Genomic DNA, 96,248 nt, shown 5'->3' on the forward strand with positions numbered 1-96,248 from the left:
CGTCATGGGTAAGGCTAAGCAAGTATCTGTAGACGCTTTTTGCATAATTTTTATAAATGTTCTCCATATCCTCCGCCACTCTCTCACCTCCTTAGACTATATATCTTCAAAATCCGTATTTCGTTACAGTCGGATCTACATTTTTTGAGGCCGTTTCAGGTCAACGGCCGTTGTTCGCCCAACGAGCCGATTCACGCAACATTCGTTTTGTTTCTATCGTTTTATTGTATGAGTGATGGACAGTGAATTCCATTCATGGAGGGAAGCAGAGCAGTTGAAAGCTTCAACGAAAACCAATTCATCAGCGTTTACGTCTATTTTTCCGGCCGGGAGGCCGAAAAGGGTCTGAAGGAGTTTGAGGATAAGACGGCAGGAGCAAGCTTGGAAGCGCACGGCAACAATCAAATGGCAAATGTTTTGCTTTTCTATGTTACGGGGAATGCCTCTAAAGATTATGATGGAGGGATTGCAGGTTACGAAATGACACGATTGTTTGATCCGAAAAAAGAAACATAACGCAGCGGCAGTCGAGGACTTTTCTTTCCGTCCCGGGCTGCCGCTGTCTCTTTTTTTCAATGCGAGTCCATCCGGATCATTATGATCTCAGTCCGGACCGCCCGTGCGCTACAAATCCTTTCGGCTGAACGCCCGGCACCCCAGCAAGAGCAAAACCGCCGCATACCCGACCGTATACAGCAGGAATGCATTCGAAGGGACACTCGGCATGGAAAAAGGCCCCATGTCGGCCACCGCCAAACCGGCCCAATCCGCTCCTCCCATAGCCTCGTAGAGGCTTCTTCGGTAGACCGAGTCCGTGGGCAGGAGCAGCCCGGTCAGCAGAATCAATTTGTCCAGCGCGGGATGGCTCCCTTCGTAGGTCGTTATCCCTTCGACCAGCCCGCAGAATAAGGCAAACCCGTACAGCAGGGCGGCGCAAATCCCGTTCCCCAGCATCGGCAAATAGACGGAGCCCAGCATGGCCAGCGTGAGAAGTAGGAGCGGCATCCAAATAAAGAGCGCGAAGCCGCGCAGCAGGTCCGCGGCAAGCAGGGGAAGTCCGGCCAGGCTGTGGACGGTCCATACCACGGAAACGAACAAGACTGCGCTGTACACGGCGATCCAGACGGCGTGGCCCAGCCATTTGGCCAGATACAGCTTCCAGCGGGGGAGGGGGCGGGCGGCGACGGCCAGCAGCAGGCCGTTCTCCTGTTCGCCCGTGACGGTCCCCATAGACGAAAAGAGCACAAAAAAAGCCGCCAGAAATTGTGCGAAAAAAAGCCCGAGCACCATCAGCACCATACCGTTCATCAAACGTTCGGCGGGGGAAGCCTGATTTTGCCCGACCACGCCGGCCAGTTCCCGAACCCCGAAGGCGAACAGGACCAAAAAAACGAGGGTCAATATTAGCGTGACCAGAAACACCCGCTTGCGGGTCAGCTCCTTGAACGTCGCGGAGATGTACATGGTCATTGCGGCACACCTCCTTGGCGGGACTTGGCCATCCGGAGAAACCAGGCCTCCAGGCTGTTCGGCTCGGGGCCGGATTCGTAGAGCGTCAGGCCGTTCCGGATGAACAGAGAGCACAAGTAGCCGGCCTGCTCCCGGTCGGTTACGCGGGCGGACAGGAGGGCGTTGCCGCTCTCGTCGGCCTCGACCAGGCGCAGCAGGGAGGAGAGGGTGCCGCCGACGGCGTCGTTCAGCTCCGCCCATGTGCCCGGGAGCCAGCCGCCAAGCCGGAAGCGCCAGCTGGTACCGCCGCCTCCGCCATCGCCGGTGCCGCCGAGCAGCTTGTGCAGAGGACCCGACGCCAGCAGCTCGCCACCGTACAGGAAGGCGGCTTCATCGCACAGCTCCTCCACATCCTCGAGCAGATGGGTATTGAGGAAAATCGTCACGCCATTGCCCCGGAGCCGTTTCAGCAGGCTGCGAATCTCGTAGCGGCCGACGGGATCCAGCGCCGAAGCGGGTTCGTCCAGGATGACCAGCTCGGGGTCCAGCAGCAGAGCCGAAGCCAGGCCGAGACGCTGCTGCATCCCCTTGGAGAAGCCGCCGACTCTGCGGTCCGCGGCTTCGGCCAGGCCGACCAGCTCGAGAATGTCCCGTACCCGGCTGCGGAAAGCGGGCGACCGCGTTTCCCGCGGGCGCAGCCCGCCCAGCTGACCATGGAAGCGGAGCACCTCCGCCGGGATCAGCCAGTCCTGAAAGCGGAACAGCTCGGGCAAATACCCGAGCTTGCGCCGTGCCTCCGGCCGGCCCAAGGGCTGCCCCAGCACGGTGGCCCGCCCGGAGTCGGGGCGGTGGAGGCCGGCAAGCATTTTGACGAAGGTGCTTTTGCCGGCGCCGTTGGGTCCCAGCAGGCCGAAGATGCAGCCCTCCGGCACCTGCAGGGTAATGGAGCGGCAGCCGCCGCGGCCGTTGAAAGTTTTGGTCAATTCCGCCGTGTCGATCATCATCATGGCTTGACAAGCTCCTCCGCGGCCTGCCGGAAGGCGGCTTCCGTCGGGAAATCCTTCGTACTGCCGCTCAGCAATCCCATCCGGTCCCCGTCGAGCCAGAGCACATAGCGATTCCCGCCGTTTACGGTCATAACCGCATCACGTCCGCCCAGCCGGAGGCTGGCGGTCACGCCGTCCCGGGCCGGAACCGGCAGGGTGCTCCGCCAATCGCCGATGGCGGCCAGCTTGGTCCGCAGGCTGTCCGGCAGCACGGGCAGCCCCAGTACCGCCTCGCGGACGGCAGCCGCATCGATGCCTTGCTCCATCGTCAGCTCCGGCTTGCCGAATTGGAGCAGCCGCACCGGCTTGCCCGACAAGGTGCCCTCCGAAGCGACGCCGTCCGGGATGTCCAGCCGGATGACTTTGCCGTCCGCTTCGGCAGGCAGGGTGGTGGCGCTGCCCAAACGGGTGAGCAGGCGGTTGACCGCATTTACGTTCAGGTTGAACGTAAGCGTGGCCGCCGGCTGGAAGGCGGGGGCGGCGGGGTTCTCCAGCCGGAGCAGAGGCGCGCCCATCCGTTTTTCCGCTTCCTCCCATGTGACGGTGCGGGCTTCCCCGCCACCCGATTGGGTTAACGTACCGTATTGGGCCAGGTTGAAGCTCCGGTCTCCATCGGGCGAGCCGCGCTCCAGAAGCCCGGAGATGGTCGCCATGTCGTCGGCCGTGATCCCGACTCCGACCATGTGCTTGATGCGGAAGGTTTGCTGCATGGCGGCCAGCGCCCGGTCCCCCAGGGGAGTGGCGAACAAGCCGATGGCCATGACGGCTGCGGCGACTCCGGCGGTCAGTCTCCGAAGTCTGCGCTGGGCCGGCATTTCCGTACGCCAGGCGCCGTTCGCCCCGCCAGCCCGTGCCGTGAGACCCGCCTCCGTCGCCTCGCCAACCGAGGACTCTAGCGTCTCTCGATATATTCTCGTTTGCTTCATTTCAATCGCACCATCCTTCTCGTGATCGTCTTCATTCCCGTCCAATCGTGCCTCGATCCTTGCTTCGTCCGAACGCGGACTTTCCTCCGCCTGCCTCCAAAACGCCGGTACCGGCTCCCGGGCCGCCAGCCTCTCGAACCGTTCCCAAGCCCGGTCCGTATCAAAATCCGGCTCCCCGCCGGTCCGCTTCTTTTCGTCCGCCATCGTGCCGCTCCTCCTCCTGCCCGTATTTTTTCTTCAGCCGTTCCTCCGCCCGGGCCAGCAGCGAGCCGACAATCTTCGGGTTAACCTCCAGCCGGAGGGCGATCTCCTCGTAGCTGTACCCTTCCTCCCGAAGCAGAAGGGCGGTCCGGTCCCGGTCCGAGAGCTTCTGCAGCACCCTACGGACCACATCTATTTCCCACTCGCGGATGACCTCCGTCTCTCCCGAAGGGGCGGCGCCTTCCGACCAAGCCGCCACACGGGCGGTTTCCTTTTCCAATAGCGTCTTGCCCGACGACCGATGTCTCAAATAATCGTAGCCGACCCGGGTCAGCACCCGGTGCAGCCAAGCGCCGACGGCCTCCAGCCGGTCCGGAGGGCTCCGGTAAAGCCGCAGGAACACCTCTTGGGCCAAATCTTCCGCCGCCGCATAATCGCCGGTCAACGCATAGAGCTTCCGCGCCACTCCGGGGTAATGCTCCCGGAACAAGCGCTGGAACAGCTCGGGTACTTGCGAGCCTTCCTCCATGTTGCCGCCGTCCCCCCTTTCGCTTATAAGACGGATGCCGGATCGATTTTGTAGCAGTGTAAAAAAACTTAGACGGCCATAACTTTCGTATCGAATCGCAGCTAATGCTGGTGAAGAAAAAGATATGCCGGAAGTTCGATTCGTGTATTCAACCGCAATCCGGGAACCTGCTACTATGAAGGTAAGTATAAATCGGACGAACGCCGCGACCGTGACTTCCGGTTTCTGTCGGACTGACGGCAGCCCGCGGGCATGAATGCGGCGATCAGATCCGGTGGGCTTTCCGGTATTCGGAAGGACTGATGCCCGTCTTTTGCGAGAACACGCGACTCAAGTAGTAGCCGTTGGCGTAGCCGCACACCGCTGCGATCGCATCGAGTGTCAGCCTCGTTTCCGACAGCAGGGCGCATGCCTTGTCCAGCCTGAGTTCGCTCACGAAGTCGCTTGGGTTGACGCCGAATTTGCGCCGGAATCGTCTGCTGAATTGGACGGTGCTCAAGCCGAGCCGGTCGGACAGTTGGTTGATGCCGAACGGTTGGTAAGCGTTTTCGATCAGAACCGTTCTCGCCTCGTCCATTAGCGGGTCGTCGTGCTCGGGCTTCGAATGGCGCCGGCTGTTCTCGTACTCCCAGCCGTACTGATGCCACAAATCGTGCACCAGGAAGTTCCGTCTTGCGACGGACGGAGCATCCATCCGGGATTTGAGCATGCGGAAGTACGCGCAATTGTTGGCGAAGCGCTGCTTGTCGGTGATTACGATATGCCCCGACGGGTTCGGATGCAGGCACTCATCGTCCCGGATGTCTTCGCCGGCCTCGCTTCGCCAGGTGAAGTACAGCACGAGGAACGTGGTAGGTCGAAGCATACCGCGCTTCAATGCCGTGTTCGGCGGACATAGCACGAGGCTGCCCTTCTCCGCGATTCCCCGATGCCTCCCGAGCTCGAAGCGGAAGCTTCCGGACTCCACGGCGAACAGCACCCACAGCGGGCTCTGGTCCTCGTCTTTCTCGAAACGGGCTTTGTCGCGCCAGCCGACCAAGGTGACGACGTGAGGGAGAAGTTCTTGGGGATGGTAGATAGGCATTCGGGCTCACCCTTATCTCGGAAAGTATGGGTCATCGATAAGAATACCGGATCGTCCTGCGAAAAGAAAGAGATTCCCGTAGCGGGATATGCGGGCGAACGACAAGAGGGAGAGAGTCGACATGACAGAACCAGCCAGGAGACGGACCGTATTGCGCGCGCAAGTGCTGATCGCCGGAGGAGGGATGTCCGGCGTTGCCGCTGCAATCGCCGCGGCGCGCAACGGAGTCGAGACGATCCTCGTCCAGGACCGTCCCGTCTTGGGCGGCAACGCCTCGTCGGAAATCCGCATGAACATCAGCGGCTCGTCGGTTAGAGGGAAGGCGCTGCAGACCGAATCGCGCGAGAGCGGCATCGTCGAGGAGATTTTGCTCGAGTGCGCGGTGCGCAACCCGCAGCGAAGCGCCAGCATGCTCGATCTGATCCTATACGAAAAATGCCGCACCGAGCCCAAGCTGACGCTGATGCTCAATACGGCGGTTGTCGGAGCGACCATGGACGGAAGCCGCATTGCGTCCGTTTATGCGAATCGGGAGAGCACCGAGGATTTTTTCGAAATCGAGGCCGATCTGTACGCCGACTGCACCGGCGACGGCAGACTGGGACACGAGGCCGGGGCGCTCTACACGACCGGTCGGGAGGCGGCCGGCGAATACGGAGAAACGGTGGCCGAGGAACGCCGTGACGGGTACAGGCTGGGATCCTCGCTCCTGTTCACGACCCGGGACATGGGGCGGCCGATGCCGTTTGTACCGCCGAAGTGGGCGCGCTCGTTCACGGAGGACGATCTGAAGTTCCGCCGGCACGACAGCTGGGAATACGGCTACTGGTGGGTCGAATTCGGCGGCATGCTGGACACGATCAAGGACAACGAAACGATTCGCGACGAGCTGCTGGCGATCATGCTGGGCATTTGGGACCATATCAAGAACAGCGGCCAACACCCGGAGTCTGCCAACTGGGCGCTCGACTGGTTCGGATTCGTGCCCGGCAAGCGGGAATCGCGAAGGTTCGTCGGCAAGTACGTGCTCAAGGAAAGCGATCTGGTCGAGGCGGTCCGGTTCGACGACGTAATCGCCTACGGGGGCTGGCCGATGGACGTCCATCACCCCGCTTGCATCGAGGCGACGGGCGAGAAACCGAACAAGGCGCCCTATACGCCTTATTTGTACGGCATCCCGCTGCGGTCGCTGGTCAGCTCCAATATCGACAATCTCATGTTCGCCGGCCGGAACATTTCGGCCACCCACGTCGCCTTCTCCAGCACGCGGGTCATGGCCACCTGCGCCTTGATGGGGGAAGGGCTGGGCACGTTCGCCGCCGTCGCCCTTCACCGCGGAATGCCGCTTCGCGAGGCTTGGCGGGATGCGGCGACGGTGAAGGAAGCGCAGCAGCGGCTTCTGCGGCAGGGGGCCTATCTGCCCGGCATCCGGCTGGAGGACCGCAACCTCGCCGCGGATGCCCGCATCTTCGCGTCATCCGAGCAAGAGGAGGGTCGGGCGGTCCAGATCGTCGACGGCCATGTCCGATCCGTGCACGGACCGAAGGGCGTTCGGCCGGACATGGCCGTGCCGGGCACGCACCGCTGGATGTCCGACCCGTCGGACTTGGCGCCTTGGCTGGAGCTGCACTGGGAGAAGGCCGTCGATCTGAAGCGGATCACGCTGGTGCTGGACGGCGGGCTGCATCGGCATCTGGCTTTGACCCATTCCGACATGCACTTCAAGACGATGGCATGGGGGGCGCAGCCGGAAACGCTGATGGAATTCCGCCTGTTGGCCGACGCCGGCGAAGGCTTCGGGGAGATCGCGCACGTGCGGGACAATTACGCGCGGCAGCTTGACTTCGATGTGGAGCTGCACGGGGTCCGGCGTCTCCGATTGGAGGTGATCGCCACCAACGGATTGGATCATGCCCGGGTGTTCGAAGTTCGATGCCTTTGACGAAAAAATTCATGGCAACACCAAAAGGGAGGTAGTCATCAAATGAATGTCTCACAAAAGAAGTCGGCACAATGCGGAACGGTATTCTTGCTGCTCGCCGCAACGTTCGCTTTGGCCGGATGCGGCAAAGGCGCGGGAACGTCGGACGCCCCGGCGCAGCAAGGCGGCGAGACGCCGAAGGTGAGCACGGAGCCGGTCACGCTGACCGCGGCGATCGATGACGTCATCGTCGACGCCGCATTGGAAAAGCTCATTCAGGACGAGCTCAAGGCAAGCCGCCCCAACATTACCCTGAACATCGTTCAGCCGACCAAAGGAAACACGCTGAACGATCTGATCGCGGCGGGAACCGTTCCCGATCTGATCTTTACGTACAACGGGCGGCTGTCCTCCTATGCGGATCGCGAGCTTCTGTACGACATGACCGAGCTGGCGAAGACGCATCAAATCGACCTGAGCCGGTTCGATCCGCAAATGATCGACGACGTCCGTAAATTTTCCGATAAAGGCGAATTGTACGGTATCCCGTACGGGACGAACTTTCACGCTTTGTATTACAACAAAGACATCTTCGACAAATTCGGGGTCGTCTATCCGAAGGACGGCATGTCTTGGGATCAGTTGGTCGATTTGGCCAAAAAGGTGACCCGCAGGGACGGCAATACGCAGTACCGCGGATTCGATCCGGGCGCCGGCATCTCCTGGATCTACCAGCCGCTCGGCATCCAGGCGGACGATTACAAATCCGGGAAAGCATCGATCAACAACGAGCAGTGGAAGAAAGTATTCGAACTCGTCCACACGTTTTACTCGATCCCGGGCAACGCTCCCGGAACTGCGGCGGCCGCCGACCAATTTCTGAAGGATAAGACTCTGGCGATGATCGGTTACACGAACTTGTTTTCGCAGCTCGAGTCCGCCGGCCAAAACGGCTTGAACTGGGACGTGGTCCAATACCCGAGCTATCCCGAGCGGCCGAACATCTACGGGAACGCCAGCGTGAACGTCATCACGGTGACGAAGACGGGCAAACACAAGGACGAGGCGATGCAGGTCGTCCGGGCGGCGGTTTCGGACAAGGTGCAGTTGGAAAGCTCGAAGCAGGGGAAAGTATCGCCGCTCAAGAGCGAGGCGATTCGGGCCGCATTCGGCAAAGGGCTCGATTTCCTGCAGGGCAAACAGCTGCAGAGCATATTCAAGAGCAAACCGGTCCCTTATCCGCTCTCCTCGCCGTATCGGTCCAAGTCCGAGTCGATCGCGAGCAAATATTTCAAAGAGTACGACAGCGGCAATATAGACGTCAACACCGCACTGAGCAAGGCGGAGGAAGAGATCAACAAGATGCTCCTGGAGGAGAAGGCCAAGCAGTAGCGAAACCTAGGGCGATCATTCGATGCATCGATTTGTAGGACGGCTGCAATGTTTGCCTGAAGTGATACAATTTGAAAGGCGAGAGGGCTGATCCGGCGTTCCCGCCTTCTTTGTTATCGCATAAGAAGCAGCGGGTACGCACAGGGACGCCGCGGCATTGAAATAAAATATATTCCGCATGAAAAAAAACTGCATGTTCCAGCATCGATCTCCTTTAGTAAGATGAAATGGAGAATAAACGGTAAAGCGGTCCGGAGGATCGGGAGGAGCTCGTCATGCGCGAAGGGAAACTGACTTTTTTTGGCGGAGTAGGCAAATCGGGAGGCGTACAGGTTCTTTACGGCAAAGGGAACGAGGCTGTATTGTTCGATTTCGGCGTGGAACACAGCAGCCTGCTGTTCCCCAAGCAGCTGACGCTGTACGAGCCTGTAGGAGCGACACCCGGACGCGAGCTGCGGCAATATTTGCTGGGCGGTATGACCGCCCCGCTGCTTCAGCTGTACGATCCGGAGCATATCAGGGGACTGGATACGGCGAAAGTGCGTCAGGTTTGGGGCGACCGCGATTTTCCCCATTACGGGCAGATCAGTCTGTTTGTCGGCCATATGCATACGGACCATATTGCCGTTCTGCCTTACGCAAAATCGGATATTCCCGTATATATGAACCGCGACGCTTTTTCCTTGTATCGGGGAATGGTCGCAGGGGGGCATATTTCGGATACCGCGGCGCGCATTACGGCATGCGACGATCTGAGCGTCGTCGATTTCGGCGAATTTACGATGCAGATCGTCGAGATGGACCACAATGCGACCGGAGCGGCGGGGATAATTATCGACGACGGCAGCCATAAAATCGCATATACGGGAGACTGGCGGCGCCAAGGCAAGCATCCGGAGCGGATCGACCGGTTTATCGAGCTTTGCCGCAATAAGGGGGTCGACCTGCTGCTAACGGAAGGAACGCGGCTTCCGGCCGACCCGTCCGCCGCGGTGTCCCGTCAAATGACGGAGGACGAGCTGCTGGCCCGATACTCCGATATTGTGGACGAAGCGGACGGGCTCGTATATTTGCAAATGTCGCCCCGGGATCTCGAGCGAATGGCCGATATGATCGCCATTGCCGCGGAGAGAGGGCGAAAAGTCGTCATGGAGGCCTCCCATGCCGTCATCTGGCATACGGCCAATCGCGAGGGCTTGCGGATACTGGAAGGGCATCCCGCTCTCGAAGCGGATATTCAGATCGTAGACGCGACCGTGACGGACAAGATGGCGGCGCCGTACAAGACGATTTCGTTGGAGCGGCTGGCCGAGCGAAAACACGAATACGTGTACTTTTTCAAATTTCCCGATCTTGCCCATATGATCGAACTGGAAACGCTCGGCAATTTGCCGGGGCGTTCGCATTTCATTCAATCCGATTACAGCGTTAAGCTCGATCATCCGGATATGGCGAAATATTTGAACACGTTTGGAATTATCGGCCATACGCTGTGCAACGGGGGGCACGCGCATCCCGAGGCGATCGCCGATATGATCGAGCGGATCGCTCCCAAAGCGGTCGTCACCCTGCACAGCCGCCATCCAAGATCGCAAAATACGAGAGGAATATACGCCTATTACCCGGAAAAAGGGGAGACTGTGGCGGTTTCGTCCATCCTGGCGTCCGCAGTCGGCGCCGGAAACCGATAACAAACAGAAAGCTTACTGAGGGAGCATACAGAAAATGGTCGCGATAACTTTCGTCAGACACGGCATTACCGATCACAATATTGAAAAAAGAGCGCAAGGTCATACGCAAAATCCGCTGAATGCCGAAGGGAGAGCGCAGGCGGCGTCGGTTGCCAAGCGGCTCTCCGAAGGGCAGTGGGACGCGTTCATCTCGAGCGATTTAAGAAGAGCCCGGGAAACGGCGGAAATCATTGCCGCGGCGATCGGCAAGCCGGTCGATTTTTTCGATCCGAGGCTGCGTGAAATGGATCGAGGGAAAATCGCCGATACGACCGAACAGGAACGGGTTGCACGATGGGGGGACAACTGGAAAGAGCTTGATATGGGTCAGGAATCCCAGGAGTCCATGCGCTCGCGCGGAATCGGCTTTATCCGGGATATGGCGTCGCGTTATGCCGGTAAAAACGTGCTCGTCGTCACTCACGGTTATTTCCTCGGGCAAACGTTAAAGGCATTGATGAACGACGAAACGACCGGCAACGAATTGCGCAATACTTCCGTCACCACGATCGCGCATAACGGCGGGAAGTGGGAGTATTTGCTTTACGATTGCGTCAAACATTTGGATGAAACGAATAATGCTTCAGCGAGCTAATACGTGATAGAAGAACCGGTCCCCATGACGACAGGAGGGCCGGTTCTTTTTTTGCGCATGGGCAGGCTTTTGCAAGCCGTACGGAAAGCAAACTGTAAAGCAGCCGCCGCCGCCGGTTCCATAAAGCTTGCGCATCCATGTGGAAGGATCGGCTCCGATATTGAAATAAAGTATATGCTAGATGAATAAATACTGTATGGACAAGAGCTGAACAAGCTGTTCTATTGAAATAAAAGCCTGATTTACAATATCTTCACGGCGATTTAACAGAGTATGCGAATTGGATTGCTATACTCAAAGTGCTTATTGGACAAGCGGAACAATCGGGTACTTGTCATTGGGGTAAAGGAGCCTATCCGCATTTTGTAAAGGGAGGTTTTTACTTTGAAAAGCACTTTGAGGAGCACTTCGACATGCAAGAGGATTCCATTATGGCTGGGCATGTCGATCCTGGGAACCGCGGTTTTGGCAGGCTGCGGATCGGAGCAAGCGGGGGGGGTAAGCGGAAGCGGACCGCGGCCCGCATCGGCGAAAGCCGCGGACACGACGCCCGTAACGCTCAAGTTTGCCGTACATTTGCCGATTACCGAAGAATTTAAGCAGCTGTATATCGAGCCGGTCAAAAAGAAGTATCCCCATATTACGTTGGAGCTGATGAGCGCCGGCTCGTTCAAGGCGTACGATGAACTCATTGCTACCGGCGAGCTTCCGGATCTGTACATTTCGTTTAACGGCAACATGCCGGGCTTAAAAGAGCGGGCCATCAACATGGACATGAAGCCGCTTTTTCAGAAAAACATGGTGGATTTGAACCGGTTCGAGCAAAATTACTTGGACGATATTCAATATGCAGCGACCGAAAAAGGCGAATTGTACGGCCTGCCGATCGAAACCGGATTTCATGCACTGTATTACAACAAGGACATTTTCGATAAATTCGGCGTCCCCTACCCGAAGGACGGCATGACCATGGAGGACGCGACGGAGCTGGCCAAGAAAGTGACCCGGATCGATAACGACGTGCAATATCGCGGCTGGGACATCGGGAGTATCGTTAGAATGGCTCAACCTCTCGGGCTGGAGTATATCGACCGCAAAACGGAGAAGGCGATCCTGTCCGGCGAAAGCTGGAAACGCGTGTTCGAGCTGGGCAAGCAAATTTATTCGATTCCCGGCAACGAACCGTCGAAAGATTCGAAGAAGAACGGGCTGAACGGGTTCATCAAGGATCGTTCCATTGCGATGTTGAATGAAACCAGCAAGTTCTCGCAGCTTAAAGAAGCGGACGGACTCGATTGGGATGTCGTACAGCATCCGTTTTACAAGGATAGACCGAATATTTATGGAAATTCGACGGTATATATGGTAGGAGCCGTTCCGACAACCAAGCATATGGATCAGGTTCTTCAGGTGATCGAGGTGTTAACCTCCGATGAAGTGCAGATGAACGTTTCCGGATCCGGCCGAATATCGCCGCTTAAAAACGAAGCCGTGAAAAAGGCGTTCGGGCAGGGCGACCCCGGTTTGAAGGATAAAAACATCGCGGGCATTGTGAAAAGCGCGCCGGTGAAATACCCGATTTATTTGTACAGGGAAATCGCCGAACCGCTCACGACGAAAAAGTTCGATGTATACTTGAAGGGTACGGACGATGTGAATACGATGCTGCGAGAGCTTGACGAGGAAATCAATAAAGCGGTTGAACTCGCAAAGACCCAAAAATGATGCCGTCTTGGCCGTCAAGCCCATTTGCGCGAAAGGATGATCCGATTTGAGGCTTTCAACGACAACAGGCACGTTCGGTCTAACCTTGTCGGGAGGCTATACCCCTTACAAGGAATCGATCGGGAGGTTAAAGGCGGCCGGATATCATGTGCTGGACATTAATTTTTGCCGGGCGCTGACCGGTCAAACCGATTTGGTCCGAGACGACTGGGAGCCATTGATGCATGAGCTCCGAGATGAGGCGGAGAAGCTGGGCATCGAGTTTACGCAGTCGCATCCCGTCTTTTTGCCGGGACATGCCAACGAACAGCCGGCGGAGCGGTTGGAGGTGTACCACGAGATGATGCGCCGTTCCATTATCGCCAGCTCCATTCTAGGCGTGAAATGGGCGGTCGTCCATCCCCAGGAGGACAGGGCGAAAACGGCGCTCGATGCGGAGGCGTGCATCAAGGACAATGTGGAGCATTTCTCTCCCATTGTCGAGCTCGCCGTCAAGTACAATGTCGGTATCGCGTTCGAAAATATGATCGAAAGGGAAACGTCGAAGAGGCGGTTTGCCAGCCATGCAGCCGAGCTCGCCGCGCTGATCGACGTCTGGGGCGATTCCCGGGTGGGCGCATGCTGGGATTTCGGTCACGCCAACTTCCTGTACAAGGATCAGCGCCCGGCGCTCCGAACGCTGGGGAAGCGGCTCAAGGCGACTCACGTAAACGATAATTACGGCAAATCGGATGAGCATATGTTTCCGTTTCACGGCTCCGTAGACTGGCGTTCGATCATGCCGGTGCTCGTCGAGATCGGATACGAGGGCGATTTTACGTTTGAGACGCACAAAGAGTTTAACGGTTTGCCCGAGCCTATAAAAGACTCGTTGGCGAAGGTTGGTTACGATATCGGCCAATATTGTTTGACCTTAACGCAAGCGTAACTTTTTCAGATCCCGTAAAAGTGGCCTCCGTCCGTTCATTCGGACGAAGGTTGGACGGAGGTTTCGTTAAATAGGGAAGCCGATCAAATGCGATCGGCCCCTTTTTATTAGTAATGAATATATTGGCGGGAACATTCCATTTCGTTTCCAACCGAACTCGCCTAGAGGCGGTAAGTTAACAAGAACCGATAGCGGTCGCGGATCGACCATAGCAAGTATAAATGGGCCGCAAACAATCCGAGTACCGGCATCAGCAACTGCGAATCGCGAAAAAGGTGGAATGCGGCGATATTGACGGTAAGCGGGAACAGCGCGGCCAGACCAAGCGGAATAAATCTGCCCCAGAGCAGAAGCAAACCGCCGACCAGCTCGACGGCTTTCTCCATGAACAGCAAGTAGCCCGTTCCGAGCAGCTCGAGGGCTTCCGGGCTTTCCGGAAGAAAGGACTCGAGTCCCCAAAACACGAAAAAACCGTTGATGCCCGCAGCCGTAAATATAAGCCCTACGGCATAACGAACAAAATGAAAAACCGGACGAACATGCACGTACACCATCTCCTTTTCTAATTACGATAATTTGTATCTTAATTATAGTAGTAATGCAAAATTTGTCAACGATAATTCAGATATTAGTTGTCGTGATTTTGTCGCTTTGATACAATGGAGTCGTCCATTAATCGGGGAAGGAGATCCGATCCTGTCATGAATAACTCGCTAAGCGTGGAGTACGCGCTGCACAGCGTATCGATCTTGGCCGCCATCCCTCCGGACATGACGGTTAACGTTAAGCAATTGGCCGCTTTTATGGGGCTTGCTCCTTCGTATTTGGCGAAATTGTTCACCCAGCTTTCCAAAGCCGGTATCGTCCGCAGCAGCGTCGGCAGCAAAGGGGGAATCAAGCTCGGCCGACCGGCGGAGGACATCTCGTTTTACGACGTCTTCATCGCGGTCAACGGCCGCAAGCATATGTTTCAATGCTCGAACATACGCGCTTATACGCTCGGCTATGAGCCGGCTCCGGGGATGTGCGAAATTCATGAACAGATGTGGGAGGCGGAGGAGAAAATGTACGCCCATTTACGCGGCGTCAAGGTATCCTCGATGGCCGAGACGATTTATGCCAAATTGAAGCCTGAAGAGCGTAAAGAGCGCCTCGAGATGCTCCGACAACTAACCAAGCCGTAATCGCCGGGCCTGGCGGGAACAACCGTCGAATGACGAAGGCGTGCGCACCTGTTCGGCTTGACTGCAAATCGAAGACTTGGAGATGATCGATCTTGAATTCATTCCTAACCCATATACGCGATCTGGCCCCCGGAGAAATCGGCTCGATCCTCGCAGAGCTGTTTCGCCTAATGGAGCTTGAGTCAGCAGGAGGCGACGACGGGCGGAGGAAGCTGGCGGAACAAGCGGTGCAGCTCTGCAGCGACCGCTTGCAAGAAGCTCGCCAAAGGATGCTCGAGGCCGAAGCGTCGCAAAGCGACATCCATGTCGTGTTCAGTTTGTCGGATGCCGGATTGCTGAAAGTCACCCTGAATGAGCTAGGGATGAGACATAAGAGCCGGGTGTTGGCCTTTAACGACATTTTTTCTCTCGGTCCCCTGGATCGCCTGGAGCTTGAAGAAGGACGGAGACGCAGGCTGCAGTGGTTCGACGAACGTGATCCGCGGCACGGCTATTACGATCTGTTCAACCGCGAGTGTCAAATCAAGAACGTCAAAGATCAGCTGGAGCAAATCCCCGAGAGCAAATCCATTACGATCTGGTGCGCGAATAATGCCCATGATCAAACGGGGCTGCGCTTCGTTTTGCACGTTTTAAGGGAAAGAAAGCAGCCCGTTCGTATGTTGAACGTGTCCGAGCTGTACGAGAAGATATCGGCAGAAGAGCCCCCCTATGCGCTGGGTTTGACCGAAAGAGAATCTTTTCGACAAATCGTAAGCCGTTTCAATCATGTCGATCCACTGGATTCGGGTCAAAGACGTCGCCTGGGAGCGGAATGGCTGGAATTGTCGGCCCAAGGGCATACGCTCCGGCTATGGGACGAAGGCAAGATCGTCGGCGCTGGAGAAGAGGCGTTGGACGATTTGATTATGTCCGTGATTTCACAGCTGCAGCGGGGGGAGACGGCGGACGAATATGTCAAAGGGGGGAAAGTGGTCGGCCATATTTTCCATCGCTTGCGTCAACTTGTCAGCTCGGCCTTCATCGAGTACCGCATTTGGATGCTGATCGGCGAGGGGCGGCTGTCGTTCAAGGGGCTTCCATATGCCATGCATCAATATTCGGTCAGGCTTGCCTGACATTAAAAATGTCCGATCTCTTCAATACCGAAGGATGGCGTCCTTGAACGGTTTGAAGAAGACGGGATTGTCGCCGGACGATATGAAGGACTCATTCAAGAGGGCCAATGCTTCTCGAGGGGAAACGGATTCGCACGGCGACGAGGATCTCCGGACGATTGCGAGCCGCAATATCCTATGTCGACGCAGGGGATGCATTACAGAAAAAAAAAGAGCTCCGATTCCGTCCGGGCGGACGGAGCCGAGCTCTTGTTCGGTACGACGGATATCGGCGGAGCTACCCGGTATCTTTTTGTTTCGCTTTTTTCTCGCGTTTCAGACGCGACTTTATGGTTTGGTACAGCTGATGGATCGATTTCGATTCTTTCGTTAATAAGGGTCCTAATACAGCCAGTATCAGTACATATAACACGGCGAACGATTGGATGGCCGGCATTAAGCCTCCGGCTTTGCCTATATTCGCCATTATGATCGAGAATTCGCCCCGGGATACGAGCGTAAGGCCGACGTTCAGCGACGCGCGCGGGGAAACGCCGGATAATCGTCCGGCAATCGCTCCCGCCAGCAAATTGCCGAGAATCGTCAGCATGACGGCGATCAGCGCCATGCCGACCGCTCCGCCGAGCGAGGACGGCTCGATGGTCAGCCCGAACCCGAAGAAAAAAACGGCGCCGAAAAAATCGCGGAAAGGCAATACGTGATGCTCGATCCGCTTCACATGGGCGGATTCCCCGAGCACAAGCCCGATCATTAACGCTCCGATCGCCTCCGCTACGTGAAGGGTCTCCGAAAAGCCGGCCACGAGAAACAGCATCGTCATCACCAGGAGCAGAAACAGCTCGGAGGATTGGATATTCAGCGCAATGTCGAGATATTTGATCACCTTTCGTCCGATGATCAAGAAGACGACGATAAACAGGAGGGCGGACAGGGAGATGAGCAGCACGCCGCCGAATGAGGTTGCCCCGCTCAAGACCAGACCGGTCAAAATGGAAATATGAACGGCGATAAACAAATCGTCAAACATGATCATGCCCATGATCAATTCCGTTTCCGGATTGGCCGTTCGCTTCAAATCAACGAGCACTTTGGCGACGATGGCGGTAGAAGAGCTGGTCATAATCCCGCAGACGACCAGCGTTTCCTTAAGCGGCAAATCCATGATCCAGCCAAGCAGAAGGCCGGAAACGAAGTTCAGTCCGACATAAAACGAACCGCCGACGAGAATCGCTTTGCCGGACTTCAGCAGCCGGGCGACGGAAAATTCAAGTCCCAAATAAAACAACAAGAACAAAATGCCGAGGCGTCCCATAAAATCGATAAACGTCGAGCTTTCGATAAACCTTAAATCGATGATCCAAAAATGCGGAGCGTGCGGGCCGACGGCCATCCCGACCAGGATGTAAAAAGGGATGACCGAAAAGCGCAGCTTCGTGGATATGAATCCGACCAGTGTGATCAGGGCAACGGCAAGACCCACCTCGAAAATAAGCATATCCATTAGTTACAAGCTCCCGTTGAAAAGCAATTGCTTAAGTTCCTTTAAGTGCATGCGTTCCCCGGCTACGACCAAGGTCGATCCGGCCGAAAATACGTAATCCGGCCCGGGGTTCATACATTTTTGATGATTTTTCTCGATGACGGCGATGATCGTTGCCCCTGTTCTCCGCCGAATATCCAATTCCCCGATCCGCTTTCCGATACACTGCGACAACGGCTCGATCCGAAGCCATTCGATCAGCAGGCCGTCCAGCATCATTTCCTGCGTTTCCAGCTGCTTCGGCCTGTACGTGATGCCCGACAATATCCCCGATACCGCCCGTGCTTCCTCGTCATCAAGCGTGATGATCGACATAATCTCGTCGGGATCGTCGGGATTCAAGTGATACAGCTCGCGTCGGTCGTCGTTATGAATGACGATAACCAGCTTGTCGCCGCTGCGGGAATCGAGGCAAAATTTACGGCCGATGCCCGGCAAATCCGATTCTCTAATATTCAAGTTCCGCTCCTCCTTTCCCGGTTGCTGGAGAAGCGATACATTTCGTTATGCGGACTATGGATCATTATAAGAAACGCCTCCTATGCAAATAATGCGAACCCGGACCGCGCGAAAGCTGCGGGACTCCATGACAATCTCCTCCTTTGAATGTTGTGCGAACAGACCTCCGGGGAGAGGTCTACTTCAAATCTTACCAGACGATAGAAATAAGTCCAGTGCGGAAAAAACATGAACCGGACCGACGCCCTTGGCCGCGGAAGGATCTCGGCCCTTTACCGTCGAATCAAAAGGGGAGCGGCAAGTGACGGACGAGATGTACCTCACAACCTTGACGATGGAGTGACGACATATGGAACCGAGACAAGCGACCGAAATTCCGCAATGCCCGGTATGCGGCTTCCGAATGAAATGGTGGTTCGCCAAATGGAAATGCTTCAATTGCGGCCAATGGAACGGCTGCTGCGGAGACAGCACCGGCGATCCCGGCGGCTTGTGGTGCGAGACGCGGGACGCGAAAGAGCCGGCCGAATAACGGCCGGCCCCGAAGGGTCGTCGCAGCGAGCGATGGATAACGAACCGGTGTGTGCTTATAGGCGGAAAAACGATCGTTTTTCAAAGCTAACGAATCCGAATATCGTTATCGAGCCGAAAAGGGAAGAAAACGATCCGATTCGCGGGTGATAACGTTACAGGAGTTCGTTACATATTCAAAACGCCGCATTCGGCTACGATAACGATCGCTCGATTCGTTAGCCTTATGTCGGAAACCGGAAGAAGCCGCGGAAGCTGTCAAACGTGTAGCAAGGATGCATCCGCTTAAAGTCCTCGGTCAGCCCGCAAATTAATCCTCTCAAACAAGGAACACCCCCTCTTCCATTTTTCGTCCGGCTTGATAATGCACTTTTGCGCTTCGGTTACCTGAAAAATATAAATAACCAAGAAGCAAAACCGGTCATCGATATGTTCGCAGCGGTCCATACTTTGCTTCATGAGCGGGTTTATGAGAATTTGCTTCATACTTCAGGCTACCGTTATATGGAAACCGGCATGATCGGGAGATACTTTTTTGCATAAGAATACGCGGGAGCGCGAACGCATCATCTGCATATTTTGCCGCGGGAAGGATTTTACGAAAGAAATGAATTCCTATTTCGCGACTACCTTCGGGCTCATCCCGATTGGGTAAAGGAATACGGCGAACTTAAACGCAGGTTGGCCGATCAATATTATGCGGACCCTGACGGCTACACACGGGCAAAAACCGCCTTTATCCAACGTGTTGTCGATTTGGCGCGAACCGAGAGGGGAGCTGGAGAGCAAGCTTCCGGATTTTATGCAGGAACTGGCGAAGGCATCGCGTGACCAGCAGATTCTCGTACTTGGTACGATCATGAATACGATCGGCAAGGCCAACGTACCCGGAGCCGCTTCCCATCCGTCGCTGGAAAACGACGTAAGCCTACCGTTCATACGAATCGATGAAACCGGACTGACCTTGTGGGCGAATCATAAATTCGCTTTTGTCGCTACAGCACCGTTTTTGCGCGAAACCGTTCAGACCGTTGCGAAACGAACCGATTTTCCGCTGAATATCGCTTCACCGCATTTTTGGAAAATCGTACTTGCCTTGCTTCCGGATACGGACCGCTTGTCGCCGAACTTCACCATCGAGGAATCCAAGCTCCGCTCTTTGCTTCCGGAAGACGTTCCATTTGAAAACATCATGTCGGAATATATCGACCTGGGATACATTGAACGCGTTCGCGGCGGATATCGGTTGAATATGAAAGCGGACATTGCCGTACGCCTGTTCGCTGCCATGTTTGGCATGCTGGATAAAGTGGCGATCGTTTCGACCGGCTACTCGGCAACAAAGCGTTGAGAAGTGACCGTTTGTCCGGAGTCCGTCGCCGATTCGGATTATGGGGGCAGTCAAGCTTGCTGCTCGCGATTCTTTCCGCGTGAAGCTTAACCGGGCGGGATGAAATAATGGAGCCCCCGCTTCCTCCTGCTCCCGGAGGAACGGAAGCTCCGGAAGCGAATCAAATCGCTTCCGGCTAATCGATTTGATCGAGCGATATGCGCAGTCCCTGCACGCGCCCGGATGCGGCCGGTTCGAACAAGCTTAAGATCAAATCCGTGCCGCCGAGACGGTCGGAATAATAGAAGGACGGAATGCCGTAACGTGCGATGCGGCCGGTGTCGAGATTCAAACGGACCAATTGGTTCGCCAGGCCGGGGTCGTCATTTTCCATCGACGCCCATCTTCCGCCGGGCTGCAGGGTGAACAACAGGCGATTCCGATCCAGCATAATCCGGCCCAAGTCGGCGCCGTCTTGGCGGAACAGCTCCCGAACGTTTCCCGATCCAAGATCGATGTCCAGAATGCGGTAGCCCTGCACCATATACAGGCGGCTTTTTTCTTGGTCCAGGATATAGCTGTTCTCGCCCGCGGGAGTAGTATCGTAAATGCCGTCGGGCTCTGCGCGATCGAATCGGATCGCCCGAAGGAAGCGGCCGTCGGCCCGGCGAAATTGCAGCATGAGGTGATCCGAGAAGGCGAGTACGCGATCTTTGTACGGCAGGATCCGGAAGGCCCCGTATGCATTCTCCAGATGGCTCGCATAGTAAGACCGCAACGTGTTCGTATCGCTGCGAAATTGATGCAGGTAACCGGATTCATAGTACCAAAGGAGCCCGGAGCGCGCATCCTCCCAATACGCGGAAGGCATAACGGGGACGACGGTTTCCGAATCGGCCGATGCGGGGGAGAAGGCGCGTTCCCGCTTGCTGTCGAGACGAAGTTCGAGATCGAAGCGATACGTCCCGTCAAGCGCTTCGACCGACAGCGCATTGCTCTCGGTAAGCGCGATGGAAGTTGGAAGAAGCAAATTCGTTTCGCCGACGATTTCGAAGTTCTCATCCAGCTTCAAGAGACGATCCTTATACGTATCCGCTACAAACCAATGGCCGAACGCATGTAAAAAACTTTCCGCGGTTCTGCAGCCGCTGGCGTTACTGATGGAGCAGGAAACGCCGACCGGCAGTCTCGCGACGTACTCGAGGCGATGCAAGGGCTCGAGTTCCGGAACAAAGCGGGCCAGCCGGTCGTACTGCAGCACATACCAAGTGTCCTGATCCTCGTAAAAGGTCGTGCTGCTCCAACCGTCGCCGCTTCCCGAATCTGCCAGCCTGTCGAGTTCTTCATTCAAGGCGGCTGGAATCGAAGCGGGCCACCGATCGGGATTGAATATGGAGAAAGGAACACGGCGCTCTTCGAAGTACGTGGAAGACGTTAACGGTTCCGTCGGGATCGGGACGCCGTCCAGCTTTGCGCGGATATGCAAATCCGCCATTTGCGGGGCGGGGGTCCGGATATTGGACAAATCTTGAAGCGAGATTGGAAAGGCGCTCCCGTCCGTCTTCCTAACGAACTCCAATCGGGTGCCCGAACGGCCGGCATATGTCAGCCCGTCCAGCGGCAATGTCGACATATGGAGTTTCGCACCGCCGCGGACGAATTGGTAGGTTGCCGTTTCGAGCCGGGAATCGGTCAGCCGGTACAGCGAATAGTTGTTGCGCGCAATCCAGCCCGGGGTCCCCAGTTCGGGATCCCAAGGATACAGCCACGATTGTTCGGGAAAGGTCATATACGATGCGTCGTCGTCGGATTTCAGCAGCAGGGCGAACCGTTCATCGCCCGCCTTCTCCGCTGCGAACGAAATCGATGAATCGAAGGCGAGGCCTGGATAAAACACCGCACCCTCGAACGGCTCGGTTTGATAAAAGAGGGTGCCCCCTTCGCTGCGGAAGCTGCGAATCGGTTGCGTCGGCGTAGGAATCGTTCGGTCGGCAACGAGAAGAGAGATACGGTCCGACGGTTTTTGCTGACGAATCGGATCAGTGGCGATCCGATCGGGCGGGAGGATGGAGCTCACAAAACGTACCGTATCCGAACCGGGCGTAAGCATATACTCGTTCCGTTCGCCCGATGACCAGGTTTGGATAAAAAGCCGTTGCGGTTCTTCGATCGCACGGACTTGGATGACTTTTGCAGGCGCAATATCGTTTTGACCCATCAAGCTGACGGACGCTGCCGGATCGTTGTCGAGTGGCAGGCGAATATAGGTCCACCGATGGACGCGGGTTTCCCCCGCCGTCGGAGCGGCTTCGGGTGCGCCCCCCAGCAGCATGCCGTTTTCCCCCGACCACCGTTTCATTTGCAGCTTTTCGGGGAAATTCACCAATACTCCTTGATCGGTTCCTTTGCGGGCATACCTAAGTTCGCCGTTGTGGACATAGAGCAGCAGATCGTCCGTCCGATGCAATACAACGGGGGAGTCGACGTGGGAAAAAAATTCGCCGGCTGCATCGCTCCACAGAAGAGCCTCCTCCCAGAGCCCCGCGTTCTCGAGGAGTGGCGTATCATCGCCTTTCTTCGATTTGTCCGCCTCCGCTTGTTCCGTCCCGACCATTTTCTGGGCGGGAAGCGATTGGTACGCTACCGCCGAACAGAACAAAGCCCCTGCGGCGGCGCAGCCGCTAAGCAGCCAAACCTTCCAGCGCTTTCTCCTCATACCGCTACCTCCCGTTCCACCGACATGAAAACATTTACCATCGAATAGACGACGCGTTGTCGGAAAAGTTGCGGGAGAACGAATTTCGTTCCGAATTGGATATTTTCATGCAACGATGATACATTTTTGCCTTCAATGGCATCAGCAGTATACGGACTGCGAGACAGTTGGATTTGCCCGCCCGGGTGATCGAGATGCTTTCGGCAATAAGGTGCGCGGATACCGGGCGCAGTCTCTCGGTTGTGCTGCCGCGGCGATTAAAAAAGTCGTGGACACCTTTCGATCCGGAAGAATGAAAAGGGAAACAAGGAGGGGGGAGGGCATGTCCCCGAAACAATCCGGGACCTATCGGCCGACTTGGACCCAAGCGGTACAAACCGTAGATGGACGAGCTCGTTCGGGGAAACGCCATTGCATTGGATTTACAAAATATATCGTAGAGGAGACCGCTCATGGACTATCAGAAAATCAAATACATTGAGAATGTGCAAATTCCCGTAAGCAATTTGGAGCAATCGATCGCCTGGTACGAAACCAACCTGGGCTGGCGATTAAAGGGACGCGGGAACGAACGTCTTGCTTTCATGGAAATAAACCAGCATAACTTTGCGAATTTGTGGCAGACGGACGAGGAAACGAACGTAAATTTTCACATTGACGGAGAGCCGATGCCGGCGTTCGTCATGGTTACCGAGCATATCGACAAACTCCACGAAGATCTGAAAAAAACCGGTACGGCCATCCTTCAGTTTTCGAACGAAGGATTTGCCAAAGGATTGAAGTTCAAAGATCCGAACGGCAATACGATGCTTGTGCTGGAGTATCAATGAGCGAAAAGAACGCCGGTCGCTAGCCGGCGTTCTTTTCTTTATGCGCTCGGCATGGACGTCTTCCGAAGAGGGGAGAGCTCCCCGACATTAATTCGGTACTTACAGACCGTCTCTGATCATATTCATATAAAAGAAGAAAACCGTGAGAAGGAGTGCAAGCCGGTTGATAAAAGTAAAAGTCCGATTACGGCCTATTGCAAGTAAGCTCAACTTGCCCACCGTTTTGAAAACAACGATACTTCCGGGCGATTCGACCGAAAGATTATTTATTGCGACCCAGGTAGGAGAGATCTTTTACATAGGGAACGGTGCGATAAGGACTTTTTTGGATATTCGACCGCGAATCCTTAAACTGGGGGTTTCTGGCGGAGGCTACGATGAACGGGGATTGCTCGGACTTGCATTTCATCCCCAATTTTATTATAATGGTCTTTTCTATCTTCATTATTCGGCAGCAGGAACGCAAGGCCCGGGTGCTTTTTCCGAACCTTTTACGCCGAACCCGTGTGATCCCGGAACTTTAAGCCTAAGGTGGATCAATAGAGAAGCTCAATACGATCATATCGATACGGTTGAAGAATGGATTTTGCAAACGAACGGTCAGCCCCAAAAACGACGGACCCTACTAAACTTAAGAAGACCGTTTTTTAATCACAACGGCGTCAACAGCTTGAACTTTTCGCCTGAAACGGGAAAGCTTGTTTTAACAACCGGAGACGGCGGGTCGGGCTACGATCCGTTCAATTTAAGCCAGAACGACATGGAGATCGCCGGCAAAATTATAGAGATCGATGTAAGCAAGAATACATTTATAGATAATCCACCGGTAGTCACACGATTTAATGAACTGCCCGCATCGATTCAGGAAACGCTTACGGTAATAGCCAAAGGGGTTCGCAATATACCCGGAATTTCATACCAAAGGTTTTATAATCAATATATCAAATATGCGGGAAATGTCGGACAAGATTTGGTAGAGTCGATTTTTTCATTCGTCCATTATAAACCCATTCCGGTAACCCGGCTTATTCAAGCTTCTTTCCTGAATTCCGAATCCGACCAGGAAGGGTTTATTAACTTTGGCTGGCGAGGGTGGGAAGGTGCTTTTCCTGCATCGGTGATCAGGGGCTGCACTGCAAATCCGACTATGGATGAGAAAACAATTGCTTATTACGATGAAGCCGTTCGAACTTCGGCAAGGCGACTTCTGCCTTTAACCGGCTATTTTCATCAAGATCCCCGACCCGATAAATTTGGAGGAACCGCACTTACGGGTGTCCAGCCCTATATGGGGAATGGAATACCCGGTTTAACGGGCAGCGTTGTGTTTACCGATCTTGCCCGGAATGAACATTCCCAACCTCCGGTAAGAGGGGTTTTAGCTTATACCAGGGTTAAACCGGATTGTAAGCTGCATGATTTTAGCGTTATTGAAACCGATTATCCGTATGGATCTCAATCCGCTTATTATGTCAGTTTGGGAACGAATATGGATCAAACCAGACTATATTTAGGGGTTTATGGCTCCATGAACGTGACTGACTTTAACCAAGGCACCGTTTTTGAAATTGTTCCATAGGGATAACAGCGCGATCGAGGTCGGCGTGCAGGAGCTTTGGCCGAGCTTTTCTCGCGCCGCTTTCTCATAAGGTTTTGCAACTATTTGCTCATGAAAAACAGCTCGTCCGCAGCAGGATCAACAATATTGCAGTAGGGGATCGCCCTTAATCAGCCAAGAGGCTGTTTAGGGCGATCTTCGCTTAAGCTGCATGCGGATCAGTTACGTATCGATTTCGGCAATCTTATGATCTCGTCTTTGGGAAGTCCATTGACGGTTATGCCGTACAGGACGCGTTAGCCTCCCCAGACATGACGAAAAATAATAAACTTGACTGCTGGTTAAATCTGTTTTACCATCAAATGGGAACGTTTGTTCTAACTAAGGGAGGAATGAGCGAATTGGCGGAGAGTTTCATTGAAGGTATTGAGTATACAGAAATACCTGTTTCCGATCTTGAAACGGCTCTAGACTGGTATTGTAACAAATTAGGGGCGAAGGTAGCTTTTCAAAACAAGGATTTGGCGGCCGTTAATTTCTCGTTCGGACCTAGTCTGTTTTTAGTTAAGACGATCAATCAAACAACTTCTACATTCCTTATTAACGGAGAAGATCATTATTCAATTGGTTTTAAAGTTAAAAACATAGAGGGCTTTCATAATTTTTTAAAAGGGCTTGGGACCAAGGTCAATGACATTCAAGATGAAGGTGCTGTAGGAAAATTTTTTACATTTTACGATCCGTTCGGAAATATGTTTGATGTACATCAGCCTCCAACCGGTTTTGGGCAGTAGAAGATAAGAAAATAGATAGGGTAAACCAAGCGCGCGCTAAAGGAATTGCACAGCCGGCCGATGCTGCCATAGTATAGCGTGTCGCACTTACCGGAACGAGTTTACAAAATAACAATGACGAGGCTGCCGGCGGACGATCGGCGGCCTTCTTCCGTAATAGAGGTATTGGATCATCTCCCAGATAGTTCCGTTATTTGGAACCAAGGATGCGCCTGTTACGTCCCATTTAATAGACTATTTAAAGGAGACGCCACGTTGTGAAAAAATATGTCTTAATTGCATCAACACTGACAGTACTTTTTGTCATCTATTTATGTCTTTCCTCTAACACATCGTTTTACCCGACACTCCCTTTTGATGGAGGATCAAAGAAAGGGGTTGTAGATAAATTGGAGAAGGGCGACGGCCAACTCGTTGAATTAGCAGAGAATAACGGCTTTCATTGGTTTGGTTTTAAAGGAAATCAACAAGCGGGAAGAGCAGCTCTTATAAAGGAAATGGAGTATCGAGGGCTGAAATATGACTCTTATGACGGATCCGGGATATTTTTTTTCAAAAATGATGAGCAGATTATTGTTACTGGAACGATATGGACCAGAGATTATGTTCTATATCAAGTACCTGCAGGAAGTTACTAACTTCATAAGATCCAACATGAATTCATGCGGACATGGACGGAGCTTGATCGGAAAGAAACAGGCGAAGCGCCGGGAAACGAGGTCTGAATTAGCTGCATGAACGGACGCGAGACCAAAGCGATGGAATGAATCCATCGCTTTTTTTTAATATCTTTTCGGATTTCTTTTCGATCGTCTCGTTGTATTCGACCCCGATGCTTGGCTGCTGGCAAAGGGTACGAGGTTGCGCAAAGAGAGCGATACGTTTCCTTGCAGGTGTGTAATCGGAAAAGTACGCCAAGCATGGGGCGAGTAACGCCTTTCGTTTCTGCATCCGGCGTATCCTTATCCTGCCGGGCGGTTTTGGAATCGAATATCGAGAAGAACGGGAAAACCTCCTGTTAACTCGCTCTCCTATCGGCATCGTTTCGAAATACCTGGAAAAGCTCCCGATAAAATAGCGTAGTACCGGCGAAAAGTGGTGTTTGGACGACATTAGCGGGACGTTTTCCCGTTGTTTTGCCCGGAAACGGGGAACGACCGAAAATAGCGGGAGCATTTCCATCTCGCTCCCGCTCCGCTGCCGGTGGTCGGGACACGGCGATACCGGCTCGTAGGACCTGCGCCGGCGTCGTCGGGAGTTGAAGAGGGGCGAGCATGAGAGGGCGGCGTGACGGACCCAAGTTCCAAATGTCTAACGGACATGGCGGCCGCTAATGAGCCTCATTTCGGCCTATTTATTTTCTAACGGACATAGGCGCATCTATTTGGCGAAAAACCCCCTTTTGGACGGCGGTTCAAGGCAAATAAGCGCAGTGGTGTCCGTTACGATTGGAAAACGGCCGATTTTCGCGAAATAAGCGCCGTGGCGTCCGTTACGTTTCGCAAGCCAACTGTTTGCGCTCATCCTGCACTCGGCTAGACAAACGGGGAGGAGGGTTCGTTACTTTATCTATGAATATTCCTCAAGCTGTTATTGTGGGGAGATGCGGAAAACGAAGGAAAAGATCAAATAGTTAACATAACAATCATTATGTAATCATGAACCATGGACTGGATGAAAGGCAATCCGAAACCCGTTCCGGGCAAGGCGATGTCGGCCCATTTCAATACCGGCCGACAGACGATCTCTACCTCCTTCGAAACATATTTGAGCGGCAATGCCGATCTGAACACCGCGCTGCGGGAAGCGCAGGAATCGTTCAGCAACTATTTGAAATCGCAGAAGAGCAAGTAGTTCACATCCGGACGGGAAGATTCCAACGATGACCGAAAAAACTGTCGCGACAGCGCGGCAGTTTTTTCTTTTGGCATTAGGCAGGAGGACGGAGCTTCAGTTGTAAAAAGGGGGGCGGATATCCCTTTCAACCACAAAGCGCTTTTCCTTGAATTGTTTCAACGCGGCCACGATCAGAAAGCTGACGATGACGAGCAGAAGCCAGGAGCTGACTTTACCGACATGGACGAGACGCCAAGCATCGGCTTGATCCGGGTATTCCCACGCGCTAAAGAAGGTGGCGATATTTTCCGCAATCCAAATAAAAAAGCCGATCAGCACGAACGAAACGGTAAGCGGCATCCGGTACCGATGATGGCCGACCTCAAAGGCAACCCAGGTTCGCCCGAATACAATAAGCACCAAAGCGAACAGCCCCCAGCGAATGTCGATCCAATAATGGTGGGTGAAGAAATTCAAGTAAATGCAAGCCGCAAGAGGAGTAACCAGCCAAAACGGAGGCCAACGAACAAGGTCGACCTTCAGGCGCCGCCACGCTTGGCACAGGTAGCTGGCCACACTGGCATACATAAATCCGCTATAGAGCGGGACTCCGCCCACTTTCGTCCAGCCTTCTTCCGGGTACGACCAGGACCCCATGCGCACCTTGAACAGTTCCAGAGCCAAGCCGATCAAGTGAAAAACGGTGATCACTTTCAGCTCGTCGCGCGTTTCAAGCCCGGAGCGCAGCATCCATACCTGCATGGCCAGACAAACGATAAGAAGCCAGTCGTAACGGGGCAGCCAAGGCAGAGGGATGAGTTTGGTCAGAGCCAGGGAGGCAAAGATGACAACGGGAAAAACGCAGGACAGCGCTTGCTGCCAGCCGAAGCGTACCAGCTGCCGCAGGGCATGCCATAAGCGTCTTCGCATAAGCTTCTCCCTTTCTAAGAAGTAATGGCTGGATTTCGTAAGCGGACCAACCTGAACACATTGTATAACAATCAAAATATATTGTAAATCGATATATTTTATGTTACTTTCAATATGAAGATAACGAAGTGAGGTGTAAGGTATGGTACGAGGATCAACACTGTTTTTAAAGCTGACTGTTTTTCTCATTGGAATTCCGATTCTTGCTGTGTGTATCCTATGGCTGCCTTCGATAGCGAAAGATGCAGCCGGGGTTTTTCCGTCTTATTGGGTATATCCCGTAATAATCGTGATGTATGTTTCGGCAATACCGTTTTTCCTTGCTTTATACCAGGCTTTGCGGCTATTGGGCTACATTGACAAAAACATTGCCTTCTCGGAACTATCCGTAAGAGCTCTAAAAACAATCAAGTACTGTGCAATCACGATCGCTGTCCTGTATGCGGCAGTTACTCCGTTCCTGCTTCTTATCGCGGAAGAAGACGACGCCCCGGGTCTTCTGGCGCTCGGATTGGTCGTAATTTTTGCTTCAATGGTGATTGCGGTCTTTGCAGCCGTTCTTCAAAAACTTTTAAAACATGCCATAGATATAAAATCAGAAAACGATCTAACGATCTGAGGTGAATAACGTGGCGATCATCATCAATATTGACGTGATGCTGGCAAAAAGGAAAATGAGCGTTACAGAGCTTTCGGAGAGGGTCGGGATCACGATGGCCAATCTTTCCATTTTGAAGAACGGGAAGGCAAAAGCGATTCGTTTATCAACTTTAGAGGCGATATGTGAGGCTCTGGAATGTCAGCCCGGAGATCTTTTAGAATACAAAGGGGACAAAAACACAACGGGCTAACGTCCGTGTTCATCATTTGCGACCGTACCAATCACATTCTAAAACGACACGCGTGAAAGCATCACAAATGAAAGTCCGTATGCATAAAGGATTGGGATATCGGAACAATACTGTTTATCTTGTATAAAACAAAGGAGACCACAATGGAAAAAAACGAACATCATGCGGTTAACCGATCTGACGTTCAAAATAAAACGAATGATGCCGAAGTGCCGATCGTTTTGGACGGAAAGGCAACGGTAAAGGCTCCAAGCGATCCCAGTCTTACGGAACGCACAAAACAATTTATGGAGGACTTAGGAACCGAGATTAACAGTGTTTGAGGCAATAGGACCGCAAATCGAATCGAACGGATTATCTCGCAAACCCTAGCCCTACAATCGGTGCTGAGGGTTTTTTGTCGTGTGCAAACGTATCGATGAATGGTCCGTAACGTTGGAAAGCAGCGGAGAGTATCGTTACCGATTGATGGCGGGAACCATCGGTTTTTCCAATCGAAATGATAAGAAAGACAAGGATGGATGGAAGGTGCGGCATCTATGCTATTCGACCCCCGGGACCGAAAGGAGAATCGTTCCTCGCGCATCGGCATGGCTTTGTTCCGTTTGTCGCAGGCGGTTAAAAAAGTGACGCAGGCCGACAGCGACGCCGTCGGGTTTTCGCCCGTACAAGTGCAAGCGCTCCTTTTTTGTTTGCATACCCGGGCCGATGCGGCTACCGTAGGCCATTTTGCCGATGTGATCGGAACGACCCATGTGACCGCGGTCAAAACGATCAACGTCTTGGCGGACAAAGGGCTGATCGTCAAAGCGCACAAGCCCGAGGATCGCAGAGTGACGCTGCTTCGGCTAACGCCGAAAGGAGAGGAAGAAGCCGCGAAGCTCGAACGGTGGGCTGCATCCATTTCCGCCCTGATGTCGGCGATGCGGCAACGCCACATTATTGCCGGCTCGTGCAATCTTATATGTCTCACGAATCTTCCTTGAAGCAATGCCCCGACCATACTCCTTCCCACAAGGTCTGAAACGAAACGCAGTCGCGACAGTTATTCCGGCTCCCGCATGGCTATTTCCGCTGCCGGAGTGGCTCGCATAAAGCGGCCGGAGGCGCTTCAGTCGTAATTGTCGCCTTTGACCGTCGCAAGCAGCTGCTCCATAAATACCTGGCTCGCCGCGCACAAATATTTGTTTTTCCGGTATACAAGGCCGATTTGGGTCGTAAGCTCCGGCTTCCGAATCGGTATCGTTCGAACCCGCTCGCTGCCGATATAGTCGAGGTAGCCTTTTGGCAATATCGTAACGCCGGCGCCATGGCCGACCATATGGATGATCGATTCCAAGGTCGTCATCTCGATGACCCGCTGCGGCGCGAAGCCAAGAGCGCGGCATTGCTCGTTGATAAGCTTGCGCAAGAAATAGCTGCCTGGCAGTAGCACGCGGGGAGTTTGTCGCAATATATCCAGCGTGACGAACGGTTCGTTTGCGACGGAATGGTCGCAAGACGCGGCAAGCGCCAAATTTTGCTTGAATAAAGGGATCGCTTCGAGATCGTTGTGCTCCAAAGGCAAAAAGACGATGCCCAAATCGAGCCCGTTTTGCAGCAGTCCTTCGATAATATCTCCGGTTCGCATGCCGAGCACGGACAGCTCGACGTCTGGATAGCTATTGTTGAACCGGATAACGGTGGACGGAAGCAAATAATGGACGACCGTCAGAAGCGCGCCGATCTTTAACGTTCCTCTTTTCAAGCCTTGCAGCTCGCCGATGGCTGCGCGCGCCTGCGGTAGCTCGTGAAACACGTTATAACTGTGATGGAGCAATAATTTACCCGCTTCGGTCAAGACGGTCCGTTTGCCGATGCGATCGAACAAGGGAGTGCCGATTTCGTGCTCGAGCAGACGAATTTGCTGGCTCAACGACGGCTGGGCGATGCCGAGCTTCTCGGCGGCGCGGGTAAAATGAAGCTCCCGGCATACGGCCATAAAATATTCCAATTGCTTTAGTTCCATAGGTCGCCTCCCGGGGAGCGGCATTCGATAGGAAATCGCTATAATTATAATGGAAACGATTAAAAATCTCTAATGGTAGAGGCCTTGGACGCGAGGGGGAACTAAAGAGGACGGCGGCAGAAATGAAAAAAAACGGCATCCGCGTCCGAAGACGTCCGGATACCGTCCCTTTTTGGCGCCAAACGGCGTCACATATTAAACTCCTCCGCACGATCCGGGGAAGCCGTCGTTCTGTTTGTGCTCTTCAAGCCGTTCCCGCATTTTCTCATCTTCGGGCATATCCGCAACTACTTTGGCGGTCAAGCCCGCGTCGGGCGCCTTTCCTTGTTCTTTACGGTCGTCGTGCTTCATCCTGCTCATCCTTTCCTTTTATGATCAATCGCGGTTCGTTCCTAGCTTCCGCTGCCGACGGGATGCCTATTCAGACGATGCTTCGGCTTCCTCGAAATAATACGCGAAAACATGTCCGCGTCGCCAAACGTCTTTCCGGGGTGTCGTTATGAGAATCAAATCGATGCACAAGTATTCGCATCCGTACGATTTTCCGTTTTGGATTCAGCGAAACCTCCACGACGTGCGGGATGTGCCGGCCATCATTATATAAAATATCGTTGACATGACACCAAGCGGCGTCCTATAATCGAACCGACACCAAATAGTGTCCGATTTTCGGTTAGTCATCAGGAACGTTCGGAAACAATGATGAGGAAGAAATTCGTGGGCGCTTCGTCCGAATAGCCGAAACATGCAAGAAGGGGGAGGTAAAACTGGCCCTCCGCACCATCAATAAATTTCCGGTTCGGAACGTTAAAGTTTTGGAGTGGGTGCTATGAGCGAGAACAACCAGCTGCGTGATGTGTTTGACGCGATCGCAGACCCGACCAGGCGTCGATTGATTCACTTATTGGCTGAGGCGGAGGAGCTGCCTCTGCATGAGTTAACGATACATTTTCAAATGGGCCGTACGGCGGTTTCCAAGCATTTGACAATCCTGAAAGAGGCCGGACTGGTCCTTGACCGAAAAGTCGGCAGGGAAACGCGATTCAGACTAAACGCCGCACCGCTCCGTGAAATTCAAGATTGGGTAGCTTTCTACAGCAAGTTCTGGAGTACGAAAATGCTGCGCTTGAACCGACTATTAGAGGAGGAAGAAGAATGAGCTTAACGTTATCTATGGATTTTTATTTAAGACCTCGATCGAGAAGCTTTGGTCCGCCTTAACCGACTCGAACAAGCTGATTATGTGAACCGAATATTGAAAGAAGAACGCGAAATCGCGTTTTCGAGCAAACCTTTGGGGACGTCGCGTTTTCAAGTGGAAAATATCAAATGGACCTTCGTCTTTTATGAGGACGGTCTTGGGATCAAAGCTGGATTAACAATAACGGGAAACTCTTTCTGAAGCAATCAAAAAAAGAACCTGGACAGGTTTTCTGCCGGGTTCTTTTTTATTGCACACAAACAGACATGATGATATAATCAGGTCACGACTGTTTAATGTTACTTGGACACATTTATCTCATCTTACACTTTAAGTGTACCATGCCGGGAAAGCTCTTGTCAAATGTTTTTTATCAACTTATTGGTTAGGGGAGATGTGGAATGAGTTCTTTGGTTCTCGATTTTCAGGAAATGGACAAAGCGCAGCTTTCGCTCGTTGGCGGAAAAGGGTTACATTTAGGGATATTATCAAAAATCGAAGGAATACACGTACCGGAAGGATTTTGTGTTACGACAGCGGGATATCAAAAAGCCATCGAACAAAACGAAACGTATCATGCTTTGTTGGATCGGCTATCCATGCTAAACGTAGAAGATCGGGATCAAATCGGCGAAATCGGCAGGAAGATCCGACAAACCGTTATGGAAGCAAAAATTCCTCCCGATGTCGTTGATGCTGTTGCGCACTATCTCTCCCGGTTTGGCGAGAAGCATGCTTATGCAGTGCGCTCCAGCGCAACGGCTGAAGATTTACCGCATGCCTCTTTTGCCGGTCAACAAGACACCTATTTAAATATAATCGGCAAAGAAGCGATCTTGCGCCATATCAGCAAATGTTGGGCTTCCCTGTTTACGGATCGCGCGGTCGTCTACCGTATGCAAAACGGGGTCGACCACAGTCAAGTTTATATATCCGTTATCGTTCAAAGGATGGTTTTCCCGCAGGCTTCAGGAATAGTATTTACCGCCGATCCGATTACGTCCAACCGAAAGCTGCTAACCATCGATGCCAGTTTCGGACTTGGAGAGGCGCTGGTCTCCGGCTTGGTATCCGCCGATTGTTATCGGGTTCGGGAAGGGGAAATCGTCGATAAGAGGATCGCAACCAAACAATTGGCTATCCATAGCCGAAAAGAAGGCGGAACGGAGACACGGCAGATCGATCCGAATCGGCAAAAGACTCAAACCCTTACCGACCGGCAAATTTTACGGCTGGCACGCATCGGAAGACAGATCGAAGCGTACATGGGCTGCCCACAAGATATCGAATGGTGCTTGGTCGATGATACGTTTTATATAGTCCAGAGTCGGCCAATCACGACTTTATTCCCGATCCCAGAAGCGAACGATCAAGAAAACCGCGTTTACGTATCCGTCGGCCATCAACAAATGATGACCGACCCCATGAAACCGTTGGGATTGTCTTTTTTCCTGTTAACGACTAACGCCCCCATGCGTAAAGCCGGCGGAAGGTTGTTTGTCGATGTTACGCCTATGCTGGCTTCGCCTGTCGGCAGAGAAACCATAATAAATACGCTGGGAAAGTCCGATCCGCTCACAAGAGATGCACTTATGACCATAGTTGAGCGAGGCGATTTTATAAAATCGTCGCCAAGCGATAATAACGAACAAGGTGCCGGTAAACGCAAGGAAGCGATGCCGCCAGCGGGTTCTCAAGCACCGATCGATAACGATCCGACAATCGTTTCCGATCTGATTAAGCGCAGTCAAACATCGATAGAACAGTTAAAACAAAACATCCGGACGAAATCCGGATCGGATTTATTGGATTTTATTTTGGAGGATATCCAGCAATTAAAGAAGATTTTATTTCACCCGCAAAGTTCGGGTGTGATTATGGCCGCTATGAATGCTTCAGCATGGATCAATGAAAAAATGTACATGTGGTTGGGTGAACAAAACGCGGCGGACACGCTTTCTCAATCCGTACCAAACAATATTACTTCGGAAATGGGTCTGGCGCTATTGGATGTCGCAGATGCGATTCGTCCTTATCCGGAAGTCATTGATTATTTGCAGCATGTCAAAGATGAGAACTTTATGGATGAACTGGTCAAGTTTGAGGGCGGACAGGAAGCCCGGGACGCGATCGACGATTATCTCAGCAAATACGGAATGCGATGTACCGGAGAAATCGATATTTCGAGAACTCGCTGGAGCGAAAAACCAACTGTGCTTGTTCCCATGATTCTCAGTAATATCAAAAACTTCGAGCCGAATGCAGGCAATCGGAAATTTGAGCAAGGGCGACGGGAAGCGTTGAAAAAAGAACAAGAGTTATTAGACCGATTGAAGCAATTACCGGATGGCGAACAAAAAGCGAAAGAAACAAAACGAATGATCGACCTAATCCGGAATTTCATCGGTTATCGGGAATATCCCAAATACGGCATGGTTCATCGTTACTTCGTTTATAAGCAGGCTTTGCTGAAGGAAGCCGAACAACTCGTGCAAGCGGGCGTTATTCATGAAAAAGAAGACATATTTTACCTCACGTTCGAAGAACTTCACGAGGTCGTACGCACAAAGAAACTGGATTACCGGATTATCGACAAACGTAAAGACGAGTACAAAGGTTACGAAAAGCTAACCCCGCCGCGTGTCATCACGTCTGATGGCGAAATTATCGCAGGTGCGTACAAACGAGAAAATCTCCCGGCCGATGCTATCGTAGGTCTGCCTGTTTCTGCAGGAGTTATTGAAGGGCGCGCCCGTGTCATCTTGCACATGGAAGAGGCCGATCTAGAGGATGGCGATATATTAGTCACCTCCTTTACCGATCCCAGCTGGACACCCTTGTTCGTTTCCATAAAAGGTCTAGTCACCGAAGTTGGCGGACTGATGACCCACGGAGCGGTTATCGCCCGTGAATATGGCTTGCCGGCAATTGTCGGGGTGGAGAATGCCACCAAACTGATTAAAGACGGGCAACGAATTCGCGTGCACGGAACAGAAGGGTACATCGAACTGTTGTAACGGCTGAATGCGTCAAGCAAGCGTGGCTCCCGATCGACCATCTTCCGCTTCGGAAAGCTTGCGTCGCTTTGGCTTGGGATGAACACTTCCCTCAGAGAAACATTTCCGTGCAAATTCGCAGCAGTATGTTGAAATCCCGTATCCGAATCGCTATGATCCGGGAAAGAGGAGATGCAATGCCCCATGATCGGGACCGCGCAATCGCGGAGACGCAAAGGGACTTGTTTTCGAGGAGGTACACGATGGATTGCATTTCACCGAACAAAGCGGCGTTACAGATGAAACGGCGGCCTAAAGTTACCATTGCGGCGGGTCGTCGTCATACCGTCGATCTGAAGTCGGACGGAACGGTAACGGCTGCGGGTGACAATAAATATGGCCAATGCAATGTAAACGACTGGCGCGATATGGTGGCGGTTGCGGCGGGTTGCGCCATACTATCGGCCTTAAATCGGACGGCACGATGGTTGCCGTGGGTGATAATGAATACGGCCAGTGCGAAGTAAGCGGTTGGCCTGACATCCAACTTCCCGGCTAAAAGCTTGTACAGTAATCGGGCGTTCAAAGCCAAGGAGCCGGCCGGAATGACGGCCGGCTTCGTTCACGATACCGTGTCGTGTCAATCATTCGTTGAAAGACAAAGTATCGGAAAACGGTAGCGGAATCCAATTCCGTTACAAATGCGATTATTCGTCCCGAGGGATCGTTCTGCCCTTAATAGCGGAATTCTACTCCGCCAAAAGGGGCGGTTCCTGCCAATCTCACGGACATAACGGACTTTTATTCCGTAACAGCAATGCCTTCCATACAATCCGAGGCTTCGTTATGATGCGCTTTTAAGGATACACCGCCTTGATCCCTGATCAAGCGCATGTATCCTTTTTTGCGTATACCGAGCAAGCTCGGTCACGGGCAGTTCCTCTATAAAGACAACATCCGGAGAAAGATGTCCGCTCATCTTATTGTTGCCGGTTGCGTTCCACCGCTACACTTGGATTACACGAAACGGCAAAATAAAAGCCACCGCTTCGTGAAACTAACGGTAAGCGTTCGTTTAAAGCCGTCCGGGAGGTGACAAACCGTCGTCCGTTGCCGTATCAATTGCCGATAGAAGCCGTATGCTCGCCTAACTCCATGTAACGGTATTCCGAGGGGGTCATGCCGGTCTTTTGTTGAAACAGGTGGCAAAAGTATTGAGTCGAGGAATAGCCGACTTCGCCGGCGATTCGTTCGATGGAGAGCTTGCTCGTCCGCAGCAAATCTTTGGCGACTTCCACCCGCGTGTGCATGAGCTTGTGCTTGAACGACGTATTGAAATGCTTTTTGAGCAGCCGGTGCGTTTGCTTCGTGCTCAGGTTCAGCGTTTCGGCCAGCATCTCGAGCGTAAGCTCCTTCTGGCAATTGGCAAAAAAAGCGTCGATCAGACGCGACCATTGATCGTACTTGTCCTTGCGCGGCATCGTATACGCAGCAGGCGGTGTCTGATGCTCCGTCTGAATGCCTCTCACGAGCTCGATGATCAGCTGCGCAAACAGGCTTAGCACTTTCGAATAGGAGCCCACGGATTGGTTCTCAATCTCCGTGCGCGCTTCGGCCAGCATGCGGAACATTGCGCGATTGCGGACCGGATCGGTTAGCCGGCAGTACGTGAGCCGGGACAACGCCGCTTTGATCTGATCGGCTTCCTCCTGCGGAAAGCCGGGGTCCGCGGACGGAACGTCCTGAAAGGTGAAACGAAATGTCGAACGTTCTCCGGGTATCGCCGGATCGGGCTCGAACGAGTGGAAAATGTGCTGACCGATCATATGAATGGAACCGGATTCAAGATGCTGTTCGCGGTCTTCCATCACAAGTGTACCGACGCCGGAATCGATGAATTGCAGCTCGATCGCCGCATGATTATGTTTCTTGTTCCGGACAATCTTCATCGGATAAATGTTGCTGTCGAGCAAAATATCGAACAGCAGCGGACCGAGACGTACCTTGATGTTCAGCTGATCCCAGATTACTGGAGCGGGATTGGGCGCAGTCGTCAACATGCTACCTCCTTGTACGTTCGAGTCGAGGTGCGAATTTTCCCCAATTGTATCACGAAAGGAAAGCGTATCGTCAACTGTCTGCGCTATCCCATTAGGATGTATTCAATGCGTAATCGAATCTATGGAGAGGCGGTCTTGCCCGTGTTTCAATTCAAAACGATTGGAGTCGCATCCGAGCGACCGGTCTTGTTCGCAATGGACGATCACTACTTTCCGCTGAAAAACGGCGTTTGCCATTATATGAGCAAGCCCGAAATCATCGAGCGGCCGGTACTGGCCCGTTCGGAGAGGCCCGATGCCCCCGATTCGTTAGCCGCGCACTTTTACGGAACGGTCTTGTACGACGAAGGGAAATACCGGATGTGGTATCTCGGGATGTCGCTCGACATTAATCCCGATATGCCTGCGCAGGAGCTTGAACTGCACCGGAAAAAAACGAACGCATCGCTCGGAGGCATTATGTCGGGGCCGATCTGTTACGCGGAAAGCGATAACGGAATCGACTGGGTAAAGCCGAACTTGGGTCAGCTGCTCTACAAAGGCAATCGAAATAACAACGGAATCGATTTGCCGGAAGCGTTTGTCCATGCTCCGGCGGTCATCAAGGACGAGGACGATCCCGATCCGAATCGGCGATACAAGATGGTTTACACGTACATCTATAACACCGGCACAATCGGACGCTCGCATACGTCACGCACGGCTACGAGCCCGGACGGCATTCATTGGACAGCCGGCAAGATGGGGATGATTGACGAGGCGCTGGAGCATTCGTCTTTTTACAAGGTGAACGGACTCTATGTCATTAACGGTCAGGCGTTAAGCGGCGAACGAAGAAGCGAGGGCGGCGCTCCGTTAGGGAGACAGGCCACCGCATGGATTTCAACCGATTTCGACAACTGGTTGAAGGAGGGCGTCGATTCTTTCCGGCTTCTCGAAAATCAAGCTCCTTCAGAACGCGGCACACGGAAAAATTATGACCAGGTGCATCTCGGCGTGGCTCCGATCGTATATGACAACGTATCGGTAGGCCTGTACGGATTGTGGCATCACTGCGAGAATCCGTTTGCGGATACGTCTTGCGATTTCGGCATCGTCATCAGCAACGACGGACTGCTGTTCCGGGAGCCCGTAAAAGGACATGTGTACATCAGCTCGCAGGAGAGCTGCGCCACCCCGGTGCCGGGCAAGCAATTGAATACGGTTTTGTGTCAATCCAACGGGATAATCAACGTAGGCGACGAAACGCGGATCTATCATGGCAGATGGCGGAATGCATGGACTCCGGAAGGAGTGACGGACGACTATTCGGGAGAAGTCGGTCTTGCGATACTGCCTCGCGACCGCTATGGCGCGCTCGGCTTAATTCCGAGTCGTAAAGAAGGCTCGATACTATCCTTGCCGATCACGTTTCCCGACGAACACTTCTCGCTCATGATCAATGCCGACGGGGCCAAAGGAATTCGTGTAGAATTTACCGACGAACATTTCCGTACGATTCCCGAGTTTTCGGGAGAGAACGGCGGTATCGTATCCAAAGACGGCTTGGATCAAATCGTCGAATGGCCGACGAATCAACTGCGCATGCTGGCAGGGAAGACGGTCCGGATGCGCCTGAAGCTGGAAAAACAAGACCAGGTCGAGCCAAGAGTGTTCGCCGTGTATTTGGTGAAGTAAAGCAGCGCGACCGCAAACGAGAGGCTCCGAAAGCCGCCGGTACATCCGCTGCGATCCTTATCGCCGCAGCGGCTCACGGAGCCCGCATAAACAGGAACGTTTGGAGCGAAACCGATGAATGAGGCGAACAAAGAACTTGTAAGCGAGCACGATGTGCAACGCGGCGGCGAAAGCTTGACATATGTGCTGCGGCGTCCGGAGCATCCGTGCAGCCTTGAGGAGCGACTGCTTCTGATTACGGTCGGAGCGGACTGGAAGACGCATTTATTGACGGAGCCTTATCGGACAACCGCCGACGGCTTTCTCGCAAACGGCCACTATGCTTTAAGCTTCGATATCCCTTGCCACGGGGAACGGACCGGGCCGCACGGCGAGGGCATCAACGGATTCCGCAACGCCTGGCTGGACGGGGACGATCCGTTCGAACGATTCGTCCGCGACGCCGCCGCGGTCATCGACGACTGCATTCGTCTGGGCTTCGCGCAGCCCGGCAAAATTGCGGTATGCGGCGCATCGCGGGGGGCGTACATGGCGCTGCGTTTGCTTGCGGCCGACCCCAGGGTCGTACGGGCGGCGGGTTTCGCGCCGGTAACGGACTGGCGGATTTTAAGCGAATTCGCCCCGATTCGGGAGGCGGCGGGGTTGGAAGCGCTCATGCTTCATCGCTATGCCGATCGGCTGGCCGGCAAGCCTCTGTTTCTGGCGATCGGCAATCGCGATGAGAGGGTCGGCACGCTTAGCTGCTGCAAGCTGTATACGAAGCTGGCCGATACGAACAGGAAGCTCGGCTACCCCGAATCGCTGGTCGAGTTTTATTGCACGGACGATCCGGGGCACACGATGGGCAGCCGTTGGTATAACAAAGGCACGGCGTTTTTGTTGAATATGGAAGGAACGGGGGGAGGTCGTCATGCTTAACATCTTGATCGATATGCCGGTGGACGACGAGCATTTGCAGAAGCTTCGCGGCATGACCGGCGTCAGCGTGAGAACGATCGAACCGCGCGAGCGGCCGGAGCCGCTGCCGAGCGAGCTGGCGAACGGGACGAACGTGCTGTTCTGCACGTTTCCGCCAACGAACATCGACGACTGCGCCGCGCTTCGGTTCGTCCAGATCAGCTCCGTGGGCTACAACCAGCTCGTAGGGATCGGTTTGCCGGAACGGGGCGTACGGGCTTGCAACGCCCGGGGCGTGTTCGACGTTCCGATCGCGGAGTGGAATATGGCGATGCTGTTTCAACTGGCGCGCGACATGCGAGGAATGTTTCGCAATCAGGAACTGAAAATATGGGACCGGTCGGCCCGTTTTCAGACGGAGATTCGCGGCTTGAAAGTCGGCCTATGGGGCTACGGCGGGATCGGAAGGGAGACGGCGCGGCTGGCGAAGGCGATGGGCATGGACGTTCGGGTGCTCGTGCGGGATCGTATCAAGGAACGCATTCATACGTACTGCGTTCCTGGCACGGGAGATCCGCCGGGAGTGCTCCCGGACCGGGTATTCGTTCGCGGCCAAGAGGCGGAGTTTCTGCGCGATCTGGATGCACTGATCGTCGCGGTCCCGCTCACGAAGGCGACGGAAGGAATGATCGGGGAGAACGAGCTGCGGACGCTGCCGCCCCATGCTTTCGTCCTTAATCCGTCGCGCGGGCCGATTATTCGCGAAGAGGCGCTGCTGCGGGCGCTGCGCGAGCAATGGATCGCCGGTGCGGCGCTGGATACGCATTACCACTACCCGATGCCGCCGGAGCATCCGCTCTGGACGTTTCCCAACGTCATTATGACGCCGCATATATCCGGTTCGTCGCAAAGCACGCATTTCAAACGCCGCATCTGGTCGATATTTGCGGAGAACGTTCGCCGCCATTTGAGCGGGGAGCCGTTATGGAACGAATTGACGCCCAGCCAGCTGATTGGGCAGTAGCCGCATGGAGGATGCCGGGCTTATGAAAATTACCGATGTTCGCACGGTGCTGCTGACGGGTCCCTGCACGAACGATCCGTTCCTGAGCGAGTCGCGCAAGCTGCGCAGCGCCGCCTTTATTGAGATTATGACCGATACGGAGCTTATCGGCATCGGCGAGACGTACGTCGGCTATTTTTTTCCGGAAAGCGTACCGACGATCGTCGACTTCTTCAAACCGATCCTGCTCGGACAAACGGTGGACCATATTGCCGAGCTGTGGCAGCGCATGTACCATAGCGGCAACTTCTGGTGCAGAGTCGGCATGGGCCTTGCCGCATTGAACGGGATCGAGGCTGCGCTATGGGATTTGAAGGGTAAAATGTACGGCCTGCCGGTGTTCGAATTGCTCGGCGGCAGGAAGCACAACCGGCTGCCCTGCTATGCGACAGGAGGTCCGAGCAATTATCCGAAGGAGAAGCTGGCGGCGAAGCTCGATCATTATTTGTCGCTGGGCTTCGACGGAGTGAAGCTTGGCGCGGGCTGTCTCGATCCGGGCCGCGGCGGCTGGCATATGCCGCGCTCGAAAACGGAAATCGCCGAATTCGAGGCGGATAAGATGGAGTTTGTCCGAAGGCACGTCGGAAGCGGCGTTCGGCTCATGCTCGACGGACATATGGGCAACAGCCCGACCGAGACGTGGGATCTGGAAACGGCCGCACTCGTGCTGCAGGCGCTCGAGCCTTACGACCTGTTGTTTTTCGAGGAGCCGCTGCATTATACGAACGCTGCAGGCTATGCCGAGCTGCGCAAAAAAACGACGATTCCGATCGCCGGCGGCGAATGCTTGACCGGAAGCTGCGAATGGAGCCTGTTCAACGACCTCGACTGCTTCGAAATCGGGCAGCCGGATGCGGCTTTTACCGGCGGACTCGGCGAATTTATGAAAGTGGCGGCGATGCTGGAAGCGAAAGGGCGCAAAATCGCGACCCATGCTTGGGGGGCGGGCGGCTGCCTGATGCAAAACATTCATTGCGGCTTCGCCAGCGGCAATACGCTTATATTGGAAATCCCGCCCGATTTCGCCGGACTTCACAGCGACATCGTCCGCGATTCGTTTCGAATGGAAGGCGGTCACATATGGCCGCCGGAGCGGCCCGGGCTGGGCATTGTCCTAACCGACGAGATCAAAAACAAATATCCGTTCGTTCCGGGCAGCGGCGAGTTTAATTCGGTTCCCGGCAAAGTACTCACGACGTAGAGAACGTTAATCTCAGACGACAGGGAGAGTGAACGCATGATTACGGATACGCTCGCAAATATCGGACAATATGCAAGCGTCAGCCCGCGATTAAAGCTGGCGGCGCAATTTCTTGAAACCCGCAATTGCCGGGCGCTTGAGCCGGGCAAATACGAAATAGACGGCGAGCGTGTATACGCGCTCGTTCAGCATTACGATACGAAGCCGCAGGAGAAAGGGCTCTGGGAGGCGCATCGGCAATACTTGGACGTGCAGTATATGGCGGAAGGCAGCGAGAGGCTCGGTTACGTCCCGATCGGGCAGACGGAAGTGACTCATCCGTACGACGAAACCGGGGATTACGCGCTGTTCGCGGCGTCGGGCGATTTTTTCACGCTCCGGGAAGGGCACTTTGCATTGTTTGCTCCGCATGACGTGCATATGCCCGGCATTCGGCTGGAGACCGCCCGAGCCGTAAAAAAAATCGTGATCAAGGTGCTGATCGAACCGTGATGGCGAAGGCGGCGAAGCCGAAGCGAAAGGCGTTTACCGTCGTCGCCTATGGCGACAGCTGGACTTACGGAAGCGTCGCGAACGGTTGGCAGGAGGCGAAAGAAGCCGGGTACGACTGGGAGCTCATTTACGGCTCCTGGTTTTCTCAACTAAGACGATGGCTTGCGCAGACGTGCCCGGAGACGGTCGTATACAATCAAGGGATGCCCGGCTGGAAAAGCTATCAAGGGCGCGATCATTTCGATCGGAGGGTCGCAGCGCTCGAACCGGATTTGCTCATCCTCAATTTCGGCATTAACGACTGGACGAACAAAATACCGCTACCCGTCTACAGATCGGCTATGGAACAGATGATGCTGGAGGCGAAACGGATCGGATGCGAATGTATCGTATGGACGAGCGGCCCGGTCGCGGCGGCAAGCGGCGAAAGCTACGGATACGAGAAACCGCTGCAAGACGGCGGGTTTCCCCACCGCTTCGACGAATACAACGATACGCTGCGAAGTTTGGCTGCCGAGCAACGCTTCATCCTTGCGGATGCGGAACGCGCAATTCGGAGCTTGCGGGAACATGGAACGGATCTCGCCGGTTGGTTTTATGACGCGATCCACTTTACGCAGCAAGGGCATGATGCGATTTTTCACTGTTTGCGGGACGTCTTTTTGTTGGATGGACGGGTAAACGTACAGGGCTGACGGGAAGCGGCAAAACGTGCAAACCGTCGCGAGGCGAGCATCGAGGCAATGCGGAAAACGGCTCCGTTTTTATCCATTGGGGTTATGGAATTGCACGGGCGACCTTTTCGACGGTTTGCATTTTCGTAATGGTCTTGAGAATCCGTCTAGGCTTTGTCGTCCGGCTGTCCGTCGGTGTACGATCGCGTGATCGTTCTATTTTCAATTCCCACTAAAACAATAGGGAGAGTGTGGTATGAAAAATCGAATTCATTCCGAGGAAAACGTGTACATGGATCAACGGGAGGAGTTGGACCGTTCGGAACAAGAGCCGGCCGGGCCGAAGTCGATCAGCCGCCGCAAGCTGCTTGCCTCGATGGGCATGGCCGGTGTGGCGATGGCCGTGACGGGCTCGCTGGGGGCGGCGAGCGAACGGAACCTGCCCGGAACGGCTGTCGGCAGTGTTCCGCCATTTTTAGAGGGATTGAATGAAACCGTTATCAAAAAAGTCGATTCTATTTCTGCATTAATTCAGCAAACCGGCATGTTCGATGGTCAACTATTTGAAGTTATTTCGTATTATGCCGATCAAAAAATGGGCGGCGATTTATTCATGTGGTCCGCAACGACAGACAAGTCATTGCATGACGGCGGCTGTATAATCGACCCCAATATTCCTTTTCCCGACATCACTGTATTTCACACTTACTACACGGCGAAACATACGGGCGGCGGCGTATTTGTTCGCTTGAACAATCAGAGCTATATCGACGCTGAAAACTACGGTGCCATTCCTCTGCCATCGATGGTTTGGAACTGTGCAGCCATTCAACAAGCGCTATACAAAGCAGCGACATTTACAACGCCCAAACAGGTGCATGTAGGCGTTGGCGTCTATCTGACTACAAATCCGATCATTCTTTCAACTTACCCTGCGTACGGCAATACCATTCGTGTACCTCCGTTAATTGGCGCCGGACGCTTTAACACGGAATTATGGAAAACGGCAAACAGCACGATTCCCAGCGGGATTTATCGCGCCGGCGATCAAATCGACGCTGTAATCTTTGCATCCGGACGTTTAGACAACGCCTCCGAAAACTTGATGGGCGAGGTCGTAAAAGGCTTTCAACTCATGCGCATTGGTGCGGCAAAATGGCAGGGGTACGGATATTTCAGTTATAAGTCGATATACGGCGAGCGTACGGATTTGAACTGCATTCAATGCAATATCGGGTACTGGCAGGATGATTGCTGGATGAGTCAAGTCAATAACATTAAGGCTACCAACTCGATTACAACCGCAATTGCCATTCGTGGCGGCACGTCTGTTACGGGCCGGAATCTATACGCGGACACTTGTCAAGGCGTTGGCTTTGATTTAACGAACTTAACGTACAGCGACCTCGGTATTCACGCCGATCTTTGCGGCGGCGGCAGCGCAAACGGTACTTATGCAATCAAATGTGATCGCACAATTGGCACAAAATTGTTGGCGTCTACGGAATTTCACAAGGGGACAGAGTTTTACTTTAAATCGTGCGAGGGCTTAATCATCACCGGCCGCAGCTACGGAACGGCGGCTATAGCAACCGGCGTTGTTCCTAAAATCGAAGCTTCCGCATCATCCGTATTATTTGAGGGGTACAGTTGGAGAAATTCACTTAATCAGCTATCGCAGGCAGAAGCCGACAAATACAAGCTTTTAACAAAAGATGCGGTTGGCACGAATATTGCCTTCAGAGCTTGCATGATGTCCCCTTCATTCAAAGATTTCCCCGTCTATGTGGCCGATTTTAGATTTATGGGCGATTTGCAATATAGCACCTATTCGGAAATCAATCGGGTCATTTCGTCTCACGTCAAATTGCAGCACGGTTCGTTCAAAAAGCTGGCGTATGTCGGCGATACGGCGCGGCTTAAGATTGTTTCCGCCATATGCACGGATGCGGCTCATGACCGAATTTATACGTTCCCCGATATAGGGATAGCAAAAGCGTCAATATCTACGAACAGCGCGAGCCCGACGAAGTTGAGCACAAGTCTGTACATCTCCGGAGTCGTTGACAGCGCGGATGGCGGCGTTACCGAATCACAACGCTATGCGCTTTACGGCTACGTTGACGCAAACGGCTGGTTGCTTGTAACGGTGCAAACGGCCGGCAATAACCTTGAGTTTTGTTTTGTGGTTACTAAATAGAGGGAACGTGCGAAACCCCATATTCGCAGCGGTTTTCTTGCGACGGCAAAAGGAGTTGAGGAACACGGATGGAACAGTCGGCCGCATCGTCGCCGGGGAATTGGAATCGCCTCGGCCGGCGTCTGCTTACAACCGGCGCCGGGAGTCCAATCAAGCCGCCGCTGGATCCGGCAGTTCATCCGGGAGAGCGAGGAACCGGGGCCTTTGCTTTTTTTTAGGTTTCATTTTAGAGAATATTTATCATTTTGCATTTTTTTTCTTTTTCTTTTTTTTCATTTTCTTTTTTTTGCTCTTTACAACATAAAATCAGTGAGTCTATAATATAAAAAGGACACAGCGTATCTCTATGTGATACATAAGTGTACGCATGGAAAGTTGTGGATGATTTACACAAGGGGTGATACCTGACATATGCCAAACGAGTGGTAGGAAATCAAACTGCAGCGGGTGTTGAAAGCGTATCCAAGAGAAGCTTTATCGTTGATTTTCGTTTTGCATATTGAATTGATCAAACGTAAAGGGATGGTCGAAATGAGTAAACGGAACAAACCTTTGATGCATGGGGCGGCTATGCTTGCATTGATCACTCTCGTGGCCGGCTGCAGCGGCAAAGGACCGGCAACGGATACGGGGGATGGCAAAGGCGAAGCTGAAAAAGCCCCTGCCGTGGAGCAAAAGCCGGAGCCGGCGGAGCTCGTGTTTTATTCCCAGAACGGGCAGTCGGAAGCCTTTTTCAACGAAGTTTACGGGGACAAAATCAGAAAAAAATTTCCGCATTACACGATCAAGTACATTCAGCGTACGGGTCCGGGAACGTTGCTCGCCGACATGGTCTCCAGCAAAACCCATTTCGATTTCTACTTCAACACCGTCTACGGATTTTTGAACGAAGTGCTGCCCGTTGAAATTCAGTACGATATGACCGATTTGGCCAAAAAGCACGGTGTCGATTTGAGCAAAATCGAGCCGGCGGCGATTGAAGGGTTCAGAAACGATGTAGGCGGCAAGCTGTTTGCGCTGCCCACTCATCAGGACGTAATGGTCACGCTGTACCACAAAGATTTGTTCGATAAATTCGGCATTCCTCACTTGAAAGACGGGATGACGTGGGACGATTTGTATGCCGTATCGAAACGGATTACGAGAAACGAAGGCGGCGTGAACTATATCGGGTACGCCCCGATGGTCGATTATTTGGTGCGGTTGAACCCCTATTCGATTCCGAACCTCGACAAAAACACGTTGAAGCCGACGATCAATACGGATGAAAGATGGAAATCTTTTTTCGAAAAGCTTATCGTAGCGCCTGGCGAGGCGGCCGGAGCGGCCCGCGGGGAACTGCCGAAGGATGCCGTCCAAGTTCTCGAGAAGTTTATTGCCGGGCAACAAGCGATGGTCGTCTATATTCCGCAGGTCGTCAAAAGCTGGGCGGACCGGTTTAAAAATGTAAACTTCGATTTTGTCTCCGCCCCGACGCTGCCGGAACGGAAAGGTGTAGGGTCGATGCCGTATCCGGTCTATCTCGGAATTACGCAGATGGCCAAAAATAAAGATGCGGCGATGGAAGTTTTGAAATTTTTAATATCCGACGAAGCGCAGACCGATTTGGCGAAAAAAGGGTTAATGCCGGTCGTGAAGAGCGAGGCTGTCAAAAAAGCGTACGGTACGGACACCGGGTTTAACAATCTCAACTGGGGCGCGGCCTTTTATAACCAAGCGGCGCCGGTTCCGTATAAAGGCCCGATGGACGGAATGGTAGGGGACATCTACCGAAAGTACGCCTACGAGGTCATGTTCGGCACAACGGATATGAACACGGCGCTTCGCAAGGCGGAAGAAGAAACGATCAAGCAAGTGGAAGATTTCCGCGCCAAAGTCAATCCGAACGTATTCAAATAGCAGGAAAGCGGTGAACTTGGATGAGAAGCCATAAAGCTGTCGCACAGATCGGTTCCAGAGTCGAGATGTTTGTCGACCACTGGTTGATCGATGAGAAGCAAGGAATCGAACTGCGGGCGACGCCGCCCGAGAGACGCGAAGTCGTGCTGAAGCTCGACAAGCCTTGGGAAGGAAAAGCCGCTTGTTACTTCACCGTCATCCAGGATGAGGGGAAAATCCGGCTTTACTATCGGGGAAACGCGCCTGCGGACGATCACGATGACCAGCAGGTGACGTGCTACGCGGAAAGCGGGGACGGCATCCATTTCGAGAGGCCGGCTCTCGGACTCTATGAGCATGACGGCACGAGCGAAACCAACATTGTATGGCGCGGTCTCGAATCGCATAACTTTGCTCCGATGAAAGACGTTTCGCCATCGGCAGCCAAGGAATCCTTGTTCAAGGCTGTGGGCGGCGTCGCCCCAAGAGGAACGCCATGGGAGAAAGGAATGCTGAATGCCCTGCAGTCGCCGGACGGCATCCACTGGTCGAAAATGGATGCCAATCCGGTCATCACCGACCAGCCGTTCGATTCGCACAATATCGTCTTATGGGACCCGAACATTGGCGCTTACCGCTGTTACGCGCGGTATTGGAAGGATCGCAAAGTAAGAGCCGTTCATAGCTCGATCTCCCCGGATTTTCGGGAGTGGCAGCCTTTTGCGCCCAATACGTACGACGCGGACGTTCCGATCGAACAGTTTTATACGAATTCAACCGTCGTTTGTCCGGGAGCCGAGCATATGTACGTATCGTTTCCGAAACGATTCGTCGAGTCGCGGAAAAAAGTTCCCGAGCATCCGGTTACAGGGCTCTCGGATACGGTATTCATGTCAAGCAGGGACGGGATAAAGTGGGACCGGACGTTTCTCGAGGCTTGGCTGCGCCCGGGCCAAGACCGGAAAAACTGGACGGAACGCAGCAACATGGTGGCGCACGGCATCGTGCAGCTCGAACCGGAACTATTTTCGCTGTACGTCACGGAGCATTACCGCTGGGACGACATTCATCTGCGGCGGGTGACGGTAAGGAAGCACGGCTTCGCTTCCGTCCATGGCGGATACCGGGGAGGGGAGATAACGACGCGTCCGCTCATCTTCTCGGGAAATCGGCTGCTGTTAAACTATGCGACGTCGGCTGCCGGCTCGATACAAGCGGAACTGCTGGATGAATCGGGGCAGCCGCTGGATGGCTACAGGGCATCGGATATGGAGCCGCTGTACGGTGACGAGCTGGAGGGCGCCGTGCGCTGGCGAAACGGCGAAGACGTATCGGCATTAGCCGGAAAGCCGGTCAGGATCCGTTTTCTATTGCAAGACGCCGACATTTATTCCTTGCAATTTCAAACATCGTGAATGGGGTTCATTTAAAAGGAGTATTTGTCATCAGTCGAGCAACCTGAAATTAGCGTGTACTGTTAATCGGACAGCCGGCCGGCCGGCTGTCCTCCCGCATACGATCTGTACACTCGCTTCATGTATTTGACCCACTAAAACGATGGGAGAGTGTGAAATGATTAATCGAATCGATACCGGAGAAAAAGCGCATGCGGACGAGCGGGAACGGTTGGAGCGTTCGGGACAAACGCCGGCCGACTCGAAGATGCTCAGCCGCCGCAAGCTTCTAGCCTCGATGGGCATGGCCGGTGTGGCGATGGCGGTAGCGGGCTATTCGCTGGAGGCAGCGAGCGAGCAGGTTCAGCCCGCACGGCCGGCACAGCCGGGCACGGTTCCATTTTTAAACGATTGGAATGAAACTGTAATCAGAAAAGTGAATTCGATAGCTGAACTAATTCAGCAATCCGGCATGCTCGATGGGCAACTATTCGAAGTGATTTCATACCACGATGGAAGGAACATGGGCGGCGGCCTTTTTATGTGGTCGGAATCTTTAAGTAAATCGATGCATGACGGCGGCTACTTTATCGATCCGACCATTGCCGTTCCTGATTTGGCGACATTCCATACTTACTATGCCGCCAAAAATTCGGCGGGCGGCGTGTGGGTTCGTTTGAACGATGAGTCGGACATTGCGGCCGAAAATTTCGGGCTTATCGATGATGGCGCAATGGTATGGAACTGCGCCGCCATCATGAAGGCTCAAAATCGCGCAGCCATCGTTTCAAACGGTTTGGCAACTCCAAAACCTGTGACATTGCCGAGCGGTCTGTTTCTCACAACAGATCCTATCGAGATCGCTGTTGTCAATTCGCGTGCGATTCCTCTTATCGGAAAAGGGCGTTTTAATACGGAGCTGCGTAAGACTACCAACAATCCGATCTCGAGTAAGTACCCTGTCAGCGGAATTGATACAGTCGTTTTCGTCCATCCTACAACGGCAATGGGTGCGGCCGGGATATTCGGAGAGCATACGGAAGGGATGACGCTATCACGAACGGCTGCGCTCCAAAAAACGGGCTACGGATATTATGCCAAGGGCTCGCCGATCGGAACCCGCAGAAATATAGCTTGCATCGGACACGAACAGGGATATTGGCAGGATGATTGCTGGATGAGCCAAGTCAACCAAATCTATGCCGTATCCTGTAAAAAAGGAATTGCCATACGAGGCGGAACATCCGTTACGGGTGCAAACATCTATGCTGACAGATGCGAGCAAGTAGCCATTGATTTGCGCGGACTTACTTACAGCAATCTTACCGTGCATGCCGATGGTTGCGGTACGGACACAACGTCTAACACCGGGTATCCCGCATTTCATTTGCAGTTTGTAAAAGGTTGTACGATTACGGCATCTACGGAACGACATCGCGGTACGGAGTTCTATATTCAGTATTGCGACGGTTTGGTTGTGAACGGAGGTCGCAGTTTAAATGCCGTGGCTGTCAGCGCTCCTACACCGAAAATTTTTATTCAAGATGCCGTCGTGCAATTCAACGGCTATTCTTGGCGTTACGCTCTCGATACTTTAACAGCCGTTGAAAAAGCGCTCTATCCATTTTTACAAGAAGTTGGGATAAACAGTGCGTGGAGTTTTAATGAATGTCAGGGAAACGCACAGTGGAACAATTTCCCTGCGCAAGCTGCCGATACGGCGTACATAGGCAGTTATACAAAATCGCGATATTCGGAAGATAGCGGACTTGTCAAAGCAACCGTACTTCATAATAGCGGAGCTTGGAAAAAATTATGTTATGTCGCCGATACGACACACATCCGAGTGTTAAGCTGCATTTGCCCTGTATCACCGCGTTATTACGATTTCACCGCGATTATTCGGATGGCCGCCCTATCTACCGATTCCGCCAACCCGACGACTTTGCCGGCACAGCAGTATACGAATGACGTTGCCGACAATGGACAGCCGTTACAGGCTTATATTGGAACGGACGGATGGTTGTACATAAAACCTTCGGCTGGCGGCGCGAACTATGACTTCAGATATGTTATAGCCAAGTAGGAAATCAATCATTGCCGAAACGATTTGCTTTTATGGATCGGGCTTTTCATGAAAGGAAGGCCGAAGCCGTTTGGACATGATAACTGCAAGGAGGCAGCACGGTGAAATCTGTAGTCGAAATTGGCACGAGAGTTGAAATGTTCGTGGACGAATGGCTGACCGAAGAGAAACGGGGAGTATCTCTGATGCTCCATCCTCCAAGAAGGGAGGAGATCGTGCTTTCATTCGATCGGCCATGGGAAGGAACGGGAAGCGGTTACGCAACGGTCATTCAAGAGCGGGATCGAATACGCTTGTATTACCGGGGAATCGGGTCAAGCACCGGAAATGCCGATCACAGTCAGGTTACCTGTTATGCGGAAAGTAACGACGGGATTCATTTTGTGAAACCGGAACTGGGGCTATTCGAATATGAAGGAAGTACGGCCAACAATATCGTTTGGAGAGGGCCGTTCTCTCATAACTTCTCCCCGTTTCTGGACCGCTCTCCCCATACTTCTCCCGAGCTGCGATACAAGGCGGTGGCCGGAATCGACGAATTGGCTGCGTTTGGCTCCGCCGACGGCATACGCTGGCGGAAATTGCGGGAAGCGCCGATTTTAACGGATGGAGACTTTGATTCGCTCAACACCGTTTTTTGGGATCCGAACGTCCAAGCCTACCGCTGCTATTCCCGGATTTTCCAGGATGCGGCTTATCGGGCCATTCTGATGTCCACCTCCACCGATTTCTACAACTGGGACAAGCAGCAGTTATTGCGATACGACGATTTGAAACCGATGCAGCAGTATTACACCAATTCGGCTATGCTTTGTCCGGAAGCGGAGCACCTCTATATGGCGTTTCCGATGCGGTTCGTGCCGGAACGCAAAAAGCTGGCGAATCATCCCGAGCCGGGCGTTAGCGACACCGTCATGTTGACAAGCCGGGACGGCTTGCATTGGGATCGTACGTTCATGGAAGCCTGGTGCCGCGCCGGACTGGATCCGCTCAATTGGTCGGATCGGAGCGGAATATTGGGCACCGGCTGCGTGCAGCTGAATCCCGATGAATTTTCCTTCTACATCCAGGAGCATTACCGACTGAACGATAGCCGCTTACGGCGATTGACCGTCCGTAAACACGGCTTTGGCTCCGTACATGCAGGATTCGAACAAGGGGAATGGGTATCGAGACCGTTTATTTTGGAAGGCAACGAGCTATCGGTCAACTATTCAACGTCGGCGGTCGGATATCTGCAATTCGAGCTGCAGGACGAGCGCGGCCGCCCTCTTGATGGTTTCCGGCTGGAGGACACGACACCCATGTACGGGGATGAGATCGCAGGAGTGGTGAAATGGGGGCCGGAAGCGGATATCGAATCATGGAGAAGGCGACCGGTACGGATCCGCATCCTGATGAAGGATGCGGACTTATTCGCCTTGAAATGGAACGATACGGCGAATAAAGGGGCATGACGCAAGCTCGACCACACGCAGTGTGCGTGTGGTCTCCGCCCCGTTATGTCCGCCGGCAGTGATCAGGTTGGAATATAGTTCTCGTTCATGAAAGCGCTTCATCGATTCGTCAATGAATGAAAATTTCCGAGTACGAAGAAGAGATTGAATCTACGATTGCTCCATCCATTATAGGGAGGTCATTTTCCATGAAAAAAAGGAGTATGGTTGCACTGCTTGGCTTCACAACGATCGCGCTGTCTGCATGCGGGGGAGGCGGCAAAGCGGACGGGACGCAGACTAGCGACGCAGGTAAAGCGGATGTGAAAAAAGATCCGATTACGCTGTCCGTCTTCGGACTCGGGGTGAAGGAGGAAGAATTCAATGACCGGTTTAAAGGCGTACTGGAGAAGAAGTTCCCGTACATTACGTTCAAATACGTTTCGCCGGATAAAGGCAATTCGTTGCCGGAGCTAGTCGCACGGGGGGAAATACCCGATCTGATCCGGACCGACGTGCCGAATTTGAAAAACAACTATTTGGACTTGAAGCTGGGCACGGATCTGAACGAATTGGTCAAAAAATATAAATACGATCTGACCCGGTTCAACGCGCCGTTCATTCAGGAGATGATCGACGCCGGGCAGACCGGCGCGCTGTACGGGCTGCCGTATCCGCCATACTTTCCGCTCGTGCTGACGTACAACAAGAGCTTGTTCGATAAGTTCGGCGTCTCTTATCCGAAAGACGGTATGAACTGGGACGACGTATACGAGATCGCGAAGAAGATGAGCAGAACGGAAGGTGCGAACGTATATCGGGGTTTCAGCGGCAATATTATGGCGATGCTGCGCGACAATACGTACGGATACCCGATTCTCGATCCGAACGCCGATCAGCTGTACGACATGGAGAAGTGGAAGCCGCTCTTTAACAACCTCAAGCGGTTCTACGATTTGCCGAATAACCCGATCGCGGCAACCCGTCCGGCAGAAATCAACGACGCCTTCAACAAAGGCAATGTCGCCATGCAGGCGAACCAGTACAGCCAATATGCGCCGATCCCGAAAGAAATCGATTGGGATATCGTGACGTATCCGACACTGAAGGATGTGCCGAAGAAGATGGCATGGAGAGGCCCAGCCTACTGGTCGATCTCTGCGACGAGCAAATATAAGGACGATGCGTTCCAAGTCATAATGGCGATGGTTTCCGACGAAGTGCAGCTTGCCGATTCGAAGAAAGGCATGCTTCCGGTCGTCACGAACAAGAGCATTCAGGATGCATATGGACAAGACCGGCCGGACTTGAGCAGCAAAAATATGAAGGCGCTGTTTTATTACCAGGAATGGGCTCCTTATTCGCCGAAGCGGAAGGCCGGTCTTTCCAACGTGGCGACGGCCGACCAGCAGAACTTGATGGCACAAGCATTCCACGACGTCGCCTCGAACAAGGTCGATGTCAATACGGGACTTCGGCAGCTCGACGAGAAGCTGAAGGCGGAGCTGGCGAAGGAGAAGAGTAAGTAAGGGGAAGGACTCGCTCCGACAATCCAACAGGAGGGGGAGGGAAACTCCGACTGAATATGCCCGATCGTAGTGCGCACCGGTTCGGGCGAGGTCCGAATGCCGGACAACGTTACACACCTATGAAACCGCATACATAATCCAATCGAAGCAGGAGGCGGCATAGATGATGGAATGGCGGGAAAAGGATGAAATAAAAGAAGATTTGGGTTTGGACGCCGGCGGCAAGCCGCCCTTGCTCACGAGAAGGGCGATGCTGTCGTCGCTGGGCCTGGCCGGGGCGGCTTTTGCCGCGGGCAGCGTGATCGGAGGAACAATAGGCACGTCATATGCGGCCGGGGGTCCGGTGATCGGGGAAGTATACGGCCGCAAAGGGCCGCCCGATTTTATGGCGGAGGATTCGCTCGAAAATTTTGTTTTACCGGAGCATTTCGATGATGATATTATTGCGGCCGCAAATTATGCGGCACAACATCATGCAATTTTATTAACAACAAACAAAGTATATTCGGTTACAGAAGAATTTTCAGTTCCGGCGAACTTGACATGGATTAGCTGCAATTCAACGATTAAACAAACCGGAGCAGCATCGAACAGTGCTACGGCTTCCGGCATTGCGCCGCAGTCTAACGTTAGAATATGGGGACACCTTACCATTGACATGGGAAACCCGACAGCCGGATGGGGTGAAAAATGTCATGTCCGCATAGACAGCTTCAACAATATTACGCCGAAGGTTCGAGGGTTTTTCTTCGATACGATCAAGTTGGTTGGGGGTCACTTTAATTGCAACGGTTTTGTTATGGCAGGCGGTGCTTCATTGGTGCGCGGCAAACGGATCGAATGCGATGACAGCGCCGTTATTGGCCGCGTTTTTATGGCTCATTGGGGTAACTTTACGCAGCACTATAACGACAATGGAGTTTATAGACATGTTGCCGGATGGCTGCCGACGACGCACCCGCATGACTGTATAATTGATGAGATCGTGACCGGTAATTTGACCTGCAATACAAAAGATTACTCGGCGATTGCCCTTGTATCCGCAGGGTATGACATAGAGATTAAGAATATCAACGGCAACATGCTGGATAGCACAATTAGCGGCAAAGCGCTGGTTTTGCTTACAGCCGGGGATTTGGCTTTTGCATATGCCTCGACTGCTGAAAGATCGCATGGCATGAGAGGTCTTTCCTTCGGAAAAATCAAAGGCACCACTTATGCTCTTGGCGTCGGTCTAATCCCGGAAGCTTTGTACCTGGGTCATGAGGATTTGACAAACGTACCGAGCCCGCCAGCTTATGAAGATTATTTGGCACATATATCGCTGGACGTTGAACATCTTGATGCGGTTGGCAAAATCGAAATCGGGGTAACGACCAATATTTTGATCAATGGCGCAAACGGACGCGGACGAACCCGCGTCAAATGTGCAAAAGGCCGTTACTTCTATAGCGCCTTGCATGTCCGGAACTTAAACGACAATTTGACGATTGATGAGCTTGAAGCCGTGGATTGCAAGATAAACCCGATCGTAATTGGCGGTACCGGCACCGATAACGGCAAGTTGCCTAAAAATACTGCAATCAAAAAACTGATTGTCAAGCGATATGGCGTTACGTCGTCAAATACGATATATCGTACGGCATTGCGGAATGAACTTGCGATCAACACCCAAATCGATCATATTATCGTCGATGAACACGGCAACGCTTTTTGCGTGGCCAGTACAGCAAATTCACCATACGGGCACACGTTTAAAGTCGGCTCTATTGTCGTAAACGATGCGAGCTATACGAAAACTTTTTTGATCAATAACACCAACCCCATTAATGACCCCGTACAGCTCGACCATTTTTACGAAGTAGCCGGCACTGTTACGAATGGAGTATCGGGCGGTGTTTCGGTTCGGGCAAATGGCCGTTTTAAAGAGTATTTTTCCGCTACGCTGAATACGGGACTGAAAGTGAATGCAGGAGATTTTATCTATAATCTTGGCGCTGGAGACGGTGCCGCCGTTAAGTATTTTGTGAAATCCGGCGGGGTTGTCGGCTCAACGGCTGTATTGCAGAAAGTCCAGTCAAAACCGACAACGCTAAGCTACACTTCAACCGCTCTTGCGGCTGGTGCAGTTATAAAAATCAGAAGCAATGCTACCATCGCAGGAATAACACCGGGAGATAAACTTGATGTTACGCTAGATCAACCATTGCAGGGCACGAGACTGTATGCTGAGGTCACGGCGGCGAATACGTTTGACGTTTTTCATGAAAATCCAACCGGCGCTAACGTGACAGTAGCTAGTGGAACGATGACAATTCGTATTAGTTAATGGACAAGGGAGCAAACGGTTAAGGAATCTCATGAAAGACATCGTCGATCTCATGTACGGCGATGTCTTTCGCATTTCGGAAGTACTTGCGTGACCAATTCCCCTTTGAAGTAAACGGAATCAATGAGAGCCGATAAGTATTCCTTCTACAGGATGTGATAAAATTTAAGTATGTCGTTTTAACAACAGCATCGTTAACTGGCAGTACAGGCGCCAAAGGCAGCCTCGCCTCGTGCAATGCGGCGACGAACAGGCGACAGGGCATTAGACACGCCAATATAAACCCGCTAAGGGGAATGAATGACGCATATAGAATCCACATAAAAAGGATCAAAGGGAGAGTTCGGAATGGGATTTGAGAATCATACGGTGGCCGAGCGCGAGAAACGGTTTGTCGTCGGAAGGGAGCGGGAGCTGCAGTATTTCAAGAAACTATGGGACGCCCCGGCAGATGGGAGGGCTCGAATCCTGCACGTATACGGGACGGGAGGGATGGGCAAGAGCACTTTCCTGAAGCTTTGCCAGGATGCCGCAGAGGGAGGAGGGGCCTCCTTCTTCCTCCTGGACAGCCGTGACTTCGTACATACGGAGGAAGGATTCTGCAACGCTTTGGAAACTTTGCTCATAGAGCGGGTCGATGATGGCGCTCCCCCCGTGACTATGCAGCAGGATGTGCGGACTAGATGCTTGAATCGCTTGACAAGATTGGCCGAGCATCGCCGGCTCGTGCTGGCCCTGGATACCTTCGAGGAATTTGCCGACATGGAGGCTTGGCTTTGCGACCGATTTATTCCGTGGCTTCCCGGTAACGCCATGATCTTGCTCGCAGGACGTCATTCGTTGAAAGGCGCCTGGATTCTCTCCCCTGCCTGGAGAGAGATGGTCCATCAGCTTCCTATTTCCAATCTGGGTAAAGAGGACAGCCGGGAATACGCCCGTTTATGCGGCATTCACGACGATCGCATCATCGAGTCCTTATGGAAGAGATCCCGAGGGCACCCGCTTACACTGTCGATGGCCGTAGCGACGCATTCCTACCCATATGCCTCTGCCGTACCGGCAGCCTCGGTCAGGTTGGAGGAAATCGCGTCATTATGGCTTAGGGAAGTGCCGGACGAGGAGCTCAGGACGGTGGTGGAGGCCGCATCCGTTCTCCGCCGGTTCGATCAGGAGGTGCTCTCCTTCGTCATGGAACAGGAGCTTTCCTTACAGGGATTTGAAAAACTCATCTCGTTATCCTTCGTTCGTCAATCCGTCAACGGATGGCAGGTGCACGACCTGGTGAGCGAGATTACAGGGAAGCAGCTGAAGGAGAGAGCTCCGATGCGTTACTACCGCTATAGGGAGCGGAGTGCCCATTATTATGCGCAGGTAGTCGTTACCTCCTCCAGACAACGTTCGGTCAGCTGGGAGATCGGGGAGCTGTTCCGCTATGCCGGGGTCAGGGTGGTCCGTGCATTAGCTTCGGACGCGGGCGCCAGCCCGTTATTTTGGGAGCCCGTTACCGAATCCACTCTGAAAGATGCAGCCGTTTACGTGGAATGGCGTCATGGGCAAAACGACGGGATATCCGGCTGGGAGACCGATCCGGATACCGGGGAGCAGTTTCGGATTGAGTACTCTGCGGATGCTCTCCGGCTTGGCGCAAGAGGGATCGATGTAAGAGAGTTGTTCGACTTGGAGCCGGATGCGCTTAAGCTTCTTCGGGACGGGAACGGAAACGTACACGCGCTGTCCGTCATCATCCCGATCCATCGCGGGACGTTGGGATGGTTGGAGAATGATCCGATCTGCCGCCCTTACTTGCAAACATTGACGACCGTCGAACGGAACGCGCTCGGGGTTCCGGGCGAACGTCCGTCGGGTTGGTTCCTTCGGGTGATGGATTTCCGGGATCTTATGGATTCGACGGCCCGGACCCAAGGACTTTATCTGATTTATTCCCATATGTGCATGGGAGGTCTCTTCGTATGCTCACCCTTTACAACCGACATTTCGAAGAAGATCTATCCCGCGCTTGGCTTCACCGTCGTGAATGGCGCTGAACATACGAATTACGACGGGCGTACGCCGACTTATACATATGTAATGGATACCCGGGGAAGCCAGCTCCGGGACTTTATCGGCGTGCTGTTTCGGAAAGCGGGGCTGGAATGGAAGGATCCCGCAGCCGATCAAAATGGTTTATCGACCAAAGCGAGGAAGCCGGAATTGTTGAATCCATTTACGCCGCGCGAACAGGAAGTAATCGAGCATGTTTTGTCGGGCTGCTCGAACTCCGAGGTCGCCCGTAAGCTGTTTCTTAGCGAAGTGACCGTGAAGAAGCATTTGAAATCGATATACGCCAAGTTCGGAGTCCGTACCCGAACCCAACTGATCAGCAAGCTGTTGTCATAGGGCGGAACATTTGTTGATTTCCGGCGAAAATCCGCTCGCTTGCGCCTATTCTCCTAACGAGGGAATAGGCTTTTTGTCGTGCTATCCTTTCGGATCCGAAAAGTATGCTTACGGGTAATATAGTTTTCATTTTCAAGCTGGCATACTTTCCATGTATTCCGCATTGCCGATCGGCAGTACGATATTGAACCGGAAAGGGAGGAATGATGCATGCTGCAAACCGAGCCGGCACCAGAAACGGCTTTGCCGAAGCCTGCATTGCTCGGAGGATCACTGAAAGCTTTCCGCGAGGATCCGCTTACTTTTATGAACGAGCTTCACCGCAAACACGGAGACTACGCGCGCTTCCGTTTGGGACCGAAGTCCTTCTACGCCATCTTTCATCCCGACATGCTGAAGGAAGCGATGGTCACCAAATCGGAGGATTTCTGCAAGGCCGGAGCATTCGACGAAATCAAGAGGTTGACGGGAGAGGGGCTGGTCTTGAGCGACGGGGAGCATCACGATCGACAACGCCGCATGATTCAGCCGAAGTTTACCCGGGGACACATTCAGCGTTATGCGGAACAGATGGGAGACAGCACCCGGAGCTTGTCGAAGGATTGGACCGACGGGCAGGAACGGGATCTGACGCGCGATCTGTTCCGAATCACCTTCGACATTATGACGAGGACGTTGTTCAGCTATGATTCCACGACGAGATTGGAGCAGATCGAGAAAGCCTTCGATTCGATAAATCGGATCGCCACCGAAAAGATCCGCGCCTTGATTCGGGTTCCGCTCTTGATCCCTACCAAGCAGAACCGGGAGTATACGGCTGCCCTCGGGACATTGAACGATATCGTATACGGTATCATCGAGGAACGCAGAGCCAGGAAGGGAGGCGAGCGACAAGACTTGTTGTCCGTCCTGATGGAGGCAGTGGACGAGTCCGATCAATCGGTGATGTCGGATCAGCAGATCCGGGACGAGGTGCTGACCATGTTTCTGGCCGGCCATGAGACGACGGCCTATACGCTGGCCTGGGCGTTCGACTTCATCATGCGCAGACCGGACGTAGAGGAGAAACTGGTCGATGAGTGGAGCCGGGTGTTGAACGGTGCGCTTCCGGCGGCTGAACATTACCCGAAGCTTATTTACACGCAGAATGTCATTTGGGAAACTCTCCGCATGCGTCCCGTGGGGTACATTACCGGCCGGACGGCCATACGGGATACCCGGTTGGGAAGCTTGGAGCTCCGACGCGGCGAGTCGTTGATGATCAGTCCGTATCCGCTTCATATGTCACCCCGATACTTCGCCGAGCCGGAGACATTCCGCCCGGAGCGGTTCGAAAACGACTTTGTTCGAACGCTGCCGCTTATGGCCTATTTCCCGTTCGGAGCGGGACCGAGGTCGTGTATCGGGAATCATTTTGCCATGCTGGAAATGGTCATTCTGCTTGCCGAGATCGGGCAGCATTACATACTTCGCCATACGCCGGGGCATCCGCCCGTCGTACCGGAGGCTCTGCTCACGCTGGCCCCCCAAGGAGGCATTCGGGTAACGGTGAAGCGAAGGCTTTCATAATAACGATAAGGAGAAAAAATCCATGTCAAAACCCATTAACCTGCAGCTGGACCCTTACCCGTGGTACGAGGAAATGTTGAAAGCCCCCGTCGCGTTTCATCCGCAATACGGGGCGTACCTGATTTTCCGTTTCGACGAGGTGAGGCGGGTATTCGGCGATCCGGATACTTTTTCCTCTGCCGTCTATGAAGGACTATCGGAGGAATTGGCGTTCGGCGACCAGATCCAGGGGATGGATCCGCCCCGACATACGCAGCTTAGGGCGCTCGCGACCCACGCGTTTACGCGCCGCTCTGTCGCCGAGCTGGAACCTCGGATCCAACAAATGGCACATGATTTGTTAGACCCGATCATGGACCGGGAGGAATTCGATTTTGTACGCAGCTTCGCCATTCCTCTCCCGATTGCGGTGATTGCCGACATGCTCGGCGTGCCGAAAGAGGATAACGACACCTTCAAGGAGTGGTCCGATCTGATTACCGTGATGTCGGAGCGGCTGTTGACCGGGATGCCGGACGACCCGGACCACGTTGCGGCAATGCGTGACATGAGAGCCTACTTCCAGCGGCTGCTGGAGGAGCGTCGGCTGAATCCTCGGGAGGATCTGGTCTCCAAGCTCGCCGCGGCGGAGGTGGACGGGCGCCGGTTGACGCCGCTGGAGGCCAGCAATTTTTGCCTGCTTCTCCTGGTTGCGGGGAATGAAACGACCACGAACCTGCTCGTCAATGCGGTCCGCACGTTCACGGAGCATCCGGAGCAGTGGGAGCTATTGCGGAGCAACCCCGATCTGATCCCGAGAGCGGTAGAAGAGGTGATGCGCTACCGGACTTCCGTACAGCTGATGTACCGTACGGTAAAGAAGGAGGTAGAGCTGGGCGGCGCGCAGATGAAGCCTGGCGACAGAGTCGTTCTGTTCATGGGGGCGGCGAACCGTGATCCCGAGAAGTATGACCGTCCCCATGTGTTCGATATTACGAGAACTCCCAGCCCTCATCTTACTTTCGGACACGGCATTCATCAATGTCTCGGAGCCCCGCTGGCCCGCATGGAGGTAGCTGCCGCGCTGCAAGCCATGTCGACCCGGATCTCGAAGCTGCATATCCCGGACGAGGCTGAACTTGTTCCACTGAGCAATTTCAATATGCTGGGACTGCAGAAGCTGCCGCTCAAGCTTGCCAGATGACTTTGCCGAGGGGATTGAAATGATCGGGTTCGCTATGGCGAAATAGCTAAAGTTTTCCGAGTTTTTCAAGTAAAATGATAGTTGATGCAAAAACTGTGGTTGCTTTAAGAAATACATTCCTCGCCAAAATTGGGGTTTCAACATTTTCGCTTCGCGGGGGTTGACCTGGAGTCGCCTCCAGCATGTAGAATGCGGAATGAAAGGAGGCTCGCTCGTTGTATACGATCGGTCAAGTTGTAGAGATGACGGGATTCGGACACGATACGCTCAGGTATTACGAGAAAATCGGGCTGCTCAAGCCGCAGCGCAAACGGTCGGGCGGCCCGCGCGCGTATAGCGACGACGATCTCCGATTGCTGTCCGGACTGAAATGTTTGAAACGGTTGGGATTGTCATTGGAAGAAATCAAGTCGTACACAAGCACGAATCGCTGCGTGACCGAACGCTCGTCAATGCGAGACGGAGACGAAGCCGTTCTCCGGGATCGAATCGGCTTGCTGACGGACCATTTGGCCCGAATGGAAACGCAGCGCCGCGAACTCGACGAGTTGATCGATCGGACGAAACACAACATTCGCCTGTACAACGAAATGTTGGACGGGACGCCGTAAACGTTTCGAATGTTCCAACGTCGAGCCTCCAAAACCTTTGCAGAGGAGATGCGAGAGTGAACATTGCCATGATCGGATCGGGACACATCGGCGGTACGTTGGGGAAAGCATGGGCGGCGAAAGGTCACCGGGTGACATTTGGCTCGCGGGAACCGCAAAGCGAACGGATGCGTTCGCTGCTCGAATCGATCGGCCCGAACGCCGCGGCGGCGTCCGTTAAGGAGGCGGCCGCGTTCGGCGAAATCGTCGTATTGGCCGTTCCCGGCACGGAAATCGAGCGCGTGCTGGAGGAGGCGGGAGACCTGCGAAGGAAAATAATCGTCAATGCGACGATTTTGTTCGACGGACGGTCGGCGGACGCGGAAGTACGCAGGCTCGCGAACGGCACCCGCGTTGTGCGGGCGTTCCATACGTCGACGTGGGAGGCGCTCGCGAACCCGCGGTTCGGCGCGTCGAACGCCACGCTCTTCATAAGCGGCGAGGATGAAGAAGCCAAGCTGGCCGTCCTCCGGCTGGGCGCAGAAGCAGGATTCGACATGATCGACGCGGGCGGCGCGGAAGCGATGGCCGAGATCGAAAAGGCGCTTTTTTCGTTCTGGACCGCGCTCTCGCCGCGGTTCGGCCGCGACTACGCGATTCGGGTGCTGCGAAGGGAAGAAGCATAGCCATATATTAAACCCGGGCAGCACGACAAAACGGACCGCCGGGATTGTCCGGATGCGGCGGACCCGTGGCAGGTGCGGTGTTGAATGTTTCCAAGCTTTCCCGAAGCTGACGGCTCTTTCCCGGAAGTTCCGTGACGGCAACCCCCCGGAAACCGCTCGAATACGCACGGGACGATAACAGCATATCGCGGCTTTTATAGGCGCCGGTTGGATGTTCGCAAGACGTCCTGCGGCGCTTTTTTTATGGGGATGGCTCGGCAACCGGACGTTTATGCTGGTGTCGAGTCGAGCGAAGTTTTTCTTCGTTTAAAGTGACAATACTGTCATATGACAATCTTGTCACATCACACGGTATATGTTATATATAGGGAAGAGGTGATCGTATGCCGAAAGAAACTTTCCATAATCTGAGCGAGCATAAAAAACGGAAAATTTTTGACGCAGCCGTGCTGGAGTTTTCGGTTCGACGTTTTAGTGAGGCATCCATTAATCAAATCGTGAAGACGGCCGGAATACCGCGGGGCAGTTTTTACCAGTACTTTGACGATAAAGAAGATATTTTTCAGTACATGTTTGAGGAGATTTTGAAGGAAAAGCGGGAGATTATGGGGCATACCCCATTGTCGAATCCGGATGCCGACGTTTTTGAAGCATGTATCCAAGCCGTCAGGGCGACATTCGAATGGAGTAAATTAAAACCGGAATACAGCCGAATAAGCCTCCTGATGGAAATCGATCACAGCGAATTTATTACCAGGCTCCGCACCGCTTCGGCACAAGGCATTAAGGAGATGATCGAACGGGATAAACAGCGCGGCCTTATTAAGCCCGATATAGATGCCGAGCTGGTTGTAGAGATGATCTATGCGCTTATTTTAAAGGAATATGTTTGGACCGGGTTGGACGAAGAGAAGTTTCTAAAAAAATTGGACGATATCGTGAAAATCATCAAGGAAGGCTTGGCTATCGATTCTTAGAAAGGGGAATCCGCTGTGAACGAATACGTGCTTGATTTTCAAGAGATCGATAAAACCAAGCTTCTGCTCGTCGGGGGAAAAGGCGCCAACCTTGGGGAACTGACTAAGATTCATGGGATACAGGTGCCGGAAGGCTTTTGTATCACTACGGATGCGTACATGCGAGTCGTGAAGGAGAGCCGCGAAATTCAAGCGCTGCTGAGACAGTTATCGCTTCTCAAGCTGGAAGACAGGGAAGCCATCGGCGAAATCAGCGGGAACATTCGGAGCGCTATCGAAGGACTTGCCATTCCCAAGCAGATCGAAGAAGCGATTGCCCGCCGCCTCTCCAAGCACGACGACAAACAGGCCTATGCGGTACGCTCCAGCGCGACGGCGGAAGATTTGCCATCGGCCTCCTTTGCAGGTCAACAGGATACGTATTTGAACGTTATGGGAAAAGATGCTATTTTGCAGCATGTCAGCAGGTGCTGGGCGTCCTTATTTACCGATCGAGCCGTCACTTATCGGATTCAGAACGGTTTCGATCACAGCAAAGTTTATTTATCCGTCGTCGTCCAAAGGATGATTTTTCCGCTGGCTGCGGGAATCCTGTTTACCGCCGATCCGATCACCTCGAACCGGAAAGTGCTGTCCATCGATGCAAGCTTCGGTCTTGGCGAGGCGCTCGTTTCCGGCCTGGTGAATGCCGATATTTATAAAGTGAGAGACGGCACAATCCTCGACAAAAAGATCTCAACCAAGAAATTAGCTATTTACGCCTTGGAAACAGGCGGCACGGAGGAGCGGCAGATCGAACCCGAGCGGCAACATGCGCAAACATTGACCGACCGGCAAATTTTGCAGCTTGAACGTATGGGCAGAACGATCGAGACTTATTTTGGCCGCCCGCAAGATATCGAATGGTGTTTGTTTGAAAACCGATTTTATGTCGTCCAAAGCCGTCCCATTACGACCTTATACCCCGCACCGGAAAATAAGGATGGCAAAAACCGCGTGTATATGTCTTATAGCCACCGTCAAATGATGACGGATGCTTTCAAACCATTAGGGATCTCTTTTTTTCAGCAAATTCAAAAACATCTGGGCGCTCCGGAATTGACCGTACTTGGCGGAAGATTTTACAAAGATGTTTCTCACGAGCCGGCGTCGCCGTTCACGAGAAACATCTTTATTCAAAATATCGGCTCTGTCGACGTATTAATGCAAAACGCTTTTATGAAAATTAATCGGAAACAAGGACTATATCAAAACATTGCCAAGAGGAAAAACAAGCTTGAGTATGGGGACGGGAGCGATGTCCTGGATCTTCGAGGCGATCAAAATAAGGCGGAACAACGACCCGTCGATCGTTAAAGAGCTTATGTCCAGCAACGAGAAATCCGTCAGAAAGCTTGAGCAAGCCATTTCCGATAAACATGGAGATCAGCTTTGTTCGTTTATTTTAGACGATTTCAAAGAATTGGCAGCCATTATGTCCGAGCCAAGAAGTGTAGCCGCAGCCCTGGTCGGGGTCATGGCCGTAAGTTCGGTCAATAATACAAAAATGGTTGGCGTTATTGCACGGGAATACGGGCTTCCGGCCGTTTTTAGCGTGGAACATGCGACACAACGAATCCGCGATGGGCAAAGAATCAGGGTTAACGGAACAGAAGGATACGTAGAAATTTTGTAAGGGAAAGGCTCCTCGCACCCGTACAAACGGGTTATACACCAAGGCATTAACTAACGGACAGCAGGTTCAAATAATCGATGAGACGAAGAGGGGAAACCGAAATGAAGACGATCAAGTGCATGATGGACCACCTGTACTGGGCGAACGGACGCATCTTGGACGCGCTCGAGGAGAGTGGGACGAAGAACAAGGACCTGCTGAAGCTGGTTCGGCACGTCGCGGTTGCGGAACGAGTCTGGCTGTCCCGATTGCAGGGCAAGGGCAGCGCGCAATATTCGTTGTGGGAGGAAGCGGAAGACCTGACGGCGATCCGGACGATGTTCGAAGAAAACGCCGAGCAATATCGCGTCTATATCGAAGGGCTCGAGGAATCCGAGTTGGACGAGATGATCGACTATGAGAACCAGAGCGGGGTTCCGTTCCGATCGTCCGTCCGGGACATCCTGTCGCAGGTCCTCTTGCATGGGCAATATCACCGGGGACAGATCAACCGGGCGCTTCGGATCGAATCGGCAGAGCCCGTCCAAGTCGATTACATCACGTTTACGAGGCTCTAACAGGGCCTAATCATCACCATTACTCGGAATGGGAATGGGATTGGCATTGAACCAACGGGAACGGTAATTCCGTAAAATCTACGCCAAGGGCTGCCGCGGACGATCGGCAGCCTTGTTCAACGATTCGGGCATATTTATAGCTTGCTTTCCCGCTCTGCGTCAGGCAGCCAGTGGGAATGCGAGACCATGGCACAATTAACGAATTCGTTGTTTTCCATCAGGATACGGCTTGTATGCTCCTCCAGGCAAATGCCGATCGTCCGGTCCAAGGGCGCTTTGGAGAAGGAAATCCGGTTATTGGCGAGCGCCACGTCATGGGTATAGCCGCGAATCCGAATGCCCACGTAGCCCATCGTTTCCGAACCGTTATCCTCAATGATATTTCCTTCGACATGGTTGCAATTGGCCGCCATCGGTTCGAGCTCGTTGCGAAAAAAGATGCCGTAATATTGATTTTCGGAGAACCGGTTGAAGCGTATACGGTTATGGGTATCTTTGTGGCCGATGGAAAGTCCGCTCATCCCGTTTCCAATCGAGGTGCAATGCTCGACGGCGCTTTCCCGCACCCTCCAGCACAGAAAGATTCCGTCCATCCCGTTCTCCATAAAGCTGCTGTGCCGGATCAGGGTCCCCGTTGTACCGCTTCCCGGATGAATGCCTTTGCCCGAGTTTCGGAAGCAGCTGCAATGGACGACTTCTATATTTGAGCAGTGCTGATAACTGATTCCGTCACCATGATAGTTTCGAACGGCGCAACCCTCAATCCGGACATGGCGGGAATCGAATAAATAAATGCCGCCGTTGCGGCAACCCTCGGCAAACGTAGGGTTCTCCTTGTCTCCTTCCACGATCAGATGGAGAACAGCGGCATGCTCGCAGCCGTTGCCGCTGATGACCGGCGCCTGGGTAGTTGCCATCCCGCCCTGCTGCATAAGCACGGTTGCGTGAATCTCACGGTCAAGATACAGGACAGGCCCGTCCTTCCCGACGACGACCGCTACCGTGTCGCCGAACCCCATGCTTTCGTCGGATTTGCGAATCGTTACGGTTTGGCCGACCGGAAACCGTTCGGGATGCTCAACTGTAATTTGGCGTTCATGCAGATCGGCGTCTGCCAGGAGAGGAGAATTGCGCTCCGGGCTTTGGTATAATATCGTCTTGCCCGGAATACCTTCCAGGGTCACATGGGAGCGAAGATGTACGGTATTTTCAAGGCGGAAGGATCCCTCGCCCAGTTTGACCGTTCCCCCGCCCAGGGAGGCGGCATAATCGATCGCCGCTTGTATGGCCAAATGGGCCCGGCCGGCAAGATCGGCGGAGGGATCGCCTACATGGATGACGGTTTTTTCCATTGCGTTCCATCCCTTCTAATTAGTCGAAGCTTTCCCTTTCAGTCTATCATTGGGGAAATTTTTGGGACGATGAGATATTTTCGGCTTATACCGGGCGAATGGTAATCATTCTTCGAGATGCTGGCGTCACTCGAGGAAAAAGAAAAGTTAAAAGTCACCCGGTATCGTATAAAATCAGCCGGTAGGACGGGAAGGCGGTTCACGGCACTACTGCTTCTGGTCGCGCAGGTGCGTCGTCAGATCGTCCAGCGCGCTGGACCAGCCGTCGTAAAAGTACTTATCGCCGGGTTGTCCGGCCAATCCGCGCAGGTGGAAGATCATCTCGGTGCGCTCGCCCTGTGCGGTGAGGGTTAAGGTCACGACAGGGGAATTCTCGATGGGAGCATCGGGGTAACCCCAGGTAAAGACGAGCCGTTCGAAAGGTACGACATCGAGGAACACACCTCCGGTGTGATACTCCTCGCCGGTCTCGACGTTGACCATTGTGTAGCGGTAGCGTCCGCCTTCGCGGACGTCGAAGGAGATGGACTCCAGAGGTGTCGAGGGCAACCAGGCGGCGAGTTCCTTCTTCTCGGTCCAGGCGCGCCACACGAGCTCGCGGCGGACGTTCAGGGTGCGGGTGATGGTGAACTCCGGTACGGATGCGGGCATGTTCATTGTTCCTCCTTTGCGGCCATGTTCTTGAGGTGTTCTTCCAGTGCGTCGATGCGCTGGTTCCACTCACGGCGGTGTTTCTCGACCCAGGCCGATGCCTCATCGAGCGGCTCGGTGCGAATCTGCAGGGTCCGCCACTGTGCGTTCGCTGTGCGTTCGATCAGCCCTGCTCGCTCCAGCACTTTGAGGTGCTGGGAGATCGCGGGTGCGCTAATCTCGAAGGGCTCGGCGATCTCCCCGACTGTCGCGGGCCTCTGTGACAGTCGGGTCAGGATGTTCCGGCGTGTCGGATCGGCGAGCGCAGCGAAGATGAGGCTGAGTGAGTCCTTCGCAGCCAATTAATAACCTCCTTAATTAATGATTTTATTAACTATAATCCACAATATGCAATCATGTCAAGCTGCCTGGAATGAGGAGTGGAGTTTATTAGGAAAGCCGGAGGAAAAACTGTCGCTGAAAACATTAGCGAACAAGCGGATTAATTTTTAGGATTTATTCGAACGGAGTGGAGAACAGAAGGAAAAGAAACGCTGGTATCTAGAATTAGGGAGCTATTCGCGGGCAAACCATTCAATTGGTTTTAATGACCAATCAAATGGTCAACAATCAAATCCATGCAAGGCTGCTAATTGACTCGGCAGCCCTTCGGAATGAGGGTAAATCAGTAACTTACTATAATTTAACATGAAAAAAGGGGTTACACAGTTATGTCACCTGACAGGACACAAACCTTAACGCAACGAACGGAAGGTTGCCTTCGTCTAATAACCAGGATGAGGAAACACGATATGGAGGGATTTGAACGATGACGACGATAGCATACTCTCATATGCCCGAAGGATACGAATGTCCATTTTGTCGTCTTGTTTCAAAACAAAAGGATATCGTCTACCAGAACGAATATGTAACGGCATTTATTGCGAGCAAATGGTGGCCAAACAATAAAGGACATGTGCTTGTCGTTCCTAATCGACATTTCGAGAACATCTATGAGCTCCCTGTGGAGTACGCTGCCGAAATTCACCGTGCGGCTCAACTAACCGCTTTTGCGATGAAAAGTACATATGGGTGTGACGGGATTTCTACGCGACAACATAATGAGCCTGCCGGCAATCAAGACGTTTGGCATTACCACCTCCATGTTTATCCAAGGTATGCGAACGATCAACTTTATCTGACGAAGGGGGATCAGACGGACCCTGATGAACGATCTTTCTATGCTGAAAAGCTACGTTCTTGGATACGGGAAAACGTTTAATTTAGTCCAGAGAATGCAAACTTTCTTGGATCGATGTAAAAATGACGGCCAGTACACCCACAATCACTCATGATTGCAGGTGCAAAAATCGAATGGGGGGCGCTTGCGAGCCACCTTTAGAACCGAATCATCCCCCCGGAAATAAGGCGCGGCCCACACCATTCCTCGCATCTTCTCTTGAGGCGATGCGGGAGCCGCTTGCTCCGGATTGCCCGTATCGGCCCTTACCCGACCGTCTTTCAAAGGAAACCCTACCGATAAGCAAGTGACTTCTCTTTATTGCTGTAAGCGCGGACATCTCGTTTAAGCAAACGCAAGAAGTTGCCCACGATAAATATAATATTTTTTCAGAAAATAAAGGTTCGCTAAAGGTTGCCTCCTTATAATGAGGCATGTAAAGCAGCGCTGCTTACAAATAAACCTATCGGAGGGAACCTCAATATGAAATTCAAACTTTTGTCCGCGACGGACGCCAAGAAAAAACTGGGCACCTTTATCGTATGCGGAGCGCTTGTCGCCGTACTCGGCACCGCTTCCGCTTTCGCGGCCAACTCGATCGCGTCGCTGCAGATCAAATACGAAAACGGCCTCAAGCTGTACTCGACGGACGGCGGCAAAACGTGGAGCAAGCAAGCGCCCGAAGGCATAACGGAATCCGTAGGCGCGGACGGCAAAGTTACTTCGTCGCGGGGAACCCCGCCGCGCGAAGGCGAAGGCGGCGGATTGCTGACCAAAGTCGAGGACGGTGTCAAATCGTACTCGACCGACGGCGGCAAAACGTGGGGCGAGCAATCGCCCGAACAGGCGGGAGCCAAAGGCGACGACGCGAACAAGTCGCTTCATACTTACAAGCGAGGCGTTCCCGACGGAGCCGAGACAAACCTGACGATCAAGATCGAGAACGGCGTGAAGCTTTATTCCACGGACGGCGGCAAATCGTGGAGCAAGCAAGCGCCCGAAGGGGTAACCGAGACGGCTGACGCGGACGGCAAAATGACGACGACCTTCGGATCCGGACCTAAAGAAGGGGAAGGCCACGGCACATTGAGCAAGGTCGAAGACGGCGTCCGCACCTACTCGACCGACGGCGGCAAAACGTGGAGCGAGCAAGCGCCCGACGAGGCGGAGGAAAGCTCGACGATCGGGTACTAATCGCCTCGGCATTTTGAAACGATGAACATGTTCGCGGCACGGTAGCGGCCATCGGCTTCCGTGCCGCGGAGCCGTTTGCGGCAAGGAGGGCGGATATGAGAATATTGCTTGTGGAAGACGAAACGTATATTGCGGAGGCGATCGCCCATGTGCTGAAAAAAAACCGTTACTCCGTCGACCTGGCGTTCAATGGCGAAGACGGGTTGGACAATGGGCTAACCGGCATTTACGATATGATTGTTCTCGATATTATGCTGCCCAAACTGGACGGGCTACGCGTGCTCGAGCAATTGCGCGCGAACGGCATCGAGACGCCCGTCATTTTGCTTACCGCCAGAGGAGAAACCGAAGACAAAGTACGCGGCTTGGACAACGGGGCCGACGATTATTTGGCCAAACCATTCCATACCGACGAGCTGCTGGCCCGCCTGCGCGCGTTGGGACGCCGCAAGACGGAATGGCTCAAGGACGGCATTTTGAAGTGCGGAGATCTGGAGCTCGATCCGCTTGCGCTTTCGCTGCGCTGCGGAAGCGAAACGATTCAGCTCCCCTTGAAGGAATCCCAATTGCTGGAGTTGCTTATGCTCAGAAAAAACATGGTCACCTCCAAGGAGCTGATCATTGAAAAAATATGGGGCAGCGATACGGATGCGGAAGAAAACCGCGTGGAAATGTACATTTCGTTTCTGCGCAAAAAAATCGGTCAGCTCGAGTCGAACGCCGCCATACAAACGATACGAAACGCGGGGTACGTCCTGAAGCCGTAAAGGATGAAGCGCGATGTTCAACAAGCTGCGCAACAAATTACTCGTCTTGAACTTGTCCATCACGTCGGGCGTGCTCGCGGCCGCATTCGCCTTCGTCTATTTCATCACCTACAGCGGCGTGCAGTCGGAAATTCGAAGCCGTCTCGGTTCGCAGCCCGAGACGCAGATCAGGCTGGAGTCCGGAGCTCCGGGTGTGGGCGAACAAGGGGAACGGAGCGTCACCCGAACGACGTCCGGATATGCGGCCGGGGACGGCGCCAATGTGTTTCATATCGAAGTGGATGCGGACGGCAACATGCTGAATGTCGATTCGCTGGTCGATCTGCCCGACGAAGCTTATCGGCTAGCCGCGGAGAGCGCCTGGCGCAATAAGGACGGCCGTCATGCGATTGCATTGAACGGCAGACAGTGGAGGTACGGCATCGCTCCGATCCAGGTTCAGATCGTTCGGGAAGACGGAGTTCCGGTTGTCGTCGACGAAAACAAGTACAGCATAACGTTTCTGGACGTTACGGAAACGAACCGTACGCTTGTCCAGCTGCTCACCTCGCTGCTCCTCGTCGGATTCGCCACGCTGATCGTCATCGTTATCGTCAGCCTGTACTTCGCCAACAGGGCGATCAAGCCGATCCGCGAAGCGTGGGACAAGCAGAAGCAGTTCGTGACCGACGCCTCCCACGAGCTGAAAACGCCGCTTTCGATCATCCATGCGAATTGCGACGCGCTTGAAGCCAATCGGGACGATACGATTCGAAACCAGATGAAATGGCTCGGTTATATCCGGATCGGAACGGATCGAATGGCAAAGCTCGTAAACGATATGCTGACATTGGCAAAAACCGAGGATGCACGATCGATTGTACGCAAAGTGCCGGTTCACGTCAGCAAGGAAGTCGAAGACGCGATCCGTTCCATGGAAGCGGCCGCAGCGCTTAAAAGGATCCGTCTCACCCGCTCGATCGAGCCCAATATCGTCGCGAACGGCGAACCGGATTGCATTAGGCAGATCGTTGCCATCTTGTTCGACAATGCGATCAAATATGCGGATTCCGAAGGTTGGATCGAAATGTCGCTCGTTCGGAAAAACCGTCACGTCACGTTCACCATATCCAACAGCGGGCCGGGAATTGCCGGACAGGACGTGCCAAAGGTGTTCGACCGCTTTTTTCGCGCCGACCGTTCCCGGACGCATGCGGACGGCAGCTACGGGCTCGGCTTGTCGATCGCCAAATCCATCGTCGACCGGCTCGGCGGGGAAATCCGGGTTAGCAGCATCGAGAACGAATTCACGACGTTTTCGTTTACGATCGAGCTCTGAGCAAGGCGATCTGTCGGTACAATCATAAGGAGCAAAAACCGAAACCGGCCAACCGTGTTTTCGGCGCGTCTCCAAATGAGCAATCTGTAAGAAACGCCCGAGTCGATCGTTTGATAAAATGATGATGAATTACCTCTCGAAAGGAGCTGGCGGCAACGATGGGCAGCGTTATTTTAACGATGCAGCTGTCGCTCGACGGCGTCGTGTCGGACGAGTACAGCTGGATGATGTTGAGCGAGGAAATTTTCGAAGATTACTTGGAGTATTACAACACGGTGGATACGATCATTGTCGGAAGACACTCTTACGCTTCGCTGGCCCGACATTGGCAGCAAGCCGAAAACTCATCCAACTCGTTGGAGCGGGCCATCGCCAGGCGCATGAATGAAATTTCGAAAGTGGTGCTGTCTCATTCCGAGACGGACTTGATATGGCGAAACTCGCAACAACTCGTTATTAAGGACGATCGGTCGCTCGCCCGGGAACTGGACGTTTTGAAAAGCCGGGTCCATCGAATATCGGTCGAAAGCGGAGTCAAAACCTGGCAATCTTTCATCCAGCACGATCTATATGACGAGTTATGGCTGCTGGTCCATCCCGTGATCGTGTCTCGCGGCGAACGATTGTTCGCTTTGGCCGACAAGCAGCAATCTCTTCGGTTAACGCACAGCAAAACGTACAAGAACGGCGTAATGGGGCTGCATTACCAAAAAGCTAAACGTTAGATTGGACATCGTATTTGAGAATTTCTGCTTCTCCACGCGTTCTGCCTAGTCCGGAACCTTGGGCAATTGATATCCGGTTCAAGTTAATTTTGTCTCAATTGAGTGGTCGGCAATGTGGGGAGCAATGGATGAAAAACGAATATGAGAAATTTCGGCAAGGAGGGCGCGGGAGCGTCCTTTTTATTTTTCATCGGCAGTTTAACGCAATGGGAAAGATAGTATTCCTGCGCATATGAAGCCACCTATGAATACGGGGAGCTTCATTTTTGGGAGCAAAAGCAGCCTCAATTAAACTTCTTGCTTTTAATATATGTATGCGATATATTGCATATAAGGAAATGAAGAAGTGAGGATGATAACTATGCCAGTGCCTAAAAATTTTGTCTCGCCTGCACGGGTGTCCGCAAAAGAAAGAGCCTTCTCCCAAATTCAACGATGGATTATCGACGGTACACTGCAACCCGGGGAAAAACTTATTGACGCCGAATTGGCCGAGACGCTTGGCGTAAGCCGTACGCCGATTCGGGAAGCATTTCAGCTGCTCGAAGTACAAGGGCTCGTTTCTACTCATCCTGGAAAAGAAACAAAGGTAAAAGAAATTGAGAAGGATGACATCTTCAAGATGTATTCAACGATGGCGGCTCTTCAGGCTTTAGCAGCTGAAATTACCGCAAAAGTTATTGTTCCGGAGCAAATCGAGCAACTGCGAGCGATCAATCTAGAATTTGCAAGTGCCATTCATAGCGGTCAGGCTTACCAAGCAATGGAGGCGGATGAGCAGTTCCACAACCTGATTGTGGAACTTTCTGATAATCCTTATGTCGCTTCATTCAGCGCTTCACTTCAGATTCATATCCGGCGCTTTAAATACGTGTTCTTAAAGCAGCCGATTACTGCGACACAAGCTTCAGTCGACGAGCATGATTCCATTATTGCAGCTTTCGAGAAGAACGATTGTGATTACGCTCAGGCAATGATGAAGCAAAATTTCGTCCGTCCGATGCGGGAACTGCACGGATTACTTTAAACAGTCAGGAGCGAGGAGAAATGGCAAGCGGAAAAGATCTTCGTATTCGCAGCAAGGTAATCAGCGAGGGAGTCAACCGAGTACCGAACAGAGCGATGCTGCGCGCCGTTGGTTTTACGGATGAGGCCTTCAAAAAGCCGATGATTGGCGTAGCCAGCACTTGGAGCGAGGTAACCCCGTGCAATATGCATATAAATGAATTGGCTGTTCGAGCCAAACAAGGGGTGCATCGCCATGGCGGTGCTCCGCTGATTTTTAATACGATTACAGTCTCGGACGGTATTTCAATGGGGCATGAAGGCATGCTGTTCTCGCTGCCAAGCAGGGAAGCAATCGCGGATTCTATTGAGATTGTAACAGGAGCTGAGCGCTTTGACGGTCTGGTGGCCATCGGCGGATGCGACAAAAACACGCCGGCCTGTCTGATGGCGATCGGGCGGCTGAATATTCCTTCCGTTTACGTATACGGCGGAACGATTCAACCCGGAAATCTCGACGGTAAACACGTCGATATCGTAACGGCTTTCGAAGCGGTAGGTCAATATCATGATGGAAACATGACAGATGAACAGCTCCATAAGGTAGAATGCAGCGTCTGTCCGGGTCCGGGCGCTTGCGGCGGCATGTACACCGCCAACACAATGGCCGCTGCGGCGGAAGCAATGGGCATGAGCCTTCCCGGTTCATCCTCTACGCCGGCCATTTCGCCTGATAAAGCGGCAGAATGCGATGCGGCCGGTAAACAAGTCATATCGCTGCTGGAACAGGAGATCTACCCGAAAGACATCATGACGAAAAATGCGTTTGAGAATGCGATTACGGTCGTTATGGCTTTGGGAGGTTCAACAAATGCGTTCCTGCATTTGCTTGCCATTGCGCACTCGGTAGGCGTAGATTTAACATTGGATGATTTTGAGCGGATACGCCTGCGTGTTCCTCATTTGGCAGATCTGAAGCCAAGCGGCCGACATGCAATGCAGGATTTGAACGAAATTGGCGGCATTCCTGGCGTGATGAAGTTATTACTCGCCGAGGGACTTCTTCACGGCGATTGCCTGACGGTAACAGGCAAGACCTTGGCGGAGAATCTTGCCGAAGCAGCTCCGTTGAGAAACGATCAGGAGATTATTCGTCCATTGAACAAGCCGCTGAAGCCGAATGGACCCTTGGTAGTACTTAGAGGTAATCTTGCCCCTGAAGGCGCCGTAGCCAAAATGTCGGGTATGAAGAAGCTTCGGTTTGTCGGACCGGCAAAGGTGTATGACAGCGAGGAGGCCGCAACGGAAGCAATTTTGAGAAATGAAATCCAAAAAGGGGACGTATTGGTTATTCGTTATTGTGGACCGAAGGGCGGTCCAGGCATGCCGGAGATGCTGTCTGTTACCGCATTGATTGTAGGGAAGGGACTTGGCGGGGAAGTTGCCCTCATTACGGATGGAAGGTTCTCGGGTGGCTCGCATGGATTCGTAGTCGGCCATGTATCACCTGAAGCGCAGGTAGGCGGACCGATCGCGTTGCTGAGGACCGGAGACATGATCACCATCGACAGCGAAACGCAGCAGATTACGTTTAACGTGACAGAAGAGGAGTTGATTACCAGGGCTCAAGCATGGATACAGCCTCCGCTAAAAGTAAATTCGGGCGTACTAGCCAAGTATGCAAAACTAGTTTCCTCTGCATCTAAAGGGGCAGTGACTGATATTTTATAAAAATGTATAAGTTCAAAAGCTGCCTGGTTGCACCGGCAGCTTTTGACGTATGAAAGGTTGCAGGGCTTTGATTCACATAGATTCAGCTGGTTGGCCCGAACGCCATGAATATTGCCGAAGTTGAAGTTATACCCGCAACGTAACATTGGTGTCATTGAGGATGGTTTCGTAGAGGTGAAGTACGGGTGCTGACGTGGGAAAAAGCTTTTTAAAAGTATGTGAACTCTATTCGCAATCTGGATCAAAGTGAGCGTCAAATACTCCCCACCTGTTTGGACAAATGTTCCGGAAAATGGTGGGGTGTGCGAGTGCCACTCCCATTTCCTTTGTATAGAACCTGTAAAAAACGATTTAATGCCGGAATAGTGAATGCGGGTTTCCAGCGATTGCGGGTGCCCGCATTTTTTCATGCTCTATAATAGTGACTTGAAGAAAAAAAATCGACCGCGCTTGATAATGGTTTTCATAAAGCGGCGTATTAACATATGTAACCGGCTTGCTTAGTTGAAATAGAAGCATAGGAAGGAGGGAGGAAAGCGAGAAAGATGTACAAATACTATATAGGATTAAACTATGAGTTTCGTTGTCCATTTTTTTTGTATAAATTAAACATAGGAGGGGAGGAAATGGCTTCGTTTTTCATGTATTTCGTAAAAGAATTTAAAAATCTCAAAAGATGGACACATCATGGTAAAATACTTGTAGGAAATTTTCAGTGGGGCTTATTTCCATCCTCGCCAAAGTAGGGGAATCGTTCCCTTCAATACAAGGAGGATTTTCATGGATAACAATCTGGATCAATCGTTCGAATTTGCATTTACGGGTGTATTCGATGCCCCTCGCGAACTCGTATTTAAAGCATGGACAGAGCTCGGGCATTTCGCGAAATGGTGGGGACCAAGGGGGTTCACCCTCGACGTCGTTAAAATGGACGCTCGATCAGGTGGCGAGTTTTTAGGTTTTCAGACGTCTCCTGACGGAAATCTGGTTATGTGGAGAAAATTTGCATACCAAGAGGTTGTCGAACCTGAGAAAGTGGCTTATATCCAATCCTTTTCCGATGAGCAAGGCAATACGGTCCGAGCGCCATTTAGCGTGAGCTGGCCTCTTGAAATTATGAATATCATAACGCTGGAAGATGACGATGGTAAAACTGTTTTAAAACTGAAAGGTTACCCTGTGAACGCTTCCGCTGAGGAACAAGAAACCTACAACGGTATGGCTCCAAGGCTTCAACGAGATCTTGAGGGTACTTTCGATAAACTTGCCGACTATCTTGTCTCCTTGAAGGTAGAATGCTGATCGGCGATCTGCTAACACGCAAGAAGGGTGGAATCCCTCCAGTTTATACCCCGCTTCCTATCAAGCGCAGCACTCGATATGGTAATGATTATTGGGAAGCGTTCAGCATGGTTCATCGGCGCGTGATGGCACGCATGATTGCCGCAGCTGACAAAGGAGCACGAAACAATGAAAAAGTACATACTCTTCGATCATGATGGCGTTCTGGTCGATACTGAATTCTGGTATTACAAAGCGGGAGAACGCGCTCTGGCTGACATTGGATTTACTTTGGATAAAGATCAATACCTCCGCGACATGACCCAGTCATTAGGCACTTGGTCCCAAGCTAGGGCGGCAGGTATTGATGAACAGACCATCAGCAAGCAGCGTGAGGTCCGCAACGTCTATTATCAGGAATATTTAAGAACAGAAGCCATAGAGATTGAAGGCGTAGTTGAAACTCTAGCCGAATTGTCAAAGTACGTCCGCATGGCCATCGTGACGACTGCAAAACGTGCGGATTTTCAACTTATTCATGAAAAGCGCCAGATTATACAATTCATGGAATTCGTCCTTGTTCGCGAAGACTACGAGCACACCAAGCCGCACCCGGAACCATACTTGACCGGCCTAAAGCGCTTCGGAGCTACCAAAGAAGAGACCCTGGTTGTAGAGGATTCAAACAGAGGGTTGAACTCAGCCGTGGCGGCTGGTATCGACTGTGCTATTGTCCATAACGACTTCACAAAAACACATGACTTCTCACAGGCCACCTATCGAATCAAGACTCTGATCGAACTAAAGGACATTATCCTGAATGTAACCTGAGAGAGCATTCGCCAGCGTGTCCCGTACTCCCTTTAAAAAGGAAGAGCAGCGCGGGCGGCGCGGACTCACGTGATGCCCGTGGAACGTTGGAGCTTGGCTGTTGGGTAGTATTGGAAGGTTTATTTGTATGGAACAAATGTACGTGAGCTAAGCTAAAAGGAGAGACAGTAAACACAATTACACGGCTATCGATTCCCGGTACTCAACAGGGGAGAGATCGCCGAGTTTTTTCTGAAATCGTTCTGTAATGTAAAACTGAATATATTCAATCAGACCTAGATCCTGCAGCAGCTTAGCGTCCGACTTCATGGTATATTGGAATCCTTGGTCGGAGTGCAGGATCGCATCTCCTTCTCCGAATTGCTTCACAGTGGATAGAACCAGATCAAGATCATTGCGTTCGGATACTTCCCAGGCAACCGTTTCGTTATTGTACAAATCCAGGACGACGGATCAAATCGACGGAATATAGCTTTAAGGGAAGCGGAGGAAATAACAAACTTACAGATCCGGGCATTGGATAGCTAAAGTTTAATAAACACTGGTAGGAAATGAGGAAGTTGGTGACCCTGAGTGTTTAGAATAGATGAAAAGGGGGCTTGCATATGCTTTTTCATTTTAGCGAGGACGATAGTATCAAAATATTTGTGCCAAAAGAGAAACAAAATCGTCCCGACTTTCCTGCGGTAGTCTGGGCAATAGATGAAGAGCACGAATTTACATATTATTTCCCAAGAGATTGTCCTCGTATTGTATGTAGGAGAGACGAATCAACAACGGATCAACATATACAACTTTTCTTTAACAATACAATTGCCGATACCATTGTAACGGTAGAGAATCATTGGTATTCGAGGATTTCAAAACAAACCATGTATAGATATTGCTTTGATGATGAGGGTTTTGAGCTTTTTGATAAGACCGCTGGCTATTATATTACTCGCCGAATAGTAATACCCAAATCAGTGGAAATATACGAAAATTTGATAGAGAGATTGATTCAGAAAGGAGTAGAATTAAGATTCACAACAAATCTATATCCACTTAGAGAAGCGATACTCGCTTCCGACTTCAAGGGATTTGGGATACATAGATTTAATAATGCAAAAAAACTGTAACTCATTCCGCTAACGGGGACGATAGTTGAACAAGAGCAGCCTCGGATATTTTTCTATAATTACAGCCCCAACTATTGTGAAATTGAAAAGAACCAAGTTTGTAAAAAATGAGTTTATGTAGTGCAGGAAATCATAGTATAGATGGTGAACTATAATTTGTGCAGTGACCTCTAGGGAAGCCACCTTCATAGGCATGGAGCCGGTTAATTAATAAACCTGGATGAAGGTACCGCCCCTTCGGAGAGATCGTTAAGGGAGGCCGCGATGAACGAGACCGCATTTGACGAACCATTATTTGCAAGCTTGAAGCCGGGCTTAACCTCGTTCTGTTACCGAATGCTAGGCTCCATGGACGATGCGGACGATGCCGTTCAGGAGACGAGTATTCGGGTCTGGCAGAGCTGGAGCACGTTCAGACAGGATTCCTCGTTCAAAACTTGGGTCTATCGGATCGCCTCCAACCTGTGCTTGGACAAGCTGAGACAATCCAAACGCCGCGCGCTTCCCGTCGACCTGTTCGATCCGGCCGTCGCCATCGTCGAGCCGCGCGACACGCTGCCGGACTCTGCCTGGATCTGGCCGTCTCCCGACTTTGGGGGCAATCCGGAGGATCGGCTCGTCCGCAGAGATACCCTTCAACTGTGCTTCATCGCTCTCCTGCAGACCTTGCCTCCGCGGCAGCGTGCGGTACTCATTTTGAAGGATGTATTTGAATGGTCCTCCAAGCAGATCGCGGAAACGTTGGCGATGTCGCCGGCAGCGGTGAACAGCGCCTTGCAAAGAGCCCGAGAGACGATGGACCGGGCGCAGCTTCGCTCGGATGAGCTCAGCAGCATGGACGTTCAACCGGAGCAGCAGCTGCTGTCCCGGTATGTGGAGGCCTTCGAGCAATTCGATATTGCTGCGCTCGTCGCGTTGTTCCACGAGGAAGGCTGCATGTCGATGCCGCCCTTCGAGATGTGGATCCGCGGCAAGGAAGATTTGTCCGCCTTCTATTCGCTTACTCGCTGGCATTGCGAAGGTTCGCGATTTGTGCCCATTACGGTGAATGGCGGTTATCCGGCGTTGGCCCAGTATATGCCGGATAAAGAGGGCTCTGGCCTGGTACCTTGGGGCATCCACGTCATCGAAACCAAAGAAAATCAAATCCTGCACGTTCAAAACTTCATTCATACGCCATTATTTTCGCGATTTGGGCTGCCTGAGCGAATGGACCGATGAATATCGTCATTGGCTTACGTCTATATCATTGAGAATAACCAAACGACGAATATCATGAGAGAGGTGTCTATTTAAAATGGAAACGAGTCAACCGACGAAAGTAACCGTGCAAGCCGTCATTCAAGCCCCTGTCGAGAAGGTATGGCGCTATTGGACCGAGCCGGATCACATCACGAAGTGGAATCAAGCGTCCGAGGACTGGCATGCGCCGAGAGCCGAAAACGATCTGAGGGTCGGCGGCAAGTTTCTGACACGGATGGAAGCGAAGGATGGCAGCATGGGCTTTGATTTTGGCGGCGTCTACGATGTCGTGAATCGGCATGAGGCGATCGGCTACACCATGGAAGACGGAAGAAGAGTGGATATTGCTTTCGTCGATCAAGGGAATGAGACGAAGGTCATTGAAACGTTCGACGCGGAAAGCTCCAATCCCGTCGAGTTCCAGCAAGCAGGCTGGCAAGCGATCATGGACAATTTCAAAGCCTATACCGAACAAAATTAATCATCGAAGAAGACGCCGGGGAAGATGCCCGGCGTCTTTCTTTTTGAACCCTAGTACGAGCGTGCTCTCCGTTAACCTCAACCTTGTGCCGCATCCATGTTCATGTAGTTAGCGGCCCACAGATGGCCGTCCAAGTCCACGAAGCCCCAATGATACATGAACCCATGATCTTCAGGTTCAGCGTGCAATTTCCCGCCCAAGGAGACCGCGGTATTCACGATTTCATCGACCTTTTCCCGGCTCTCGAAGGCCAATGCGATCGTCATCTGCGCATACTTGCTCGTATCGACGGATTCCTTCTCCGTAAGCGTATTAAAGAATGCTTGATTGATCAGCATGACCTGCAGGTTGTCGCCGATCACGATGGCTACCGAATTCTCGTTATCGGGGAATTTCGGGTTGAGTTCGAATCCGAGTCCGGTGAAGAACGCTTTCGATTGTTCTACGTTTTTTACAGGCAGGTTGAAGCTCGTGAATACGGACGTTAATGCCATTTTCAAAACACCTCTTCGTCAAATTAGTTTGTGTTCATTTATGCCTTCGTTTGTATAGACGACAGCCGATCCGGGAATTCATCTGTCTCATGGATTCGGAAGCGTAATATTGAAAAATAACTTGGTATTGAGTTCGGATTCCCGCCATTCCCGTAAAGCTGCTTATTCTTGTTGTACAGGCTGTATCTAACGATTAATCTCAAGGTGTAGCTCACCGCGCAGAAGCCCATGACAAAAGTTGTGGGAGGCATATGTACAATTGACTCGGTATGCCTAAAATGGCTTGTGTCGGATGTGGAGCCAAAGTTCCACGACCGGAGTTTAAAGAAGAAATAACTGCCTATTATAGAAGTTTATCAACGAATGAATCTAATCTCTAATCTTTAACAAGCAATAACAAGAAAGGGGCAGATTAATTAATTTCTGGCCCTTTTCAGAATTTAACATAAATGTTACAGTTAACAAGAACAAACATTCCCATTTAGAGGTGAAAAGGATGGGGGATAGACCGTATCGTTGCTTCAGCAGCAGCAATTTGCGTGATGAAAACTTAAATTATGAATGAAAGAAGGTATAGAAAATGATACGAGAAATTAAAGAGCAATTCACTGATGAGATCCTTACCGAAGCAATTAAGCGATATGACATTAGTAATGACACCGTTCGTTTATTGGGCGGTTATGAAAGCTTTGTTTATGAATACCAGAAAAACAATGCATTTTTCATATTAAAAATCTCACATACAATTAGAAGATCAAGAAATAATATACGGGGTGAAATTGAATTTTTAAATTTTTTGTCGAATAAAGGGCTGGCAGTTTCAAATGCTGTTCCATCGGCCAGGGGGAATATGGTTGAAGAAATTGCTGCAGAAAATGGTTCGTTCCTAGCCATTTCATACGAAATGTCTCTTGGAAAAGAAGTGTCGGATGAAGATTGGAATGAATCGCTTTACGAAAAATGGGGCGAATTTCTGGGGAAAATCCATCATGCCACAAAGGGTTATGAATGGAGTAATCCGGCGTTTAAACGACAAGCCTGGGACCAAGAAGTTCAATTAAAGGCGGAGAAATACCTGCGACCTGATGATGTAATGATTTCAATTGTAAAAGAAAGATTAACAAAACTTACTTCTCTGCCCAAGTCCAAAGATACATACGGTTTGACTCATACTGATTTTCATCAAAGTAATTTTTATCTGCATAACGGAGACATTTATTTGTTCGATTTTGATGATTGCGGTTATACCTATTTCATAAACGATATTGGGATTACATTGTATTATGCTCTTTCTTATCCGTTTAAGAAATTTGAAAATAAGACGGAATATTATAAATTGTTTTTCCGCCATTTTATGAAAGGATATCTGAAGGAAAATACAATCCAAGAAGAAGAAATAGTATATTTACAAGATTCTATTAAACTTCGTCATGCATTGCTATATATTTATTTTCATCAAGCAAACGATGTGTCAAATTTGGATGAAAAATCGATGAACTGGTTAAAAGAGCTTCAACGAGTAGCCGCTTCTGATAACCCTATGCTGCCGATTGATTTTGTTCAAGAATTTAAAAACATTTATAATAGTATTCATTAACTGGGAACAAGTAGGGGCTGACTCAACACAGCCGGCTCATAGGGGCCGGCTGTATGTTTTTTTAACTTATATTTTTTCCGATAAAAAAAGGTTTATTTAGTGTGTGACACTAAATTAAGATCTAGTGGTGCCAAGGGATAATCAGGTAGAGAAAACAAATTAGCCAAGACGAAGTTCCGCTACGTTTGATCATGCCGGACTGGGTAAGCAGAAGAGAGAAGTCGAAACGATCCCGAAAGTTTTGTATTTTTTTGGAATTCCAGTTCAAATCTATGAATGTTCATGGGTTTTCCAATATTTTGGTATGGACTGCTTAGGTCATGATTTTTCCCTAAACTTAAATTAAACTGGAGGAATAGTTATGAGTTTACAGCAAAGATTTAATAGAGGCGAGGTTATAGAGTTTGGAAAGCCAACATTAGTGCTTGCCTCTGCATCGTCTAGGCGCACAAAGCAACTGGCAAAATTTGGACTTGACTTTGTGCAAATTGTAAGCACATTTGACGATAGCTCTGTTAACTACAACTTTCCTCACACTGGTGTCAGTATTGACCAAGCAAAAAGTTACTCCGCAACAATGGCGCTCGAAAAATTAAAACCATTTATAGAAAAAATCAAAAACGGTGCAGTGGTGGCTGCAGATACTATCATTTTTTGCAGTGGCAGAATAATCGAAAAGCCTATCACAAAAGAGCGCTGCCGCGAGCAGCATGAGTTTATCAGCGGCAAAACAGTCAGCAGATGCAATGCTTTGGCAGTTTATTATGACGGGCGAACGCTTAGCGAGGTTACGATTGGCGATGTGCTAATCGCGCCTTTGCCAAAACAAGTGATTGAAGAAATTGCAAACGAAAGCGAAACCCTAAACTGTGCAGGCTACAATCGCGGTGGCGCAATTGCACCATATGTGCTAACCGATGCACCGCGCACTGGCGGCATTGAAGTGCCAGTGGTTTTAGATTTGTTAAGCAAGCTTGGTTTCGCTCAAGAGCAAGCCAGCCAGCAAAGCTAAGAGACATGGCCGTATTGGTGAAGCTCAGAATCGTCCGAGGTTGGTGAAGGAAAAACCACACACATATCAAAAAGAAAAATCGATAAAATCATGGATCTTCTCGTACTGCAGCGCGCCGGGCAATCCCTTTGCGCCAACTTTGGCGCCGCGGTCGAACAGTTGCTGTTCAAATGGATGTCATTAATGGTCGGGGCATTTACGGTAACCTCCCGACAGCGGGCGGTTTTTCGCTACTCCCATTCTTTAGAACGGCCCGCGATGTTATAATGGGGCTAACGTTTTGGAACCGGAACAGGAAGAACATGCGGGGAGGGATACGATGGAGAAGCCAAGCGAGAGAGCCCCCCTATACCTCTAACGCATAAGAAACGGCCTGCTCTCTCGTCATTCCTCTTCCAATCGCAATGGCCTCGTTAAACGGCTCATCGCCGCATTCTAGTCTGCAGGTTCGTTTCGCCTGTTCGTAAATCAATTGAAACTGGGGCTGAGCCGCGGAGCCAAGCTTCGCTCGTAATTTCTCAGAGACTCCGATAAGCGTAGCGGCCGCCCGGTATTCTTCCAGCCCGCACAACGAGCTTACTAGTCCCTCGACTCCTCGATCAAAGGAACCACGTTCCTGAGTGATCATCATCAACACAAGACAGATTTGAAATGTCCTTTCAGCGCAAAACCGCTGGGGTTGTGATGGCTTACAATATTGATGCTGCAGGAACCGTAATGAGTTCACTCTTTGATTTATTAAAGTGACGGGCAGTTTAGTTCCCATATGCACATTTTAATTTCTGGTAAAAACAGTATTGAAAATGTTGGAATCGTCTGATAATATTGGATTGTATTAAAATATGTGTGACTGGCGTAACGTAGGTAACTACGGGGGAGCGCATATTTCATAAGCCGTACGCCTGGGCAAAGTATTTGATCTTAGATCAGATGCTTTTTTTATTTCAATTATTGAAGGGTCAGGTGGACTTACATGATATCCAAAGAAACTATTCAAAAAAACCTAATGAACTGTCTCGATGACACCTCATTTCTGAATGTACCTGGGTTCAGAAGAGGTAAAGTTCGCGACACATATGATCTGGGTGATTCTCTAATCCTTATCACCACAGACCGCCAAAGCGCATTTGACAGGGTCCTTGCCAACATTCCGTTTAAAGGCCAAGTATTAAACCAGATTAGCGCTTTTTGGTTTGAAAATACCTCGGATATAGTAAGTAACCACGTTATAAAAATCCCGGACCCGAATGTTACTATAGGAAAAAAATGCAAGGTAATTCCTGTCGAATTTGTAATGCGAGCCTATCTTACGGGCTCGACTGATACCTCGGCTTGGGTCCAATACTCACAAGGTATCCGAGACATATGTGGCAACATCCTACCTGATGGAATGAAGAAAAACCAGAAGTTCGAGAAACCGATCCTGACTCCGACAACGAAATCAGCAGCACATGACGAATCGATTTCGGCTGCTCAAATCGTCCACGAAGGCCTAATCGACAAAGAGACCTGGGGGTATTTGCAAAAAATCGTGTTCTCGCTCTTTGCCAGGGGCACAGAGATCGCAGCTAGGAACGGATTAATCCTTGTAGATACCAAATATGAATTCGGTATTGATGACAAAGGAGAGATTCTTCTCATCGACGAGATACATACACCCGATTCTTCCCGCTACTGGATTAAAGAGACATTCGAATCGAGGTTAGCCGAGGGCAAAGAACCGGAGAATATCGACAAAGAATTCTTGCGACTTTGGTTCAGAGAGCATTGCGACCCTTATAAAGATAAAATCCTCCCATCCGCACCTGATGACCTTGTCATTGAACTGTCGCATCGCTATATCCGCCTCTTCGAAATGATCACCGGCAAGGAATTTGCCGTCGATTGCACGCATTCTGTAAAGGAGCGGCTTAAAAAGAATTTAAATGCTTATCTTATCTAAGCGACATTAACCAGACGGGGCGTAATTCGAAATTTCGGTGCGCCACTCGCAGACAGTTTGAATACGTTTATGGAAGCCGTAGCTGACAAAGGAGAACGAAGCAATGAAAAAGTACATACTCTTCGATCATGATGGTGTTCTGGTTGATACTGAATTCTGGTATTACAAAGCGGGAGAACGCGCTCTAGCTGACATTGGATTTACCTTGGATAAAGATCAATACCTCCGCGACATGACTCAGTCGTTGGGTACTTGGGCCCAAGCTAAGGCAGCAGGTATTGATGAACAGACCATCAACAAGCAGCGCGAGGTCCGCAACGCCTATTATCAGGAATATCTAAGAACAGAAGCCATAGAGATTGAAGGCGTAGTTGAAACTCTAGCCGAACTGTCAAAGTACGTCCGCATGGCCATCGTGACGACTGCAAAACGTGTGGATTTCGAGCTTATTCATGAAAAGCGTCAGATTAGACGATTCATGGAATTCGTCCTTGTTTGAGAAGACTACGAGCGCACCAAGCCACACCCAGAACCATACTTGACCGGCCTAAAGCGCTTCGGAGCAACCAAAGAAGAGGCCCTGGTTGTAGAGGACTCAAACAGGGGGTTGAACTCAGCCGTGGCAGCTGGTATTGACTGTGCTATTGTATTGTCCATAACGACTTCACAAAAACACATGACTTCTCACAGGCTAGCTATCGAATCAAGACACTGATTAACCTGAGAGAGTAGTCCCGTACTCGACTGGATTAAGATAGTTAAATCAAATCACCAAGGGAGCAGGTCGACAGCCGGTGGGGGCATGATTGATTCACCATGGCATGATTGATTCACCATGAGGGTAATTTTGTGTCCATTGGACAAGATGCAGCAGGAAGTTATGTGTTAGGGAATTAATATCGATTTTGTGACTTATGTACAAAATACGGGTTTTGTGAAATTGTATGGGCCAAAATCTCAAGTCTGCTAAAGATATAGATTTTAGTTCGTCGTTTTGGTATCTTTCCTGCAATGAATGAGCTTTCTCCATCACATAACTGTTTCCACAAAAATTTTGCTCGGAATCAAGTTAATTGGCTAGTTTTATACTCGGATGCACCGTACGTAATGGCGCCCTTGGCATATTGAAAATCGTCGTATCCGCTCAAGACGATGATTTTCGCGCCGATGCCGCTCATTCGGACCAAGTATTCGTCGTCCACAATCAATATTCTCATATTGCCCATGTATGCACCAATCCTCTCCGCAGCGAAATCGGCATTTTTTTCCTATTCAGACAATTACGACAGGGTTCGAGAAAGTCCTGCTTGAAGCTTGCGGTTAGCGCCTAACGCTTGTGCGCGCAATAATGCCGGCCCGTTTTCATTTCAAAAGTAAAAAGAGAGCCCAGCGCGCGAGAGCTCTCTTCGATTTAATCAGTTACGGTTTTTGTTCGACGGTTAAACGCTTTCCTTCATGATAGGTATCCCATAATGGGCCGATGTAGTTTTCTAATGTTTTTACGACGTCAGCTCTTCTGCTCGCTTCGACATTTACGGTATCGTTTAGTATGTCATTTCGAATTCGAATGAGCACGAATAAAGGAGGCAAAGCAGCTTCACGGAAAGCCTTAATCATGTTTTCTTCTTGCGGAGTAATATCCATCACGTATCTTTTTCCTTTCTGCTCGGATATACTCTCATTATAAACCTTGACATCAGTGTCAAGGTCAAGCGAATTAACAAACGGAGCTGCATACTTCCCTGCTTCATTTCGATTTTTCGATTGCCTCGGCAATCGCTTTATCCGCCTTTTCTTTATACTCCCGCACGAGCGTATTGATATCTTTGTTCGTTTTCCGAAGCTCTTCGGCCGCGGCATCCGTCAAGCCTCTCACGATCGTTTGATCGTATTTCGTCGGGGTATGAATTTTTCTCGGTTTCGCTTTAAAGAACGCTTCGATATGTTTCCCTTTCAAACTTTCCAATTCGGCTCCGAACACTTTCTCGAATTCGGCGCCTTCCAGCGTCGAAAATCTGCCGGATTTGGCAATTGCGGTCTGTACTTCGTCGGACAGCATGTACGTCATCACTCTCAATGCGTCGTCCTTCTTATCGCTCAGGTTGGACAGCATCATCGCATGCACGTTGGCCTCCCTGCCCGTACCCAGCGCCTCGGGGAAGTTCGGTAGGGCAGCCATGTCCCAGTTTAATGTGAGCGCGCCTTTCTTGAATTCGGTTTCGAACCTGCCGGTAAAGTTATCGGCCCAAAGCGGCAGCATCGCAATCGTTTGATCCGTAATGAAAGCTTCCCTGCCGATCTGCTTGAGATCGTTGAATCCCGGCATTCGATAAAATTCATTGATCAGCTTATACACTTTGATCCATTCCGGGGAGTCGATCACGGACTTGTTCGTTTTCGGATCGACGAACGGAAGCGACAGCTGCGTAGCGATCAAGGACGCTCCGGTCGAATCGAATCCGGCATACTGCACGCCGCCTTCGTTTCTCGTAAGCTTCCGGGCCAAAGCAATGACTTCATCCCATGTCATCAAATCTTTCGGATATTCCACGCCGAATTTGTTGAAAAGATCTTTGTTGTACAGCAAGGCCGCCACGTTTATCGAGAACGGAAGAGCGACCAGCTCTCCGCGATCGCCGTATTCGCGGAAAGATTCCATAATAACCGGCTGCACTTTTTTCAATTCGGCGCCATCTTTCTTGATCATTTCGTCCAAAGGTTGTACGACCTTTAAATCTTTAAACGCCTGGAACATGTTGTTGCTCGTAAAAATGATGTCCGGGAACGTTCCCGCGGCAAGCAAATCTTCCGGGTTCATCCCTTTGCCGGATACGACCATCTCCAAAGTAAGGTGCGGGTATTTCTTTTTGACGGGCTCTACAAAAAACTTTTGGAATTCCTCGTCCGTCAAATTAACTCCGTATCGGTAAACGGTTATTGTTTTCGGTTCCGTGTTGATCTTCGGTTCGGGCGTCGTACCGGTTTCGTTTGTTTGCGCGCAGCCCATCAAGGAGGCGGAAAACAGCATAATCGTTAACGCTTTTGATGAAAACCTTTTCATAATTGCATAACCCCCGTTCTAATCATTTTTAAGGAAACGGCAGCATTCGCTTGCTCCGCTTTTCATTGTATCAATCATTCCGGTTTTCATTTTGCACGCCATTTTGCTGTTACGGCCCGCATTTAACTGTCGTTCTGCTGTTCAGGCAATTTCTTGTAGAGATATTCATTTCCGATATGATATGGTAATCATTAGAGTGTGTCGATCTTGGCTTGGAGACAGGATGTACCGCGACGAAAGGAGGTCACTTTCATGTTCGCTCCCCCCATGATGCTGCCTGTTCGCTTCGCATACCGGTTCGATACCCAATGGGGGATGAATTTTCACACGCACAGGGAATATGAAGTCTACTACTTTCATCAAGGGCGCTGCACGTATATCATAGGCGGCCATATTCATGTGCTGAGTCCCGGGGACCTTATATTGATGGACGGTATGACGCTGCACAGCGCCAATCCGAGCCCTTACCCATATTTGCGCACGAATATGCATTTCGATCCCGCCTATTTGCGCGGAGTGCTTAACGATTCGATTTTTACAAGCGCTTTCGAAACGATCGGACAGCTTGGCAACCATATCATTCATCTGGAGGGCGAATCGCGAACCGAGGTGGAGCAACATCTGCAAAAAATGAACGAACTGTATCAGCAAAACGATGCGGTCGCTTTCCGCCGGTTTTTGCTCGCCCTGCTCGACCTGCTCTACTACATCCAGCCATTCTGCCCCGCATCCGGCCGGTCGACACGCAAAATGACGGAAAAGGAGCTCCACGTGCAGCGTATGCTGAACTATTTGGAAGCGCATTATTCCGAGGATTTGCACATGGAACTGCTGGAAAGCGAGCTTTATTTGAATAAAACATACTTGGCCAAAATATTTAAAGAATTCACCGGCATGACGATCTTCATCTACATCAAAAACCGCCGGCTGAATCAAGCCAAAATCATGTTTATGATGGACAAAAGCGTTTCCGTTTCCGACGTCTGCTATCAGGTAGGCTACAAGCACCTGTCGCACTTCAGCCGCCTGTTTAAGCAGGAATTCGGATGCACGCCCGAGCAGTTTCAACGGATGGCGCATCATGACATTCCGCTCATGAGCGCCACACGGTCACGATCCGCAAAAATATGATCCCCCGGCAAACCTCAAGCCTTAGTTCGACCTTTCACGGCCAGCCAAGGCTTGGCTTGGTCCGGCCTGACACAACGATCGTTCCCGCATAAAATCGGGGCATTTCGGTTATTTTAATCAAGCGCACGGCGTGCGCTTTCCAGACGACTTTGCTAGCAAATTCGTCCGTCATGAGAATAATCCCCTCAATTATTTTGAGGGCGACATGGGTAGCCTAAGGATTGAAACGGAGGTGATCCCTGTTGAACAAAGGTCAACAAAGAGCCAAAATGCATGAATTATCGGAGGGCAAAGTTGCGGTTTACGCACAGGAAGACAAGCAGGAATTCGCAATCATTCATCGCCAGCTTGAGGAAAATTTCCCAACTACGAAAACGGAAGAACATACCCGAACTCTGGACACCTAGTCAAAACCATTACCCGATAAATGCCCGTAACCTATGCTGATCCCATTAGCATAGGTAATTTTTATACATAACCGGAACTATGCCCGATAGGCGGAAAAGGTCAATACTTATCCGGTTAGCCTTGCACCCAAAACGAACATGAATGCATGGAAAAAGAGCTGCTCCGTGGCCGTTAAAGACGCGTGGAACAGCCCCGTTTTCAGAATTCGCCTTGCATCGCCTTGCTTAAAAAGATTTCACCGTTCCGACCAGGCATCCCATAATGCCTGCAAATCCGCTGTGAGGGCGGTTTTCGCCGTTTCGCTAATAACAAGCGGCTTCGTCTTCTCATTCAGCTGCTGCAACGCCTCCCCCACAAATTTGGCGGCCGTATCGTAAGAACCTTTACTCGCTTGATGATTCGCCTGATTCAGCTTGTTCTTGAGAAGCCGGATGTGCGCGCCTTGGAGCTCCCCCGAATCGACATACCGCTGCAGCAAGTTCAGAATCGACTTAATGCTGGTCTCGACCGCGAAGGTTAGCGTTGTATCGGCGACGTTCCCCGCCTGGTCGGTTAGGACGATTCGAAGGGAATGTACGCCCAATTTTCCGGCCAAATCCACGACCGTACCGTTCCCGTAAGGCTGGCCGTCAAGGGTCATCGTTTGGTCCGCCAAACCGGATAAGGCGTCCGTTGCGGCCAGCTGGAACGTCAGCGTCTGGTCGTCCCCGTACGCGGTCCCGTCCGCATAAGGGATTCCATTTACGGTTAAGGCGTACGACGGTGCGGTGTTGTCGATGCGAACCGTTCGTTCTTTCGTTTCCTCCACATTGCCCGCTCGGTCGACGGAGCGGTAAAACAACTGGAATATCCCTTCGTCCGAGATGGAGATCGGCCCCAAATACGGCTTCCAATCGGGTTCCCCGTTTAGCTGATATTCCGTTCCCGACACGCCGGATAAATCATCCCGAGCAACCAAGGTCAGCGAAACGGGGGCTCGATGCCACTCGATCGGACCTGTTGGATCGACTTGAACGGTCGTGATCGGTGCCGTAACGTCGCGGGCCAGCGTAAACCGGATTTGGTAAGCCAAGGCGTTTCCGTTTTCCGCCGTTACCGTGATGGTCGATGTTCCGGGCAACGACGCTGCCGGTCGAACGGTTACTTGCGCACGTTCATTGGCCGCAATTGCGGTGACCGGAGGGACAACGTCGGTACCGTAAGGCAGCTCGACCGTATAATCGAACGTGTCGTAAACGAAACCGGCTACCGTCCGATTGTCCACCCGTAGATCCTGCAAGGTAGCGTCCGAAGATAAAGGACCCGACGCCGGCACAGTTATCGTTATTTTGTTCGAAGCAACCGTGCGTCCATCCAAGGCGACCTTGACCCATACGTCCGCCTTGCCTTTTTTCTTGGCCGTAATAACGCCGTCGGCGATCGATACGACGCTCGGATCGCTCGTAACATACTCTTTGGAAGCCCCGGAAAGCTCATAGGTCGTCCTTCCTTTTTCGAGGATTCCTTTCACTTTCATTGTAGCGGTCATGCCGATCGGAATCGAATCATGATCCACGGTTATTTCCGCCCCGCTCAATTTGACGGCAAGGTTCGGATCATGGTATCGAAACAGGTTCCCGCCGGTTTTGAAATAGAAGTCGCCAAAGTCGTCCTGCGCCAGACGTTCCGCACCCGTATGGAGAAGAACGGTTACTTCCCGGGTAGAAGTGTCGATTTTAAAGAAACTGCTGGCAAACGTATTCTCGTGTTCGGCAACGGAGCCTTTCCCGATCGTTCCGTACAGATGTCCGTCCGTGCCCAATTCCAGGAACCCGTTCGTCCAGGAAGTATGGCTGACTCCGGGAAATTTTCGCTCGTTGTAAACGATCTTTCGCTGTACGGGGTCAAAAATAAACAGCGTGTCGCCGGCGATCCCCCAGATGTTGCCGTCCGGTCCTTCGATCAGGCTGGGCACCGCACCGTACCCGTTCACAACGACGGTTTCGAACACCTTGGTCTTCTTGGCGACGTCCCAAATAAAGAGCTTGCCGGACTTATCGTTCGCGTCGATATCCGTAGCGTAAGCGCCCTCTCCCCCTCTGATGGAGGTTCCGCCTATCAGCATTCCGTTCTTATAAACGAGCGAGAGGATAGAGTGATTGGGCACCGGCTTATATTCCGCTTCTTTTACGATGCCGGGGCTTGCGTCAGTCGGCCTCGCGTAAATGAGCAGTCCCCCGAGTTTTCCGGCCGTCGGCACCGTACCGATAAACACTTTCCCCAATTCCTCCACCCCGACCATGGCAAGCGGACGGTCGGCCGTTCTGGATGACGAATAGGAAATGCCGATATACGGATTGTCGGTTGCGTAATTTGCCGGGGAGCTGATGCGCCGCGGTTTTGCCGGATCGTATTTCCAGATTCTCGAATACGGATAAGATCCGATAAAAAGTTGGCCTCCGAGGCTCGCCGCCCCTTCCGCCTGCCCGACTCCGGCATAGCTTTCCACGGCATCCGCGGTTGGCTTGTACACGCCCGTGCCGCCCAGAAAGCCGCCGGTATAGATGCGGCCGTCCGGTCCTTTGAAAATGTGGTGGATTTTTACCGGTTGCGGGGGAAGCGGCAGCTCGGTCACTTCGTTGTTGCCGGTTTCCAGATTATACTTGAAAAACTTGCCGCTGACTCCGGAAAATCCGACCAGCGAATATCCCGGATAGCCCGGCTTATCCAACTGTACGTATCCGAATCCGATCAATGCCTGCCCGGTATCGATATGCAGGTTTTTAAACGTATTCGTATCCAGATCATATTCGTGAAGCGAGCTTTGGTACACGTAATACACTTTATTGGCGACCGGAGATTTGGCCGACCAGCCCCGGGAATCGATCTTGAATCCGGGATCGCTGTTGATCAGGCTGCCGTCTCGGATGTTCATCACGAACGAGCGGTTCGACTTGTCAAACCTGGCGAAAAGCTTGTCTCCGACGAGCTGCAGGTCGTAGACGCCGACTTCCTTCGGGGTTTGGTTGGCGAATAGAGCGGGCAGGACGCTTTCTCTCGTCTTCGTTCTCGGATTGTATTTGATCAGCTCCGCCGAATGTTCCCCGAGGCCCGCATAGAGAACATCTTCAACGCCGTCGTACGCCAGCGAGCGGACGAAGTTTTGCTTGACGCCCGTCAGCTTGGTCATGGAGCCGTGATCCGTCAAGCCTGCGGCCGGATGGCCGGGCAACGCTTTAGCGGGATCAAATTCGTATACCTTGTTGTCATAGCCGGTGCCCCCGTAAATGACGCCGTTTTCGCCGGGGACGAGAACCCAGGAAATGCTTTGTCCGGAAGCGACGTTCCCGACGAGCTCAACCTTGTCGGTACGGGTGCTGTACCGGTACATGTAAGCTTTTATACTGGATACCGAATAAAAATGACCGTTGTCGTCCGCGTAGATCGCCCATGTTTCCTGCGTTTCCGGCAGGACGTGCCGCGCGATGACCGTCTCGGTCTTGACATCCATCACGACCAGCGCGCCCGGATCCCCTTGCATCACCGTATACATGACATCCCGTCCGGTATGATCCTTCCCGAAGGCGCCTCTCATGATATACGTTTTATTGACCTGCATGCCCAGATTCGTAATCGTGCCCGGAGCGTCGGCGTCCTTGACCAGGTGTACATCATCCGCATACACGATGCCCGTCCCGGCATTCGTCGTAAGCACGACGATGCTGGTTTTCGCCGCATCGTGCGGAACCGTGAAAGACAGCCGAACGGGATTCCACTTTCTCTCGACCGGGCTCGGGTTCGTCGTGACGGACGAAATAAAGGCGCCTGCCTCGTCATAAAAGCGAATCGAAAGTCTCGCGCTCGTATGTTCCGTATACACCATCGAGCTGACGGAGTAATTTCCGTAGGGAACCAAGGATAAGTAACCGCTTTCAATTCCGGCGCTTTTCGCTGGATCGTTATCGCGGATGAGCGCGCTTTTGGTTCCGCCGTAAGCTTGACCATATACGCCGCCGGTTACCGTAACGCCAGTGCTGGAACCGTATGGCGCCCATCCGGGCACGGACCCGTCCGGGCTGACGTCCTCGAACCCGTTGTTTGCCACCGCAGGAGCTCCCTCCTCCGCACGGGCGGTGCCCTCCGGCACAACATGTCCCAATATGCCCAGGTACAATGCCAGGGCGGCTAATGAATGAAGCAGCTTTCTTTTCATCCGTTCCCTCCTCTTCTTTGCGTAGTCGGGTATATTGTAGCAAACAAAGGGAGTGTCCTCTTATCTGTAAGTTGCGCCTTTTGTTCCGTTTATTTTACTCTCATTGTGTTCTTTTTTCGCATCGACTGTCTAAAAGCATCGGGCGTCATGCCGACGAATTTTTTGAATATCCGGCTGAAATGCGACGAATGTTTAAATCCGACCCGGTAACCTACATCCGTAACGGAGGCGTCTTCTTCGATCAAAAACAACAGCTGCGCTTGATTGATTCTCCGGGTATACAGATGGGTGAACACGGTCGTGCCGGTGACTTCCTTAAATATATGGGACATATAATGTTTGTCCAAATGAAGCTCGCGTTCCAGATGTTCGAGATGGATATCGTCCGTGAAATGGTTTTCGATGTACGTCACTATATTTTGAACGTTCCTCTCCTTGACGGATAAAGGCTTCCGGGGCAAAGACAAGGAGTTCCCGCAGCGGGCATAGATGTAAAGAAGCAAATCGATAAACTGCAGACAAAAACGATTGTAATAAACCGGGTCTTTATTCTCGTTGGCCTCATGCAGACGTCCCAGCATATCCTCCACTTCCCGCCTGTCCTCGCCGTCCAGATTCAAGACATGATTGCGCAGCAATTGAAAGGGAGCCAAAATATCGACCGGCAAAGGGAGCGGCAAAAGTCCCGCCACATAGTCCCGATCGAAATGTATAGTCGTTCGCACATATTCCACGCTCGGATCGATTTTCGGACAATGCAACGTCAGCCCGTCCATAATAATCAAGTCTCCCGGGGCCAAAACGTACAATTTGTCGCCGATCAGAAAGTTGCAGGAGCCTCCGTGAAAAAAATAGATTTCGCACTGAGGGTGCGAATGGTAGGATGCATACGATCGGTGAACGGGTGTGTTGTATTTGTACTTCAGGCGGATGGGCAGCGGGTTTGCGGACGGAAACAGCATGGATATCCCTCCATGTTTCGATTCTGGGGCGCAGCATCTATCTACGAAATAGAGTGAATTCCGCGAATTCAAACGGTCTCCCGCGATAGATGAATTCGATATCAAAGATGCCTTTCCTTTCCTTTGCTTGCAAAGGATTTTATTGCTTTGCTTCACGAGCAAAGCCCCGCCGCATACCATATGAAACACGCCGTCGTTCACGCTTCCGGCGGAAGCTGCACGGTGAATGTCGTTACGCCGTTCGGCACGCTCTTGGCCGATATTTTTCCCTGGTGCCGCTCGACGATCGCCTTCGCGATCGCAAGCCCCAGACCATAGCCCCCGTGCTTGCGCGATCGGGAAGGATCGGTTCGATAGAACCGGTCGAAAATTTTATCCAAATGCTCCGCCCCGATCCCCTCCCCCGTATTCGCCACCGACAACGCAATCTCGTGATGCTGCCGTTTCAGTGTCAAGCGTCTGTGAAAATGTCACCTTAACTGAGCAGTAAAAATGTCACTTTTTGTAGTGTGGAGGCCGCCCGTCACCAGAAGGCCTCATGATAGGTGTTGTGCTGGGAATACAGAGCCTCTTGGA

83 protein-coding genes, 8 pseudogenes and 1 riboswitch (1 of these 92 only partly in view) are annotated in these 96,248 nt (G+C 52.1%); of the genes and pseudogenes, 66 read left to right on the plus strand and 25 right to left on the minus strand.

Annotated elements, in window-relative coordinates:
• Positions 1–79, minus strand: the 5' portion of a protein-coding gene (locus tag PV407_RS03040; RefSeq protein ID WP_332088390.1) for an RNA polymerase sigma factor. Its footprint begins 401 nt before the window's first position; the window shows 79 of its 480 coding nt (coding positions 1–79); it begins with the start codon at positions 77–79; the stop codon falls past the left edge of the window.
• Between the two features lie 176 nt (positions 80–255).
• On the opposite strand from PV407_RS03040, the gene PV407_RS03045 reads away from it, so the two are divergent.
• A complete protein-coding gene (locus tag PV407_RS03045) occupies positions 256–516 on the plus strand; it encodes a hypothetical protein (protein ID WP_332088391.1) in 261 nt (86 codons plus the stop codon).
• 108 nt (positions 517–624) lie between these two features.
• Here PV407_RS03045 and PV407_RS03050 read toward each other — a convergent pair whose 3' ends face one another.
• The 5 genes from PV407_RS03050 to PV407_RS03070 all read right to left on the minus strand — a co-directional run bounded on the left by PV407_RS03050 (position 625) and on the right by PV407_RS03070 (position 5,235).
• On the minus strand, positions 625–1,470 hold the full coding sequence (locus PV407_RS03050; protein WP_332088392.1) for an ABC transporter permease: 846 nt from the start codon (positions 1,468–1,470) through the stop codon (positions 625–627).
• Positions 1,467–2,456, minus strand: a complete 990-nt coding sequence (locus PV407_RS03055; protein ID WP_332088393.1) for an ABC transporter ATP-binding protein — start codon at positions 2,454–2,456, stop codon at positions 1,467–1,469. The genes PV407_RS03050 and PV407_RS03055 overlap by 4 nt, the downstream gene beginning before the upstream one ends.
• The gene (locus PV407_RS03060; RefSeq protein ID WP_332088394.1) at positions 2,453–3,625 is read right to left on the minus strand and encodes a hypothetical protein; all 1,173 of its coding nucleotides are present in this window, start codon (positions 3,623–3,625) and stop codon (positions 2,453–2,455) included. Before PV407_RS03060 ends, PV407_RS03055 begins: the two co-directional genes overlap by 4 nt.
• Positions 3,582–4,151, minus strand: coding sequence for a sigma-70 family RNA polymerase sigma factor (locus PV407_RS03065; protein ID WP_332088395.1), 570 nt, complete (start codon positions 4,149–4,151; stop codon positions 3,582–3,584). The genes PV407_RS03060 and PV407_RS03065 overlap by 44 nt, the downstream gene beginning before the upstream one ends.
• Before the next feature lie 265 nt (positions 4,152–4,416).
• Positions 4,417–5,235: an AraC family transcriptional regulator gene (locus PV407_RS03070; RefSeq protein WP_332088396.1), complete on the minus strand. Its 819-nt coding sequence runs from the start codon at positions 5,233–5,235 to the stop codon at positions 4,417–4,419.
• A 121-nt stretch (positions 5,236–5,356) separates the two neighbouring features.
• Between PV407_RS03070 and PV407_RS03075 the strand changes: the two genes are divergently transcribed.
• The 6 genes from PV407_RS03075 (at position 5,357) to PV407_RS03100 (ending at position 13,526) form a co-directional block, all read left to right on the plus strand.
• Positions 5,357–7,177 carry an FAD-dependent oxidoreductase gene (locus tag PV407_RS03075; RefSeq protein WP_332088397.1) on the plus strand — a complete coding sequence of 607 codons (1,821 nt, stop codon included), beginning with the start codon at positions 5,357–5,359 and terminating at the stop codon, positions 7,175–7,177.
• A 42-nt stretch (positions 7,178–7,219) separates the two neighbouring features.
• Positions 7,220–8,548 carry an ABC transporter substrate-binding protein gene (locus PV407_RS03080; protein ID WP_332088398.1) on the plus strand — a complete coding sequence of 443 codons (1,329 nt, stop codon included), beginning with the start codon at positions 7,220–7,222 and terminating at the stop codon, positions 8,546–8,548.
• Between the two features lie 275 nt (positions 8,549–8,823).
• Positions 8,824–10,239, plus strand: coding sequence for a hypothetical protein (locus tag PV407_RS03085; protein WP_332088399.1), 1,416 nt, complete (start codon positions 8,824–8,826; stop codon positions 10,237–10,239).
• Positions 10,240–10,273: 34 nt separating this feature from the next.
• A complete protein-coding gene (locus PV407_RS03090; protein WP_332088400.1) occupies positions 10,274–10,873 on the plus strand; it encodes a histidine phosphatase family protein in 600 nt (199 codons plus the stop codon).
• Positions 10,874–11,338: 465 nt separating this feature from the next.
• Positions 11,339–12,598, plus strand: coding sequence for an ABC transporter substrate-binding protein (locus tag PV407_RS03095; RefSeq protein ID WP_332088401.1), 1,260 nt, complete (start codon positions 11,339–11,341; stop codon positions 12,596–12,598).
• 46 nt (positions 12,599–12,644) lie between these two features.
• The gene (locus PV407_RS03100) at positions 12,645–13,526 is read left to right on the plus strand and encodes a sugar phosphate isomerase/epimerase family protein (protein ID WP_332088402.1); all 882 of its coding nucleotides are present in this window, start codon (positions 12,645–12,647) and stop codon (positions 13,524–13,526) included.
• A 161-nt stretch (positions 13,527–13,687) separates the two neighbouring features.
• On the opposite strand, the gene PV407_RS03105 is transcribed toward PV407_RS03100, so the two are convergent.
• On the minus strand, positions 13,688–14,071 hold the full coding sequence (locus tag PV407_RS03105) for a DoxX family membrane protein (RefSeq protein ID WP_332088403.1): 384 nt from the start codon (positions 14,069–14,071) through the stop codon (positions 13,688–13,690).
• Between the two features lie 156 nt (positions 14,072–14,227).
• Between PV407_RS03105 and PV407_RS03110 the strand changes: the two genes are divergently transcribed.
• On the plus strand, positions 14,228–14,710 hold the full coding sequence (locus PV407_RS03110; RefSeq protein ID WP_332088404.1) for an RrF2 family transcriptional regulator: 483 nt from the start codon (positions 14,228–14,230) through the stop codon (positions 14,708–14,710).
• A 92-nt stretch (positions 14,711–14,802) separates the two neighbouring features.
• The gene (locus PV407_RS03115; protein WP_332088405.1) at positions 14,803–15,828 is read left to right on the plus strand and encodes a DUF1835 domain-containing protein; all 1,026 of its coding nucleotides are present in this window, start codon (positions 14,803–14,805) and stop codon (positions 15,826–15,828) included.
• A 277-nt stretch (positions 15,829–16,105) separates the two neighbouring features.
• Here PV407_RS03115 and PV407_RS03120 read toward each other — a convergent pair whose 3' ends face one another.
• Both PV407_RS03120 and PV407_RS03125 read right to left on the minus strand, forming a co-directional pair.
• Positions 16,106–17,329: a cation:proton antiporter gene (locus tag PV407_RS03120; RefSeq protein ID WP_332088406.1), complete on the minus strand. Its 1,224-nt coding sequence runs from the start codon at positions 17,327–17,329 to the stop codon at positions 16,106–16,108.
• A 3-nt stretch (positions 17,330–17,332) separates the two neighbouring features.
• A complete protein-coding gene (locus PV407_RS03125) occupies positions 17,333–17,827 on the minus strand; it encodes a cation:proton antiporter regulatory subunit (protein ID WP_332088407.1) in 495 nt (164 codons plus the stop codon).
• Between the two features lie 349 nt (positions 17,828–18,176).
• Here PV407_RS03125 and PV407_RS03130 point away from each other — a divergent pair, with 349 nt between their 5' ends.
• The 3 genes and pseudogenes from PV407_RS03130 to PV407_RS03135 all read left to right on the plus strand — a co-directional run bounded on the left by PV407_RS03130 (position 18,177) and on the right by PV407_RS03135 (position 19,709).
• Positions 18,177–18,359: a hypothetical protein gene (locus tag PV407_RS03130; protein ID WP_332088408.1), complete on the plus strand. Its 183-nt coding sequence runs from the start codon at positions 18,177–18,179 to the stop codon at positions 18,357–18,359.
• Between the two features lie 578 nt (positions 18,360–18,937).
• A pseudogene (locus PV407_RS29490) lies at positions 18,938–19,051 on the plus strand (GrpB family protein); the annotation flags it as partial.
• Positions 19,052–19,055: 4 nt separating this feature from the next.
• The gene (locus PV407_RS03135) at positions 19,056–19,709 is read left to right on the plus strand and encodes a hypothetical protein (RefSeq protein ID WP_332088409.1); all 654 of its coding nucleotides are present in this window, start codon (positions 19,056–19,058) and stop codon (positions 19,707–19,709) included.
• A gap of 175 nt (positions 19,710–19,884) precedes the next feature.
• On the opposite strand, the gene PV407_RS03140 is transcribed toward PV407_RS03135, so the two are convergent.
• On the minus strand, positions 19,885–22,404 hold the full coding sequence (locus tag PV407_RS03140; protein WP_332088410.1) for a hypothetical protein: 2,520 nt from the start codon (positions 22,402–22,404) through the stop codon (positions 19,885–19,887).
• Positions 22,405–22,856: 452 nt separating this feature from the next.
• Here PV407_RS03140 and PV407_RS03145 point away from each other — a divergent pair, with 452 nt between their 5' ends.
• The 5 genes from PV407_RS03145 (at position 22,857) to PV407_RS03165 (ending at position 27,440) form a co-directional block, all read left to right on the plus strand.
• Positions 22,857–23,234 carry a VOC family protein gene (locus PV407_RS03145; RefSeq protein ID WP_332088411.1) on the plus strand — a complete coding sequence of 126 codons (378 nt, stop codon included), beginning with the start codon at positions 22,857–22,859 and terminating at the stop codon, positions 23,232–23,234.
• A 163-nt stretch (positions 23,235–23,397) separates the two neighbouring features.
• Positions 23,398–24,813 carry a PQQ-dependent sugar dehydrogenase gene (locus PV407_RS03150; protein ID WP_332088412.1) on the plus strand — a complete coding sequence of 472 codons (1,416 nt, stop codon included), beginning with the start codon at positions 23,398–23,400 and terminating at the stop codon, positions 24,811–24,813.
• 371 nt (positions 24,814–25,184) lie between these two features.
• A complete protein-coding gene (locus PV407_RS03155) occupies positions 25,185–25,586 on the plus strand; it encodes a VOC family protein (protein WP_332088413.1) in 402 nt (133 codons plus the stop codon).
• A gap of 257 nt (positions 25,587–25,843) precedes the next feature.
• Entirely contained in the window at positions 25,844–26,224 is a 381-nt protein-coding gene (locus PV407_RS03160) for a hypothetical protein (protein WP_332088414.1), read from the plus strand.
• A gap of 1,027 nt (positions 26,225–27,251) precedes the next feature.
• A complete protein-coding gene (locus PV407_RS03165) occupies positions 27,252–27,440 on the plus strand; it encodes a hypothetical protein (protein WP_332088415.1) in 189 nt (62 codons plus the stop codon).
• A 96-nt stretch (positions 27,441–27,536) separates the two neighbouring features.
• Here PV407_RS03165 and PV407_RS03170 read toward each other — a convergent pair whose 3' ends face one another.
• Positions 27,537–28,352, minus strand: a complete 816-nt coding sequence (locus tag PV407_RS03170; RefSeq protein ID WP_332088416.1) for a DUF817 domain-containing protein — start codon at positions 28,350–28,352, stop codon at positions 27,537–27,539.
• Positions 28,353–28,494: 142 nt separating this feature from the next.
• Between PV407_RS03170 and PV407_RS03175 the strand changes: the two genes are divergently transcribed.
• The 4 genes from PV407_RS03175 (at position 28,495) to PV407_RS03190 (ending at position 30,189) form a co-directional block, all read left to right on the plus strand.
• Complete coding sequence (locus tag PV407_RS03175) at positions 28,495–28,971, plus strand: DUF2975 domain-containing protein (RefSeq protein ID WP_332088417.1); 477 nt, start codon at positions 28,495–28,497, stop codon at positions 28,969–28,971.
• Between the two features lie 10 nt (positions 28,972–28,981).
• Positions 28,982–29,203: a helix-turn-helix domain-containing protein gene (locus PV407_RS03180; RefSeq protein ID WP_332088418.1), complete on the plus strand. Its 222-nt coding sequence runs from the start codon at positions 28,982–28,984 to the stop codon at positions 29,201–29,203.
• 143 nt (positions 29,204–29,346) lie between these two features.
• On the plus strand, positions 29,347–29,526 hold the full coding sequence (locus PV407_RS03185) for a hypothetical protein (RefSeq protein ID WP_332088419.1): 180 nt from the start codon (positions 29,347–29,349) through the stop codon (positions 29,524–29,526).
• Between the two features lie 216 nt (positions 29,527–29,742).
• Positions 29,743–30,189 (plus strand): MarR family winged helix-turn-helix transcriptional regulator, encoded by a 447-nt coding sequence (locus PV407_RS03190; protein WP_332088420.1) that lies wholly within the window; start codon positions 29,743–29,745, stop codon positions 30,187–30,189.
• 125 nt (positions 30,190–30,314) lie between these two features.
• On the opposite strand, the gene PV407_RS03195 is transcribed toward PV407_RS03190, so the two are convergent.
• The gene (locus tag PV407_RS03195; protein ID WP_332088421.1) at positions 30,315–31,211 is read right to left on the minus strand and encodes a LysR family transcriptional regulator; all 897 of its coding nucleotides are present in this window, start codon (positions 31,209–31,211) and stop codon (positions 30,315–30,317) included.
• A 195-nt stretch (positions 31,212–31,406) separates the two neighbouring features.
• Positions 31,407–31,562 (minus strand): hypothetical protein, encoded by a 156-nt coding sequence (locus PV407_RS03200; RefSeq protein ID WP_332088422.1) that lies wholly within the window; start codon positions 31,560–31,562, stop codon positions 31,407–31,409.
• A gap of 478 nt (positions 31,563–32,040) precedes the next feature.
• Between PV407_RS03200 and PV407_RS03205 the strand changes: the two genes are divergently transcribed.
• The 5 genes and pseudogenes from PV407_RS03205 to PV407_RS03220 form a co-directional block, all read left to right on the plus strand.
• Positions 32,041–32,370, plus strand: a complete 330-nt coding sequence (locus tag PV407_RS03205) for an ArsR/SmtB family transcription factor (RefSeq protein WP_332088423.1) — start codon at positions 32,041–32,043, stop codon at positions 32,368–32,370.
• Positions 32,367–32,449, plus strand: a pseudogene (locus tag PV407_RS29495) (SRPBCC family protein); the annotation flags it as partial. The gene PV407_RS03205 and the pseudogene PV407_RS29495, both read left to right, overlap by 4 nt.
• Positions 32,440–32,595: pseudogene (locus tag PV407_RS03210) on the plus strand (phage tail protein); the annotation flags it as partial. The pseudogenes PV407_RS29495 and PV407_RS03210, both read left to right, overlap by 10 nt.
• Before the next feature lie 218 nt (positions 32,596–32,813).
• The gene (ppsA, locus tag PV407_RS03215; protein WP_332088424.1) at positions 32,814–35,429 is read left to right on the plus strand and encodes a phosphoenolpyruvate synthase; all 2,616 of its coding nucleotides are present in this window, start codon (positions 32,814–32,816) and stop codon (positions 35,427–35,429) included.
• Between the two features lie 296 nt (positions 35,430–35,725).
• Positions 35,726–35,967, plus strand: a pseudogene (locus tag PV407_RS03220) (chromosome condensation regulator); the annotation flags it as partial.
• A 559-nt stretch (positions 35,968–36,526) separates the two neighbouring features.
• Here the strand turns inward: PV407_RS03220 and PV407_RS03225 are convergent.
• Positions 36,527–37,279, minus strand: coding sequence for a helix-turn-helix transcriptional regulator (locus PV407_RS03225; protein WP_442951618.1), 753 nt, complete (start codon positions 37,277–37,279; stop codon positions 36,527–36,529).
• Here PV407_RS03225 and PV407_RS03230 point away from each other — a divergent pair.
• The 22 genes and pseudogenes from PV407_RS03230 to PV407_RS03335 all read left to right on the plus strand — a co-directional run bounded on the left by PV407_RS03230 (position 37,220) and on the right by PV407_RS03335 (position 65,958).
• Positions 37,220–39,145: a hypothetical protein gene (locus tag PV407_RS03230; RefSeq protein WP_332088426.1), complete on the plus strand. Its 1,926-nt coding sequence runs from the start codon at positions 37,220–37,222 to the stop codon at positions 39,143–39,145. The genes PV407_RS03225 and PV407_RS03230 overlap by 60 nt on opposite strands.
• Positions 39,146–39,259: 114 nt before the next feature.
• Positions 39,260–40,063: an alpha/beta hydrolase family protein gene (locus PV407_RS03235; protein WP_332088427.1), complete on the plus strand. Its 804-nt coding sequence runs from the start codon at positions 39,260–39,262 to the stop codon at positions 40,061–40,063.
• Complete coding sequence (locus tag PV407_RS03240) at positions 40,056–41,066, plus strand: D-2-hydroxyacid dehydrogenase (protein ID WP_332088428.1); 1,011 nt, start codon at positions 40,056–40,058, stop codon at positions 41,064–41,066. The genes PV407_RS03235 and PV407_RS03240 overlap by 8 nt, the downstream gene beginning before the upstream one ends.
• A 22-nt stretch (positions 41,067–41,088) precedes the next feature.
• Positions 41,089–42,306 carry a mandelate racemase/muconate lactonizing enzyme family protein gene (locus PV407_RS03245; protein WP_332088429.1) on the plus strand — a complete coding sequence of 406 codons (1,218 nt, stop codon included), beginning with the start codon at positions 41,089–41,091 and terminating at the stop codon, positions 42,304–42,306.
• Between the two features lie 36 nt (positions 42,307–42,342).
• The gene (locus PV407_RS03250; RefSeq protein WP_332088430.1) at positions 42,343–42,798 is read left to right on the plus strand and encodes a YhcH/YjgK/YiaL family protein; all 456 of its coding nucleotides are present in this window, start codon (positions 42,343–42,345) and stop codon (positions 42,796–42,798) included.
• Complete coding sequence (locus PV407_RS03255) at positions 42,798–43,493, plus strand: SGNH/GDSL hydrolase family protein (protein WP_332088477.1); 696 nt, start codon at positions 42,798–42,800, stop codon at positions 43,491–43,493. The genes PV407_RS03250 and PV407_RS03255 overlap by 1 nt, the downstream gene beginning before the upstream one ends.
• A gap of 235 nt (positions 43,494–43,728) precedes the next feature.
• Positions 43,729–45,672, plus strand: a complete 1,944-nt coding sequence (locus PV407_RS03260; RefSeq protein WP_332088431.1) for a hypothetical protein — start codon at positions 43,729–43,731, stop codon at positions 45,670–45,672.
• Between the two features lie 531 nt (positions 45,673–46,203).
• Entirely contained in the window at positions 46,204–47,571 is a 1,368-nt protein-coding gene (locus PV407_RS03265) for an ABC transporter substrate-binding protein (RefSeq protein WP_332088432.1), read from the plus strand.
• 20 nt (positions 47,572–47,591) lie between these two features.
• Positions 47,592–48,965, plus strand: a complete 1,374-nt coding sequence (locus PV407_RS03270; protein WP_332088433.1) for a hypothetical protein — start codon at positions 47,592–47,594, stop codon at positions 48,963–48,965.
• A 157-nt stretch (positions 48,966–49,122) separates the two neighbouring features.
• On the plus strand, positions 49,123–51,030 hold the full coding sequence (locus PV407_RS03275; RefSeq protein ID WP_332088434.1) for a hypothetical protein: 1,908 nt from the start codon (positions 49,123–49,125) through the stop codon (positions 51,028–51,030).
• A 101-nt stretch (positions 51,031–51,131) separates the two neighbouring features.
• Positions 51,132–52,487, plus strand: coding sequence for a hypothetical protein (locus PV407_RS03280; protein WP_332088435.1), 1,356 nt, complete (start codon positions 51,132–51,134; stop codon positions 52,485–52,487).
• A 188-nt stretch (positions 52,488–52,675) separates the two neighbouring features.
• Positions 52,676–53,995, plus strand: coding sequence for an ABC transporter substrate-binding protein (locus PV407_RS03285; RefSeq protein WP_332088436.1), 1,320 nt, complete (start codon positions 52,676–52,678; stop codon positions 53,993–53,995).
• Positions 53,996–54,158: 163 nt separating this feature from the next.
• Positions 54,159–56,324, plus strand: a complete 2,166-nt coding sequence (locus PV407_RS03290; protein ID WP_332088437.1) for a hypothetical protein — start codon at positions 54,159–54,161, stop codon at positions 56,322–56,324.
• 348 nt (positions 56,325–56,672) lie between these two features.
• Entirely contained in the window at positions 56,673–58,721 is a 2,049-nt protein-coding gene (locus PV407_RS03295; protein ID WP_332088438.1) for a helix-turn-helix transcriptional regulator, read from the plus strand.
• 210 nt (positions 58,722–58,931) lie between these two features.
• Positions 58,932–60,290, plus strand: coding sequence for a cytochrome P450 (locus PV407_RS03300; protein ID WP_332088439.1), 1,359 nt, complete (start codon positions 58,932–58,934; stop codon positions 60,288–60,290).
• A 22-nt stretch (positions 60,291–60,312) separates the two neighbouring features.
• Complete coding sequence (locus PV407_RS03305; protein ID WP_332088440.1) at positions 60,313–61,473, plus strand: cytochrome P450; 1,161 nt, start codon at positions 60,313–60,315, stop codon at positions 61,471–61,473.
• Between the two features lie 215 nt (positions 61,474–61,688).
• A complete protein-coding gene (locus tag PV407_RS03310; protein WP_332088441.1) occupies positions 61,689–62,084 on the plus strand; it encodes a MerR family transcriptional regulator in 396 nt (131 codons plus the stop codon).
• A 56-nt stretch (positions 62,085–62,140) separates the two neighbouring features.
• Entirely contained in the window at positions 62,141–62,749 is a 609-nt protein-coding gene (locus PV407_RS03315; protein WP_332088442.1) for an NADPH-dependent F420 reductase, read from the plus strand.
• Between the two features lie 383 nt (positions 62,750–63,132).
• The gene (locus tag PV407_RS03320; protein ID WP_332088443.1) at positions 63,133–63,726 is read left to right on the plus strand and encodes a TetR/AcrR family transcriptional regulator; all 594 of its coding nucleotides are present in this window, start codon (positions 63,133–63,135) and stop codon (positions 63,724–63,726) included.
• Positions 63,727–63,741: 15 nt separating this feature from the next.
• Positions 63,742–64,848 (plus strand): annotated as a pseudogene (locus PV407_RS03325) (PEP/pyruvate-binding domain-containing protein); the annotation flags it as partial.
• 433 nt (positions 64,849–65,281) lie between these two features.
• Positions 65,282–65,401 (plus strand): annotated as a pseudogene (locus PV407_RS29500) (PEP-utilizing enzyme); the annotation flags it as partial.
• A gap of 101 nt (positions 65,402–65,502) precedes the next feature.
• A complete protein-coding gene (locus PV407_RS03335; protein ID WP_332088446.1) occupies positions 65,503–65,958 on the plus strand; it encodes a DinB family protein in 456 nt (151 codons plus the stop codon).
• Between the two features lie 134 nt (positions 65,959–66,092).
• Here PV407_RS03335 and PV407_RS03340 read toward each other — a convergent pair whose 3' ends face one another.
• The 3 genes from PV407_RS03340 to PV407_RS03350 form a co-directional block, all read right to left on the minus strand.
• Positions 66,093–67,310, minus strand: coding sequence for a right-handed parallel beta-helix repeat-containing protein (locus PV407_RS03340; RefSeq protein ID WP_332088447.1), 1,218 nt, complete (start codon positions 67,308–67,310; stop codon positions 66,093–66,095).
• 207 nt (positions 67,311–67,517) lie between these two features.
• Positions 67,518–67,961: an SRPBCC family protein gene (locus tag PV407_RS03345; protein WP_332088448.1), complete on the minus strand. Its 444-nt coding sequence runs from the start codon at positions 67,959–67,961 to the stop codon at positions 67,518–67,520.
• A gap of 2 nt (positions 67,962–67,963) precedes the next feature.
• Positions 67,964–68,302, minus strand: coding sequence for an ArsR/SmtB family transcription factor (locus tag PV407_RS03350; RefSeq protein ID WP_332088449.1), 339 nt, complete (start codon positions 68,300–68,302; stop codon positions 67,964–67,966).
• 467 nt (positions 68,303–68,769) lie between these two features.
• On the opposite strand from PV407_RS03350, the gene PV407_RS03355 reads away from it, so the two are divergent.
• The 9 genes from PV407_RS03355 to PV407_RS03395 all read left to right on the plus strand — a co-directional run bounded on the left by PV407_RS03355 (position 68,770) and on the right by PV407_RS03395 (position 78,032).
• On the plus strand, positions 68,770–69,222 hold the full coding sequence (locus tag PV407_RS03355; protein ID WP_332088450.1) for an HIT family protein: 453 nt from the start codon (positions 68,770–68,772) through the stop codon (positions 69,220–69,222).
• A gap of 441 nt (positions 69,223–69,663) precedes the next feature.
• Positions 69,664–70,374, plus strand: coding sequence for a sialidase family protein (locus tag PV407_RS03360; protein ID WP_332088451.1), 711 nt, complete (start codon positions 69,664–69,666; stop codon positions 70,372–70,374).
• A 95-nt stretch (positions 70,375–70,469) separates the two neighbouring features.
• On the plus strand, positions 70,470–71,141 hold the full coding sequence (locus PV407_RS03365; RefSeq protein ID WP_332088452.1) for a response regulator transcription factor: 672 nt from the start codon (positions 70,470–70,472) through the stop codon (positions 71,139–71,141).
• 13 nt (positions 71,142–71,154) lie between these two features.
• Positions 71,155–72,459, plus strand: a complete 1,305-nt coding sequence (locus PV407_RS03370) for a sensor histidine kinase (RefSeq protein ID WP_332088453.1) — start codon at positions 71,155–71,157, stop codon at positions 72,457–72,459.
• 158 nt (positions 72,460–72,617) lie between these two features.
• Positions 72,618–73,184 carry a dihydrofolate reductase family protein gene (locus tag PV407_RS03375; protein WP_332088454.1) on the plus strand — a complete coding sequence of 189 codons (567 nt, stop codon included), beginning with the start codon at positions 72,618–72,620 and terminating at the stop codon, positions 73,182–73,184.
• Positions 73,185–73,545: 361 nt separating this feature from the next.
• Positions 73,546–74,211: a GntR family transcriptional regulator gene (locus PV407_RS03380; protein WP_332088455.1), complete on the plus strand. Its 666-nt coding sequence runs from the start codon at positions 73,546–73,548 to the stop codon at positions 74,209–74,211.
• A gap of 20 nt (positions 74,212–74,231) precedes the next feature.
• Positions 74,232–75,920: a dihydroxy-acid dehydratase gene (ilvD, locus tag PV407_RS03385; protein ID WP_332088456.1), complete on the plus strand. Its 1,689-nt coding sequence runs from the start codon at positions 74,232–74,234 to the stop codon at positions 75,918–75,920.
• A gap of 780 nt (positions 75,921–76,700) precedes the next feature.
• Complete coding sequence (locus tag PV407_RS03390; protein WP_332088457.1) at positions 76,701–77,222, plus strand: SRPBCC family protein; 522 nt, start codon at positions 76,701–76,703, stop codon at positions 77,220–77,222.
• Positions 77,223–77,390: 168 nt separating this feature from the next.
• Complete coding sequence (locus PV407_RS03395) at positions 77,391–78,032, plus strand: HAD family hydrolase (RefSeq protein WP_332088458.1); 642 nt, start codon at positions 77,391–77,393, stop codon at positions 78,030–78,032.
• Between the two features lie 177 nt (positions 78,033–78,209).
• Here the strand turns inward: PV407_RS03395 and PV407_RS03400 are convergent.
• A pseudogene (locus PV407_RS03400) lies at positions 78,210–78,485 on the minus strand (DDE-type integrase/transposase/recombinase); the annotation flags it as partial.
• Positions 78,486–78,637: 152 nt separating this feature from the next.
• On the opposite strand from PV407_RS03400, the gene PV407_RS03405 reads away from it, so the two are divergent.
• The 3 genes from PV407_RS03405 to PV407_RS03415 all read left to right on the plus strand — a co-directional run bounded on the left by PV407_RS03405 (position 78,638) and on the right by PV407_RS03415 (position 80,873).
• Positions 78,638–79,150: a DUF6886 family protein gene (locus PV407_RS03405; protein WP_332088459.1), complete on the plus strand. Its 513-nt coding sequence runs from the start codon at positions 78,638–78,640 to the stop codon at positions 79,148–79,150.
• 264 nt (positions 79,151–79,414) lie between these two features.
• On the plus strand, positions 79,415–80,371 hold the full coding sequence (locus PV407_RS03410) for a sigma-70 family RNA polymerase sigma factor (protein WP_332088460.1): 957 nt from the start codon (positions 79,415–79,417) through the stop codon (positions 80,369–80,371).
• Between the two features lie 76 nt (positions 80,372–80,447).
• Complete coding sequence (locus tag PV407_RS03415) at positions 80,448–80,873, plus strand: SRPBCC family protein (RefSeq protein ID WP_028548475.1); 426 nt, start codon at positions 80,448–80,450, stop codon at positions 80,871–80,873.
• A 77-nt stretch (positions 80,874–80,950) separates the two neighbouring features.
• Here the strand turns inward: PV407_RS03415 and PV407_RS03420 are convergent, their stop codons facing one another.
• Positions 80,951–81,367, minus strand: a complete 417-nt coding sequence (locus PV407_RS03420; protein ID WP_332088461.1) for a VOC family protein — start codon at positions 81,365–81,367, stop codon at positions 80,951–80,953.
• Positions 81,368–81,947: 580 nt separating this feature from the next.
• Here PV407_RS03420 and PV407_RS03425 point away from each other — a divergent pair.
• The 4 genes and pseudogenes from PV407_RS03425 (at position 81,948) to PV407_RS03440 (ending at position 86,633) form a co-directional block, all read left to right on the plus strand.
• Positions 81,948–82,964 carry a phosphotransferase enzyme family protein gene (locus PV407_RS03425; protein WP_332088462.1) on the plus strand — a complete coding sequence of 339 codons (1,017 nt, stop codon included), beginning with the start codon at positions 81,948–81,950 and terminating at the stop codon, positions 82,962–82,964.
• 361 nt (positions 82,965–83,325) lie between these two features.
• Positions 83,326–83,976 carry a Maf family protein gene (locus PV407_RS03430; RefSeq protein ID WP_332088463.1) on the plus strand — a complete coding sequence of 217 codons (651 nt, stop codon included), beginning with the start codon at positions 83,326–83,328 and terminating at the stop codon, positions 83,974–83,976.
• Between the two features lie 836 nt (positions 83,977–84,812).
• Positions 84,813–84,891, plus strand: a riboswitch (ZMP/ZTP riboswitch).
• Positions 84,892–84,949: 58 nt separating this feature from the next.
• Positions 84,950–85,918 carry a phosphoribosylaminoimidazolesuccinocarboxamide synthase gene (locus tag PV407_RS03435; protein WP_332088464.1) on the plus strand — a complete coding sequence of 323 codons (969 nt, stop codon included), beginning with the start codon at positions 84,950–84,952 and terminating at the stop codon, positions 85,916–85,918.
• Positions 85,919–86,021: 103 nt separating this feature from the next.
• Positions 86,022–86,633, plus strand: a pseudogene (locus PV407_RS03440) (HAD family hydrolase).
• A gap of 349 nt (positions 86,634–86,982) precedes the next feature.
• Here PV407_RS03440 and PV407_RS03445 read toward each other — a convergent pair.
• The 3 genes from PV407_RS03445 to PV407_RS03455 form a co-directional block, all read right to left on the minus strand.
• A complete protein-coding gene (locus PV407_RS03445; protein WP_332088465.1) occupies positions 86,983–87,144 on the minus strand; it encodes a hypothetical protein in 162 nt (53 codons plus the stop codon).
• A 193-nt stretch (positions 87,145–87,337) separates the two neighbouring features.
• Positions 87,338–87,694 carry a hypothetical protein gene (locus tag PV407_RS03450; protein WP_332088466.1) on the minus strand — a complete coding sequence of 119 codons (357 nt, stop codon included), beginning with the start codon at positions 87,692–87,694 and terminating at the stop codon, positions 87,338–87,340.
• Positions 87,666–88,979: an ABC transporter substrate-binding protein gene (locus PV407_RS03455; RefSeq protein ID WP_332088467.1), complete on the minus strand. Its 1,314-nt coding sequence runs from the start codon at positions 88,977–88,979 to the stop codon at positions 87,666–87,668. The genes PV407_RS03450 and PV407_RS03455 overlap by 29 nt, the downstream gene beginning before the upstream one ends.
• Positions 88,980–89,231: 252 nt before the next feature.
• Between PV407_RS03455 and PV407_RS03460 the strand changes: the two genes are divergently transcribed.
• Positions 89,232–90,110, plus strand: a complete 879-nt coding sequence (locus tag PV407_RS03460; protein ID WP_332088468.1) for a helix-turn-helix transcriptional regulator — start codon at positions 89,232–89,234, stop codon at positions 90,108–90,110.
• Between the two features lie 242 nt (positions 90,111–90,352).
• Positions 90,353–90,517, plus strand: a complete 165-nt coding sequence (locus PV407_RS03465) for a hypothetical protein (RefSeq protein ID WP_332088469.1) — start codon at positions 90,353–90,355, stop codon at positions 90,515–90,517.
• A 236-nt stretch (positions 90,518–90,753) separates the two neighbouring features.
• Here PV407_RS03465 and PV407_RS03470 read toward each other — a convergent pair whose 3' ends face one another.
• The 3 genes from PV407_RS03470 to PV407_RS03480 all read right to left on the minus strand — a co-directional run bounded on the left by PV407_RS03470 (position 90,754) and on the right by PV407_RS03480 (position 96,127).
• Positions 90,754–94,710 (minus strand): cadherin-like beta sandwich domain-containing protein, encoded by a 3,957-nt coding sequence (locus PV407_RS03470; RefSeq protein ID WP_332088470.1) that lies wholly within the window; start codon positions 94,708–94,710, stop codon positions 90,754–90,756.
• 89 nt (positions 94,711–94,799) lie between these two features.
• Positions 94,800–95,828 carry a helix-turn-helix transcriptional regulator gene (locus tag PV407_RS03475; protein ID WP_332088471.1) on the minus strand — a complete coding sequence of 343 codons (1,029 nt, stop codon included), beginning with the start codon at positions 95,826–95,828 and terminating at the stop codon, positions 94,800–94,802.
• Between the two features lie 41 nt (positions 95,829–95,869).
• Complete coding sequence (locus tag PV407_RS03480; protein WP_442951616.1) at positions 95,870–96,127, minus strand: sensor histidine kinase; 258 nt, start codon at positions 96,125–96,127, stop codon at positions 95,870–95,872.
• Positions 96,128–96,248 lie beyond the last annotated feature (121 nt).

The organism is Paenibacillus sp. GYB003 (assembly GCF_036577625.1).
In the GTDB taxonomy this organism is placed as follows: Bacteria; Bacillota; Bacilli; order Paenibacillales; family NBRC-103111; genus Paenibacillus_AB.

Bases quoted from the DNA above. Each gene is read 5' to 3' on its own strand.
- PV407_RS03045 (WP_332088391.1), top strand. From the start codon at position 256: ATGGAGGGAAGCAGAGCAGTTGAAAGCTTCAACGAAAACCAATTCATC.
- PV407_RS03050 (WP_332088392.1), bottom strand. From the start codon at position 1,470: ATGACCATGTACATCTCCGCGACGTTCAAGGAGCTGACCCGCAAGCGG.
- PV407_RS03055 (WP_332088393.1), bottom strand. From the start codon at position 2,456: ATGATGATGATCGACACGGCGGAATTGACCAAAACTTTCAACGGCCGC.
- PV407_RS03060 (WP_332088394.1), bottom strand. From the start codon at position 3,625: ATGGCGGACGAAAAGAAGCGGACCGGCGGGGAGCCGGATTTTGATACG.
- PV407_RS03065 (WP_332088395.1), bottom strand. From the start codon at position 4,151: ATGGAGGAAGGCTCGCAAGTACCCGAGCTGTTCCAGCGCTTGTTCCGG.
- PV407_RS03070 (WP_332088396.1), bottom strand. From the start codon at position 5,235: ATGCCTATCTACCATCCCCAAGAACTTCTCCCTCACGTCGTCACCTTG.
- PV407_RS03075 (WP_332088397.1), top strand. From the start codon at position 5,357: ATGACAGAACCAGCCAGGAGACGGACCGTATTGCGCGCGCAAGTGCTG.
- PV407_RS03080 (WP_332088398.1), top strand. From the start codon at position 7,220: ATGAATGTCTCACAAAAGAAGTCGGCACAATGCGGAACGGTATTCTTG.
- PV407_RS03085 (WP_332088399.1), top strand. From the start codon at position 8,824: ATGCGCGAAGGGAAACTGACTTTTTTTGGCGGAGTAGGCAAATCGGGA.
- PV407_RS03090 (WP_332088400.1), top strand. From the start codon at position 10,274: ATGGTCGCGATAACTTTCGTCAGACACGGCATTACCGATCACAATATT.
- PV407_RS03110 (WP_332088404.1), top strand. From the start codon at position 14,228: ATGAATAACTCGCTAAGCGTGGAGTACGCGCTGCACAGCGTATCGATC.
- PV407_RS03120 (WP_332088406.1), bottom strand. From the start codon at position 17,329: ATGGATATGCTTATTTTCGAGGTGGGTCTTGCCGTTGCCCTGATCACA.
- PV407_RS03130 (WP_332088408.1), top strand. From the start codon at position 18,177: ATGGAACCGAGACAAGCGACCGAAATTCCGCAATGCCCGGTATGCGGC.
- PV407_RS03135 (WP_332088409.1), top strand. From the start codon at position 19,056: ATGCGGACCCTGACGGCTACACACGGGCAAAAACCGCCTTTATCCAAC.
- PV407_RS03140 (WP_332088410.1), bottom strand. From the start codon at position 22,404: ATGAGGAGAAAGCGCTGGAAGGTTTGGCTGCTTAGCGGCTGCGCCGCC.
- PV407_RS03145 (WP_332088411.1), top strand. From the start codon at position 22,857: ATGGACTATCAGAAAATCAAATACATTGAGAATGTGCAAATTCCCGTA.
- PV407_RS03155 (WP_332088413.1), top strand. From the start codon at position 25,185: ATGAGCGAATTGGCGGAGAGTTTCATTGAAGGTATTGAGTATACAGAA.
- PV407_RS03165 (WP_332088415.1), top strand. From the start codon at position 27,252: ATGGACTGGATGAAAGGCAATCCGAAACCCGTTCCGGGCAAGGCGATG.
- PV407_RS03170 (WP_332088416.1), bottom strand. From the start codon at position 28,352: ATGCGAAGACGCTTATGGCATGCCCTGCGGCAGCTGGTACGCTTCGGC.
- PV407_RS03175 (WP_332088417.1), top strand. From the start codon at position 28,495: ATGGTACGAGGATCAACACTGTTTTTAAAGCTGACTGTTTTTCTCATT.
- PV407_RS03185 (WP_332088419.1), top strand. From the start codon at position 29,347: ATGGAAAAAAACGAACATCATGCGGTTAACCGATCTGACGTTCAAAAT.
- PV407_RS03190 (WP_332088420.1), top strand. From the start codon at position 29,743: ATGCTATTCGACCCCCGGGACCGAAAGGAGAATCGTTCCTCGCGCATC.
- PV407_RS03195 (WP_332088421.1), bottom strand. From the start codon at position 31,211: ATGGAACTAAAGCAATTGGAATATTTTATGGCCGTATGCCGGGAGCTT.
- PV407_RS03200 (WP_332088422.1), bottom strand. From the start codon at position 31,562: ATGAAGCACGACGACCGTAAAGAACAAGGAAAGGCGCCCGACGCGGGC.
- PV407_RS03205 (WP_332088423.1), top strand. From the start codon at position 32,041: ATGAGCGAGAACAACCAGCTGCGTGATGTGTTTGACGCGATCGCAGAC.
- ppsA (WP_332088424.1), top strand. From the start codon at position 32,814: ATGAGTTCTTTGGTTCTCGATTTTCAGGAAATGGACAAAGCGCAGCTT.
- PV407_RS03235 (WP_332088427.1), top strand. From the start codon at position 39,260: ATGAATGAGGCGAACAAAGAACTTGTAAGCGAGCACGATGTGCAACGC.
- PV407_RS03240 (WP_332088428.1), top strand. From the start codon at position 40,056: ATGCTTAACATCTTGATCGATATGCCGGTGGACGACGAGCATTTGCAG.
- PV407_RS03245 (WP_332088429.1), top strand. From the start codon at position 41,089: ATGAAAATTACCGATGTTCGCACGGTGCTGCTGACGGGTCCCTGCACG.
- PV407_RS03250 (WP_332088430.1), top strand. From the start codon at position 42,343: ATGATTACGGATACGCTCGCAAATATCGGACAATATGCAAGCGTCAGC.
- PV407_RS03255 (WP_332088477.1), top strand. From the start codon at position 42,798: ATGGCGAAGGCGGCGAAGCCGAAGCGAAAGGCGTTTACCGTCGTCGCC.
- PV407_RS03260 (WP_332088431.1), top strand. From the start codon at position 43,729: ATGAAAAATCGAATTCATTCCGAGGAAAACGTGTACATGGATCAACGG.
- PV407_RS03265 (WP_332088432.1), top strand. From the start codon at position 46,204: ATGAGTAAACGGAACAAACCTTTGATGCATGGGGCGGCTATGCTTGCA.
- PV407_RS03270 (WP_332088433.1), top strand. From the start codon at position 47,592: ATGAGAAGCCATAAAGCTGTCGCACAGATCGGTTCCAGAGTCGAGATG.
- PV407_RS03275 (WP_332088434.1), top strand. From the start codon at position 49,123: ATGATTAATCGAATCGATACCGGAGAAAAAGCGCATGCGGACGAGCGG.
- PV407_RS03285 (WP_332088436.1), top strand. From the start codon at position 52,676: ATGAAAAAAAGGAGTATGGTTGCACTGCTTGGCTTCACAACGATCGCG.
- PV407_RS03290 (WP_332088437.1), top strand. From the start codon at position 54,159: ATGATGGAATGGCGGGAAAAGGATGAAATAAAAGAAGATTTGGGTTTG.
- PV407_RS03295 (WP_332088438.1), top strand. From the start codon at position 56,673: ATGGGATTTGAGAATCATACGGTGGCCGAGCGCGAGAAACGGTTTGTC.
- PV407_RS03300 (WP_332088439.1), top strand. From the start codon at position 58,932: ATGCTGCAAACCGAGCCGGCACCAGAAACGGCTTTGCCGAAGCCTGCA.
- PV407_RS03305 (WP_332088440.1), top strand. From the start codon at position 60,313: ATGTCAAAACCCATTAACCTGCAGCTGGACCCTTACCCGTGGTACGAG.
- PV407_RS03320 (WP_332088443.1), top strand. From the start codon at position 63,133: ATGCCGAAAGAAACTTTCCATAATCTGAGCGAGCATAAAAAACGGAAA.
- PV407_RS03335 (WP_332088446.1), top strand. From the start codon at position 65,503: ATGAAGACGATCAAGTGCATGATGGACCACCTGTACTGGGCGAACGGA.
- PV407_RS03340 (WP_332088447.1), bottom strand. From the start codon at position 67,310: ATGGAAAAAACCGTCATCCATGTAGGCGATCCCTCCGCCGATCTTGCC.
- PV407_RS03345 (WP_332088448.1), bottom strand. From the start codon at position 67,961: ATGCCCGCATCCGTACCGGAGTTCACCATCACCCGCACCCTGAACGTC.
- PV407_RS03355 (WP_332088450.1), top strand. From the start codon at position 68,770: ATGACGACGATAGCATACTCTCATATGCCCGAAGGATACGAATGTCCA.
- PV407_RS03360 (WP_332088451.1), top strand. From the start codon at position 69,664: ATGAAATTCAAACTTTTGTCCGCGACGGACGCCAAGAAAAAACTGGGC.
- PV407_RS03365 (WP_332088452.1), top strand. From the start codon at position 70,470: ATGAGAATATTGCTTGTGGAAGACGAAACGTATATTGCGGAGGCGATC.
- PV407_RS03370 (WP_332088453.1), top strand. From the start codon at position 71,155: ATGTTCAACAAGCTGCGCAACAAATTACTCGTCTTGAACTTGTCCATC.
- PV407_RS03375 (WP_332088454.1), top strand. From the start codon at position 72,618: ATGGGCAGCGTTATTTTAACGATGCAGCTGTCGCTCGACGGCGTCGTG.
- PV407_RS03380 (WP_332088455.1), top strand. From the start codon at position 73,546: ATGCCAGTGCCTAAAAATTTTGTCTCGCCTGCACGGGTGTCCGCAAAA.
- ilvD (WP_332088456.1), top strand. From the start codon at position 74,232: ATGGCAAGCGGAAAAGATCTTCGTATTCGCAGCAAGGTAATCAGCGAG.
- PV407_RS03390 (WP_332088457.1), top strand. From the start codon at position 76,701: ATGGATAACAATCTGGATCAATCGTTCGAATTTGCATTTACGGGTGTA.
- PV407_RS03395 (WP_332088458.1), top strand. From the start codon at position 77,391: ATGAAAAAGTACATACTCTTCGATCATGATGGCGTTCTGGTCGATACT.
- PV407_RS03405 (WP_332088459.1), top strand. From the start codon at position 78,638: ATGCTTTTTCATTTTAGCGAGGACGATAGTATCAAAATATTTGTGCCA.
- PV407_RS03410 (WP_332088460.1), top strand. From the start codon at position 79,415: ATGAACGAGACCGCATTTGACGAACCATTATTTGCAAGCTTGAAGCCG.
- PV407_RS03415 (WP_028548475.1), top strand. From the start codon at position 80,448: ATGGAAACGAGTCAACCGACGAAAGTAACCGTGCAAGCCGTCATTCAA.
- PV407_RS03420 (WP_332088461.1), bottom strand. From the start codon at position 81,367: ATGGCATTAACGTCCGTATTCACGAGCTTCAACCTGCCTGTAAAAAAC.
- PV407_RS03425 (WP_332088462.1), top strand. From the start codon at position 81,948: ATGATACGAGAAATTAAAGAGCAATTCACTGATGAGATCCTTACCGAA.
- PV407_RS03430 (WP_332088463.1), top strand. From the start codon at position 83,326: ATGAGTTTACAGCAAAGATTTAATAGAGGCGAGGTTATAGAGTTTGGA.
- PV407_RS03435 (WP_332088464.1), top strand. From the start codon at position 84,950: ATGATATCCAAAGAAACTATTCAAAAAAACCTAATGAACTGTCTCGAT.
- PV407_RS03445 (WP_332088465.1), bottom strand. From the start codon at position 87,144: ATGGGCAATATGAGAATATTGATTGTGGACGACGAATACTTGGTCCGA.
- PV407_RS03455 (WP_332088467.1), bottom strand. From the start codon at position 88,979: ATGAAAAGGTTTTCATCAAAAGCGTTAACGATTATGCTGTTTTCCGCC.
- PV407_RS03460 (WP_332088468.1), top strand. From the start codon at position 89,232: ATGTTCGCTCCCCCCATGATGCTGCCTGTTCGCTTCGCATACCGGTTC.
- PV407_RS03470 (WP_332088470.1), bottom strand. From the start codon at position 94,710: ATGAAAAGAAAGCTGCTTCATTCATTAGCCGCCCTGGCATTGTACCTG.